A 96,506-nucleotide genomic window follows, 5' to 3' on the forward strand; every position below is an offset into this window, starting at 1 on the left:
CATCAAGCACCGGCCGCGTCACCAGCCCGGCATGCTCCCCGGCCCCCAGCGCCGGCACCATGCCCACCGCACAACCAGCACGCACCAGGTCCACCAGCATGTCGGCATGGTTCACCTCGAATGTCACCCGCCGCTTGATACCCATTGCCGCAAACGCCATATCAGTCTGCTGCCGCGGGCCGCTGCCGCCCGGCCAGTCCACCAGCGTGCAGCCAGCCAGCTGTTGCAAATCCAGCTGCGGCAAGGCGGCCAAGGGGTGATCCGGGTGCAGCAGGGCCAGCAGGGGTTCTTCCCACAGCAGACGGGCATCCAGGCCCAGTACCGGCTCGCCCGGCCACACGCCGAGAAAGGCCACGTCAATCTGCTGCAAGCGCAGTTCTTCCATCATCACATCGCTCATGCGCATGGCCAGTTGCACATCCACCTGCGGATGGCGGCGGTGGTATTGCGCCAGCAGGGCCGGCAAATCCAGCCGGCCAAGCGTGGAGATACTGCCAATGCGCAGGCTGCCGCGGATTTCCCCGGTGGCGGCCGCCATTTCGTCCTCCAGCCTTTGCGCGGCTTCGCGCACCTGACGGGCATGCCTGACGAAGGTGAGCCCGGCAGGGGTCAGCGTGACCTGGCGCGAGGTGCGCTCAAACAGCCTGGCACCAAACTCCTGTTCCAGCCGGGCAATCTGGTGGCTGAGCGCCGATTGCACGGTATGACAGCGCTCGGCAGCACGGGTGAAGTTTTCTTCTTCGGCCACCGCCAGCACGTAATCAATCTGGCGCAAATTCATTCAATCCATCTCGTTTCACGATGAAAAACATGAAAACAATACATTGGAGTCATTCTTTAGGCCAGTAGATACTGCCCCGGCATGCATTAAAAGCCGCTGACAAAACAGCGTAGCGTCCCTGGAGCAAAGCGCACCGACGCCGACACTACACAAAAGTACGGCAAGGAGGCGCAACGCAGCAGCAGGGTTTTTGTTAGCGGCTCTGACAACACCCTGCGCAGCCACACCGAAAGCACACACATGCACACCACCCACACCCTTCCCCACCCCGGCCAAGCACATGGCGGGCTCAGCCCGCTGCTGATGTGGCTGATGACGGTAGCCACCGGCCTGGCCGTGGCCGGTAATTATTACGCCCAGCCCTTGCTGCCGGAAATCAGCCACGCGCTGGGCATTCGCGCGGCCAGTGCCGGCAGCATCATCACCACGGCGCAACTGGGCTATGCCCTGGGTTTGCTGCTGATTGTGCCGCTGGGCGACATGCTGGAGCGGCGGCGACTGATCATCAGCATGATGCTGCTGGCCAGTTGCGGCCTGTTGATCAGCGCCACGGCGGGCAGCATCAGCCAGCTATTGCTGGGCACCGCCATGGCCGGTGTGTGTTCGGTGGTGGCGCAAATCCTGCTGCCGCTGGGTGCCAGCCTGGCCAGCGAAGCCGAACGCGGCCGGGTGGTGGGCACCATCATGAGCGGCCTGCTCACCGGCATTTTGCTGGCGCGCACCGTGGCCGGCAGCCTGGCCGACCTGGGCGGCTGGCACACCGTGTACTGGTGCGGCAGCAGCGGCATGCTGCTGATGACGCTGGTACTGGCCCGTCAGCTGCCGCACACGCCTGCCACAGCGGGCTTGCGCTATGGACAGCTGCTACAGTCGGTACTGCGCCTGTTTGTGGAAGAACCCAGCCTGCGCCTGCGCGGGCTGCTGGGTGCCATGTCCTTTGCCACCTTCAGCGTGATGTGGACTTCGGTCGCCTTCTTGCTGTCTGCGCCGCCGTTTGGCTTTTCCAACAGCACCATCGGCCTGTTTGGCCTGGCCGGGGCTGCCGGGGCCTTGTCGGCCAATATCGTGGGACGGCTGAGTGACCAGGGCCGTGGCGCGCTGGCCTCCCGGCTCAGCCTGGGGCTGATGTTGCTGGCCTGGTTGCCGCTGGCCTTGGCACCGCACTCGATTACCGCCCTGCTGCTGGGCATCCTGCTGCTGGACCTGGGGGTGGCCGGCTGCCATGTCAGCAATCAGGGGGCGATTTACCGCATCCGGCCAGAAGCCCGTAACCGGCTGACCTCGGCCTACATGACCAGCTATTTCATCGGCGGGGCAGCCGGTTCGCTGGCATCCGCCTGGGCCTATGGCCACTGGGGCTGGACGGGCGTGGTGCTGACCGGCGCAGCGTGCAGCCTCACTGGCGTGTGCGCCTGGGCCTTGTCCGGCCCGCGCTATCAGGGTCTGGCGACGGGCGGTGCCAACAGCTGACAGTCATGGTCCTGCACATCCCCTTCGGAGGAGGCAAAGTTACCGGCCAGCACATCCGCCTTGCTGGCCAGTAGCCAGAAGCCCGGCCCGTCGGCCAGGCGGGTGGCAATCACCGCCAGCGTGTAGCTACCCATCTGCCCACTGGCGCCGGCCACCTCATCGGCCAGCAAGCGAAACGGTTGCACGCCATCCAGCGTGTCACCCGGCACGGCACGCGCCAGATAGGCATGGCCGTTGATGCCGCCCGGCAAGGGTTGCCACTGCGGGCCAATGCCTGCCTGCTGCAAGCGGGCCGGCAGTTCTGGCCGGACGCAGGAAACATGGATATGCAGCTGGTTCTGGCTGCGGCCCCATTGCGAGTTCACCGTCAGCGCCAGCGCCTCGCGCGGCAAGGGGCTGCCGTGCAGCCGCTCCATCCATCGCCGTGCCTGCCAGGCGGCGGCCCAGTAGTCCGGGGCATCCGCCTGCAATAGCAAGGGGCTTTCAATGCCACTGACCCGCGCGGTGGGAATCAACAGATATTGCAGCACGCCGTGGATGTCCTTGAGCACGGCATGCCCCTGTGCCTCGCCCTGCGCCATGTCAAGTTGGGCACAGGGGGCCGGGTCCTCTGCCTGCTGCCAGTGCGGCACACATTGCTGATGCACGATTTGCCACAAGGCATCGGCATTGGCGGCATGCACCGCCCACGACACCAGTAAGCCCAGCAGCGCCAGCGCGGCACTGCCGCGGAAGATTTTCACCGTCATGGAATGGTGCTTTCGCCAGAGGAAAAACCGCATGATCAATCAAGCAGGTGACAAACCGTCGCTCAGCGCGGCGGCAGCAGGCTGGGCAGCGGCCAGCGCTTGACCGTCCACCAGGCATAGCCGCCCAGTGTGGCCGACAAGCCCAGCGACACCACGAAATAACCGGCCGGACCGATGGCGGCCATCACCGCCGAGCACAATAGCGGCCCCAGCGTGCCACCCAGCGCATACACCATCAGCAGCGAGGCGCTGACCTCCACCCGATGGCGCGCTGGCATGGCATCGTTGGCGATGCCGCTAAGCGTGCCGTAAAAGGTAAAGGCCACCGACACATACACCATCACCAGCGGCAGCATCCAGCCGGTGTTCAGCAACTGGGTCAGGATCAGCGACAGCACCGCCACCACCAGTGCGCAGCGCGCCAATAGTGTGGCGCGGTCGCTGCTGTCAGCCCATTTGCCCATCGGCCATTGCAATAGCGGTGCCGCCAGCAAGGCCAGGCCCATGAAGCTGGCAATGTCCGCGGGCGTGCGGCCGGACTGGCTGAGCATGGCCGGCAGCATGGTATAGAAGGCACTGTTGAAGCAACCGGCCAGCAAGGCTCCGGCCAGACTGAGCGGGGCACGCCGCCCCAGCAGGCGCAGGGTGCGCATGGCCCGCGCCAGCACATTGCCCGGCGGCTGTGCCGCCAGCACTTGCGGACGCTGCTGGGTCAGGGTGACCGGGATGATGGCCAGGGCAAACAGCATGGCCACGATGATGAAGGGCCAGCCAGCCTGGCTGAACGGCAGCTTGAGCAGCCACTGGCCGGCACTGGCGCCCAGATAGCTGATGATCAGGTAGAGCGAAAACAGCTGGCCGCGCTGGCTGTTGCTGACACAGCCGTTAAGCCAGCTTTCCACCACCATGTAGATGCCCACCATGGCCAGACCATTGCCCAGCCGCGCCAGCAGCCACAGCCAGGGCGTGGTGAACAGCGCCTGGCACAGGGTCAGCACGCAGATGATGGCGGTAAGCGCGGCAAAGGCACGGTGATGGCCATACTGGCGGATCATGCCGCTGCAAAAGAAACCGCCCATGAAAAAACCGGCATAGTAGGCCGACTGCACCATGCCGGCCACCGCTACCGGCACGCCATTGGCCAGCAGGCTGAGCGAGGTTTCGGTGCTGCCCAGCGCATTGCCCACCACCAGCAAGGCATAGGCCAGCAACAGGCTGGCCACCGCCCGCAGCATGCTGCGCCAGCTACGCTCCACCACCGTCAGCCCATCCATGCGCATGCCACCCCTTGTCACGCCGGTTCAAAACAATGTCATTATGCTGCCACATCAGCAGCCCTGCTGTTCACCATCCGACCTGTGCGACCTGGCTTGCGCATGGCACGCGGCATGACGGGACAAACAGAAACCGCCCACAGGGAAGTGGGCGGCCTCTTGTCATACCGCTGCCGTGGCGCTTCAGCCGGCCAAAGGCTGTAACGCCCGCTTTTCGACAAAGCGCTGCACATAGTGATCGGCAGGTCGGGTGAGGATATCAGTTGGCGTGCCGACCTGCACCAGCTGACCGTCACGCAGGATGGCTATGCGGCTGCCAATGCGTAGCGCTTCGTCCAGATCATGGCTGATGAACACGATGGTCTTGTGCAGGCTGGACTGCAACTGCAGCAATTGTTCCTGCATCTCGCTGCGGATCAACGGGTCCAGCGCGCTAAACGCCTCGTCCATCAGGATGATCTCGGTATCCGCGGCCAGCGCACGCGCCAGGCCAACCCGCTGCCGCATGCCACCGGACAGTTCATCCGGATACTTGGCCTCATAGCCGGCCAGCCCCACCTTGCCCAGCCAGTTGCCGGCCCGCGCCAGAGCCTCGCCGCGCGCCACCCCCTTGGTCAGCAGCGCATAGGCGGCGTTTTCCAGCACGGTCTGGTGCGGCAACAGGCCAAAGCCCTGGAACACCATGCTGATCTTGTTACGGCGCAAGTCCTGCAATTGTTTTTCGTCATAACGCAGGATGTCTTCGCCATCGATCAGGATTTCACCGCTGCTAGGATCGATCAGGCGGTTCAGATGCCTGACCAGCGTGGATTTGCCCGAGCCGGACAGCCCCATGATGACAAAGATTTCCCCAGCCTCGATGCTGAGGCTGACATCGATCAAGCCGACATTGGCACCGGTCTTTTCCAGCACCTCGGCCTTGTCGCAATGCTGGCGCAACAAGGCCATCACCCGCTCGCCCTGTGGCCCGAACACCTTGTATACATGGCGCACTTCTATCTTGCTCATGCTGTTGCTCCTGCCGTTTTTTTCAGCCGCAGCGCCTTTTTCAGCCGGCCGTCCTGCCCATAAGCCTGGCTGATGCGGTCGATGACGATGGCCAGGATGACAATGGCCAGGCCCGACTGCATGCCCTTGCCCATATCCATATTGTTGATGCCGGCCAGCACATCCTCACCCAGGCCGCGCGAACCGATCATCGAAGCGATCACTACCATGGCCAATGCCATCATGATGGACTGGTTGACGCCGGCCATGATGCTGGGCCGGGCCAGCGGCAGTTGCACGCCAAACAGCAATTGCCAGCGGGTGGTGCCAAAAGAACGGGCAGCCTCCAGCAAGTCGCCATCCACCTGGCGTATGCCCAGATCGGTCAGCCGCACCAGTGGCGGCAAGGCATAGATGACCGTGGCGAAGATGGCCGGCACCTTGCCCAGGCCAAACAGCATCAGCACCGGAATCAGGTAGACAAAGGTGGGCAGGGTCTGCATGACATCCAGCACCGGCACCAGCAGCCAGCGCAGGCGCTGACTGCGCGACATCATGATGCCCAGCGGCACGCCGACCAGCATGGTCAGCACGGTGGCCACCACCATCAGTGCCAGGGTCTGCATCAGCTTGTCCCACAAGCCCAGGCAGCCTATCAGGTACAGACCGGCCACCATCAGCGCGGTCACCCCCTTGCGGCGGGTGCCGTGATAACACAGCACGGCCACCGTCAATAACACCAGTAGCGGCGGCAGGGCGAGCAAGGCCTGTTCCAGCGGCACCAGCAAGGTGGTGAGCAAAACGGCCGTCAACTGATGGAACAGGTCGCCGTATTCGCGTACCAGCCAGCTGACAAACTGGTTGATGCTGTCGGCAAACGAAAACTGCAGAAATATATCCGGCATGGAATCATCCTTTTCATGCGAATCCGAGACACCGGTCGCCGTACTGTGGACCGGTGTCGCCGCCTCACTTCACCGCCTGCTGCACCTTGACGGCGACATCGGCCGGCATCCAGGCCTTCCAGAGGGCGGGCTGCTGCTTGAGGAATTCACGCGCCGTCGTCTCAGGGCTCTGCTTTTGTTCGCTCATTCGGGCGATGGTGCGGTTAAGCAGTTCCGGGCTGAGTTTCACCTTGTTGATGAAGGCAACGATGGCCGGCTCGGCTGCCATGAAGTTGCTGGCGATGCCCACCTGCAAGGTGGTCGCCGGCGTGGCGGAAGGGCAAGGTGCCTCGCCCTTGTTGGCCTGCAGGGTGGGCCAGCACCTGGCGTTGTAGGCTGGCTCCCGGAGCTGGATGAACCGGTAGCGCCCCATCAGCGTGGCCGGTGCCCAGTAGTAGAACAGCACCGGCTTGCCGCGCTCATAGGCCGAGGCAATCGCCGCATCCATGGCCGACCCCGTACCGGCGCGGAAATTGGTATAGCTGCTCTCCAGCTGGTAGGCCTTCAGCTTCTGGGTATTGATGCGCTCGCAATCCCAGCCGCTGGGACAGTTCAGAAAGCGTCCCTTGCCGGGTTCTTCTTCATCCTTGAACAAATCCTTGTAGCGCGGCAGATCCGCCACCGACTGCAAAGCCGGTGCCATGGGCTTGATGCCGCGTCGCGCATCACCCTTGATCACATAATCCGGTACGAAAAAGCCCTCATAAGCACCGCCTTGCAGCAGATCGCCAATCAGTTTGATCTTGCCGGATGCCAGACCCTTCTTGATGATGTCGGTGCGGTTCCATTGCTCGGTCCACAGCTGCAAATCGCCATTGACCAAGGCCGTTTCGGTGGCTGCGGTGCTGCCCGGTACGGTTTCAACCTGGCAGCCATAGCCGGTGCGAATGATTTCGCTGATGAGGGCGGCGTAGAATTGCCCCGACTCCCAGGTGATGCCGGCCAGCCTGACTGGCTTGCCGGCGGCACACCAGCTGCCTGCCATGCTGGGGCTGCTGCTGGCCAGCAGCAGCATGGACAGGGTGCATCCGAGTAAATGTTTGCCTTGCATATTGTCTCTCCTGTTGTTCTCTTTGGCTTGAAGGTAGTACCGGGGCGTCAGGTGCGGTTCATGAGCTTCCCCTTTCCCGAGAGTGGAGTTGCGGCTAGTGGCAATGGCATCACAGCCCGCCAAAGCACAGGTATTTGCTTTCCAGATACTCGTCCATGCCGTAGCGTGAGCCTTCGCGCCCCAGGCCGGACTGCTTGATGCCGCCAAAGGGGCCTACTTCATTGGAAATCAGGCCGGTGTTGATGCCCACCATGCCGCATTCCAGCTGCTCGGCCACCTGCCAGGCGCGCGCCAGGTCGCGGCTGTAGAAATAGCCGGCCAGGCCGAATTCGCTGTCATTGGCAGCGCGGATCACCTCGTCGATGTCATCGAAGCAGAACAGCGGGGCCAGCGGACCAAAGGTTTCTTCACGGGCAAACAGCATTGCCGGGCTGGCATCGGCAATGACCGTGGGTTCAAAGAAGCTGCCGCCAAGGGCATGGCGCTGCCCACCGCACAGCAGCCTCCCTCCTTTGGCCAGGGCATCGGCAATGTGCTCTTCCACCTTGGCCACGGCCCTGGCGTCGATCAACGGCCCCTGCGTGCTGCCCGGCGCCATGCCATCGCCCACCTGCAAGGCCTGTACCGCAGCCACCAGCTTGGCGGCAAAGCGCTCATACACCGCGCGCTGCACATAGATGCGGTTGGCGCAGACGCAGGTCTGACCGGCATTGCGGAACTTGGACACCATGGCGCCTTCCACGGCGGCATCCAGGTCGGCATCCTCAAACACGATGAACGGGGCGTTGCCGCCCAGTTCCAGCGACAGTTTCTTGATGGTGGGGGCGGATTGCGCCATCAGCTGCCGCCCGACTTCGGTCGAGCCGGTAAAGCTGAGCTTGCGCACCAGAGGGCTGGCGGTCAGCACCTCGCCGATCAGCGTGGCCGAACCGGTCAGGACATTGAACAAGCCGGCGGGGAAGCCAGCCTGTTCGGCCAGCCAGCCCAGTGCCAGTGCGGTCAGCGGGGTCTGACTGGCCGGTTTCAATACCATGGCACAACCGGCAGCAAAGGCCGGGGCGGCCTTGCGGGTGATCATGGCTGCCGGGAAATTCCATGGCGTGATGGCCGCAGCCACACCGACAGGCTGCTTGAGCACCACGATGCGTTTGTCCGCCTGCGGGCTGGGCGCCACATCGCCATAGCCCCGTTTGGCCTCGTCGGCAAACCAGTCCACAAAGCTGGCGGCATAGGCGATTTCGCCGCGCGCTTCGCTGAGCGGCTTACCCTGCTCGCTGGTGAGAATGACCGCCAGGTCCTGCTGATTGGCCATGATCAACTCATACCAGCGCCGCAGCAGCACAGACCTGGCCTTGCCGGTCTGCAACTTCCACTGCGCCTGGGCTGCGGCAGCCGCGGTGATGGCGCGCCGGGTTTCCGCCTGGCCCATGGCGGGTACCCGGGCAATCAGCTCGCCATTGGCCGGCTTATGCACCGCCAGATGCTGGCCATCGTCGGCATCCAGCCACTGGCCGTTAATCAGCGCCTGCTGGCGCAGCAGTGCGGGATTGTGCAAGGGGAGCATGGTGTATTCCTCAGCGGGGCGTGCGCGGAATGCGCTGCGCATTGTGGTGGTCGTTGATCACATCGCACGGGGTGTAATGGCGGTCGATTTCAAAACACTCGGCATCGCTCAGCCGCAGGTCCAGCGCCGCAACCGCCAGCTCCAGCTGGGAGACGGCATCCGCGCCCACCAGCATGGAAGTCACCCCCGGCCGCTGCAGCACCCAGGCCTGGGCGACTTGCGCGGCGGCCACGCCACGCGCGGCGGCTACCCGCTCCACCGCCTTGCCAATCTGCCAGGACACTTCGTCGCCGTAGAATTCCTGGGTGAAATTGTCGGTCTGCTTGCGCAGCGAATCGGCGGCACCGGACAACAGGCCGCGTGCCAGCGGGCTGAACGGCGTCACCGCAATGCCCTGATCCTGGCAGTAGGGAATCATTTCCCGCTCTTCCTCGCGGTAGGCAGCATTCAGCTGGCACTGCATGGAGATGAAGCGGGTCCAGCCATTGCGTTCCGCCACATGCTGCATCTTGGCAAACTGCCAGGCGTACATGGTGGAGGCGCCGATATAGCGGGCCTTGCCGCTTTTGACGATGTCGTGCAGGGCGGCCATGGTTTCTTCGATGGGCGTGTCCGGATCGAAGCCATGCACGATGTACAGGTCCAGATACTCCGTACCGATGCGCCGCAGCGAAGCATCAATGGCATCCAGCAGATGCTTGCGCGACAGGCCGCCATCATTGGGGCCCTTGCCCATGGCGTAAAAAGCCTTGCTGGCCAGCACCAGCTGTTCGCGCCGGGCATGTTGCAGCAGGGTGCGGCCGACCACCTCCTCGCCGACACCCAGCGAGTAGAAATCGGCCATATCGAAGAAATTGATGCCCAGCTCCAGCGCCCGCAGCAGGATGGGACGGCTCTCCGCCTCATCCAGCACCCAGGGCCGCCATTGCGAACTGCCAAAGGACATGGTGCCCATGCACAGGCGGGACACTTTCAGACCGCTACGACCCAGATTGAGGTATTGCATGGCGGTCTCCTCAGGCTGCGCTGTCGAAAAAGGGATTGGCCGGCCGCGCGCTGGCTGCCGCCGCCTGTTGCAGCGTGGGCAGATTGGCCATGGCACGCTGGATGGCTTCGCGGGTGGCTTGCAGATTATTGGCGAACACCTGGCTGGCATTGTCTGCGCTCCAGTTCACCCATACCGCGGCCACCACCGCCCAGTCGTTTTCGGCCTCGGGCGGCAAGCTGCCATCCAGCAGGCAGTCCTGCACCCCCTTGGCCACGCCAGCCTGCGCCGGGCCCCAGGTCATGGTTTCGTGGGTTTCGCCGCGCAGATCGGCCTTGGCCACGAACAGGGTGGCCGGCTTGACCGGCACATTGGGTTGCAGGCAGGCCATGAAGGGGATGTAACCCAGCCGTGGTGCAGCCAGGCTATTGGCCAGAGACTGGCCTACCGGGCCGCTGCGCGGGCCGATCAAGACATTGATATGTGCTGCATTGGGTCCGCTGCCGACAAAGGATTCGCCGATATGCATGATGCTGACTCTCCAAGGGGAGTGAGAAAACAGGGTGAGTGAGAAAACAGGGTGAGTGACTGAGCAAACGGCTCACCACGCCAGGCCGTAGCGCGCCCTTGCTCCAGGGGGCTGCCGGGTGCTGCTGCCGCCCTGCCCGTTTGCTGTTTGGCCGGTGTTGTGGTGAAGGATTGCTTCGGTTTGCAGCAGAGTAATCGCTCTAATTGACGCGCCACAATGCAGTCAATTTGAGTAAATGACTGCATACAATTCCGCGACAAGCACTGCTACCATGCCGACAGCGTCATCACGGCCCTGCCGGCCCCGCGAGGAAATCATGGATCTGGTATTGCGCATCAAAAGCTGGCTTCCCGACCTGGAAAGCTGCGCCCAGCCTCGCTATCAGGCTATCTGCGATGCCATCTGCGCAGTCATCGATGGCGGCCAGGTTGTCATTGGGGAAAAGCTGCCGCCCCACCGTACCCTCTCCAGCGCCCTGCACGTTACGCCAGGCACCATCAGCCGGGCCTACGCCAGGCTGGAAGAACAGGGGCGGGTCATGTCGCGCATTGGCGACGGTACCTATGTACTGGCACGACAGGTCGCCAGTGACGGACCGAACGACTTGACGCAGCAGGGGGATGAGGGGCTGATCGACCTGGGACAGAACGTGATTGTGGCGGTAGGACAAGACCTGGCACTGGCGCAAACCCTGCTGGATATCAGCCAGGATGCCGAGGCGCAGCGCCGGGTACTGGACTACCAGCCGGAATGCGGCCATCCCCGCCATCGGGCGGCGATTGCCGGCTGGCTGCGCCGCTTCGGCCTGGCAGGCGAGGCTGACCGGGTGGCCATCACCAATGGTGCGCAGCATGCGCTGGCCTGCCTGTTTCGCATTCTCACCATGCCGGGAGATACCGTGCTGTGCGAAGCGCTGAGCTATCCCGGCATCGTGGCATTGGCCCAGCAGATGCGCTTGCAACTGATAGGCGTGGAGGTGGATGAGGAAGGGCTGATTCCGGAGTCACTGGAGCAGATGTGCCGCGCCGTCAACTCGCGCGTGCTGTTTTGCGTGCCTACCTTGCACAATCCCACCACCGCCACCATGAGCGAAACGCGGCGGCGGCAGATTGTCGATATCGCCCGGCGCCAGCATTTGCAGATTATCGAGGATGCCACGCCTGCGGCCATTCTGCGCGACCCGCCCCCTGCCCTGGCCGCCTTGCTGCCGGAACAGGTGTTTTTTGTCTGCAGCCTGTCCAAATCGGTGTCGCCGGGGCTGCGGGTGGGCATGGTACAGGCGCCGCATGCCTGGTCAGGCAAGCTGGCCGCCATCATTCGCGCCAATTGCTGGATGGCGACGCCGTTATCGGTGGAAATTGCCTGTCGCTGGATGGAAAACGGTGTGCTGCACCAGTTACTGCAGGCACAGCGCCTGGATATTGCCTACCGGCGCAGCCTGGCCGAACCGTTGCTGCAGGGCCTGCCCATGCTCAGCCACCACGGCAGTCCGCACCTATGGCTGACGCTGCCGGCACCATGGCGCAGTACCGAGTTCGGCACCATGCTGCGGCGACGCAAAGTGATCATCAAGCTGGGCGATGCCTTTACCGTGGGCCGCACCGCGCCGCCGCATGCGGTCAGGCTGTGCCTGAGCGGCAGCGCCGATCCCTTGCAGATGGAACAGGGGCTGCGCATTATCGCCGCCACCCTGCGCGATGGGCCGGAAGGTTATTTCGCCTCGGCCTGAGCCGCCGGCTCAGCCTATGCGCGCGGCCAGCTGCCTGGCCGCCTGGATCAGGGCGCTGGAATAACTGCGGCTGGCCGGCTCACTCAGTTCATCACTGGCAACACAGATGCTGATGGCCGCTATCGGCTCATGGCTCAGATTGACCACCGGCGCGGCCAGGCAGCTGACGCCGCTCTCGATTTCCCCGTGGGTCACGGCATAACCCAGGCGCTGGGCCCGTTCCAGCTGGCTGCGCAGCTCCTGCGGCGCGGTCAGGTACTCGCCATCCAGATAGGCTTGCAGATAGTCCGTGCTGCGCAGGCTGAGAATGGCCTTGCCGGCAGCCGCACGGTGCAAGGGCAGGGTCTGGCCGATATAGGAGTGGAAGCGGTGGCTGAGTGCGGACTCCAGCTTGGCCACCACCACCACGGTATTGCCCACCGGCATGCTCAGCAGCACGGTTTTGTGTACTTCGTTCTTGAGGATTTCGGCAATCGGGTGGAAATAGGGAATGATGCTTTGCCGGCCATAGATGGTGGAGGCCATCTGGAAAATCTTCGCGCCGATGCAGTAGGACTTCTTGCGCCCCGGATCCATCACCACCAGCTGGGCCTGTAACAGGCTGCCCAGAATACGGTAGCAGCTGGCAACGGGAATACCGGTCTGCGCACTGATCTCGGCCTGGGTCAGCGGGTAGGAGGCATTGACCAGCAACTGCAAAATGGCAATGGAGCTGTCGACAGCAGGTGCGGTTGGTCGCGCTGGCAAGATACTTGTCCTGTGACAAAGCCCTGTGCTGTCGGCTCAGGCAGCCAGCGCAGGGCCTGGTTGATAACAATGGTGGCGGCTAGGCGGCTCAGCGCCAGTCTTGCAAAATCATGGCCGCCGCCTTTTCCGCCACCATCATCACCGGCGCATTGGTATTGCCGGAGGTGATGTTGGGAAAGATGGAAGCATCCACCACCCGCAGCCCGGCCACCCCATGCACTTGCAGCCGGTGCGAGACCACCGCGCTGGCCGGATCGGGGCCCATGGCACAGCTGCCGCACAGATGATAGATGGAACCGGACTCCTCGCGGAAGAAGCGCAACATGCTGTCATCGTCCGCCACCCGGCTGGCTGGCGACACTTCTTCCACCGTGATGCGGCGCAAGGCCTCGGCCTGCATCAGGCGGCGGATGAAACGGCTGCCCTGCACCGCCTCGCGGCGGTCCTTGTCGGTGGACAGATAATTGGGACGGATGCTGGCCGCGACCCCGGGATCGCGGCTGCTGATGGCAACCGCGCCCCGGCTGCTGGGGCGGCAGGGGTTGAAGCACACCAGAAAGCCGGAATAGGGTTCGGGCTTGAGCGCCGCCTTGGCGTCCTTGGGAATGCTGTAGGACAGCGGATTGAAATACAGTTGCAGATTCGGCCGCTCCTCCTGTTCACTGCCGCGGAAAAAGCCCCCGGCCTGATTCACGCTCAAGGCCAGCGGCCCTTTGCGGGTAAAGGCATAGCGCAAGGCCGCCAGCCCCTGCCCCCACAGACTGCCCAGCTCATCATTCAGCGTCTTGCAATTGGCACGGTAGTAAAAGGACACGCACAGATGGTCTTGCAGATTCTGCCCCACCGCCGGCAGGTGCTGGCGCAGGGGAATGCCCAGCCCTTGCAGCAAGGCGGCATCACCGATGCCGGACAATTGCAGCAGCTTGGGTGAATCCACCGCACCGGCAGCCACAATGACCTCTTTACTGGCAAAAAACTGGCGTGCCACGCCGTTTTGCCGGACCGCAACGCCATTGGCACGGCCCGTCTCGTCAAACAGGATGGCTTCGGCCTGACAGTGGGTCTCGACCGTGAGATTAGGCCGGCTCATGGCCGGATGCAGATAGGCCGCGCCACTGGATGCGCGTTCGCCATGCTGGATATTGGCCTCGTAAATGCCCGCGCCTTCAAACCGGGCGGCATTGAAGTCGTCGTTAAGCGGCAAACCCAGCTGTTGGCAGGCTTCCAGATAATTCTGGCAGATGGGATGCGCCTGCTCGCGCATCGGGGTGATGCCGATCAGCCCCTTGCTGCCATGCCAGGGCGTATCGCCAGCCGGATGGTTTTCCAGCTGCTTGAAGTAAGGCAGCACATCGCGGTAGCCCCAGCCCGGATTGCCTGCGGCCTCCCAGTCATCGAAATCGGCCGGCTGCCCGCGCACATAGATCATGGCATTGATGGCACCGGAACCACCCAGCACCTTGCCACGCGGTGCGTACAGTTTGCGCCCGGCCAGCTCGGCCTCCGGCTCGGTGTAATACATCCAGTTGGTTTGCGGGTTGTAATAGTTTTTGACATAGCCCACCGGCAGGCGGAACCAGAAGGAATCATCCTTGCCGCCGGCCTCCAGCAACAACACGCGATGCTGGCCGGACTCGCTCAGGCGGCTGGCCAGGATGCATCCGGCAGAACCCGCGCCCACGATGATGAAATCGTATTGCTGGCTCATAGGCTTTTATCCGTATTCCAGCGGTTCTTCCAGGCAGCGGATGACTGCGTCCGCACATCAAACGGCTTGGGGTCCATCAGCAGGTGCAGGCGTTCACCCTGATAAGGCGAATGCGCCTTGACCACCTCCATGTTCAGCTCCACGCCAAGGCCAGGTTCGGTCGGCGGGATGATGAAGCCTTCCTCCCAGCGGATAGGCTGCTTGAGCACCTGGGAATGGAAACCATCCCAGGTCATGATGCTTTCCTGGATCAGGAAATTGGGCGTGGCGGTCGCCAGTTGAATGCTGGCAGCGGCACCGACCGGCCCGTTATACAGATGCGGCGCAATCTGGGCGTAATAGCCTTCGGCCATGCCGGCAATTTTCTTGGCTTCCAGAATGCCGCCCACCCGTCCCAGATTCATCTGCAAGATGGAGGCCGCGCCCTTTTGCAGCAGTTCCAGGAATTCATACTTGGTGGTCAGCCGCTCGCCGGTGGCAATCGGGATGCTGGTCTTGCTGGCCACTTGCGCCATGGCATCGGCCTGGCCGGGGGGGACTGGTTCCTCAAACCACAGCGGGTCGTATTGCTCCAGCCGTTTCGCCAGGCGGATGGCCGAGGCCGGCGTCATCTGGCCATGGGTACCAAACAACAGATCGCACTTGCTGCCGACCGCCTCGCGGATCCTGCGGCAGAACAGCTCACACTGGTCCATCACCTCCAGCGACAGATGATGGCCGGAATACACGCTATAAGGCCCGGCCGGGTCGAACTTCAGCGCGGTAAAACCTTGCTGCATGTATTGCGCGGCGCATTCCGCGGCCAGATCAGGGTCGTCATAGTCGTACTGACCATGGGCATTCCTGGGATAAAGATAAGTGTAGGAGCGCAGCCGCTCATTCACCTTGCCGCCAATCAGCTGGTAGACCGGCTGATTGGCCGCCTTGCCGATGATGTCCCAGCAGGCCATTTCCAGCCCGCTGGCAATGCCCATCATGCTCAGGTCCGGGCGCTGGGTGAAACCGCTGGAATAACACTCGCGGAAGAAGCGCTCCACCTGATGCGGATCATGGTTCAGCAGATAGCGCTCGAACACATCGCTGATGGCCGGCACCATCACCTTGGGATGGAAGGTGGCGGCATACACTTCGCCCACGCCCTCGATACCGCAATCGGTTTTCAGCGTGACAAAAATCCAGTACATACCGCCAACATGTGGCGGAGGAACCGCGACGACATGTGTTTCCATGGAGATGATCTTCATCACACAGACTCCCGTTGTTTATTCAGATGTTTGAAGTAAAACACTGCAACCGTGCCCAGCAAGCCGCAGCAGGCGATATAAGCAAAATAGAAACGGGTGCTATCGATGCCGGGATAATGTGCGGCAAACGCCGCATTGATCATGGGCAGGAAAATATCCGGCAAATAACCGATCACCGAAATCAGGCCGATGGCCAGGCCGGTCACCGACAGCGGCACCCGGCAGGCATCCAGCAAGGACCAGTACAAACCGCGGATGGCATAGGTCAGCACGCCGAGCAGCAGCACCAGTGCCAGCAGGAAATAAAGACCGGCACTGCCCGGAAAAAAGATCAGGCCAAACAGGCTGAGCGAGGAAAACAGCATGCTCAGCCCCAGCACACCTTCCTTGGAAAAACGGTCGCCGAGAAAACCGCCACCGATCCCGCCGATGGGACGCATCCACAATTTGGTGACGGTAATGAAGCCGGCAGCCACTGCGCTCATGCCATAGCCCTGCTGCAAATAGGCCGAAAAGGAATAGGTGGCCCAGAACAGCTGGTAACCGCAGAAGATGATCAAGGCCAGCAGCCAGACTTGCGGTATGGACAGCAACAGCCGCAAGTCGGCCAGCACCGTGTTCTGGCGTTCAGCCTTGCTGTCGCGCTCGGCCACGCCCTTGTCCAGGAATAGCAGAATCAGTACGGCAATGCCCAGGCAGGTAAAGGAATACAGATAAATCACCTGCCGCAGTGCCAGCCTGGCGTCTTCTCCCTGCTCGACATGAAAGGCAAAGATGGCCAGCGCAATGGAGGCCAGCACCGCTTCGACCAGGCCACGACCACCATCCAGAATGCCAAAGAAACGCCCCTGCTCATTGGCCGCGGCCAGCATCTTCACCCCCTTGAGCAGGGCCGCCCAGAAGGTAAGCCCCGCCGCCAGCCCCCAGCCGACAAAGATGAACTCCAAAGACTGATACGGTGGGAAAGTGGCAAACCACAAGCCCAGACCGCCAACCACAGACAAGGAGAAGGCAATCAGCAAGCGCGGAGGAAAACGGTCGGCCAGCCAGCCACTGGGCAAATAACTGAGGGCATACACCACGCCCAGCATGGAATAGAACACCCCCAGATCGCTGCTGCTGATGCGGAAGCTTTGCAGGATGGTGGTTTCGAAGTTTTGCCGCAGGTATAGCAAGGGATAGATGGCACCTGCGGCCAGCAGCAGCAAGCCAAACTGGAAATAGCGCAGACGATTGCGGGCATGCAGCGGCGCTGCTGTCGCCAAAGAGTCAGCATGATTCATCTTGATGGTGTCTCCTGCTGCACCGCAGGACTTTTATCCGGCCTTATCGCTTGGCCATCCTGTCGTGTGCAGACTTGTTGTGATGCCGGCTGAATGACCGGGAGTAAGCTCAGTACTTCAGGACGACCAGCCGCGTCTGGGTGAACTCCAGCATGCCGTGCTTGCCGTCGTCGCCCCCCAGCCCGGAGCGTTTCCAGCCGGCGTGGTAGCCCTGGTAAGGATCCGCGGGGGTGCGGTTGACATAGAGCTCGCCGGCTTCGATGTGGTTGGCAAAACGCATGGCGGTCCGGTAGTTTTCGGTGTACAGCACCGAGGCCAGGCCAAACTGGTGGTCATTGGCCAATTGCAAGGCTTCGTCGGCACTGCGGTATTTCAGGACACACAGCACAGGGCCGAAAATTTCTTCCTGCACGATTTCCATGTCCTGACGACAGCCGGTGAGCAAGGTGGGCGGGTAAAAATAACCAGGGCCTTCCGGAATGAACCCACCGGTTTCCAGCGTGGCCCCGTCATCCACCGCACGCGCCACCATCTGGTGGATGTTCAGCCGTGCCGTGGCATTGACCAGCGGGCCCATATAGTTGGGATTATCGGCACGGTTGCCATACTGGCGGACAGCAAAACGCTGTTTGAGCAGGCGGACAAAATCTTCATACACCTCCTCCTGCACATACACGCGCTCGACCGAGGTACACAGCTGCCCGCAATGGCTGAGAGCCGAGCCGACGATGTCATTGGCCGCCTGCAGCAGATTGGCATCGGCCTCGATGATGGCCGGCGTCTTGCCACCCAGTTCCAGCGATGACTTGGCGATATTCACCTGGGAATACTCCAGCACCTTGCGCCCGGCCCCCACGCTGCCGGTCAGGGTGATCATGCCCACCTTGGGATGCGTGCACACCGTTTCCGCCACCACATGGCTCATGGTCAGGATATTCACCACCCCGGCAGGCAGGCCGGCATCCAGCACCGCCTGGGCAATTTCAAAGGCCGAGCACGGTGTGTTGTTGCTGGGACGCACCACCACGGTATTGCCGGTGATCAGTGCTGGCGCAATCTTGCGCAGCAAGGTGTAGACGGGAAAGTTGAAGGGAATGAGGCATGCCACCACCCCAATGGCTTCGCGCAGCAGCAGCAGGTTTTCCTGCGGGGTGTCACTGGGAATGACCTCCCCTTCGATACGCCTGGCCCACTCGGCGTGAAAGCGGGTGATTTCAGCCGCATAGCCAGCTTCGGCCGTGGCATCGCTCAGGCTCTTGCCAGACTCGGCAGCCAGCGCAGCGCCGATCTGCGGCGAACGCGCCTGCAATGCCTCAGCCAGTTTGTGCAGGTACTGGCCACGCTCACAGGCCGGCAAGGCGGCCCAGGCTTTTTGCGCTGCCGCCGCGGCATCCACCGCATGTCGTGCTTCGGCAGGGGTGGCTGCCGACACCTTGGCTTGCGCCTGGCCGGTGGCAGGATCCAGCACAATGAAACCGGCATCACTGTCCGGCGTGATAAAGCAGTTGTTGATGAAATTCTGGTAAGTGCGCATCAGGCCAAACCCCTCGATTAGAGTATTAGCCCTATCAAACCAGCCACCGACCGCGCGGTCAAAATAATTTCAGATATGAATAATTTATTTTACCAGTGAAATTTCCTGCCTATTTGAACAGGCAGATTGACTGGCGAGAGGCCGTAAACAGGCCCTCAACTCACTGGTCGCGCTGCCGCCAGGCGGCCAGCTCGCTCAGCTTCAGCCCGCGTGGAAAGGGGCGGTGTTTGCCGTGGGCAATGCGTTGCGAACGGTAAATACCGCTATGGCCGGAAAAATAATAGCTGGCCACGCAAGCCAGTGCGGCGTAAATACCCACCTCGCTACCAAACAGCTCCATGGCCATGAAGGTGGAGGCCAGCGGCGTATTGGCCGCGCCGGCAAACACGGCGACAAAGCCCAGTCCGGCCAGCAGGGAAAACGGCAGCTGCAACAGCGGTGACAAGGCATTGCCCAGCGTGGCACCGATGAAAAACAGCGGGGTCACTTCGCCGCCCTTGAAACCACTGGCCAGCGACAGCACGGTCAGGCCCAGCTTGGCGGCAAAATCATAGGGCGGCAGCGGCTGCTGGAAGGCCTCGACGATCACCGGGATACCCAGGCCGACAAAACGATCCGCCCCTGTCGGCCAGACAATGGCCAGCAGCAACACACCGCCCAGCAAGGGGCGCAGCGGCGGGTACTTCAGCAGTTGCTTGATAACTGCGGCCAAGGCATGGGTGCTGTCGGCAAACAGCTTGCCGACCAGGCCAAACAGCGCCCCGGCCGCCAGCGTGGCCAGCAGCGTCCAGCCACTGATGGCCGGAATGAATTGAATGGCATAGTGGGTATGCTGCACGCCCCAGGCCAGGCCCACCTGGTCGGCCACGATGGCCGCCAGCAGGCAGGGAAACAGCGCGTCGTAGCGCATGCGGCCTATGGCCAGCACTTCCAGCGCAAACACCGCACCGGCCAGCGGCGTGCCGAATACCGAAGCGAAACCGGCAGCGATGCCACACATCAGCAGGATGCGCCGGTCGGCATTGCCCAGTCGCAGCACATGGGTGATCTGGTCGGCCAGCGCCCCGCCCATCTGCACGGCGGTGCCTTCGCGCCCGACCGAGGCGCCAAACAGATGCGACATCACCGTGCCCCACAGCACCAGCGGCACCATGCGCAGGGGAACGATACGGGTGGGGTCGTGGATTTCGTCGATCAGCAGGTTGTTGCCCGCTTCCACCCGGCTGCCATAGCGCAGATAGACCCAGCCAACCACAAAGCCGGCCAGCGGCAACAAGCACAGCAAATAGCGGTGGCTGTCACGCATGGCGGTAGCCCACACCAGGCTGTGCAGGAAAAAGGCCGAGGCCGTGCCCGCCAGCAAGGCGACAACACAGGACAGCAGCAGTAATTTGGCCATGCGCGGCAGCATGGCAAGGGTTTCACAGCGGGAAATGGCAGACATGGCGTTCTTCTGAATAGCAAAACAGGGTCACCACCCGGTACTGACGCGCGCAAGCCTGCAGCATCCCCAATACCGGGAATCATGCAGGCATCATCAGCCCGGACGGGCGGTTTGCTGCCACCGCCGCGTCAGGTCGTGCGGCAGGACAAGCGGGAGGCATGCCATCTCCCACAAAGAACAGCCATGCTAGCGGCAAAGCCCGAGCGAGACAAGCAAAAAGCCGGATGGCTCCCCAGGAGCCATCCGGCTTGGCACAAGGCACTGCATCCGCGCCTGGTCAGCCCAGGGTGTCGCCTTTCTCGTCACGGGTCTTATACAGCGAATACAGCACGCCGCTGACCAGCAGGCCCAGTGTCACCACCAGTGACACGCCGGTGGGAATGTGGAACTGCACCAGCTGGATGTCGTTGAGATACACCAGCCCCACTTTCACCCCGATGAACACCAGCACGATGGCCAGCGAATACTTGAGGTATTCGAAGCGGTGCACCATGGCCGACAGGGCAAAGTACAGCGCACGCAGGCCGAGGATGGCAAAGATGTTCGAGGTGTAGACCAGGAAAGGATCCTGGGTGATGGCGAAAATTGCCGGAATGCTGTCCACCGCAAACACCAGGTCGGCGCTTTCCACCAGGATCAGCGTCAGCAGCAGCGGCGTGGCCCACCAGCCACGGGACAGACCGTGCTGTTCACCACGCACCAGGAAATGATGGCCATGCAGGGTGGGCGTGAAGCGCAGGTGGCGGCGCAGCCACTGATAGAGCTTGTTGTCATCCAGCGAGGGATGGCCCTCCTCCTTGCCCAGCAGCATCTTGATGCCGGTCAGCAGCAGGAACAGCCCGAACAGCACCAGCACCCACTTGAACTCGGCCACCAGCACCGCGCCCAGGCCGATCATGATGGCACGCAGCACGATCACCCCCAGAATGCCCCAGAACAGCACCCGGTGCTGGTACAGCCGTGGCACCGCCATGCCGCTGAAGATCAGCGACATCACGAAGATGTTGTCCATCGACAGCGATTTTTCCACCAGATAGCCGGTAAGGTACTGCATGCCGGCATCGCCGCCGCGATACCACCATACCCAGCCGCCAAAAGCCAGGCCCATGGCGATGTAAAACGCCGACAGCTTGAGGCTTTCCTTGACGCCAATCTCGTGGTCGTCCTTGTTGAGCACGCCCAGGTCAAACAGCAGCAAGGCCGCCACGATGGCCATGAACATCAGCCACATCCAGAGCGGTGTGCCGGCAAACAACATATTCAACCATTCCATCATCTTGTTCTTTCACGATAACGCAGCCTGCACCGAAGCCGGCCGCGGGGTAAAACGGCGATGAGCAGGACCAGCCTGCTCATCGTCATGTACTCAGGCGATACGGCGGCTTAGCGCACAGCTTGCAGCGCGGCGATGCGCGACTCCAGCGAAGGGTGGCTGGACAGCAGCCCCATCAGGCCGGCGCCACCGGCGATGCCGGAGGCCGCCATGTTCTGCGGCAGCTCGCCGGCATGCACGCCACCCAGGCGGTGCAGCGCGGCAATCATCGGCTGCGGGCTGCCCAGCAGCCTGGCCGCACCGGCATCGGCACGGTATTCACGCTGACGCGAGAAATACATCACGATAAAGGATGCCAGAATGCCAAACACGATTTCACACACGATCACGGTGATGAAGTAGCCAATGCCGGTGCCGCTGGACGACTCCTCGTCGTTGCGGCGCAACAGGTTATCCACCAGATAGCCCACCACGCGCGCCAGGAAGAACACGAAGGTGTTGACCACACCCTGGATCAGCGTCAGCGTCACCATGTCACCGTTCTGGATATGGGCGATTTCATGCGCCAGTACCGCTTCGACTTCCTGCTCGGTCATCGAGGACAGCAGGCCGGTGGACACCGCCACCAGCGAACTGGACTTGCTGGCACCGGTGGCAAAGGCATTGGGCTCGCCTTCATACACGGCGACTTCCGGCATGGGCAGGCCGGCGCGGTCGGCCAGCTTGCGCACGGTAAACAGCAGCCAGCGTTCGGTTTCGTTACTCGGCTGCTCGATGACGCGGGCACCGGTACTCCACTTGGCCATGATCTTGGACATCCATAGCGAAATGAAGGCACCGCCGAAACCCATCAGTCCGGCAAAGGCCAGCAGGCTGCCCATGTTCAGGCCGCCAGCGGTGATAAAACGGTTGATGCCCAGCAACTGGGCGGCGATGCTCAGCACCAGCATCACCGCGATATTGGTGGCGATCAGCAAGATCACGCGTTTCATGATCAGTCCTCTCAGTAGTGGTGAATGACAGGCCGGCGCTGAGTGCCGGCCCGCATGAAGCAGATGCTGCATGATAGAGCTTTCCAGCCGACGAAAAAATCAAATAAACTAGTAATATTCATCAGATTTTTTCGAATAATCATGCTCAGCGATCTCAATTACAAGCATCTGCACTATTTCTGGGCGGTGGCCCGTGCCGGCAGTGTCACGGCGGCGGCACGGCAGCTGGGCATGACGGCACAGACCGTCAGCGGCCAGATCTCGCGGCTGGAACAACATATCGGCCGCGCCTTGTTTACCCAGCAGGGCCGTGGCCTGGTGCTGACCGAAGCCGGCCGCATGGCCCTGGGCTATGCCGACCGGATTTTCCAGCTGGGGGAAGAATTGCAGGAAATGCTGGCCGACGAGCAACTGGACCACACCCTGCGGCTGAGCAGCGGCATCAGCGATGTGCTGCCCAAGAGCATTGCCTACCGCCTGCTGCAACCCGCGCTGGCCTTGCCACAGCGCGTCAGGCTGCATTGCACCGAGGGGGCGTTCGACCAGTTGCTGCACGAGCTGAGCAGCCACAGCCTGGACCTGGTGCTGGCCGACCGCCCGGCACCGGCAGCGGCACAGCAGACGCTGCAATCCTATTTGCTCGCCCGCTGCCCGGTGATGATTTTCGCCACGCCGGCACTGGCCGAGCGCTACCAGCCGGGATTTCCGCACAGCCTGCAGCGGGCACCGCTATTGCTGCCCAGCCGCGACAATGTGCTGCGCGGCCAGCTGGAACACTGGCTGGACGAACGTGGCATTCGCCCGGACATCGTCGGGGAATTCAAGGATGGCGCACTGCTGCATACCTTTGGCGAACAGGGTGCCGGCCTGTTCCCGGCGCCGGCCTTTGCCGCCAGCGATATCACCGGCAGCGGCAAGCTAAGCCTGCTCGGCCCGGTGACCGGCGTGGAAGAGCAGTATTACGCCATTGCCAACCGCCGCAAATTGCAGCATACGGCGGTACAGGCGATCATTCAGCCTGCCGTGTCGGAATAATCGCCAGGCGGAAAAGTACGGTTCTGCTGTGCGATTTTTCCCTGGGAAACTGAACCAGCAGTATATCAGCATGGTCTGATTTGACTGCTTACGCCGCTCGCTGCCAAAAACGGCGATGACTACTGTTGTTCTGCCGGCGAATTATCCATACTGCATGACAAGCCGGCTGCCCGCAGCCGGCATACACTGGCCTGACACTATCTGACTGAATGACCAATTTGCCCAATCCGACTCTCGATGCCATCTTTCAAAGCCTGAGCGCAGGCGAGTGCAGCGGTGCTGCCGCACTGGCCGACCTGGTGCGCAGCCTGCGCCCGTCCAGTGCCACCGATCATGAACAGGCGGTGATGAATCTGCGTGCGCTGGCCTGGCTGCTGGAGCACCACCCGGCATATCGCCAGGCACTGCGCACTGCCCTGCTGGAACTGCTGACCCAGACCCGGCAGATACCGCTGTATACCGAATCGGGCATTCTGGCCAATACCGGCTTTTTCTCCACGCTGTCCAAGCGGGTGGGTGAACGGCTGCTGCCCATGCCCATTCGCGAAGATTCGCTGCAGGACCGCTTCGGCCGCCTCTTCCGCTGGAAGCAGGACCACATCTGGCTGGCTGGCATCCCGGATGAAACCTGGCAGCAGCTATGGCAGGCCATGGCCTGGCAGGAAGAAGCCGACCGCGCCGGCTGGGTACAGACCCGCCTGCAAATGGTGGAGGCGGTACAGATCCTGTCGGCCCGCGTCACTGCCATCGGTCTGGAACCGGAGCTGGTGCGGGTGTATCCGGAAATCGAGCGCTTCGAATCGCCCTTCCTGCACCTGAACGCCGCCGTGCTCAGCTATGCCGACAGCTATCGCCGGGCGCTGGCCGATGACACGCCGCAGGCAGAAGACGACAAGCATGTGCTGGTGCTGCTGGATCAGTGCGAGGAAATACTGGGGAAAATCCGCAAGAATGCCTCGCGCAACGGCATCTCGGTCAACCTCACCTATCAGGCCCTGCGCCTGCTGCAAAGCCTGCACCGCCTGCGCGCCCTGCTGGCGCTGCTGGAGCCGGGCCACGATCCGGGACACAACCCGGCACTGTTTCATCTGATTCAGGATTTCGCCCGCGCCGAAAACCGCAAATACAGCGTCAGCGATGTATTCAAGTCCAATACCGAGCTGCTGGCACTGCAGGTAACCGAGCATGCCGGCCGCCACGGCGAACACTATATTGCCGAATCGCGCCGGGAATGGGCGGGCATGGCCAGGGCGGCCATGGGTGCCGGGCTGATCGTGGGGGTGATGGCGCTGATCAAGCTGCTGCTGGCCCAGGCCCACCTGCCACTGCTGTGGGAAGGGCTGTCCTATGGCCTCAACTACGCCATCGGCTTCATCATCGTGCAATTGCTGCATTTCACCATTGCCACCAAACAGCCGGCGATGACCGCCGCCCGCATTGCCGCCGCCCTGCACCAGCAGGAAAAAAGCGGCAGCAAGGTGCCGCTGGATGAGCTGGCCGAGCTGGTGGTCAAGGTGATGCGCACGCAGTTTGTCGCCATCCTGGGCAATGTGCTGCTGGCCATTCCCACCGCCGCCCTCATCGCCCTGGGCTGGCAGGCAGTGTTCGGCCAGCCGGTGGTTGGCACCGCCAAGGCGCAACACCTGCTGCACGATCTGGACCCGCTGGGCAGCCTGGCCCTGCTGCATGCCGCCATTGCCGGGGTCTATCTATTCCTGTCCGGGCTGATTGCCGGCTATTACGACAACAAGGCCATCTACCGGCGCATCCCGGAACGCCTGGCCGCCCATCCGCTGTTGAACAAGCTGCTGGGCAAGCATCGCGCCTGGAAGCTGGGACATTATGTCGAACACAATCTGGGGGCACTGGCCGGCAACTTCTATTTCGGCCTGTTCCTCGGGCTGACCGGCACCATCGGCATCATTCTCGGCCTGCCACTGGACATCCGTCACATCACCTTCTCCGCCGCCAATCTGGCATTCGGTCTGGTGGCGCTGGACTTCCAGCTGCCCTTGGGGATGATTGCCCTGTACTGCGGCGGCGTGGCGCTGATCGGCTTCACCAATCTGGCGGTCAGCTTCAGCATGGCCTTGTGGGTGGCGCTGCGTTCGCGCAAGCTGAGCGGCCGCCAGGTGCTGCCGCTGCTGCCGCTGTTGCTCAAACGCTTTATCCGCCAGCCGCTGCAGTTCTTCATCCCGCCCGCTGCGCCGCGCCCGGCGACGGACGAGGCCGCCGGGGACAAGCCGGCCGGTTCCTGAGCAGCCCACAAGCCAGCGCCAGGCCCGCTTTCAGCCGGGCTTGCGCCAGCGCTGATTGCGTCGGCCCAGCAGCCGCTCCAGCAGGCTGAGCAGCAAGGACAGCCCGGCCGAGCTCAAGACCACCAGCGTGGCCATGGCCGCTGCCGCAGCGGTATCGCCGGCATCGTCCATGGTGATGATGGACACCGCCGCCAGGCTGTGTTCCGGCGTCATGATGAAGATCAGCGCGGACAGCGTGGTCATGGCCGACACAAACAGAAAGCGCGCCACATCCACCAGCGCCGGCAGGCAGACCGGCAGGCTCACCCGCCACCAGGTCACCCAGAACGGCACTTTCAGCGAAGCGGCCACCGCTTCGAACTCGCCATCCAGCTGCTTGAGTGCCGTGGCGGCGGTCAGGTGCGCCGTGGTATAGAAGTGGGCAATGCAGCACAACACCATCAGGCCCAGGCTGCCATACCAGCCATGCAGCGGATTGGCCGGATGATTGAAAAAGAACACATAGCCCAGGCCCAGCACCAGCCCCGGCACCGCCATCGGCAACATGGCCAGAAAGCGCAGCAGGCTGCGCCCCAGCGCCATGCCCGGCAGTTTTTCGCAGACACAGGCCCCGACAAACACCAGCAGGCTGCCCAGCACTGCCGTGGCCGTGGCCAGCTGCAGGCTGTTGACATAGGCCGACCAGCCGCCGCCATCCACCGTGTCGAACTGATAATGGGCCAGGGTAAAGTCCAGATTGTACGGCCAGTACTTGATGAAGGACGCCGCCACCCCCACCCCCAGCAGCGCCAGCAGCAAGAGGCTGATGGCCAGCAACAGCAGCAGGGCGCAGGCATCGCGCAGCCATGATGGTGCCGGGGCAAACGGCTGCGCCCGCGCGGTCAGCGCCGCCTGCTGCCGCCTGGCCATGCGCCGCTCCACCAGACAGGACAGGATGGCCGGCAGCAACAGCAGCAAGCCCACTACCGCCCCGCGCGGAAAGTTCTGCTGGCCGATCACCTGCTTGAAGGCTTCCACCGCCAGTACATTGAAATCGCCCCCCACCACCTTGGGCACGCCGAAATCGGTCAGCACCAGGGTAAACACCACCAGCCCCGCCGAAACCAGCCCGTAACGCACCCCGGGCAGGGTGATGGTGAGGAACTGGCGCAGGGGTCCGGCCCCCAGCACCCGGCCAGCTTCGTATAGCCGGGCATCGGCAGCGGACAGCGCCGTCATGATGATCAGCAAGGCATGGGGAAAGGTGTAGAACAACTCGCCCAGCACCACGCCCCAGAAGCCGTAGATATTGCCGCCGTGCAGCCAGTCCTTGAGCAGGCCCTGGTTGCCGAACAGGTAAACCAGCGAAATGGCCGGCATCAGCGACGGCGCCAGCAGCGGCGACAGGCCGATCTGCCGCCACAACCCCCTGCCCCACAGCCGGCTGCGCAGCAGGGCCCAGGCAAAGGCAAAGGCCAGTGGCAGCACCAGTGCGGTGACGGTCAGCCCCAGTTGCAGGCTGTTGCTGCTGGCGCGCATCAGGCCCGGTGATTGCAGCACCTGGGCAAAATTGACGAGGCCGACAAAGCCGCCGTCGCCATCCTGTACCGCCTTGGCAAAGATAAACAGCAAGGGCAGGCCCAGCCCCAGCAGCAACACCGCCACCAGCGCCCACAGCAGCAGGCTGGCAATGCGCGCCTCGCCTGCGATGCCGGTCTGCCCGCCACGCGGCCGCCAGCGTAATACCGCGCTCAGCATGGCAGGTCTCCGGCAAAGGCCAGCAGGCGGGCCGCCGGCAGTTCCACCGGCACGATCTCCCCCGGCACCAGCGGCTGGCGGTCCAGCATGCCGGGACAGACTTCGGCATACAGCACCTGGCCGGGCATGCCTTCCGGCAACAGGCGGATGCGGGTCAGCGCACCGCCAAAACTGATATTGTCGACGCGGGCCAGCACGGTATTGGGCGCGTTTTCCCAGCGCGGCTTGATGATGACGTCCTCCGGCCGCAAAAACAGCTGCAAGGCCGGGGCTGGCGGCAGTGGCTGTTGCAGCCGCAGCGCATGGTTGCCCACGCGTACCTCATGCGCGCCGCAGGCCGTGGCCGGCAGCCAGTTGGCCTCGCCGACGAATTCCGCCACAAAGCGGCTGCAGGGCTGGCGGTAGATTTCCGCCGGCGTGCCGATCTGCTCGATCCGGCCAGCATTCATCACCACCACCCGGTCGGCAATGGCCAGCGCCTCTTCCTGATCATGCGTCACCATCAGCGTGGTCACCCCCAGGCGCTGCTGCAAGCCTTTCAGCTCCTCGCGCAGCTTGTCGCGCACCCGGGCATCCAGCGCCGACAGCGGTTCATCCAGCAACAGCAGGCCGGGCGAGGTCGCCAGCGCGCGCGCCAGTGCCACGCGCTGCTGCTGGCCACCGGATAATTGCGCCGGGTATTTGTCCTCGGCACCGGGCAGGCCCACCATGTCCAGCAGCTCGCGTACCCGCAGGCGGTGGCGTTGCCGCTCATGCCGTGGCTTGAGCCCGTAGGCGATATTGTCCGCCACGCTCAGGTTGGGAAACAGCGCATAGCTCTGGAAGACGATGCCGTAATCACGCTGCGCCGGTGCGGCACGGGTGATATCGCGCGCTTGCAGCGCAATGCTGCCGGCATCCGGCAGATCAAGCCCGGCAATCAGGCGCAGCAAGGTGGTCTTGCCGCAGCCGGAAGGCCCCAGCAGACAGACGAACTCGCCCTTGCGTATGGATAGCGATACCGCATCCAGCGCGGTAAAACTGCCAAAGCGGCGGGACAGCCCGCGCATGGTCAGGTGATCGCTCAAGCCGTGTTCGGCCGGTTTCATGAAACACTCCTTCTGCCACCGCCGGCAAGCGCTACCGGCATGCGTGGTATAAATCGACAGACAACAGGCTGACCAGCTGATTGGGCCAGGGCCGGCACGGCGCAATGGCCGGCCCGGCAAGTGGCGGCAGCGCCAAACAAACGACACCAACAGTCGGCGGACTGCTGGTGTCGCGGGTAATGGACAACTAGCCGTTCAGCACACCGCCTCAGTTCTTCGGCGCGGCCTTGCTTTCATAACGACGCGACCATTCCTGCAGGATGGCTTCGCGGTTCTTGGCGGCCCAGGCAAAGTTGTTCTTGCTCAGGCGCTTGGCGTAGTCGGTGGGGATATAGGGGTTCTGCTTGGCCACGCCCGGCATGGCCACCACGGCGTAGTTCTTTTCATACAGCTGCATGGCCGGCAGGCTGACCGAGAAATCCGCCAGCTTTTTGGCGGCGGCCAGGTTCTTGCTGCCCTTGAGGATGGCCGTGGCTTCCAGATCCCAGCCCAGACCTTCCTTGGGATAGACCAGATCGATCGGCGCGCCCTTTTCCTTCAGCTCGGCACCGCGGTATTCAAAGGAAATGCCGATGGGGTATTCGCCGGCGGCGGCCATCTTGCACGGCTTGCTGCCGGAGTGCACATACTGCGCCATGTTGACGTGCAGTTTGTCCATGTAGTCCCAGCCCTTCTTCTCGCCCATCATCTGCAGCCAGGCGGACACATCCAGATAGCCGGTGCCGGACGAGGCCGGATGCGGCATCACGATCTGACCCTTGTAAACCGGCTTGGTCAGGTCGGCCCAGCTTTCCGGCTTGGGCAGGCCTTTCTTGGCGGCTTCCACGGTATTGAAGCAGATGGTGGCGGCCCACACGTCCATGCCCGTCCACTTCGGCGGGTGCGCCTTGTCGACGAATTCGCGATTGAGCTTTTCCACACCCTTGGGCACATAGCCTTGCAGCATGCCCTGCTGATCCAGGATCATCAGGCTGGTGGCAGCCAGCCCCCACACCACGTCGGCCTGCGGATTGTTCTTTTCCGACAGCAGCTTGGCGGTGATCACCCCGGTGGATTCGCGCACAAAGCGCAGCTCGATATCCGGATTGGCCTTTTCAAAGGCTTCCTTGTAATCCTTCACCTGGTCGGCTTCCAGTGCGGAATACACCGTCAGGGTGGTGGTGGCCTGTGCCAGCGGAGCCATCAGGCCGGTACACACCAGGCCAATACATGCAGCCATCTGCTTTTTCATCGACATTACTCCATTGATTTAGACGTATAGACAAATTTACCGGCACTTGAAGGCTGGTCGGCCAGTCAATGGCTGCATCTTGACCGGCATGAATGACAAGGCAGTTAAACCGACATGAAACTTGTCTTGCGCTGCTAGACCTTTCCCGCAAACAGTCCGCCCAGCGTGGCGCTGCCGATTTTCTTGGCCGCAGCCAATGCCCGCGGTATACACTGCAAGCATAAAATAAACGGACCCCGAAGCTGCCCAATGACCCTGCGTCGCATCTTTGACAGCATCATCACCCGCTTGCTGATCCTGGTGGTCTGCCTGGTGTGCATCGGCTCGCTGGCACGCTATTACGCGCTGGGACATTTCCTGCGCCAGGATCTCAGCACGGTGGTGCAGGAACAGCAGCTGGCGCTGGCCAGCTATGTGGCGCGTGATATCGATGACAAGATCAGCCAGCGCCAGACCCTGCTGACCCATCTCGCCAGCGATCTGCCACAAGCCTTGCTGCAGCGGCCGGAGCAGCTGCGCCAGTGGCTGCGCCAGCAATACCAGTACCAGAACCTGTTTTCCGGCGGCCTGTTCGTGGCTGATCTGCACGGCAGGGCCGTGGCCGACTACCCGGTAGCGCCTGGCCGCACCGAGCGCAGCTATATCGACCGCGACTACATCAGGGCTGCCTTGCAGGGCAGCAGCTATATCGGCCGCCCGGTACTGGGCCATGCTCTGGGCGTACCGGTATTGCCGATGGCCGTGCCGGTGTTCAATCGCGACATGCAGGTGGTGGCCGTGCTGGCCGGCATCACGCCCCTGGCGGCACCCGGCTTTCTCGACCTGCTGCAGAAAGCCCAGATCGGCCATGACAATGGTGGTTTTGTGCTGGTGTCGCCGCGCGACAACCTGTTCGTGGCCTCCTCGCAAAAGGGCATGAACCTGCAAAAGCTGCCCGCCAGCGGCATCAACCCCTTGCATGACCGCGCCATGGCCGGCTATCGCGGCAGCGGCATCACCACCAATGCCGAGGGTCAGGAAGAAGTTGCCGCCATCGTGTCGGTGCCCAGCAGCGGCTGGTTTGTGGTGGCGCGCCTGCCCAGCAGCGAGGCCTTTGCCACCGTCGGCCATGTGCAGACCTTCGCCATTCGCGGTGCCATCGTGGCCACCGTGCTGTTTGCCTTGCTGGCATCGGCCTGCATGTATTACGTGTTGCGGCCGCTGTTTCATGCCGCCGCCGACGCCGAACGCATGACGCGCGGCGAACTGCCGCTGGTGCCGCTGGCCATCCGCCGCAATGATGAAGTGGGCCACTTCATCGCCGCCTTCAACCGGCTGCTGCGCAAGCTGCACGAACAGCAGGCGCAGCTGGAACGCATCGCCCACCACGACACCCTGACCGGGCTGCCCAATCGCCTGTTGCTGGCAGACCGGCTGAAACTGGCGCTGGCGCAGTCACGCCGCCACGGCAAGCACGTGGCTCTGCTGTTCATGGATCTGGACGGATTCAAGCACATCAACGACAGCCTGGGGCATGATGCCGGCGACGAGGCCTTGCGCATGGTCACCACCCGGCTGCAAGCGGTACTGCGCGAAACCGACACCCTGGCGCGTATCGGCGGTGACGAATTCGTGCTGCTGCTGTGTGACCTGGACGAGCAGGCCAGGGACATTGCCCGCATCGTGGCGGAAAAATGCCTAGCCGCCATGCAGCCGCCGCTGCGCATTGGCACGGAGGAATTCCAGCTGGGCATTTCCATCGGCCTGACCCTGGCCCGGGCCGACAGCACGCCCGATTCGCTGCTGCAGGAGGCGGATCAGGCGATGTATCTGGCCAAACATGCCGGTGGCAACTGCCTGATGCGCAGCTAGCAGCGGGCTGGGCGGCACGCTGCTGTTTGACCATGATCAAACCAATCCGGCCAGTTAAATTTTTCAGCACATTCTCACCAAAAATAAGAAATATCCGAAAAATAACCCTGCCCTGGCGAAAAACTACAGTGAATACCCCTGTCCACGCCTCCATATACTACAAAACATCCCGCCACGGGATCGGACCCCGGCCAGCCCTGGCCGCGCCAGTCGGCATGCAGCATGCCAGTGCGCCGCCGTCCGGATGACAAGCCCTGTCATCGCTGCCTGACCGAGCAGGCCGCCTGTCACCAACAGGTCGCCCGGCTACCTGCCCAAGACGTTTGCTGTTGCTTCCATCCAATAACAGAAGGAGACGGTAATGTTGATCGGTGTTCCCAAGGAAATCAAAAACCACGAGTATCGTGTGGGTCTCACCCCTTCCGGCGTGCGCGAACTGGTCGCCCACGGCCACAAGGTGCTGGTGCAGACCCAGGCCGGGCTGGCCATCGGTTTTACCGATGAACAGTACATCCAGTCCGGGGCCTCGATAGCTTCTTCGGCAGAAGAGGTATTTTCCAAGGCCGAGATGGTGGTGAAGGTAAAAGAACCGCAGCCGGTGGAGTGCCGCATGCTGCGTACCGGCCAGATCCTGTTTACCTATCTGCACCTGGCGCCGGACCCGGAGCAAACCAAGCTGCTGACCGAATCCGGCGCGGTGGCCATTGCCTACGAAACCGTGACCGACGAGCGCGGCGGCCTGCCCTTGCTGGCACCGATGTCGGAAGTGGCCGGGCGCATGGCCATCCAGGCCGGCGCCCATGCGCTGGAAAAAGCCCAGGGCGGACGTGGCGTGCTGCTGGGTGGCGTGCCGGGCGTGGCACCGGCGCGCGTGGTGGTGATCGGTGGTGGTGTGGTGGGCCTGAATGCGGCGCGCATGGCGGCCGGGCTGGGCGCCGATGTCACCATTCTGGACAAGTCGCTGCCGCGCCTGAAGGAAATCGATATGGTGTTCGGTGGCCGCATCAAGACCCTGGTGTCCAATACCGCCAATATCGACGAATCCATCCGCGAAGCCGACATGGTGGTCGGTGCGGTGCTGATTCCGGGAGCGGCGGCACCCAAGCTGGTGACCCGCGCCATGCTGGGCAATATGAAACCGGGTGCGGTGCTGGTGGATGTGGCCATCGACCAGGGCGGCTGTTTCGAAACCAGCCGCGCGACGACACATCAGGACCCCATCTATGTGGTGGATGGCATCGTGCATTACTGCGTGGCCAATATGCCGGGCGGCGTGGCCCGCACCTCCACCCAGGCGCTGAACAATGCCACCCTGCCCTTCACGCTGGAACTGGCCAACAAGGGCTGGCGTCAGGCACTGCTGGACAATGCCCACCTGCGCAATGGCCTGAATGTGTGCCATGGCAAGATCACCTACAAGGCGGTGGCCGATGATCTGGGCTACCCCTATGTCGATCCGGTGGAAGCCATCAAGACCGCCTGATTCCCCTCAGGCTGTCCGCTGCTGACAAGGCCGGCCCACGCCAGGATCATGGCGCTGGCCGGCCTGATTGCATCAGCGTTCAGGCCAGCAGCAGGGTCAGCAGCCGCTGGCCGGCCTGCTCCAGCGCACCATCATTCTGCAGCACGATACAGCCCGGCGGCGGCTGATAGGCATCGGCCTCACGCAGGCGGGCGGCAATCTGCTGCGGCGTTTCGCGGCCACGCGCAGCCAGCCGCGCGGCCCGGACCTCGGCACTGGCGGTAATCCACAGCGGTTGTAGCGAGGGGAACACCAGCTGCGCCTGCGGCAGGGCGGCACGCGAACCATTCACCACCACATCCAGCCCGTGTGCCAGCCAGCTTTGCACCTCCACCCCCAGCGCATAATCCAGGCCATTGCGTTGCCAGCACAAGGCAAAGCAGCCGCTGGCCTGCCGTTGACGGAATTCCTCACTACTCAGCGCGATATGGTTTTCGCCGCCGGCATCGGCCGCGCGCGTGATATAGCGGTGGGCAAACACCACACCGGCCGCGGCCGGCAGCTGCTGCCGCACATAGGCCAGCACGCTGTCCTTGCCCGCCGCCGACGGCCCCATCACATACCACAGCCTTCCCGGTTCAACCCACATGCTGCAGCACTCCATCAAAGCCGCAGCTGGCCAGATAGCGCAGGGGGCTGGCCGGCTGCGGCTCGACAAACAAGGCCAGCCGGTCCACCAGCAGGGGCGGCAGGTCGGCAAAATGGCGCTCGGCCGCCTGCAACAGCTGCTGTGCTTCGCTGGCATCCGCCAGCGTATCGCTCAGGGTGAAGTGGCAGCGGTATTGCTCGAACACATAGGGATAGCCCCAGCGCTGCTGCAATTGCTGCTGGCGTTCGCTCAGGCCGGGCCGTGGCCGTATGGCTTGCTGCCGCTCGACCAGTCCATCCAGCGCCACCACGCAGCTGCTGGCCAGCTCATCCAGCATGGCGCTGGGGGCAGACGGGCGCAGGGCGAGAAAATCACCCAGTCTGGCCGGCTGCAGCGGCAGGCTGAATGGCTGGAAACGCCGGGCCAACGCCAGCAGCTGCTGCAACAGCATGGCCTCGCTGACCTGGGCGGCCGGCACAAACGGCGCTTTCAGCGTGGCATGCCAGCCATAGCGCGCTGGCGTGCGGGTAAGCAGCTCGAGACGTTCGCCACTGATGCCAGCCAGCGCGGGCTGCAGCACCGCCACATCGCGCGCGGCATCCCGGCCCAGCCAGTGGCAACCGGCCTGCCACCAGCGGCTGTCGGGGGCAGGTGCCAGGTAAACGGCATAGCGCATCACTGATCCTCCATCACCAGCTGCACCAGGTCACCATTGAAACAGGTGATGCCGTACTGCACCGGACGACCGTCGGGATCGACATTCAGCGATTTGACATGCAATACCGGGCGGTTCTTGGGAATGCCCAGATAGTCCACCACCTCGCTGTCCGGCAGCCGTGCCGTCACCCGGGTAAAGCGGCGGGTGTAGTCCTGGATGCCGAAGTGCTGCAGGGTAAGGGTGACCGAGCGCTGCTGCTGGTAGATGGCCGGCAGATCGGGAAAGCGTGCAGCCGGGAAGAACATGGTGGAGTAATCGACCACCCGGTTTTCCACCCGGCTCAGCGTCTTGATGCGGAACAGCAGCTCGCCCACATTCACCCCCAGCAGCTCGGCCAGTTCGGCATTGGCCGCCAGGCTGTCACTGGCCAGGACATCGATATCCGAGCTGCGATTCTGTCTGGCCATATTCTGAGAAAAACGCGTGCGCTTGCTGATGGCGTAGTCGATGGCATTGTCCTGCACGAAAGTGCCGCGCCCCTGCTCCACCCGCAACAGGCCGCGCTCCACCAGCGTGGCCACCGCGCGCCGTATGGTATGGCGGTTGACGCGAAAGCGTTCCGCCAGTTGCAGCTCGGTGGGCAGTTGCTCACCGGCCTGCAGCTGGCCGCAGGCAATTTCCTCGGCCAGACTGTTTTCGATCTGACGCCATACCGCCACCCCTGAACCGCGTTCAATCATCTTTTTTCTCCGTCACCGCCACTGGTCTAGCGGCGCAATCCAAGCTTCACAAAAACTTCACGCTGACGTGCTGTTCACTTATCGACTGCTGCCATTATCATGCAGTCGTCTATACGTTTATATGAATTTTTCTTGAAACCAGCACAGGTTCACCACCCACATGGAAACCACGACAAGACAATACTGGCTCAGTCTGCTGGCACACAGCCCGGCACCACGGCTGGCCGAGCTGCTGCAACAGCACCTGCCTCCGGCTGCGGATATCAGCTGGCTGCGGCGCGCCCAGACCGGCCTGGTGATGTTGCAGGGCCGCAGCGGCGGCAGCGGCAGCCGCTTCAATCTGGGCGAGATCAGCGTCACCCGCGCCAGCTGCCAGATCGCCGGCTGGCTGGGGCATGGCTGGGTACGCGGCAGCGATGGCCAGCATGCCGAGCTGATTGCCCAGGCCGATGCGCTGCTGCAAAACCCGCAATACTACCCGCCGCTGCAGGCAGCCCTGCTGCAGCCGCTGCAACAGGAACTCAGCGCACGGCGCGAACAGAGCGCCCGTGCGGCGGCGGCCAGCAAGGTCGAGTTCTTCACCATGGTCAGGGGGGACTGATGCTACTACAAGCTTTCGACAATATGGTGCAGGACTGCCAGCAGGTATTCCGCTGCACCCTGGCGGCGATGGCCGAGCCACTGCTGCCGCGCACCCTGCCCTGCCTGCCGCCGGCGCTGCCCGGCCTCAAGCCGGCCACCAGTGCCTTGCTCTATACCCTGATCGATCAGGATGTGACGCTATGGGCGCCAGCGCTGCCGCCCGCCACGCTGGCCAGCCTGCGCTTTCATTGCGCGCTGCGTCTGGCAGATACACCAGAGCAGGCCGATTTCATTTTGCTGCCGGCCGGCAGTGCCTTGCCCCCCTTGTCCAGCCTGCGCGCCGGCAGCCCGGAATACCCGGACCGCTCCGCCACCGTGCTGCTGGAAGTGGAAGATTTTACCCCGCAGCAAGTGGAAGCCAGCGGCCCTGGCTTCGCCAGCCCACGCCGCTTTGGTGCAACAGGACTGCCGCCGGCGTTCTGGACGCAATGGCAGGCCAACCATGCCCGTTTCCCGCTGGGTGTGGATGTGCTGCTGATTTCCGCCACCCAGCTGGCCGGCTTGCCGCGCAGCACCGTGGTACAGGAGGGATGACATGTATGTAGCCGTAAAAGGTGGCGAAACCGCCATTGCCCGTTCCTGGGATTTGCTGGCCGCCGCGCGCCGTGGCGACAGCGCACTGGCCGAGCTGAGCCTGGGGCAGATCCGCCAGCAACTGCGCCTGGCCGTGGCCAGGGTGATGCAGGAAGGTTCGCTCTACGACGAGGAACTGGCCGCGCTGGCGCTGAAGCAGGCCGCCGGCGACACGGTGGAGGCGGTCTTTCTGCTGCGCGCCTTCCGTACCACCCTGCCGCGCTTTGCCAGCAGCAAGCCGCTGGATACTGCCGCCATGCGGGTACGCCGCCGCGTGTCCGGCACCTTCAAGGATGTGCCGGGCGGCCAGATACTGGGCCCCACCGCCGATTACACCCAGCGCCTGCTGGACTTCTCGCTGGGCCACAGCAGCGAAGTGCCGCCCTGCACCCTGGCCGACAGCGGCGTACCGCAGCCCTTGCCCAGCGTGCTGGAAGTACTGGCCGCCGAAGGGCTGATCGAAGCCGAGCAGCCCTTGCCCGGCGACCCGGAGCCGGCCGACCTCACCCGCCAGCCGCTGATGTTCCCGGCCGACCGCGCCACCCGCCTGCAAAACCTGGCGCGTGCCGATGAAGGCTGGCTGCTGGGCCTGGCTTATTCCACCCAGCGCGGCTACGCCGAAAGCCACCCCTTTGCCGGCGAAATCCGCATGGGTGAAGTCAGCGTCAGCGTTTGCCCGGAAGAATTGGGCTTTGACATCGACATCGGCGAAATCACCCTGACCGAATGCCAGATGATCAACCAGTTTGCCGGCAGCAAGACCGCCCCGCCGCAATTCACCCGCGGCTATGGCCTGAGCTTTGGCGAGGCCGAACGCAAGGCCATGGCCATGGCGCTGGTCGACCGCAGCCTGCGTGCCGAAGAACTGGGCGAAGCGGCCCACGCCCCGGCCCAGCAGCAGGAATTCGTGCTGTATCACAGCGACAATGTGGAAGCCTCCGGCTTTGTCCAGCATCTCAAGCTGCCGCATTACGTCGACTTCCAGGCCGAGCTGTCGCTGATCCGCACCCTGCGCGCCCAGGCCAACTCCTCCGCACCACAAGAGGCCGCCCATGACTGAAGCCTGTCATAGCCAATGGCAATACAATTTTGCCTTTCTCGACGAAAACACCAAGCGCATGCTGCGGCGGGCCTTGCTCAAGGCGGTGGCCATTCCCGGCTACCAGGTGCCGTTCGGCAGCCGGGAAATGCCGCTGCCCTATGGCTGGGGCACCGGCGGCATCCAGCTCACCGCCAGCATCATCGGCCAGGATGACGTGCTCAAGGTCATCGACCAGGGCGCGGATGACACCACCAATGCCGTCAACATCCGCCGCTTCTTCGCCCGTGTCACCGGCGTGGCCACCACCAGCAGCACCGCGGCAGCCAGCCTGATCCAGAGCCGTCACCGCATCCCGGAAACCCCGCTGCGCTCCGGGCAGATCATGGTGTTCCAGGTACCGGAGCCGGAAGCGCTGCGCACGCTGGAAGCCAGCGAGGTGGAAACCCGCAAGCTGCATGCCCATCAGGAATACGGGCTGATGCACGTCAAGCTGTACGAAGACATCGCCCGCTTCGGCCATATCGCCACCAGCTACGACTACCCGGTGATGGTGAACCAGCGCTATCTGAGCTCGCCCTCGCCCATCCCCAAATTCGACAACCCCAAGCTGCACATGAGCCCGGCGCTGCTGCTGTTCGGCGCCGGCCGCGAAAAGCGGCTGTATGCCATTCCGCCGCATACCCGGGTGGAAAGCCTGGCCTTTGACGACCATCCCTTCAGCGTGCAGCGCTGGGAGCAGGCCTGCGCCCTGTGCGGCAGCCATGACAGCTATCTGGATGAAATCATCACCGACGACGCCGGAGCCAGGATGTTTGTCTGCTCCGATACCGATTACTGCCAGCAACAGCAGGAGGGCAAGGCATGAGCCAGCCAGTACTGAGCGTGAGCGGCCTGGCCAAGGACTATGGCAACGGGCAAGGCTGCTTTGACATTGATTTCGAACTGTACGAGGGCGAGGTGCTGTGCATTGTCGGTGAATCCGGCTCGGGCAAATCCACCCTGCTCGCCACCCTGGCCGGCCGCCTGAGCGCCGATGCCGGCAGCGTGCGCTTTCGCGACCGCGCCGGCAGCAGCCACGAACTGACCACCCTGGCCGAAGCCGAGCGCCGCCGGCTGGCACGCAGCGAGTGGGGCTTTGTCACCCAGCATGCCCGCGACGGCCTGCGCATGAATGTATCGGCCGGTGCCAATGTCAGCGAACGGCTGATGGCGCTGGGCCAGCGCCATTACGGCCAGCTGCGCGAAACCGCCGCCCAGTGGCTGGAAAAAGTGGAAATCAGCCGCGAGCGGCTGGACGACCGCCCCACCGCCTTTTCCGGCGGCATGCAGCAGCGCTTGCAGATCGCCCGCAATCTGGTCACCCAGCCGCGACTGGTGTTCATGGACGAACCCACCGGCGGGCTGGATGTCTCGGTCCAGGCGCGCTTTCTCGACCTGCTGCGCCGGCTGGTCCACGATACCGGCATCGCCGTCATCATGGTGACGCACGATCTGGGCGTGGCACGGCTGCTGGCGCAGCGCACACTGGTGATGCAACAGGGCCGGGTGGTGGAAGCCGGGCTGACCGACCAGATCCTGGATGATCCGCAACACCCTTACAGCCAGCTGCTGGTGTCCTCCATTTTGCAGGCCTGAAATCATGAAGCTACTGATCGATGCTCAACAGCTGAGCAAAACCTTTGTCCTGCACCAGCAGCATGGACTGGCGCTGCCGGTGCTCGCCGATGTTTCACTGCAAGTGGCCGCAGGCGAATGCGTGGCGCTGACCGGCCCCTCCGGTGCCGGCAAAAGCACCCTGCTCAAGGCACTCTATGCGAACTACCTGGTAGGGGGTGGCAGCATCCGCATCCGGCACCAGGGCAGCTGGGTCGACATGACCACCGCCCGGCCCCATGAAATTGCCGCCGTGCGCCGCCATACCCTGGGCTATGTCAGCCAGTTCCTGCGGGTTATTCCACGGGTGTCGGCCCTGGATATCGTGGCCGAACCGCTACTGGAATGGGGCTACTCTATGCAGGAAGCCCAGCAGCAGGCCGGCGCATGGCTGGCGCGGCTGAATATCGGCGAGCGGCTGTGGCAGCTGCCGCCGGCCACGTTTTCCGGCGGCGAGCAGCAGCGGGTGAATATCGCCCGCGGCATGATCGCCCCCCGCCCCATCCTGCTGCTGGATGAACCGACCGCCTCGCTCGACGCGGCCAATCGCGCCGTGGTGGTCGAGCTGATGCTTGAAGCACGCCAGCGCGGTGCGGCGCTGGTCGGCATTTTCCATGATGAAGACACCCGCGCCGCCGTGGCCAGCCGCATTTTCGATGTGCCGCTGGCCCCTGCCCTGTGCGCCTGAGCCCTGACTGCGAAAGAAGCCCGATGAAACACCTGCTCAACAATGCCCGCCTGATCCTGGCCGACCGCATCATCGAGCGCGGCTCGCTGGAAATCGACAACGGCCTGATCAGCGCCGTGCATGAACAGCCGCTGCCGCCCGACACCCCCGCCTGCGAGGACCTGCATGGCGACGACCTGCTGCCCGGCCTGGTGGAAATCCACACCGATAATCTGGAAAAGCACCTGATGCCGCGCAACGGCGTGCTCTGGCCGATGCTGCCGGCGGTGGTCACCCACGATGCCCAGTGTGCGGCAGCCGGCATCACCACGGTCTTCGATGCGCTGGCCGTGGGCGATCTGGAAGGCGAAAGCGTGCGGCTCGACACCCTGCACACCGCCTTTGCCGCCATCAACCTGGGCATGGAGCAAGGCGTGTTCCGCGCCAATCACCTGTTCCACCTGCGCTGTGAGCTGGCCTATCCCGGCCTGCTGCAAGAATTGCAGCCGCTGATCAGCCACCCAGCCGTGCGCCTGGTGTCGGTGATGGACCATACTCCGGGCCAGCGCCAGTATCGCGATATCGAGCAATACAAAAAGTACTACGGCAAGAAAAAGGTCGGCTGGAACGAACAGACCTTCCTGCAGGCAGTCAGTGAACGCCAGCACCTGCAGCAACAGTATGCCGGCCGGCACAAGCAGGCCGTGGTGGAACTGGCGCGCCAGCATGGCATTCCGCTGGCCAGCCACGACGATACCGACCTGTCCCATATCAGCGAGGCGGTGCTGGATGGCGTGACGATTTCCGAATTCCCCACCACGCGCGCCGCTGCCCAGGCCGCCCGCGAGCACGGCTTGCACACGGTGATGGGCGCACCCAATGTGGTGCGTGGCGGCTCGCATTCCGGCAATGTCGCCGCGCTGGAACTGGCGCAACACGGCCTGCTGGACATCCTGTCTTCCGACTATGTGCCGGCCAGCCTGCTGCACGCCGCGTATTTGCTGGTGGCACAGGCCGGCTGGAGCTTGCCGCAGGCGATTGCCACCGTCAGCCACAATCCGGCACAGGCAGTGGGGCTGAGCGACCGCGGCCGGATCGCCGTCGGCCTGCGTGCCGACCTGCTGCAAGTGCGCCCGCACCCGGCAGTGCCGCTGGTGCAGCAGGTGTGGAACGCCGGGCGGAGGGTATTCTGATGCCGGATACCATCACCACCCTGCGCCGCCTGCTGCTGGAACACGGCCAGCAGCACTATGGCGAAGCCATTACCCAGGCCGACCATGCCATCCAGGCCGCCACGCTGGCGCGCGACTGGGGCTGTGACGAAGAAATACAGCTGGCCGCCCTGCTGCACGATGTCGGCCATCTGCTGGAACACGACGGTGTCGCCGCCATGGGCGAGTACGGCGTGCAGGCGCACGACCGGCTCGGGGCCGATTACCTGCTGGAACTGGGCTTCTCGGCGCGGGTGGCCCGGCTGGTGGGCATGCATGTGGCGGCCAAACGCTATCTGTGCGCCATCGACCCGGCCTATCTGCAACAGCTGTCCAGCGCCAGCACCGCCACCCTGGCTTATCAGGGCGGCCCGATGAGCGCCGTCGAGGTGGAGACCTTCGCCCGGCTGCCCGACCTGCAGGACATCCTGCTGCTGCGCCGGCTGGATGAAGCAGCCAAGGATGGCGGCTGGCAGCTGCAGCAAGTGGAATGGCTGTGGCCGGTGATGGCCGCACACCTGGCTGCGCAGCAGACCGGCAAGCGGCATTGACCGCAGCACATTAAAAAAACCGCTGCCCCGTAAGGGTTCAGCGGTTTTTTCTTTATGCGCAGCCAGGCTGGCGTGCGGGCAGCAGCGGCGCTTATTCAGCCAGCAGCTTTTGCACCACGTCGACATAGCCTTGCTTGGCGTCATCGCTGGACATGCCCTTGAGCTTGTCCCAGGCATCGTATTTGGCGCGGTTGATGAAGTCCATCATGCCCGGGCGCTCGCCGCTGACATCGCCTTCACTGGCCTGCTTGTACAGCGCATACAGCTGCAACAGGGTCTGGTTGTCCGGACGCTCGGACAGCGAGGTGACATCGGCCTGGGCCTGGGTAAACAGTGCATTCAGATCAGACATGCTTCTTCCTTCGTGATTGCTTCGTCATTGGGTAACAGGAGCGGTATGTTCCGCTGTACTGGCACGGGCGGCTGCCTGACGCTGCCGACCCGGCTCCCGGCTGTGCCGGGATGGCTGAATTTAGCACGAAACAGGCGCTGCTGCCTGCCCCGCGCGGGCGGCCTAGTTGCCCGGCAGCGCGCCATCACCGGGTGGACCGATGCGGATCAGCTTGAAACTCTTGACCGGATGACCTTGGCGGATGGCCGGATAAAAACGCGCCTGGCGGAACACTTCCAGCAGCGGCCCCTCGACCCCGGCCGGCCGCGCCGACACCAGCTGTACCGCATCCACCCCGCCTTGCTCGTTGATATATACCCGCAGGGTGACCTCGACCTCATCCATGCCCAGCCCATACGGCTCGACCAGCTGGATAGGCAGCTGCTCCAGCGCCAGCACATCCAGCTGCCGTGCGGCATAGTAAAAATCCAGCCCCAGCTGCTGTGAGGTGGCCTCATCCTGCGCGGGCGCACTGGCCGGGCTGGCGGCCAGCGGCTGGCTGGCATCGGGCAAGACTGGCGCGACTGCGGATGCCACCGGCTCTGGCAATACCGCCGGCGGCGGGCTGGTCACGGCGGCCGCGCTGGCCGCCTGCGCCAGCCGCGTCTTGCTGGCGGGAGACAGCAGGAGTTTGGCCTGATGGCGTGGAAGAGACCTGGGCTGGACGGCCAGCCTGGCTGGCGTGGCCGGCGGGCTGGCTTTTGCCGCGGGCGCAGCCTGCCGGGCGGGCGGCCCCAGCCGCACCGACATGGCTGATGGCTGGCCGTGCAGGCTGCCGTCCTGTGTCAGCCGCAGAAACAGCGGCAGGTGCAGCAGCAGCGACAGGCTGAGCATCAGCAGCAGGCGGTCGCCTTCTGACAGAGCGGCCCAGCGCCACTGGGCCGGCATCCAGCGCAGGCCGGCAGGCAGCTTCATGAAACTGGCCACACTCCGCCAGCTGGTTTACTTGGCATCCAGCAGTTTTTCGATGTCGTCCTTGGCAATGGCACCCGGCACCAGGCGGCCATTGCCAAAGATCAGGCCAGGCGTACCGGTAATGCCCAGTTCGTCACCCATGGCTTCGATCTTGTCCAGTGCGCTGGTATCGCACTTGTCGGTGCCGGTGAGTTCCTTGCCATCGCGCATGAAGGCAGTCCAGGTAGCCAGACGGTCCTTGGAACACCAGATCTGACGGGCCTTGTGCGGCGCATCCGGATGCAGCTGGGCCAACGGATAGAGGAAGGTGTAAATGGTGACATTGGTGATGTCGGGCAGGCTTTCACGCTCCAGCTGCTTGCAGTACGGGCAGTCCGGATCGGTGAACACCGCCAGCTTGCGCGCGCCGTTGCCACGTACTTCCTTGATGGCGTACTGGAAGGGCAGCTTGTTGAAGTTGACGCGATTCAGCTCGGCCATTTTCTTTTCGGTCAGGCTGGACTTGGCTTCGGTATCGATCAGATCACCGACAAACAGGTATTTGGCCTCGGCGTCGGTGTAGACAATCTGCTTGCCCTTCACCACCACCTCGTATACCCCCTTGACCGGGGTTTCGCTCACGCTCAGCACTTCACGGGTGGGGAAGCGGCTGGAAAAGGCCTTTTTCACCTGCTCGTTGCTGGAGGGAGTGGCATTGGCATTGCAGGCGCTCAGGCTCAGCAGCATGGAGGCGGCCAGCGCCAGGGCTTTTACGGTGGTTTTCATTCAGATTCCTCGGGTTCAGAAGCCAATGGCATGACGGGCAAACTGCCGCTTGAGCGGTGTCAGCCGGTTGGTGAGTGTCAGGCCGGTATTGCGCAACCAGGACAATCCCGGCAGGTGTTCGGTGTGAAACAGCCGATACAGGCTGTCGCAGGTAAACTGCATGGTTTTCACCGCCTCGCGGCGCGAGCGCTCGTAGCGGCGCAGCAGCATCCAGTCGCCGGCATCGCTGGCGCTGGCCAGTAGCGCGGCCAGCTGGGCGGCATCCTGAAAGCCCAGGTTGACCCCCTGCCCCGCCAGCGGGTGCACGGTGTGGGCGGCATCCCCCACCAAAGCCAGGCGCTGGCTGACCACCGCTGCCGGCTGGATCAGCCGCAGCGGAAATGCCGCGGCCGGTCCGAGCAGGCTCAGATGGCCCAGCTGGTGATCACCGGCAGCCGCCACACGGGCGCAGAGTTGCTCGGCAGACAATGCCAGCAGCGCATCCGCATCGGCAGTGGACCACACCATGGAAATGCGATTGCCCGCCATGGGCAGCCAGGCCAGAATGCTGTCGCCGGTAAACCACTGGCGTGCAATATCGCCATGCGGCTTTTCACAGGCAAAATTGGCCACTACCCCGCTCTGGCCATAGGGCTTGATGCTGGCGGCCAGGCCGGTTTGCTGGCGCACCCAGGAGTTGGCACCGTCCGCGCCCACCACCAGCCGGCTGCGCAGCTCCCGGCCATCGTCCAGCCTCAGGCAGGCTGCCGTGGCCGTGGTCTCGAGTGCCAGCGGCCGCACGCCGGTAAAGCAGTCGACACTGCTGTGCCGCAGGCGCTGCCACAGGCTGGCCAGCAGCCAGCGGTTTTCCACGATCCAGGCCAGCGCACTGGCATCGGCATCGCTGGCGGCAAACTGGATGCGGCCACCGGCATCGCCACGCACATCCATGCTGGCAATGGTGCCGATGCGCGCCATGTCCGGCCAGGCTTGCAGTTGTTCCAGAAAACGGCGGTTGAGCGGGCTGACGGCATAGATGCGCGCATCCCAGCCCTGCTCCAGATCGTCAAAGCGGGCGGCGGAACCTTCCAGCAGGGCAATTTTCTTGCCGCTGTCGGCCAGCGCCAGCGCCAGGCTGGCCCCCACCAGGCCACCACCCACGATGATCACGTCGTACTGTGTCATGTCTTGCTTTCCTAAAGCCCGAACACCAGATGGCGGGCAAAGGCGCGTCGCAGTGGCGGCACGCTGTCCAGCGCGCTCATGCCGGCGCCGCGCAGGGCGCTGACCAGCGCCGAATCACCATCGAACAACTTGATCAGCCCATGGGTAAAGCCGACCACGGCATGGCTGTCCAGCTTGCGGCTGGCGGCATACACCGCCAGTGCCGCGGCATCGCCCGGATCGCTGACTTCGTTCAGGGCATCTGTCAGGCCAATGGCATCGCGCAGGCCCAGGTTGAGGCCCTGCGCCGCCACCGGGTGCATGGTCTGGGCCGCATTGCCAATCAGCACCACCCGGCCGCTGCTGACGCGGTTGACCTGGCGCAGTGCCAGCGGAAAACTGCTACGCGGGCCGATGGCCAGCACCTTGCCCTGGCGCTCGCCAAACGCCTGCTGCAGTTCGGCCATCACCTGTTCGTCAGCGGCCTCCTGCAAGGCTTTGGCATCGGCCGGGGTGCGTGTCCACACCAGCATGTAGTGGTCGCCATGCGGCAGCAAGGCAAACGGCCCTTGCCTGGAGAAGCGTTCGTAGGCAATGCCGGCCGGCGGCTGTTCGGTGGTCACCTCGGCCAGTACCGCGCATTGCTGATAATCATGCACCAGCCGCTTGATGCCGGGCAGGCTGTCGGCCAGCGCGCCGCCCTCGGCCAGCACCACCAGCCGCGCCGTCAGGCTGATGTCGCCATGCACGCCGCTGGTTTTCACCGAGGCATAGCAGCCCAGGCTGTTTACCGCTTCGACACGGGTTTGCCACCAGACCTGCACCCCCGCCTGCTCCAGCTGGGCATTGATGGCCAGCGTCAGCGCCGGGTAATCCACCACCACGCCCAGGTGCGGCAGTTTCAGGTCGGCACAGTCCAGCCGGGTGCGGCCAAATGCCCCCTGCTGCGAGACATGGACGGTGTCGATGACGCTGGCCGGCAAATCATCCGGCCAGGCCGCAGCGGCAGCCAGTGCCGTGCGGCTGTGCCAGGACAGCGCCAGCGCACGGGCGTCGGTCAGCGGTGCATTCTTGGCTCTGGCCTCGACCAGCAGTACGCGGCGCCCCGCGGCGGCAAAGCGCAGTGCCGCCAGCGCGCCGACCGGCCCGCCACCCACGATGATGATGTCGGCATGTTCGCCGCCATCGTGACCGCCACCACAGCCAGCTGTGCGGCCGGTTTGCTTGTCTGTCGTTTTCATGTTCAGACGCCCTGCATCAGGATTTCAATTTCGTCGATTTCTTTGGGTACATCAGCGGTATATACCTCGTGGCCGTCTTCGGTCACCAGCACATCGTCCTCGATGCGGATGCCGATATTGTGCAAGGCCAGCGGGACATTCGCGGCCGGACGGATATACAGTCCGGGCTCGATGGTGGTGCACATGCCGGGCTGGTAGCTGCGCCACTGGCCGCCAAGCTTGCGCTGGCCGACATCATGCACATCCAGACCGATCATGTGGCCGATGCCATGCATGTAGAACTGGCGGAAGGCGCCCGATTCGATCACGCCATCCACGCTGCCGCTCAGCAGCTTGAGGTCCAGCATGCCTTGCACCAGTATCCGCAGCGCCGCATCGCCCGGGGCATTCCACGGCGCATCAGGCTTGACCGCAGCGATGCCGGCCAGTTCCGCCGCCAGCACGATTTCATACACATCGCGCTGGGCAGCGCTGAACTTGCCATTCACCGGAATGGTACGGGTAATGTCGCCGGCGTAGCCGTTCAGCTCGCAACCGGCGTCGATCAGCAGCAAATCGCCATCGTTCAGACGGGCATTGTTGGCGGCGTAATGCAGGGTGCAGGCATTGGCACCGCCAGCCACGATGCTTTCATAGGCCGGATAGCGTGCCCCGTGGCGGATGAAGGTGTGCAGGATTTCCGCTTCCACCTGGTATTCCATCATGCCCGGTCGCGTGGTGCGCATGGCCTGCAGATGGCCCTCTGCGGATATCTGGCCGGCACGGCGCAGCATGGCGCGTTCACCGGCATCCTTGAGCATGCGCATCTCATCCAGCGGCCAGCGCAGGTCGTGATAGACCGCCGGCGGCTGCTCGCCGCTGCGGTAGCGCTGGCGCACGCTCTCCAGCCAGCCATTCACGCGCACGTCAAATGCCGCATCCCGGCCGACATTCCACCACAAGGCTTTCTGACCGCTGAGCAAGTCGGGCAGGCGCAGGTCCAGCTCGGCCAGCGGATAGGCTTCGTCAAAGCCAAAGGCTTCGCGTGCGCCATCCGGCCCGAAACGGAAACCTTCCCACACTTCCCGCTCCATGTTTTTTTCACGGCAGAACAAGATGGACTTGCCCAGGGCGGCATCCAGCACCAGCACTGCTTCCGGCTCGGCAAAGCCGGTGAGATAGAGAAAGTGGCTGTCGGCGCGATAGGGATAATGGTTGTCGGCATTGCGCACCACTTCGGGCGCGGTCGGCAGAATGGCAATGCCCTCCCCCATCTGCAGCATCAGGCGGCGGCGACGCTCGGCATGGCTCTGGTACATGACTGATTCTTTCGCAGGATGGTGAGCCGGTGCACAAGGCCGGCATGGCTGAAGTTTACACTGTGGCGGCCCGGCTGCCGATGCCGATGCGCGGCAAACGGCAGGCATGAAAAAGGCTTGCCGGCAGGCAAGCCTTGCAGTGCGGCCGACAGCCTGTCAGTCCAGCAGCGTGGCCGAGGTGTACACGTCCTGTACGTCGTCCAGGTCTTCCAGCGCATCCAGCAGCTTTTGCATGCGCATGGCGTCTTCGCCGGCCAGTTCGGTTTCGTTCTGCGGCTTCATGGTGACTTCGCCCATTTCCGCCTTGAAGCCCTTGTCTTCCAGCGCCTGCTTCACATCGCTGAATTCGTAGGGGCCGGTAATGACTTCAATCGAGCCGTCTTCATTGGTCAGCACGTCTTCGGCACCGCACTCCAGCGCGGCTTCCATCAGCGCGTCTTCATCCACGCCCGGAGCAAACACCAGGAAACCGCAATGGCTGAACTGGAAGGCCACGCAGCCGTCGGTACCCATATTGCCGCCGTACTTGGAGAAGGCATGGCGCACATCGGCCACGGTACGGGTCTTGTTGTCGGTCAGGCAGTCCACCATCACTGCGGCGCCACCGATGCCGTAGCCTTCGTAACGGCATTCGACATAGTCCACGCCTTCCAGCTGGCCGGTACCACGCTTGATGGCGTTATCGATATTGTCCTTGGGCATGGATTCGGCCTTGGCCTTGTCCACTGCCAGCCGCAGACGCGGGTTCATGTTGACATCGCCGCCACCCATCTTGGCCGCAACGGTGATTTCCTTGATCAGACGGGTGAAGATCTTGCCGCGCTTGGCATCCTGACGACCCTTGCGGTGCTGGATGTTCGCCCATTTGCTATGACCTGCCATAATTGCCTCAATCTCGTATGGCCCCACCGGGCCGGTTTAATGCCAGAAAAGTTGGCGGCTATTCTAGCAGAAAGCTATTTCGCCTTCAGCATGGCCAGCATGAAGGTGAAGGCCTGGCCATAAATCTGTTCGATGGCAGGCACCATCAAGGGCAGCGTGAGATAGATGGTGATGAATCCGATCATCAGCGTCAGCGGGAAGCCGAAGGTGAAAATATTGAATTGCGGGGCCGCCCGCGTCATCACGCCGATGGCCAGGTTGGTCACCAGCAAGGCAGCAATCACCGGCATCGACAGCCACACGCCCCAGGAAATGATATGGCCGCCCCACAGCACCAGTGCCTTCATGCCCTGCGCCGGCATGCTCATGCCGATGGGCAGCACCTGGAAGCTCTCCACCAGGGTGGACAACACCACCTGGTGGCCATCGAAGGTGAGGAACAGCAGAAACACGAACATCGACAGCAGCTGCGACACCACCGGCACCTGGGCGGCATGCATGGGGTCGAAGAACATGGCAAAACCCAGGCCGGTCTGCGCCCCCATGATGAAGCCGGCCATTTCCACGGCAGTCATGGTCAGGCGCATGACAAAACCCATGGCCAGGCCAATGAGCAATTGCTGGAACAGGATGGCAATGCCGGCAGCGGAAATCACCGGCACCGCAGGGGTGGGCGGCAGCAGCGGCAGCACCAGCATGGTCAGCATCAGGGCAAAGCCGGCCTTGAAACGACGCGGCACGCCACGGTAGGCATACAAGGGCTCGACCAGGAACAGGCCGATGATGCGGGCGAAGGGCCAGGCGAACATGGCGACCAGCGCATTGATCTGCGCATCAGAAATGCTGAACATGGCGCGCCGGTTCAGCCGATGACGGTGGGAATGCTCTGAAACAGCCGGGTGGTGTATTCCACCAGGGTGTTGAGCATCCACGGCCCGGCCAGCACCAGCACCAGGAACATGGCCAGCAGCTTGGGAATGAAGGTCAGCGTCATTTCATTGATCTGGGTGGCCGCCTGCAGCACGCTGACCAAGAGGCCCACCACCAGCGACACCAGCAGCACCGGGGCCGAGACGATGATCAGGATGTACAAGGCATTCTGTACGATATTGATGACGAGTTCCGGACTCATGTATCACTCCTTGCCGCGGCAGGCTCTTGCCAGCCGCCCTTGGCCATCAGCCAGTTTTCCAGCGGGATGCCGTCGCGCACGACACGATTGGGCCTGAGCATCACATAGCCGGCTGCTTCCAGCACCGGCCTTGCCGCATGACTGGCCCAGGCATGCAGGGCTGTCACACCAGCCGCCGCCGCGGCATCCTCAAGCTGCTGAATCATTTGCCGGGCCAGCCCGCGCCCTTGCGCCCAGGGGGCGACATAGAGCATGTCCAGCTCACCGGCCTGCGTCAGCCAGGCAAAAGCCAGCAACTGGTCACCATCGCGCAGGCCCACGCTCCAGGCACCGGCCAACCGGGCTTCCCAGTTAACCCGGCAGTCTTCATCCCAGATGCCGGCCCAGGCCAGCCGCGCCGCCAGGGAATAAGCGTCATCCGGCAGGTTGGCCACGCAGTCTGCCAGCAGGGCATGGCAGTCGGGCAGATGTTCGGGCTGCAGTGCGAAGTTTTCCATATCGGCTAGCCGGTATAAAAGCTTTGCACCAGCGAACCCATCAGCAGGGTCCAGCCGTCCACCAGCACAAACAGCATCAGCTTGAATGGCAGGGAAATGGTGACTGGCGACACCATCATCATCCCCATCGCCATCAGGATGCTGGCCACCACCAGGTCGATGATCATGAAGGGAATGAACACCATGAAGCCGATCTGGAAGGCGGTTTTCAACTCGCTGATGACATAGGCCGGGATCAGGGTTTTCATGGAGACATCCGCCTTGCTGGCCGGTTTTTCCGAACGGGAAATCTCGATGAAGAAGGCCAGATCCTTTTCGCGGGTCTGGCTGAGCATGAAAGCCTTCATCGGCTTGCTCGCTTCTTCCACCGCCTGGTTAAAGGTGATCTTGTCATCGGAAAACGGCGCCCAGGCCTTGCTGTATACCTGATCAAAGGTCGGCCCCATCACAAACAGGGTCAGAAACAACGACAGCCCCAGAATGACCTGATTGGGCGGCGACTGGGTCACCCCCATGGCCTGGCGCAGCAGCGACAGCACGATGACAATGCGGGTAAAGGCGGTGGTCATGAGCAGCATGGCCGGGATGAAGCCCAGCGCCGTCATGAACAGCAGCATCTGCAGCGACAGCGAATAATTCTGGCCGCCGCCTGCACCCGGGGTACTGGTCATCAAGGGCAGGCCACTGGCCTGGCTGCACAATGGCAGGACCAGCCACATCAGTGGCAATAGTCGGAAGAAAGGTTTCATTATTTGTTTACGACTTCGGATTGCTGACGCCCCTTGTCCATGGCGGCCTTCAGCCAGCGGGCAAAGGGTTCGCCCGGTGGCACCACATCGGCGGCGGCATCAGGCGGGCGATCCAGCTTGGTCAGCAGATTGACGCTGTGACTGGTGACACCCAGTACCAGCCATTCCCCTTCCAGCTCGACGATGACCACTTTCTCGCGCTGGCCGACCAGCACGCCGCTAACCACGCGCAGGCGATTGGATCCCCCCAGCATGCCGCCGGACATGCGGCGGAACAGCCAGGCCAGGCCGACAATCGCCCCCAGCACCACGGCCAGCCCCAGAATCACCTGCAGCAGGCTGGAAAAGGGTGTCGGGGTGGCCGCCAGCACGACCGGGGCCGATGCGGCAGCGGCAGCCGGGCCAGCGGCCGGCAGCAGGCTGAGCGCCGCCAGCCAGCCTGACAGGCGGCAGGAGCGGCGCATTATTTCTGCAGGCGGCGGATGCGTTCCGCCGGGGTGATGATGTCGGTCAGACGGATACCGAACTTGTCGTTCACCACCACCACCTCGCCCTGGGCGATCAGGCAGCCGTTGACCAGCACATCCATCGGCTCGCCGGCCAGGCCGTCCAGTTCCACCACCGAGCCCTGTGCCAGTTGCAGCAGGTTGCGGATGGCGATCTTGGTGCGGCCCAGTTCCACCGTCAGTTGCACCGGGATATCGAGAATCATGTCCAGATTGCTGGGCACATTCAGCGAGGACTCGCTGCCCGTACCCAGTTCCTGGAACAGATTGGTGGCCGGCTGCACATTGTCAGCCTGTGCGGCATCGGTGGTTTCCTGCTCCGCCATGGCGGCGGCCCAGTCATCCATGGATACTTCTTCGTCGGCCGCGCCCGCGCCCTGGCCTTCTTCTAGCTGCTCAGTCATTGCTTGTTGTCTCCTGCGGGCTCGGCGAACTCACCGGCCCCGGCCAATACCTTGTCTACCTTGAGGGCGTAGCGCCCCTGCACGGTGCCGTAATGGCACTCCAGTACCGGGATGCCGGACACGTCGACCACCACAGCCTCCGGCACATCCAGCATCACCACGTCACCGTTTTTCAAATTGAGAATCTGCCCCAGCGTGACCTTGGTTTCCGCCAGGGTGGCCACCAGTTCCACCTCCGCCGCCTGCACCTGGTGCGTCATCAGGCTGACCCAGCGGTTATCCACTTCGGTACGGTCGGCCTGCATGGTGCTGGACAGCACATCGCGAATCGGCTCGACCATGGAGTATGGCAGACAGATGTGAAAATCGCCGCCTCCGGCCCCCAGCTCGATGTGAAAGGTCATGGCCACCACCACTTCGGTCGGGGTGGCGATGTTGGCGAACTGGGTATTCATTTCCGAGCGCAGGTAAACGAATTCGATGGGGTGTACCGGCTCCCAGGCTTTCTGGCATTCGGTAAACACCACTTCGAGCAGGCGGCGGATGATGCGCTGCTCGGTCGGGGTGAAATCACGCCCTTCCACGCGCACATGGTAGCGCCCGTCGCTGCCGAACAGATTATCGACGATCAGGAAAACCAGATCCGGGTCGAAAATCAGCAGGCCGGTACCGCGCAGCGGTTTGACATGTACCAGGTTGAGGTTGGTGGGAACCACCAGATTGCGAATGAATTCGCTGTACTTCTGCACCCGTACCGGGCCTACGGAAATTTCCGCATTGCGCCGGATGAAGTTGAACAGACCTATACGCAGGTTGCGGGCAAAACGTTCGTTGATGATTTCCAGCGTCGGCATGCGGCCGCGCACAATGCGCTCCTGCCGCCCGATATCATAGCCGCGGACACCTTGCGAGTCCTGCGCGCTGTCATCATCTTCGTCCTCGCCGGTGACGCCCCTGAGCAGGGCGTCCACCTCTTCCTGGGACAGGATATCGTCGCCCATCGCTTACTGCTTCTGAATGATGAAGGAAGTAAAGAGTACGCTTTGCACCAGCTCTTCTTCGCCGGAATCCATGGACTCGTTGATGATCTGCTTCACCTGCGCCTTCAGCTTGACCTTGCCATCCGGCGTGGCCAGCTCGGCAGCCGACTTGGACGACAGCAGCAGGATCAGCGCACTGCGGATCTTGGGCATGTAATCGGTGAATTTCTTCTTGGCTTCTTCATCACCCAGCTCGGCCTGCATGTCCACTTGCAGCAGGCTGCCATCACCACCCGCCAGGTTGACGACAAAAGTATCCAGCTTTTCAAAGATGGGTGGGCCTTCTTTTTTCTTCTTGGGTTTTTCCTTGGTCTGCTCGGTTTGGGCTGCACCCTGCGGCTTGTTCATATTGCTGAACATCACATAGGCCAAACCACCCATGCCTGCCAGCACCAATACCAGCAGGATAACCACCACCAGCATCAGCTTGTTGCCCCCGCCCGCTTTTTTCTCGCCCTTCTCCGCTTTTTCCGCTTTTTTGTCTTCTGCCATGGGTCATCAGTCCGTACGTTAGGTTTATAGGGAAAGCTTAAGCCATTTCCCTATTATATTTTCCAGATTTCCGCACGAACTGAATAGAGCCCCCTTTTGAGCAAAATCAGGCGAAGATACTGAGTATCCCGCGTGCGGACTGGATGGCTGCCAGCGTGTCGTCTTCATCGTTGCCAGCGGCATTCTGGCGGCGGCCATTCTGGTTCTGGTTGAATTGCTGTTGCCGATTTCCGGATTGTCCGCTGGAAACCTGTGCATCGGCAAGAGCTATACCACTGGAAGCCATCATGGAAACCAGTTTCGGCATGTTGTTTTCGATTATTTCACGGGTTGCCGGCACCGCCGAGGTAAAAATCACCTGCGCCTGGTCATTGCCATTCATTTTCAGTGTGACTTCCACCGGTCCCAATTGCGGTGGATTGACCTGAATGGTGGCCTTGTCCATTTTCATGCTGACCATGGACAGGACCTGGTCGCCCAGCGCCTTTGACCAATTCGGGTCGGTCATCGGCTGCGAGATGGTCAGTGTCTTGTTCTGGCTGGCCTGGGCCGCCTGTGCGGCCTGATTGGCACTCTGGCTGGCCGATGCCAGCTGATCGGCATTGGGCGGCAAAAATTGCTGCGCGCTGCCGTCATTGGCCGGCAATTCTTGCGCCGACCGCTTCAGCGCGGCGGCGCCCTGCAGCAGTGGATCGATACCCGCGTTCTTGATGCCGGCAGTCAGGGCGTCACCGGTATTGGCCGCGACGACAGGCTTGTCCTGCACCGGCTGCACCGGCAGGGCGGCCTGCAGCATGGGCAAGGCCGCCAGCAGCATATTGGGGGAGGCATCGGCCGCCGCGGCATCGTCAGACGCTGCAGAATCCTTGCTCTGCTTGCCTTTGCCGTCGTCGCCACTGTCGGTCACCTGCCCGGACAAGGCATTATTCAGGTTGCCGATCTGCGCCCCCAGCAAGCTGGCAAACAGGCCGCCACCATCTTGCGGACTGGCATCCGCCTGCCCCTGCGGCATGGCTGTTTTGGCGCTGGTCGCCGGAATTACGGTAATCGTCATGGCCGAAACCCCTTGGAAAGATGCAGGCATTGCAGCAATTTACATGCCAGCTTCCAAGCGACAGCCCAAGCTCCCGCATCAGCGGCAATTAATTTTATTAATGCGAATCATTATCTTTTGCATTACAATAAACCCATTCCCGTACCGCTGCCGGCGAAGCATCCCACACGCCCGCCGGCCCGGCCATTACTGTCAGTTTTCAGCAAGGAGCACCGTCCAGATGTCCAGCCCTTCCACCCGCTTTGCCAAAATCAGCCTGCTGCTCGCCACCCTGTTTGCCGGCAGCGCCCATGCCGCCCCCAGCGCCGAAGGCATCGTGGTGTACAACGCCCAGCATGAAAGCCTGACCAAATCCTGGGTGGAAGGCTTTACCAAGGAAACCGGCATCAAGGTGACGGTACGCAATGGCAGCGACAGCGAGATGGGCAACCAGATCGTGCAGGAAGGTGCCTCCTCGCCGGCCGATGTCTTTCTGACCGAAAACTCCCCGGCCATGGTGCTGGTGGACAATGCCAAGCTGCTGGCCCCGCTGTCCCCTGCCACGCTGGCCCAGGTTGACCCGGCCTACCGTCCGGCCCAGGGCAAATGGGTGGGCATTGCCGCCCGCTCCACCGTTTTTGTTTACAACAAGAACCGCCTGACGCCACAGGAGCTGCCCAAGTCACTGCTGGACCTGGCCAAGCCGGAATGGAAAGGCCGCTGGGGCGCCGCACCGGCCGGGGCGGACTTCCAGGCGATTGTGAGCGCCTTGCTGGAACAAAAGGGTGAAGCCGCCACGCTGGCCTGGCTGAAAGCCATGAAAACCAATGCCCTGCCCTACAAGGGCAACAGCGTGGTGATGAAGGCGGTGAATGCCAGCCAGATCGATGGCGGCGTGATCTATCACTATTACTATTTCGGCGACCAGAGCAAGACCGGTGAAAACAGCAAGAATACCGCGCTGCACTACTTCAAGCACCAGGATCCGGGTGCCTTTGTCAGCCTGTCCGGTGGCGGCGTACTGGCTTCGAGCAAGCACAAGGAAGAAGCCCAGGCCTTTCTGAAATGGGTGACCGGCAAGGGTGGCCAGGACATTTTGCGTACCGAGAATTCTTTCGAGTACGCCGTGGGCCTGGGCGCGCAGTCCAACCCCAAGCTGGTGCCGCTGAAGAATCTGGATGCGCCGAAGATCGACGCATCCCGTCTGAACAGCCGCAAGACGGTTGAGCTGATGACCCAGGCCGGCCTGCTGTAACACCATGCCCAGCACGTCATCCAGCACATCGGCTGCCGCCGCGGCGGCCGATACTCTCCACCCCACTACCTCCCCGGAGCTGCGGCTGCCGGGGCGGCGGCTGCCACTGTGGCTCAGCGGCAGCTCGCTGCTGGTATCGCTACTGGCCCTGCTACCGCTGGCCTTCATCATTGCCATTTCCATCCAGACCGGCTGGGAGACGGTGGTGCGGCTGGTCTTTCGACCGCGCGTGGGCGAATTGCTGTTCAATACCAGCCTGCTGGTCGTGCTGACGCTGCCACTGTGCGTGGCGCTGGGCATTGCCATGGCCTGGCTGACCGAACGCAGCAATCTGCCGGCGCGGCGCATCTGGTCGGCCCTGGCCATTGCGCCACTGGCCGTACCCGCTTTTGTACACAGTTATGCCTGGATCAGCCTGCTGCCGGCCTTCAACGGCCTGGCGGCAGCGGTGCTGCTGTCGGTCATCGCCTATTTCCCCTTCATTTATCTGCCGGCCGCCGCTGCGCTGCGGCGCATGGACCCGGCGCTGGAGGACAGTGCCGCGGCGCTGGGGCTGGCACCGTGGGCAGTATTCCGCCGCGTCACCCTGCCGCAACTGCGGCTGGCGATCTGGGGCGGCGGCCTGCTGGTCAGCCTGCACCTGCTGGCAGAATATGGCTTGTATGCCATGATCCGCTTCGACACCTTCACTACCGCGATTTTTGACCAGTTCCAGTCCAGCTTTAACGGCCCGGCAGCCAATATGCTGGCCGGCGTGCTGGCCCTGTGCTGTCTGCTGCTGCTCAGCGCCGAAGCTGCCAGCCGCGGTACCGCCCGCTACGCCCGTGTAGGCGCGGGTTCGGCACGCCAGGCTGTACCGGCGCGGCTGGGCTGGCGCTGGGGACTGCCGTCCCTGCTGCTGTGCCTGGCTACGGCGGCACTGACCCTGGGCGTGCCACTGCTGACCCTGGGCCACTGGCTGTGGGAGGGTGGAGGCGAAGCATGGCACAACGCTGCGCTGTGGCCGGCATTGCGGCAGACCTTGCTGTTTGGCGCCGCCGGGGCGGTGCTGACGGTACTGGCAGCCGTGCCGCTGGCCTGGCTGTCGGTACGCGCGCCCAGCCGCCTGCAACGGCTGCAGGAAGGCTGCAATTACATTACCAGCGCCCTGCCCGGCATCGTCACCGCCCTGGCGCTGGTCACCATCACCATCAACTTTGCCCGGCCGCTATACCAGACAGTGCTCACCATTCTGCTGGCCTATTTGCTGATGTTCCTGCCACGTGCGCTGATCAGCCTGCGCGCCGGCATCGCCCAGGCACCGGCCGAGCTGGAAAATGCCGCCCGCAGCCTGGGCTGCACGCCCGGCAGGGCCTTGTGGCGGGTGACCCTGCGGCTGGCCGCGCCGGGTGCCGCCGCCGGGATGGCCATGGTCTTTCTGGCCATCAGCAACGAGCTGACCGCCACCCTGCTGCTGGCCCCCAATGGCACCCGCACCCTGGCCACCGGCTTCTGGGCCATGACCAGCGAAATCGACTACATCGCCGCGGCGCCTTATGCGCTGCTGATGGTGGTGCTGTCGCTGCCGCTGACCTGGCTGCTCCATTACCATTCCAAACGGACTGCTGGACGATGAGCTCCCTGCATCTGCACCAACTGTGCAAACACTACGGCAGCGTCAAGGCTGTCGATCATGTTTCCCTGCATGCCACCGCCGGCAGCCGGCTGGCCATTGTCGGTCCTTCCGGCTCCGGCAAGACCACCTTGCTGCGCATGATCGCCGGCTTCGAGTTTCCCGATAGCGGCAGCATCAGCCTGAATGGCCAGACCCTGGCCGCAGACGGCCGGGCCCTGCCCGCCCATCTGCGGCGCATTGGTTATGTGGCGCAGGATGGCGCGCTGTTTCCACACCTGACAGTGGCCGACAATATCGGCTTCGGCCTGACTGACAAGGGCCACGCCCGCCAGCAGCGCATTGCCGAGCTGGTAGAGATGGTGGCGCTGGATCAGCACATGCTGCAGCGCTGGCCACATGAACTGTCCGGCGGCCAGCAGCAGCGCGTGGCGCTGGCGCGGGCGCTGGCCCAGCAGCCGCAGCTGATGTTGCTGGATGAACCCTTCTCGGCACTGGATACCGGCTTGCGCGCCGCCATGCGCCAGATGGTGGCGCAGCTGCTGGGCGAGGCCGGCATCAGCGCCATCCTGGTTACCCACGACCAGGCCGAGGCGCTGTCCTTTGCCGACCAGCTGGCGGTGATGCGTCAGGGAAGGCTGATCCAGTCCGGCACGCCACAGCAGCTATACAGCCAGCCGGCCGACGAGACCACCGCGCTGTTTCTGGGCGAGGCGCTTATCCTGCCGGCGCAGGTCAAGGCCGGCCAGGCACAGTGTGCCTTGGGGGAGATTGCCGTCAATGACGGACAGTTCTGCGGCGCAGGCCGCATCATGCTGCGCCCGGAACAACTGACGCTACAGGCCGAGGCTGGCGCTGCGTCAGCGGTGATGGCGCAAGTGGTGGAGTGTGATTTTGGCGGCCATTCCAGCCTGCTCAGCCTGCGCCTGCCCGAGCTGGCCAGCCCGCTGCAATTGCGCAGTGCCAGCTGGCCGCTGCCAGCGCGTGGCAGCATGGTGGCACTGACGGTGCAAGGCCGCGCCCATTTGCTGCCGGCCTGACCCTGCAGACCGGCGCGGCTCAGTCCTCGCCGTGAGTCTGGTCCCAGAAGCGACGGGTGGCAAACTCATCCGTCGCTTTTTGTTCGCGCCGCGCCTGCAGCAGTTGCTCGCGCTCGCGTTCACGCTCCAGCAGCTTTTCATAGGCCTTGAGCTTTTTATGCTCGTTGCGCCAGGCCTGGCGCTCCATGATGAAACGCTGCTTGGCGAATTCGGTATCGCCCTGCTGGATGCGCACGGCTTCGTCGAGCCGGCCAAGGAATTTCTGAAAGTCCTGCCACTGGGCGATGCTCATGCCCTTCATGCCGCCGGTGGTCAGCCGCTCGCGGTATTCATTGCGGAAATTTTCCAGCTGCTCCTGCCGGCTCATCGCATCCAGCACCTTGGCCTGTGCCTGACGCATGCGTTCGGCGGCAGCGGCCTGCTTGTCCTCGGCCAGCTTGATCAGGAAGGTGTATTTGCTTTGCGCCATGGCTTAGCCGCTCACGCCAGCACACTGTCCAGCTGCAACTGACTGCTGGTGTAGTCCTGTGACTCATGCATGGGCTGGGTCAGAAAACTGGTCATTTGCAGCTGGCGGCGCATGGCTTCGTCCAGCACCGGGTCGGACCCCGGCACATAGGCGCCGACGCTGATCAGGTCGCGGTTGCGCTGATAACGCGAATACAGCTGCTTGAAATAGCGCGCCTGGTCCATCTGCTTGGGTGGCACCACGTCCACCATCACCCGGCTGATGGACTGTTCGATGTCGATGGCCGGATAGTGGCCGGCTTCGGCCAGTTCGCGCGACAACACGAAGTGACCGTCCAGAATCGCCCGCGCCGAGTCGGCAATCGGGTCTTGCTGGTCATCGCCTTCGGACAGCACAGTGTAGAAGCCGGTAATGGAGCCGCCACCGTTGGCGGCATTGCCGGCGCGCTCGATCAACTGCGGCAGACGGGCAAACACCGAAGGCGGGTAGCCCTTGGTCACCGGCGGTTCGCCAATGGCCAGGGCGATTTCGCGCTGGGCCATGGCGTAACGGGTGACCGAATCCATCAGCAGCAGCACATCCTTGCCCTGGGCACGGAAATATTCGGCCAGCGCGGTGGCATAAGCTGCGCCGTGCAGGCGCATCAGCGGCGGCATGTCGGCAGGAGCCGCCACCACCACGGCGCGGGCGATGCCCTCCTCGCCCAGGATGTTTTCGATGAAGTCCTTGACCTCACGGCCCCGCTCGCCGATCAGCCCCACCACCACCACATCGGCGCGGGTAAAGCGTGCCATCATGCCCAGCAGTACCGATTTGCCGACACCGGAGCCGGCAAACAGGCCCAGCCGCTGGCCGCGCCCCACGGTCAGCAGACCGTTGATGGCGCGCACGCCCACATCCAGCACCTGCTTGACCGGCGAGCGGTCCAGCGGGTTCATCGGCTGGCTGTGCAGGGGGAAATAGGCTTCGGGATGGATGGGCCCCTTGCCGTCCAGCGGCCGGCCCAGCGAATCGAGAATGCGTCCCAGCAGGCTTTCCCCCACCGGCACCTGACGGCCGGCCGGGCCGTTGACGCGAGCCGACACCACATTCTGCCCATAGCAGGGCGGGTGCGATGGCACCAGCGGACGCACCGGGGTGCCGGGCAACAGGCCATGTACATTGGCCAGCGGCATCAGGTAGACGCGGTCGCCGGAGAAACCCACCACTTCGGCTTCCACCACATGCCGGTCGGCCAGTTCCACCTGACAGGCACTGCCCACTGGCAGCTTGATACCGGTGGCCTCCATCACCATGCCGGTGACGCGCAACAGCCGGCCGCAGGGTTGCCATAGCGCGGCATCCTGCGCGGCGCGGCCGCAATCGCTCAGAAAGGCGCGTTGTCGATCAATCAGCGAGGTCATCTTGTGCGGCATCCAGCCCCAGTGCACTGCTTAGCGCGGCCAGCCGTGATGCCAGCCGCAGATCCAGCTGCAGCGAGGAGGTATCGATGATGCAGCCACCGCGCTGGATGTGGGCATCTTCTATCCATTGCCATTGGGTTTCCGGTGTTTCCTGTTGCAGGAATTCACGGGCGGCGGCCAGATCGGCCGGATTGACCCGCAGCCGTGCCTGACTCAGGTTGGCAGGCAATTCGCCCAGCACCTGGCGCAGCTGGGCGACGATGGCAGTGTCGCTGTGGGCAATGTGTTCACCGGCCAGCCGCTCGGCCAATTGCAGGGCCAGTTGCAGCAGTGCGCCGGAAAGCTCTTCCTCCACCCTGGCCAGTTCGCGGGCGAAATTGCCGGACAGCTCCTGCAGCGGCGCCCACAGCTGGGCAAACTGTTCGCTTGCCTGATCGTGGCCTTGCTGCATGCCGCGCGCCAGTCCTTCGGCATGGCCGGCCTGCACGCCTTCGTCGTAGCCGGTTTGCCAGGCTTCCTGATGAATGGCTTCCAGTTCGGAGGCGGTGGGATAGCCGACGGCCTCTTCCTGCGCAGCAGCTTCTGCGGCGGCAGCAGCGGCCGCCTCGGCCTGCTCTTCGGCCATTTCAGCGGCTGCCGCCGTGGGAGCCTGCTCCAGATGACGGCGCAAGGCATCCAGCCCGGCCAGCTGGCTGGGGCTGAATTCGCCATCGTCCTGGCTCAGCTCGGCCGGCATCCAGCTGCTCCAGCCTTGCAGCTGCTCGCCCGGAATAATCGGATTATTCGACAAGGCCTTCGTCACCACCCTTGCTGCCTAGCACGATCTGGCCATCGTCGGCCAGCTTGCGTACGACTTTGAGGATTTCCTTCTGTTCGGCCTCGACTTCGGACAGCTTGACCGGTCCCTTGGATTCCAGGTCGTCACGCAGCATTTCGGCAGCACGTTGCGACATATTGCGGAAGATCTTGTCCTTGAGCTCGGCACTGGTGCCCTTGAGCGCCACCACCAGCGAATCGGACTGCACTTCGCGCAGAATGGTCTGGATGGAACGGTCGTCGATGTCGAGGATGTTTTCGAACACAAACATCTTGTCCTGGATGCGCTGTGCCAGTTCCGGGTCGTATTCGCGGATGTAGTTGAGCGCCGAGCCTTCCACATTGGAACCCATGAAGTTGAGGATTTCCGCGGTAAGGCTGATGCCGCCGGAAGCACTCTTCTTGATGCGGTCCGAACCGGACAAGAGCTGGGTGAGCACGTCGTTGAGCTCGCGCAGCGCCTGCGGCTGTACCCCTTCCAGGGTGGCGGTACGGATCAGCACCTCGTTGCGCAAGCGCTCGGGGAAGAAGGCCAGGATGGAGCTGGACAGGTCCGGCTCCAGGTGTACCAGGATGGTGGCGATGATCTGCGGGTGTTCGTGGCGGATCAGGTCGGCCGCCGAGGACGGGTCCATCCACTTCAGGCTTTCGATGCCGCTGTGGTCGTTGCCCTGCATGATCTTGTCCAGCAGGTTGGCCGCCTTGTCCGGCCCCAGCGCCTCGATCAGCACATTGCGCAGGTATTCGTCCGAGGCACCAATGCTGGCGCGGGCCGCACATTCTTCGCGGAATTTGCCGACGATGTCGTCGATCTGGTCGTAGCTCAGATTATTGATGGCCGCCATGGCCAGCGAAATCTTCTGCACTTCCTTGGGACCAAGATACTTGAATACCTCTACCGCCTCGGCCTGACCCAGGCTGAACAGCAGTACGGCACTGCGATGCACACCGTTATCACTCATCGGAGCTGATCCATTCCTTGATGATCTGGGCGGCCATGCGCGGATCAGACTTCACCAGCTCGCGCGCGGCTTCCAGATTAAGGTTGTACTGACGCATCTGGGCATCCTTGGGATTTTCCGGCGTGCCATCGGCATTGGTGCCGGCCGCGGCCTTGCCACCCGCAGCGGCCGCCGCACCGCCTTCATCATCCCCCGCCACCGCCAGCAATCGACCACCGGCATCGGTAAGCGGCCGGCCATCGGCGCCCTTCTTGCCGGGCTCCACCGGTTTGACCAGATCCTTGACAATGGGCCGCACCACGCCGAACAGCAAATACAGCACGGCAATGGTGAGCAAGGCGTATTTGATCAGGCTGGAAGCGTTGTTGCTCAGGTAATCGGTCACCTTTTCCTGCATGGTGACCGGCACGGCAGCATCGGCAAAGGCGGCATTCACCACATTCAGCGTATCGCCGCGCTGGCTGTTATAGCCCATGGTCTCCTTGACCAGATTGTTGATCTGCTGGATTTCCTGGGCAGTCAGCGGCGTCGGTTTCACTTCGCCGTTCTTGTCCGGCATCTTGCGATAGTTGACCACCACGGCAGCGGACAGGCGCTTCACCACGCCTTGCGGCATCTTGGTGTGCTGGATGGTCTTGTCCACTTCGTAATTGGTGGTGATGTCGCGTTCCAGCGCGCCGGATTGGCCCATGGCCTGACCGGACAGGGTGGCGGTACCCGGCGCAGCACCCGGCGGCAGGGTGATCGGTGCCGAAGCACCAGATGGTGGTTGATTGGACAGTGCACCGGGAACCCCGCCGGCATTGGCAGCGCCACTACCCAGCCGCTCGACGATCTGCTGGCTGCGGGTGGCGGAGGGATTCGGCGTCGAATTGGGACGGTAGCTTTCCGAAGTCTGTTCTACCTCGGAGAAATCCACATTGGCCGTGACCTGGGCGTGGATATTGCCCTGGCCGAATATGGGCTCAAGAATGCTTTCGATGCGCTTGACATAGCCATCTTCCACCTGGCGCACATAGCCCAGCTGGGTCTGGTCCATGCCGGCAGTGTCCTTGTCGGACAGCTTGGACAGCATATTGCCGTCCTGATCCACCACCGTGACATTCTTCACCGGCAGATTGGGCACGGCACTGGACACCAGATGCACGATGCCGGCTACCTGCCCCTGGTCCATGGTGCGACCGCGGAACAGATTGAGCATGACCGATGCGGTGGGCTGCTGCTGGTCGCGCACAAAAACGCTTTGTTTGGGAATGGCAATATGGATGCGGGCAGACTCCACCGAGCCGATGGCTTCGATGGTACGGGCCAGCTCACCCTCGATGGCACGCTGGTAATTGACCTGTTCGGCAAACTGGCTGATGCCGAATTTCTGGTTGTCCATCAGCTCGAAGCCGACACCACCGGCCTTGGGCAGCCCCTGGGCGGCCAGCCGCAGCCGGGCATCGTAGACCTTGTCGGCCGGCACGGACACCGTACCGCCATCCCCCAATTGATAGGGAATGTTCATCTGCTGCAAGGCAGCGGTGACCTGACCGCCATCGCGGTCGGCAATATTGGAAAACAGGATCTTGTAGCTGGGCTGACGATTGAGCACCGCCGCGCCGACAATGACAGAGAAAAGGGCGGCCAAGGCCACCAGGAAGAGGATTTTTTTATTGTTGGGAAGCGACTTGAAACGATCAGACGCATCGTTAAGCCGGGTTCGCCAAACAGGAGTCGCGTTTTGTTCTGCCAGATCAGCCATACAGTGGTTTTAGTTTCAAGTGCAGCCACTGCCGGCAACATGGATATGTATGCGGCCAGGCTACACCTGGGTATTCATGATTTCCTGATAGGCGGACACCAGCTTGTTGCGCGCCTGGACCATGGTCTGGAACGACAGGCTGGCTTTCTGCAAGGAGACCATCACGTCCTGCAGGTTAACCCCCTCATCTCCCAACTCGAACTGCTTCTGCATTTCCTGCGAAGTTTGTTGAGCAGAATTCACCTGCTCAATCGTGGATTTGAGAACATCGGCAAAGTCAACTTGCGACGTGTCCTGCGACTGCGCGGCCGGCTTGCCGCCGGCCAGGGCCGACGCGGCCCGCAGCTCGCTCAACATCTGGTCTACATTATTAATCGACATGGCTACTCCGTACTGCGTACGTCCAGGTCATCCGGATCATCTTCCTGGCCATCTTCCTCGCGGTAGCGCTGCAATTTGTAGCGCAAGGTGCGTTCGCTGATGCCCAGTTTTTCGGCGGCGAGTTTCTTGACCCCTCCAACTGCTGCCAGTGTATCCAGAATATGACGTTTTTCCAGCGTTTTCATGTCGGACTCTGCAGACATGATAGGCGGAACGGTGGTTTCTGTCCGGGTAAGCGGTGTCGAACCGGAAACATCATCCAGCAACAGGTCGGCGGCAATTATTGCCGGTCCGGCGGCAAGAATCACCGCTCGCTGCATGACGTTTTCCAATTCGCGGATGTTACCTTCCCAACTATAGGCCGTCAAATGACGTTCGGCCTCCTCGGAGAGGCTTAATCCGGCACGCCCGGCGGCTTCAGCATATTTCTTAAGCACAAGCCGTGCCAGCGGCAGGATGTCCTCGCGCCGCTCGGCCAGCGCCGGGATGCGCAGCGGGAAAACATTCAGGCGGAAATACAGGTCTTCGCGAAAGCGCCCGGCCTCCACCTCGCCGGCCACATCGCGGTTGGAGGTGGCCAGCACGCGGATATCCAGCTTGATGGTGCGGGTGCTGCCCACCCGCTCCACTTCGCGTTCCTGCAGTACCCGCAGCAGCTTGGCCTGCAGCGGCAGCGGCATTTCGGTGACTTCATCCAGCAGGATGGTGCCGCCCTGTGCCTGCTCGAATTTGCCGGGCAAGGCCTGGGCGGCGCCGGTAAACGCGCCCTTTTCGTGACCAAACAGGGTGGATTCCAGCAGATTGTCCGGAATGGCCGCGCAATTTACCGCCACAAAAGGGCCGTCGTGCCGTCTGGAATGCCGGTGGATGTAACGCGCCAGCACTTCCTTGCCGGCGCCGCTGGGGCCGGTGATCATCACGCTGGCATCGCTGCCGGCCACGCGGCTGGCCAGCGCCAGCAGCTGGCGCATTTGCGGTGATTCCGCCACGGCTTCGTCGCGTTCGCTATCCGGCAGCTTGAGAATGTGCTTTTCCACTTCGGCAATCAGGCTGGCCGGCTCGAAGGGCTTGAGCAGGTAGTGGGTGGCACCGGCCCGCAGCAATTCGATGGCGCGCTCGATGATACCGTAGGCGGTCATCAGGATGAAGGGCACGCCGGGATAACGTGTTTTTACTTCTTCAAACAGGCTATAACCATCCATAGGCGCCATTTGCGCATCGGAAATGATCAGCCCCACCGGGGTTTTCTTCAGCTGCTGCAGGGCGGCGCTGCCATCTCCGGCTTCCAGCGTGGGATAACCGGCCAGGCTGAGGGTGTCGACAATGGCTTCACGCAGGTCGGCGTCGTCTTCGACTACAAGAATGGGCAACTTCATCGCGGATTTCTATACGGTAGGCTGGCGTTGGGCAACCAGCGTGACAAGACGGCTGGCAATGGCGGTGAGCGGCAGGATCTCGTGCTGGCTCTTGAGCGCGATGGCTTCCTTGGGCATGCCGAACACCACGCAACTGGCTTCGTCCTGGGCAATATTGTAGGCACCGGCTTCTTTCAGCTCCAGCATGCCTTGTGCACCATCCCGCCCCATGCCGGTGAGAATGACGCCGATACAGTTTTTGCCAGCCAGATTGGCCGCCGAGCGGAACAGGACATCGACCGAGGGCCGGTGACGATTGACCGGCGGGCCTTGATGCAGCGCGGTGGCATAGCCGATGGTGGCGGCAGACTTGAGCAGCAGGTGGGAGTGGCCGGGGGCGATATACACCGTGCCGGCTTGCAGGCGCTCGCCATCCTCGGCTTCCTTTACCTGCAGCTGGCACAGCGAATCCAGCCTGGCGGCAAAGGATTTGGTAAACAGCTCGGGCATGTGCTGGGTGACCAGGATGGGCGGCATGGTGGCTGGCAGCGCGCTGAGCAGCACGCGCAAGGCTTCGGTGCCGCCGGTGGACGAACCGATCACGATGACGGTCTGGCGTGCCAGCGGGGTGCGTCCGGTCTGGCGTGCCAGGATGACATCTGCGTTATGGCTGGGTACCACTTCCATTGGTACAAATGGTTCCCGGGAGAACTGTCCCATTTATTTCCTTGCAAACATGCCGGTCATGCCGGCTTTATCCAGGTGCCTAGCTTAAAGCCCCACCCGTCTTATGCCAAGATAATCAGTCGGCCGCCGCGCGCAGCGTTTGCCGCAGCTGATCCACCCACAGCGCACTCGCCTGTTCGATCAGGTCCAGCACCCGGTCAAAACCGCCGGGGCCGCCATAGTAGGGATCGGGGACTTCCAGGGTCGGCTGCTGCGCCAGTGGCGCCAGCATGAAATCCAGCCGGGCCTTGCTGCCGGGCGGACACAGTGCGCGCAAGGCGGCCATATTGGCGCGGTCGGCCGCCAGGATCAGATCAAAGCGTTGAAAATCGGCCGCTGTCACCTGCCGGGCACGCTGCGCCGACAGATCGTAACCGCGTTGCAAGGCCGCCTTGCAGCTGCGCGGGTCTGGTGCTTCACCGATATGGTAGGCATGGGTGCCGGCCGAATCCACCGTCACCAGCTCGTCCAGCCCGGCCTGCTGCACATGGGCGCGCAGCACGCCTTCGGCGGTGGGTGAGCGGCAGATATTGCCCATGCAAACCATCAGGACTGCGTAGTGTTGTTTCATGTCGGGCTCTACTCCATGCGGGCTGCGTTGCCGCCACCTGCTTTCACCATAAACCAATCAGCGCTTGCCGGCTGCCGAAGCCTGGTCCGGCACGGGCCAGTAACGGGCCGCCCAGGCCTGCTGCCCGGCGGCATCCCAGAAGCTCCAGGCCAGCAGCCGACTGCGTTTCTGCCCCTGTGCCATGTCCAGCACCCGGCTTTGCTTGACGCCGGCCTCACGCAGGACGTGGCGCAAGGCCGGCAGGCTGTCGGCGCTGGACAGCAGGCTGGTGAACCAGCAGCAACGCCGGGCAAAGCGCACACTTTCGCCTATCATGCTAGCCACAAAAGCCTGTTCGCCACCGGGATAACATAATTCGTTTTCCTGCCCGCCAAAGTTCAGCAGCGGCTGGCGGCCCTCCGCTTGCCCGCCCTTGCCCAGATTGCGCCATTTTCGCTGGCTGCCGGCAGCGGCTGCCGCCCGCGAGGCATGAAAAGGCGGATTGCACATGGTGACATCGAAATGCTCGCCACTGGCGATGATGTGGCTGAACATGCTGTCAGCATGCGGCTGGTGACGCAATTCGATATGCGCGGCAAAGGCCGGATTGGCCGCCAGAATGGCCTGGCAATTGGCCAGCGCCACCTTGTCGATATCCGCGCCCACGCAGCTCCAGCCATATTCGGCATGGGCCAGCAGGGGGTAGATGGCATTGGCGCCGACACCGATGTCCAGCAGCCGGATGGCATGGCCTTGCGGCAGGCGGCCTTGCTGGCATTCGGCCAGCAGGTCGGCCAGGCAATGCACATAGTCGGCCCGCCCCGGAATGGGCGGGCACAGATAGGCGGCCGGAATGTCCCAGTCGTCAATGCCATACCAGTCGGCCAGCAGCGCGCGGTTGAGCAGCCTGACCGACTGCGGGTTGGCAAAGTCTATGCTGGGCAAGCCATGGGCATTGGGCCGCACATGGCTTTTGAGTGCGGGGCAGGCCTCAAGCAGCCGGGCAAAATCATATTGACCCCGGTGGCGGTTGCGCGGGTGCAGGCGGGGTGCTGGCGACCGCGCCTGGGCATGCGGTTTGGCTGGCATGCAGACTCCTTGATACGGCAATACGGCGAAAAGCCGGCATTGTGCCAGCAATCGGCAGCGGCGTCCGATCCGCGCCCGCCACGCTGTGGTTCAGGGCAGCTTGGGCGCCGGCTGCGTGTCGTAGCGGGCTTCGATCTCACGGTAGGCGCCGCTCTGGCGCAGCAGGGCCAGACCACGGTCGAAGTTGTCGCGCTGCCATGGGTAACGAAAAGCCATCTGGTAGGGAGTGGGACCAAACAGCGGATAGGCGGTGACCGGTGGCAGCCGCCCCTGTTCGGCGCTGATCTCCTGGGTGAAATGGCTGATGATGCGCCAGTCACCCACGATGACATCGACGCGGCCGGCATACAGCAGGCGGTTGCGGATGATCTGATCGCCCTCTTCGCGGTAGCGGGTATTGGCACTGGCCATGGCGGCGAATGCAGGGCCCAGCAGTTGGCGCGCACGCTGGAAGCTGCTGATGGAATAGCGCTGCAGATCATTGATGTCGCGAATCGTCAGCTGGCGCTGGGCCAGGGCCACCGCCACATTGTGGTATTCCAGGTAGGGCTGGGAAAAATAGGCATGCAGCCCGCTGTAGGGATTGGTGGTGGCGATGCCGTCCAGCCGCCCTTGCTGCAACATGCTTTGCAGGCGCTCCATGGGTGCAAAGAATGGTTTCACTTCCATGCCGGCGCGCCGGGCGGCCTCCACCACGATGTCCAGCTCCAGCCCACGACGCTCGGCCTCGAAGACATAGGGTGGCTTGTTGCTGCCAAAGCCGATCTGCAACACCACGCCATTGGCCGGCAAGGCCAGCACCGGCATGCCAAACACCATCCAGCAACATCCCAGCAATACTCTGCCCAGTCTTGTCATCAGCTGCACTGCCTTGCTCTGCGCCGGTCGCCGTCATCGTCAGATGACCGGTCCGTCGCCCAGTTGTCGCCACAGTCCCTGCAGTTGCCACTGCCGGCACCATCCTTCCAGTTCGGCTGCCGGCATGGGCCGGGCAATGCCATAGCCCTGCACCAGGCGGCAGCCCATCTGCAGCAGCACCGCGCCATGCGCCATGGTTTCCACGCCTTCGGCAATCACCTGCCGCTGGAACACATCCGCCAGCTGGATGACACTGGCGACGATGCCCAGATCGTCGACATCTTCCAGCATGCCGGATACAAAGCTCTGATCAATCTTCAGCGTATCCAGTGGCAGCTTGCGCAAGTATGTCAGCGAGGAATAGCCGGTGCCGAAGTCGTCCAGGGCGAAGTGCACGCCCAGTGCGCGGCATTGCTGCAGCACGGCCAGGGCCTGGTCCATGTCGGCCAGGGCCGCCGATTCCAGCACTTCCAGTTCCAGCCGTGCCGGTGGCAGCTGCGGGTAACGTTGCAATGCCTGCTGCAGATGCGGGTAAAAATCGGCATGCAACAAGTAATTGGCACTGACATTGATGCTGATTGCCATGCCCAGACCCTGCGCCTGCCAGCGGGCGGCTTGCGCCACGCCTTCATCCAGCACCCAGCGGCCAAAGGCGGTTTCCAGCTCGCTGCCCTGCAAGGTGGGCAGGAAGGCGGCCGGGGCCAGCAAGCCGCGCTCGGGATGCTGCCAGCGGATCAGCGCTTCCACCCCGATGATGCGGCCGCTGCCCAGGTCGACCTTGGGCTGGTAATACAGCAGGAATTGTTGCTGTTGCAGGGCCAGTTCCAGCGATTCCAGCGTGCGGCGGTGCAGCTGTGCCTTGCGGTCGCTTTCCGGGTCGAACAGCTGGTAGCGGTTCTTGCCGGAGGTCTTGGCCTGGTACATGGCCTGATCGGCGTGGCGCAGCAGGGTGTCGGCATCGGCATCATCCAGCGGGTAGAGGGTAACGCCGACGCTGGCACTGGTGCTGATGCTTGCCGCTGCCAGGCTGACTTCCTGGCGCACTGCGCTGAGTACGCGATCAAGCACCGGAATGCACTCATCATTACCTTCCAGCCCGCACAGCAGCAGGACAAATTCGTCACCACCCAGTCGCGCCAGCGTATCATCGGCGCGCAGCACCGATTTGAGCCGCTCGGTCACCGCAATCAGCAGCTGGTCGCCGGCCTCGTGGCCGTGCAGGTCGTTGACGGCCTTGAAGCCATCCAGATCCAGAAAACACACCGCGCAGGGCTTGCCGCTGCGCCGGCTGCGGATCAGCGCCTGCTCCAGCCGGTCGGACAGCAGGCGGCGATTGGGCACACCGGTCAGCGGGTCAAAATTGGCGATACGATTGAGCTCTGCTTCGTGCGCCTTCAACTGGGTGATATCGGAAAATATGCCGATATAGTGCTGGATCTGGCCAAACTGGTCGCGCACGACCGAGATCGACAGCAGCTCGGCGTACAGATCGCCACTCTTGCGCCGGTTCCAGATTTCACCACGCCAGAAATCATGCTGCCGCACCATGGACCACAATTCCTGATAGAAGGCCGGCCCGTGCTGGCCGGAGGAAAGGATGGCCGGCGAGCGGCCGATGGCTTCCTCTTCGCTGTAGCCGGTGATGCGGGTAAACGCCGCATTGACCTTGGTCATCAGTCCGCTCGGCGACACCACCATGATGCCTTCATAGCTGCTGTCGAACACGATGGCCGCTTCTTTCTGCGCCAGCGCGTAAATCTTGTGTTCGGTGATGTCGGTATGCGTGCCGGACATCATCAGCGGCCGGCCCTGGCCATCGTACTCGACCACCCTGCCCCGCGACAGTATCCAGCGCCAGCCACCGGCCTGACTGCGGCAGCGCATTTCCATTTCATAAGCCGGGGTCTGCCCTGCCAGATGACGCTGCAAGGCCGCTTCCACCTGCGGATAATCTTCCGGATGGATAAGGCCCAGCCAGACCTGGCGGGTGATGGTGATGTCGCCGCTGTCCGGCGGATAGCCCAGCATTTCCTTCCAGCGCTGGCTGACCTGGAAATCGTCGGTCTGGATATTCCAGTCCCAGTACCCCTGGTCGGAGCCTTCCAGCACCCGCGCCAGCTGCTGCTCACGCCGCAGCAGCGTCTGCTCGGCCTGCTTGTTGTGGCTGATGTCGCGCGAAATGCCGAACAGGCCCACCACCTGCCCATCGGCATCGAATACCGGCCCCTTGCTCACCTGGAACACCAGCTCGGAGCCGTCTTGCAGCCGCAGGAACTCTTCGTGTGTGTGCAGCTTGCCGTCTCGCATGATGGCATCATCCAGCGTCATCAGCTCGGCGGCGGAGGCGGCATCAAACAATGCGCGGTCATCCTCGCCGATAATGGCGCTCACCGTACGCCCCACCATGCGGGCGGCAGCGGCATTCACCATCAGGTAGCGCCCCTGCCGGTCCTTGACGAAAATCGCGTCCGGGGTGCCGGCCACTACCGCTTCCAGCAGATTGCGATGGGTTTCATTGCGCCTGGCCAGCTGGCGCAGCAAGCCGCTGAACAAGCTGATGGCCGCGCCGCACAAGGCGAGAAAACCCCATTGCAAGGTCGTGAACGGCTCGGCGGCGCTGCTGTGAAAATGCGGCCTGGCCAGCCAGTCCACCCCGGCCACCGTCAGCGCGGTCGCCAGCAGCCCCGGCCCCATGCCACCCAGCAAGGCACTGAGGATGATGGGGAACATGAACATGATGAGCATGGGCCGCTGGTACACGCTGATCGGCAGCTGCTGGCGCAGGCCCAGCACAGCCAGCGCCAGCAGCACGGCAAACAGATAGCCCAGCCAGGGGGCGATGCGGACATGGCCCACGCGCTCGGCCCAGTTTTCCAGCAAGCCCGCCGCCGGCGACGGTTCTGCCGCCGGCACGGCGCGCAGGGAAAAGTACAGCATGACGGTGGTGATCAGGACGAACACGCCACCTTTGTAGGTGGACAGCAGACGCATGGTGTCCGCATCGGCCAGCAGGCTGAGCAGGCTGTCCGACAGCAGGATCCACAGCATGGCCAGCACGCCATAGGCGATGACAACCAGGCGGATATAACGATTACGCACAGACGCGACCATGCCAGCCATGACCTTGAACGGTGAAGGGACTGCCTCGAAAAGGCCGGCCCGACCCTGACGGCCTTGCAGTCAACAGGCGGGCGGACCATGCGGAAAATGCATGCCAGAAACCGCTGATTATTTATGTATTTCCATCAAAAAATCCATCTTTTGATAGAAAATCATTAAACCCGCTGGTTTTCCTGCTGATTTGCCGCAGTCAGCACCACGTCAACGCAGCCGGAAGCGGGCCACGATGGCGTGAATATGCTCGACCTGGCTGTCCAGCGCGCTCAGCGCTTGGTTGGTGGCATCCACCTCGCTGCGGGTTTCCGAGGCATTGCCGGCGATGCCGCTGACATCATTGGCCACCTCGGCGCAGCTTTGCTGCTGGACTGCCACTTTCTGGCTGACGCTGCCAACCAGCTGCACCACCTGATCCGATTGCAGGCTGATGCTTTTCACCGCCTCACCAGCCTGGCTGATATTGTCCACACTGGTACTGACACTGGCTTCGACCGCTTGCATGTCACGCACCGCCACCTGCACCTGGCTGCCGATGGATTTGACGATGATGTCGATTTCGCCGGTAGAACGGCTGGTGGAGTCCGCCAGCTTGCGCACCTCGTCCGCCACCACGGCAAAACCACGGCCTGATTCGCCGGCCCGCGCAGCTTCGATGGCCGCATTCAGTGCCAGCAGGTTGGTCTGGTCGGCCAGCGACTCGATCACCCCGACGATCTTGGTAATGGCGGCACTGGAGTCCTGCAACTGATGCAGGCAGGCTGCCGTCTGCCCCACGGCGGCTGATACCGAACGGATATCACCCAAGGCGGTCTGGATGGCTTCGTTGTTCTGTCTTGCCTGCACGGCGGACTCCGAACACAGCGCTGCTGCCTGGCCGGTCTTTTGCAGGATGTCCAGCATGCCGCCATTGAGCTGCTGCAATTCCTGGTCGATATGCTGCGAAGCACGCTCCCCGGCCTCGGCCACCGCGCTCAGATGCTGCGAAGTACTGCCCATATTGCGATTGGCCGTCACCACCTGCTGCAAGCGCTGCTCCACTTCCAGCATGCTGTCCTGCAAGGCTTGCAGCAGATTGTTCAGCGCCTTGCCGGCCCGTTCGGCCTGCTTGCTGCACAAGCCTTCCACCCGGCAGGTCAGGTCGAAATTGTCAGCGACTGCAATCATGGTTTTCTCAATGCGCCGCAAATCGTAAATCTGCTTGAAAGTCAGATATTGCCGATAGACCACGAACAGACCGAATAACAGCAGCAAACCCAGAACCAGCGTCACGTTCAGCATGGTATTGCGCTGGCTGGCCTGCAACGGTGCCAGCTTTTGCGCCAGCTGCGCCGGCGTCAGATGGTAGTAAACCAGCCAGGGCTTGTCGCTGTGAATCTGCAAGGGCAGGCTGAGCAAGGCCCCGCCCTGGGCCTCGGCCTGGCTCTTGCCGGACAGCAGATCCGCCAGCACGGTGTTGCGCCGGTCGAAGATGCGGATGCCGCGCTCGGCATTCACCAGCGCAAAGCTGGCCGCCTCGGCCGGCATTTTCAGCCCGGCCTTGGCCGCTTCTACCCGGTCTTTGTCGGTCAGCACCAGATAAGGCATGTCCAGCAGCGCGGCCTCGAAAACATTGGCACGGACAATGGCAGAGATCACCCCGATAAACGCGTGCTCGTTGCTGTAAACCGGCACCGAATACAGGAAACCGGAAGCGTCATACACATTGCACTTGGATTTGGAGTAGTACTGGGTATTGTCACAGGTGCGCATCAGCGGCGAGGTGGCTGCAGGAATATCATTCAGCACCTTGAAGTTGAAGCGCGGATAGGCTGCTTTCAGCTCGGCCAGCTGGCGCGGGAAATAGCTGTACTCCTCGTCCTCCATCTCTTCGGGCTTGTCCGGGTCCTTGCTCTTGGCTTCGTCTTCTTCTTTCTTGCCGGCCTCCGGCTCCAGCCGCACGGTGTCAAACATGAAAAACGGCACTTGGCCTTTTTTGTAGTCCAGCCCGTCCATCACCGCATACACCTCGGATACCCGGGTACGGCTGACCATATTGTTGAAAATCTGCTGGACCGTATTGAAAGCATCGGCAGTAAAGCGATGGCCGGCCACCACATCTTCTTTTTCGTCGCCACGGTTGCCGCCATGAATCTGCCGCACACTGGGCAACAGGCTGATGGTGCGACTGTTTTCATAGATGGTATTGAACATGTCCTGCAGCTGGCGGCGCTTGCCTTCCAGTTGCGGCATGGCCTCCTGCTGGATCACCTGCTGCCGGGCTTCCGCCAGTCGCTCGGCATACAGATGGCGCAACCACCACTGACTGGCGACAAACAAGATGGCAAACAGCAGCAGCAGCCAGAACAGCCGGTTGTAAAGGAATGCTCTCCAGGGAGACAAACGTGTTTTTGCCATGTCGACGCGTTTTCCGATGAAATATGACAAACAGAAAAATGCCATTACCTCTGTTATAGAAAATTTTTAGTCGACATCAGCCTGTTTTCACCTTAATCGCTGCCGCTACCCATTCCACCCTCACTATTTAGTGACTAAAAACAGCAAATGACATCGCATCCTGTTTAAAAACTACGGCCATGTCAGCGCCAGCCACGCTGGCGTTGACATCCGCACAGGCCACAGCAAACCGTCTTGGCAAACCTGCCTTGCGCTGGCGCAACATTTAAATGACATTCAAATATAAAATCAGCAGTGGTGCCAACATGCTATAGAGTAAGGGCGGGGTCGCCGCGCGTGCGGCTTGCCGGCAGGGCAGCCGGGCAGAGCCGGACGGGGCAAACAGGTGGCATGCCGCGCTCGGCAGCAAACACATGACAGGTCTGAAAGGGGAATAAATGAGCATCGCCAGAAAAATGCTGTTACTCAGTGCGATAACGATTCTGGGCTTTATCGCCATCGGCGTGGCAGTGTTCATCAGCCTTGGCAATCTGCAAAGCAACCAGAATGACCTGACCCGCCGCACGGAACATATCCAGCGCCTCTTGGAGGTGAAAGCCAGCGCCCTTTCCACCATCCAGCTGGACCCCACCACCGTGGAAACCGCCAAGATATTTTCCGATGCCGAAAAAAACATCGAGCTGCAACTGGGCCAGCTGGAAAAGCTGGCCCGCCGACCGGCCATCCAGGAGCAGGCCAGGCAGATCAGGGCGCAATGGCAACGCTATGACCAGGACTCGCATGCGCTGATGAACCAGGCCAAGACCGATGCCAAGGCAGCCAATGATCAGTTGATCCCCTTGTACAACAAGGAATTCCTGCCGCTGCAACACACCGTGGAAGCGGCCATCAGCAGCATGAGCAAGGATTGTGACAGCTCCAAGGCCAAGGTGGCCGAGCTGCTGGCCCTGCAGTTCTGGCTGGTGCTGACACCGCTGCTGGTACTGGCCTGCTGCTTGCTGCTGTTTGTCAGCAGCATTTCCCGCAGCCTGAAAACCAGCCTGCAACAGATGCTGCAGGCCTTGCAACAACTGAGTACCGGACAACTGGCAACCCGGCTGCCGGCTGCCGGCAAGGACGAGCTGGCGGACATCGCCCGCGCGGTCAACCAGTTCATCGAACACACCCATGCCATGGTGCAGCAGTTCCAGCAGGGTTCGCAGCAGCTGTCTTCCTCTGCCGTGGTGCTGTATGGCACCGCCAAGGAAATTGTCAGCAGCGTGAACAGCCAGAACGAAGCGGCAGCCTCGATGGCGGCGGCAGTGGAGCAGATGTCGGTCAGCGTCAACCATGTGGCCAACAATGCCGGCACCGCGCTGCAGCTGTCACACAACGCGGGCGAGATTTCCCGTCAGGGCGGGCAGATCATTCACGACGCCGCCGCCGAGATGAGCCACATCGTCAATGCAGTGCACAACGCCAGCGATACGGTACAGGAGCTGAACCAGCACTCGCGCAATATTTCCGCCGTGGTGCAGGTGATCAAGGAAATCGCCGACCAGACCAATCTGCTGGCCTTGAACGCGTCCATCGAGGCGGCGCGCGCTGGCGAACAGGGGCGCGGCTTTGCCGTGGTGGCGGACGAAGTACGCTCGCTGGCGGAACGCACCAGCAGCTCGACCCAGGAAATCGGCAAGATGATCAGCCAGATCCAGGGCAGTACCGACACCGCCGCCCGGGAAATGGAGCAAGTGGTGCTGCGGGTAGGCAGTGGCGAACAGCTGGCCAAGCAGGCCGGCCAGCGCATGGGCGAAATCCAGAGCGGTACCGAACAAGTGATCAGTGCCATCAATGCCATCTCCACCGCCCTGCAGCAGCAAAGCGCCACCAGCCACGAGATTGCCGCCCAGGTGGAAAAAGTGGCCAGGATGACCGAGGACAATCATGGTGCGGCGCGGCACACCTCGGATTCGGCCGGCGAACTGGAGCAGCTGGCAAGCCAGATGCAGGGCGTGGTCAGCCGCTTTCGCACCTGAACGCCTCGGCAGCGGCCAGCGCCGGCAAGCCATGCCGCTGTCTGGCCTTGCGGCATTGCGCATCCCCCGCCCGTACTTCGCGACAGGGCGAGGGGCGCTGGGCATACAGGCTGCAGGACACGGACTGCCCCACTTCACCCTGCAAAGCATGGCAGCGCGGCGCCGGCTGGTTGGTGCCGCGCAAACAGGCATGCCAGGGGCTGGCTTGTTCCAGTACGGTATCGGGCAGACCAAGGCTGACCGCCTCGGCCCAGTAGAAGGAAACACGAAAACTGGCGCAACAGGCGCCACAATCCAGGCATGGATTGAAAGTGACAGTGGCAGGAGCGTTCATCATTCAGCGTGTCAGACAAAGTGATGGACCATCCGCTGGCCGCTAGCAGCCGCAGCAGAGTAGCTGCACCGCGGCCACCTGTGGGTGGTTTCGCACACGGATACAGCCGGGCAGCACTATACCTGCCGGTCATTACTCAGAAAAGTCTGACTTCTACTGCAGCGCAGCAACAGGCCACAGCCCCTGCCGGACCGCTGCCAGGCTAGCGCAAGGCGCATCTCCCTACACAGTCAAAAGCCTGCCTTGTCTGGTCACTTGTCCCCGGGGCAGGTCTGCGCCTGCTGGTTCAGGCCCTGCTGTTCCACCCGGAAACGGGCGATGGTGCGTCCATCCTGCTGTTGTAGCGTGACGACATACAGGCTGTCGAAATCACTGTAGTGCCAGGCCGGCACCTGGGCCGGGTCGGCGCCATAACGGCCCAGCAGTTGCGCCGCCAGCTTGGCCACCAGCCGGTGCTCCCAGGCCACGAACACGGTGGCATCCCGGTTGGCCGGGCTGGTGATGGCGGCCTCCAGCGCGTCCAGCTCATCCAGGCCAAAGTCAGTATTCACCGGCAAGCCCAGACGGATGGCGGTGGGCTCGATGGTGGCCAGCGGGCGGATGTAGTTGTACGGCACGCCGCCGTCTTTCTTGCGGATGCCGGGATTGGGGGCGAACAAGGCAGCCGGACGGTCAAACTTGCGCTGCAGCACTGCCGGCAATGCCAGCGCCCGGTTTAGCCCCTGGCAGCTCAGCTGCCCCAGACCGGCCTCCGGCTTTTCGGCATGGCGAAACAGCACGATGGTTTCATCCGCCAGGCAGATGCTGGACAGCAACAGGCCGGCGCAGAAGGTCAGGGAGGTCAGTGGTTTTTTCATCAGGATGATCCGGAAAAGTCTGCTGGCAGAAAATGCTGGCAGGCTAGCAGAAAAGCAGCCGTGCTGACCAATCACGTCGGCTTGGGCTCAGACTACCATCCCGCCCACATGCTGGCTGGCCAGCGTCTGCAATTGCGGCCCCAGCTGCAAGGCCAGCTGCCACAGGCGTTCGGCCACCGGTGACAAGGAGCGCTGGCGGCGGCGGATCAGCATGATGCTGCGGCGCTGTTCCGGCAGCAGCGGGCGCACGGTCAGGCTGGCACCTGCAGGCAGCGGCAGCGCCAGACCGGGCGACACGCTGATGCCAATGCCTGCCTGCACCATCTGGAAGACCGAGCTGGAATGCCCCAGTTGCTGCGCCACCGGGCAGTGCACACCCTGGCTGGCCAGAATGCGGTCTATCACCGGCCGGCTGCCGGAACTGTAATCCAGCAACACCAGCGGCAGCCCGTCCAGCGCCTGCCACGGCACGGCGGCCAGTGCTGCCAGCGGATGGTCGTCGCGGCAGATCAGCCAGAAACCGTCATCCAGCAAGGGCTGGCATTCCAGATCGTCTACCACGCCCGGCTCCACCACGATGCCGAAATCCACCTCGCCGCTGCGCACGCTGTCCACATTCAGCCGCTGCACCTGGTCGTGCAATACCGGGCGGATATGCGGAAACTGGCGCGCACATTGCGCCAGCAAGCTAGGCAGCAAGCTGGCGGACAAAGTGGGGCTGCTGGCGATATGCACCGTGCCATGCGCCTGTTCGCCCTCCTTGCGCGCCTCTTCCAGCAGCAGCTGCAATTCATCCAGCAAGCGGCTCAGCTGGCCGGCAAAGCGCAGGCCGGCGGCGGTCAGCTCTACCTCGCGCGTGGTGCGGTCCAGCAAGCGCATGCCCAGCTCGGCTTCCAGCTCGCGCACGCAGCGGCTGACAGCGGGCTGGGTCAGGCCGATTTCGTCCCCGGCCCGGCTGAAACTGCGCAGGCGGGCTACTGCCCGGAACACCTGTAACTGGCGCAAACTGACATTCATGATTTTTTCTTATCTATTGATCTGATAAATCAATTTGTAGTCTGAATGTTTTCACGGTTCAATAGCAAGCTGATTTCCCGCTGCAATAGGGCATGCTCATGCTGAAAATGATTGATTCCTTCACCCTGGCGCTGATTGCCACGGTTACCCTGGCCAGCCTGCTGCCCTGTCAGGGCGAAGTGGCACAGGCCATGAACCTGATCACCACCCTGGCCATCGGCCTGCTGTTTTTCCTGCACGGGGCCAAGCTGTCGCGCGAGGCGGTGATTGCCGGGGCCACCCACTGGAAGCTGCACCTGACGGTGATGGCCTGCACCTTTGTGCTGTTCCCGCTGCTGGGGCTGGCACTCAAGCCACTGCTGGGCCCGCTGGTCACGCCGGAGCTGTACCTGGGCGTGCTCTACCTGTGCATGCTGCCATCCACCGTGCAATCGTCGATTGCCTTTACCTCGATGGCGCAGGGCAATATCCCGGCGGCCATTTGCAGCGCCACCGCCTCCAATATTTTCGGCATTTTCATCACACCCTTGCTGGTGGGCATGCTGGTGATCAGCCATCACGGCAGCGACCAGGGCATGGGTTCCATCACCGACATCGTGTTGCAGCTGCTACTGCCTTTTATTGCCGGCCAGATTGCCCGCCGCTGGATTGGTGGCTGGGTGGACAAGCACAAGCCGCTGCTGCGCTATGTCGACCAGGGCTCCATCCTGCTGGTGGTGTACACCGCGTTCAGTGCGGCGGTGATTACCGGCCTGTGGCAGCAAACTCCGCCGCAATCGCTATTGGGCCTGCTGCTGGTATGCGGCCTGCTGCTGGCCATCCTGCTGGGGTTGACTGCTTACTCCAGCCGCAAGCTGGGTTTTGACCGCGCAGACCAGATCACCATCGTGTTCTGCGGCTCGAAAAAGAGCCTGGCCAGCGGGGTGCCCATGGCCAAGGTGCTGTTTGCCGGCCACCCCATCGGCTCCATCGTGCTGCCCTTGATGCTGTTTCACCAGATCCAGCTGATGACCTGCGCGGTGCTGGCCCAGCGCTATCGCAAGCAGCAACTGGCGGCCCAGACGGCCAGCCAGATAGCCTGACGCACACGGACTCCCAATAACAAAGCCCCACCAGCGTCCTGCTGGCGGGGCTTTCCGTTTGCACGCGTACTGCACTTACAAGTCGCTGATGAACATTTTTTCCTTCAGCGCCTTCAGCTCGTCGCGTACATGGGCGGCTTTTTCGAATTCCAGATTGCGCGCCGCTTCCATCATTTCCTTTTCCAGGCGCTTGATTTCCTTGGCCAGGGTCTTTTCGTCCATCATCGCCACCTTGGCCTCGTCCACCAGGCGCTTGCGCTGGTCTTCCACGCTGTACACGCCGTCGATGATGTCCTTGATCTTCTTGTTGATGCCCTGCGGCACAATGCCATGCTCGGCATTGAAAGCCAGCTGCTTGGCGCGACGCCGTTCGGTTTCGTCCATGGCGCGGCGCATGGAGTCGGTGATGCGGTCGGCGTACAGCAGTGCCTTGCCGTTGAGGTTACGTGCTGCGCGGCCTATGGTCTGGATCAATGAGCGGTCCGAGCGCAGGAAGCCTTCCTTGTCCGCATCCAGAATCGCCACCAGGCTGACCTCCGGAATATCCAGCCCCTCGCGCAGCAGGTTGATGCCGATCAGCACGTCGAACATGCCCAGCCGCAGGTCACGGATGATTTCCACCCGCTCCACGGTGTCGATGTCGCTGTGCAGATAGCGCACCTTGATGACGTGTTCGGTGTAGTAATCGGCCAGTTGTTCGGCCATGCGCTTGGTCAGCGTGGTCACCAGCACCCGTTCGCCCAGCTCCATGCGCAGGCGGATTTCCGACAGCAGATCGTCCACCTGGGTGGCGACCGGGCGGATTTCAATCACCGGGTCCACCAGGCCGGTAGGACGCACCACCTGCTCCACCACCTGGCCGGCGTGTTCTTTCTCATACGCTGCCGGGGTGGCCGAGACAAAGATGGTTTGCGGCATCAGCCGTTCGAATTCGTGGAACTTCAGCGGCCGGTTGTCCACGGCCGACGGCAGGCGGAAGGCGTACTCCACCAGATTGCTCTTGCGCGCGGCATCACCCTTGTACATCGCCCCCACCTGCGGCACGGTGACGTGGGACTCGTCAATGAACATCAGCGCGTTCTTGGGCAGGTAGTCGATCAGCGTCGGTGGTGCATCGCCGGGCGCACGGCCAGAGAAATGCCGCGAGTAGTTTTCGATGCCCTTGCAAAAGCCCATCTCATACAGCATTTCCAGGTCAAAGCGCGTGCGCTGTTCGATGCGCTGCGCCTCCACCAGCTTGCCTTCCTTCAGATACCACGCCACGCGCTCGGCCAGCTCCAGCTTGATCTTTTCGCAGGCTTTGAGCACGGTGTCGCGCGGCGTCACATAGTGGCTGGACGGAAACACGGTATAGCGGCCCACCCGCTGTTTGGTGACGCCTGTCAACGGATCGAACAGGGTCAGCGTTTCAACCTCATCGTCGAACAGGCTGACGCGCAAGGCGGTGTCGCTGCTTTCCGCCGGGAAGATGTCGATCACATCGCCACGCACGCGGAAGGTGCCACGGCCGAAGTCCACGTCATTGCGGTCGTACTGCATGGTGGTGAGACGGCTGATGATGCTGCGCTGCGGGGTGCTTTCGCCCTCTTTCAGATGCAGGATCATCTGGTGATAGTCGGACGGGTCACCGATACCGTAAATGGCCGACACCGTGGCCACGATGATGCAGTCCGGCCGCTCCAGAATGGATTTGGTGGCGGACAGGCGCATCTGTTCGATGTGTTCGTTGATGCTGGAGTCTTTTTCAATGAACAGGTCGCGGCTGGGGACATAGGCTTCCGGCTGGTAGTAGTCGTAGTAGGAAACGAAATACTCGACCGCGTTTTCCGGGAAAAACTCGCGCATCTCGCTGTACAGCTGCGCCGCCAGCGTCTTGTTGTGCGCCATGATGATGGCGGGCCGGCCGGTGCGGGCAATGACATTGGCCATGGTGAAGGTCTTGCCTGAGCCGGTCACCCCTAGCAGGGTCTGGTAAGACAGGCCATCATTCAGCCCTTCCACCAGCTGGGCGATAGCGGTGGGCTGGTCACCAGCCGGGGCAAAGGGCTGGTGCAGGCGAAACGGACTATCCGGAAATGTAAGCAGCATGGCTTTTCTGAGCGGGTTCAAGTCGGTCGATTTTACGCCGATAATGTTTTTAACTCACTCCTGCTGTGTAATTGATTTTTATCTGCAAAATTGCCTGCCAGAGAGGCAAAACATTGTTTAAAATGCAAGCAGCCCGATCACGAGGCGAGATGAAGAATCCTTGCGCATCAACATGATGCAAGCATGATTTCTGACAGGCTGTATCTCCAACGACAAGACACGGGAGTGTATCTCTTATGCTGAGAAAATTTGCCGCCCTGCTGGTTTCCGCCGCCCTGGCGATGCCGGCAGTGGCCGCGCCGCCACCGGGCGTCATGGTTGCCAGCCAGATGGCCGACCATGCCGTACCGCGCCTGAGTTCGCACTCGGTGCTGGTGCTCAATGGCGCCACTGGCGAGCCGCTGTATGAAAAGAACATCCATCAACGCATGCCGATTGCCTCCATCACCAAGCTGATGACGGCCATGGTGCTGCTGGACTCGGGGGTGTCGCTTGATCAGGAAGTCACGGTTTCCGATGCCGAAATCGACCGCCTGAAAAACACCACCTCGCGCCTGGCCGTGGGTACCACCCTGCCGCGCAAGGAAATGCTGCTGCTGGCGCTGATGTCCTCGGAAAACCGCGCCGCGGCCACGCTGGCCCGCACCGCCCTGCCCGGTGGTACCGCCGCCTTTGTCGAGCGCATGAACAAGAAGGCGCGCAGCCTGGGCATGAACGAAACCGTGTTCTACGACCCGACCGGCCTTGATCTGCGCAACACCTCCACCGCCGGCGACCTGGCGCGCATGGTGAAGGCCGCCCACGGTTATCCGCTGATCCGTGCCTTTACCACCACGCCGGAACACCAGATCGTCTCGGTACGCAACCGCGTGCTGCAGTATCGCAACAGCAATGCACTGGTGCGCGAGGGTAACTGGGACATCAGCATCCAGAAAACCGGCTACATCCAGGAAGCCGGCCGCTGTATGGTGATGCAGGCCACGGTAGGTTCGCAGCCGCTGATCATCGTGCTGCTGGCTGCCGGTGGCAGCTCGGCCCGCGTCAACGATGCCCGCAGCATCAAGACCTGGCTGGAGGCCCACCCGGGCAACTGGCTGGCCGGCTGATCGCCGCCCATCCCCAGCCACGCAGGGCCGGGCCAAGCGGCCCGCAGGCTGCGGACAAAGTAATCTGTGAGATTCCACTCACTGAGCGAGTCCGCAGCCTTCCCGTCTACTCCCCTGCCCCCTTACCCTGCAAGGGTGCCGCGCTTGCTGCCAAGCGCGTGTGGGTTTGTCAATAAACCATGGACAGAGCAAACCAGCCCGCTCATGGCACTTGCCATATTGAGCAGGCGGGCTAGCCCGCGCCAATCAGGAGTTACTTGTGAGCATAGAAATTCGTCCGGCCACCCGCGCGGATGCCGCGCTGATCCTGCATTACATCCGTGAGCTGGCCATCTATGAAAAAGCCGAACAGGAAGTGGTGGCCAGCGTGGCCGATATCGAACAGTCGCTGTTTGGTGACGCGGCCAGCGCCGAAAGCCTGATCTGCCTGCAGCACGGCCAGCCCATCGGCTACGCGGTGTATTTTTTCAGCTATTCCACCTGGCTGGGCAAATCCGGCCTGTATCTGGAAGATCTGTACATCACCCCGGCGGCACGCGGCAGCGGCGCCGGCAAGCGGCTGCTGCGCCATCTGGCGCAACTGGCGGTGGCCCGTGGCTGCGGGCGCTTCGAATGGAGCGTGCTGGACTGGAACCAGCCGGCCATCGATTTTTACGAATCCTTTGGCGCCGCTGCCCAGTCGGAATGGATACGCTACCGCCTGGCCGGCGATGCCCTGCTGCAATTTGCCGAACAGGCCTGAACCTGCACCAGCCAAAAGCCCCGCACTTGCGGGGCTTTTTTGTCAGGTCAACGCCGGGTCATGAAGCGCACGTAATCCCCCTCTTCCACCTTGAGCCGGGCACTTTGCACCTGGGCGATGGAGAAATTGGGCTGCACCTGGGTCAGGGTGATGGTGCCGGACAAATCCTCCGGCACACCCAGCTCGCGCACACCGCCACCGCTGCGCAGTATCTGATCCGAGCGCGGCTTGTACAGCAGCATCTGGTCGCCCACCTTCATGCCATCCAGTCCGCCCACATTGATGAACAGCTGCCGGCCATCCTCTACCTTCACCACCTTGGCCGACAAGGGAATGCAGCTGACCAGATCAACCAGCTGGCGGCTAGCCTGATCAAGCAGGCCATCCACCACCTTGCCATAGTCGCCCTGCCAGAAAGCAGCGCTGGCAAAGGCGGCCGGCAATTGCTCCACCACCTTGCCCTGGGCGACCCGGCTGAAGCGCTGGTCGGCCAGTACCGCGCCGGTCAGCGCGTCATACACCCACAGTTCCATGTCGAACTGCCGTGCCGATGGCGCGTACTTGAGCGCACCGCCAAACAGGCCGGCCAGCGGTCCGGTGTAATACGCCCCCTGCTGGCTGGTATTGTTGGATTCATACATGGTGTGGCGCAGGCTCTTGCCCACCACCCCGGTAGACAGTACCCGCCCGGCGATGACGAACTGCACATCCTCGCGCCGCCCCAGCTCGCGCACGGTATCCCAACCGGCCACCGGCTCGTCGGCCGCCATATTGCTCAGCACGGTCAGGTGGCTGGCATTGCGCACGTCAAACGGTCCCTGCTGGCGTAGGCGGCGTGCCATCTCTCCTGGCAGGGCGGTGGCCAGATCCTGCAGGTCATTGGCCTCGGCCGGGTTGACCACATAAAAATAGGTGGTCAGCAGCTTGCGCCGCAGCACCCGCCCCGCCGGCATGCCGCAATTGGCATTCTGCGCCGGCTTGGGCGCACTGCCCACCGGGCCGGCGGCACTGGCTTGCGGGTCTATGCTCAGCCGCACGTGATACACGCCGTCACTGCTGTACTCCTGCAGTATCCTGACCTTGCCCTGCAGCGATGGCGCAGACAGCACGCTGCTTTCGCTGACATTGCCCGACTCCATCAGCTGCAGCGATTGCAGCTCGGCACCATTGCTGATGGCCGCCTGCTGCAAGGCATCGCGAATCGCCATTTCACGCGCAGCCGGACTGCCGGCATCCATGGCGGCCATGCCTTCGGCGACAATCGGCGCGGCCCATACCGGGGCACACAAAGCAAAAGCCGCCACAAGGGCGGCAACTTGGCGGGTAAGCAAACGTATCGTCATCAGTGAGCTACGTAAAAATTGCTTTCGTAACGTGAGGCTCCGCAGTTGCCTTCGGCGCACTCGACCCCGGCAACACCGTTTTGCTGGGCTGCCTTCATCACACTACCAGTTTTTTCCAGCGCATTCTTGTATTGCTTGTAGAAATCCTGATCCAGGGTGATTTCGGCCACGGCCTCGCTGGTGCCATCCGGCAGCATGCTGGTGGACACCATGCGCACGCCGCGCAGATAGGCATCAACATAGGTGCGGAAACCATCGCTGGTGGCCACCATATTGGCCACCGAGCTGTTACCCACCAGTTTCATGCCCTGCACCTGTTCGGCAATGGAGCGGAAAGCATCCAGCCGCGCGGCGCGCATCGACAGCAGCTTGCGCTGCGACGGGGTCAGCGCCGAGGTGTAAGGTGCGGCACCATTGCCGGTGGCGCGGATGGTGACCGGGGCATAGGGATTCACTTCCTTCACCACCACTTTGGGGGCTTCCGGTTCGATACCGGCGCCGGCATAGCCCACACCGGTGTAACTGCCGCTGCTGGCAGGCGGCTCGGCCAGCGGGCGCATGGCTGACTCGGCAGTGGGCTGGCTGGCGGAGGCGCAGGCAGTCAGGCCCAGCAACAGGGATACGGCGGCCATACGGCGAGTGCAGGTGTTCATGGCGATTACCATTTCTACTTGTTCTGGATGCGGATTGCGGACGGTCCATGCCGCAGCGTCAGCATTATATCGGCTGACGGCGGGTAAACTTGAGTTAATTTTTGTCAGAGCGCCTGAGCCGACTGCACGGCGCGCTGCCACTGCCGGGCCGAGGAAAAACCCGCCGCCAGCGCAGCCTTTTCCTTGGACAGGCCGGCGGCACGCCACTGCCCGGCCAGCGCGGCGCGCAGTGCCAGATGATAATCGTGCACCGACACCCCGGCATGTTCGCGGAACAGCCGCGACAGATGGCGTGGACTGACATGCACCTGGCTGGCCAGGGCCGGCAGGCTCCAGTCATCCTGCGGCCTGGCGGCAATCAGGTCCTGCACCTTGTGCACCGCCGGATGCAGGTGATTGCGATGGGCCAACCAGGGCGAAAGCTGGGCATCCTGCCCGGCGCGGCGGAAGTACACCACCATTTCCCGCGCCACATCGCGGGCAATGGCCGGCGACGCCAGCTGGCTGATCAGATACAGCGCCAGATCGATGCCGGCGGTGATGCCGGCACTGGTCCACAGCCGGCCATCCTGCACGAACACCCGGTTTTCCTGCACCCGGGCGCTGGCATCGCTGGCTTGCAGGCGCGCAATCAGGCTGTGATGGGTGGTGCACTGCCGCCCCGCCAGCAGGCCGGCCGAGCCAGCCAGCAAGGCCGCAGAGCAGATGGTGGCCAGCAGATGACGCTGCGGATCGACACAGGCAGCCAGCCAGCGCACGATCTGCCGCGCCTCGGGCATGACATATGCCTCGGCCGAGCAATCGGCACCGGGGACGATGATCAGGCTGTCATCCGGCAGTTGCTGTGGCAGAGCGGCCATGCCGCCGAGTGGCAAACCCAGCGAGCAGCGCACCTGCGGCTCCACCGCGGCGTAATGCAGATGGAAATCCGCGCCAAACTCGCTGGCAATGCGCATGGCCTCGGCTGGGCCGGCAAAGTCCAGCAGCATGAAACGCGGCGGCAGGACAAACCAGACCTCACGCGCCATGGGCCACCGTCCCGCGCCGCCAGCGCGCCAGCACCATGCCGCCAAACACGTTCACCACCAGCCCGGCCAGCAACAGCACGCTGCCCGCCGCCTGCAACAGACTGAGCCGCTCGCCCAGCAACAGCGCGGAGGTGAGTACGCCCACCACCGGCACCAGCAGTGAGAACGGAGCCACCTTGTTGGCCGGATGGCGGCTGAGCAGGCGGCTCCACATGCCATAGCCCAGCAAGGTGGCCATGAAGGCGAGATAAGCCACCGCCAGGAAAGAACCGAGCGAAAAATGACGCAGCGCCAGCTCCATGCGCGCCGGCCCTTCCAGCCACCACGACATGGCCAGATAAGGCAGCGGCGGCACCAGGCTGGACCACACCACCAGGTTGAGCGGCTGCACCGTGTGCCCCGCCTTGCCCATCAGCCGCACGATGATGTTGGACGAGGCCCAGCAGACCGCCGCCGCCAGTGTCAGACCAAAGCCGATGGCGGTCATGCTGCCGCCCTTGGCCAGGCCAATCAGCGCGAGGCCAGCACAGGCACACAACAGGCCCAGGATTTGCGCCGCCTGCCAGCGCTCATGCAGCAGCAGCCCGGCCAGAATCAGGGTAAAAAATGCCTGCGACTGCAACACCACCGAGGCAAGGCCGGCCGGCATGCCCAGCTTGATGGCAGAAAACAGGAAGGCAAACTGGCCAAAGCCCACGCACAAGCCATAGGCCAGCACCCAGCCCCAGGGCAGGCTGGGCCGGCGCACCAGCAGCACGGCGGGAAAGGCCGCCAGCATGAAGCGCAAGGCCCCCAGCAGCAAGGGCGGCACATCGGCCACACCGTACTTGATCACCACGAAATTGACACCCCAGATCAGCACGATGGCCAGCGCCTGCAAAACATCCTTCAAGGGCATGAAACTTGCTCCGTAACGGCCGCCGGCCACCGTGGCCTGCCTGCCGGATAAATGGGTCGTTTACAGCCGTGCCAGCGCCTGCTCCACCGTGACGATGTCGGCAAAGCGGCCGGCCAGCACCAGCTCGGTCTTTTCGCGGATTTCATCGGCACTGAACAGCCGGCCGCTCAGCGGGTGACGCATGGCAAAGGTAAGCGTGGCCTCGCTGACAAAATCCACGGCAAAGCCCAGATCGGATGCCACCCGCGTGGTGGTTTCGCAGCACTGCTCGGTACGGATGCCGGACACCAGCAGCCTGCTGATGCCGCGTTCGGCCAGCCAGGGCTGCAGGCCGGAATCCAGCAGGGCATTGTGCACGTGTTTGATGAAGATGGCATCCGGATTGGCCGGCAGCCAGTCCATGGGCCGCACAAAACCACTTGCCGCGGCAAACGGGCCGTCGCCATCTTCATGCAAGACATACAGCACCGGAACACCCGCCGCCCGCGCGCCGGCAATCAAGGCCAACAGCCGGGCGCGAAATGGCAGCAAGGCTGCCTCGTCCCAGTAATCGCGCTGTAAAAACGAATCCTGTACATCGATGACCAGCAGGGCTGCCTGATGCATGATAGAAGTCCTCGGGAGAAATGTGGACACAGTCTATCGGCTGCCTGCTGCTGGCAGCAGGCCAGTCACGGACAAGACACGGTCAAATCCGGACAAGCTGGCAGGCGGTATCAGAGCGGCATGGCATGGCGCAGCTCGTCCAGCAGCAGATACAAGGCGGTAGCGGCCATCAGCAGCCCCATGCTCAGATTGAACAGCAACAGGCCGCGCGCCGCTGACAGCAGGTGGCGCAAGCGCTCGCCCAGCCAGGCCCACAGGCTGATACAGGGCAGGTTCACCACGGCAAAAATCACGGCCAGCAGCAAGGCCGCACCCAGCCGCTGGCTGCCATCGGCCGGCATGAACAGGATGGCGGCATTCAGCACCATCACCCAGGCCTTGGGATTCACCCACTGGAACAGCGCCGCCGCAATAAAACTCATCGGCCGGCCTTCGGCCACGCCTTGCGGCGAACCGGAGCGGGCAATCTTCCACGACAGCCACAATAGATAGATACAGCCGGCCACCGCCAGTGGCAGCCGCGCCGCCTGCAGCCATTGCAAGGCCCAGGCCAGCAGGCTGGCGGTGATGAACACCTGCGCCGCACAGCCCAGGCTGATGCCCAGCATGTGCGGCAGGGTACGGCGAAAACCGTAATTGACGCCGGAACTGGCCAGCATCAGATTATTGGGACCGGGCGTGATCGACATCACGCCCACATAGGACAGCAAGGCGACTTCCAGCATGTCAGGGCTCCGGTGTGCAGGCGCCGGCCATGGTGCGGCGCTTCCCCATCATGCTAAGGCGGGTCTGCCCCATGGTGACAGCCGCAATAATCCACTATTGTCATGGTGACAGTACCGGGTTTATCGTAACTGTCACCACAGACTATGGCGAGCACTGTCACTGTTGCTACGACAGCGGCTGCGGCATTGTCTGCCTGTTACCTGTCTTGCCCGGATGCTTGCCATGCCCAGTTCCCCCCAGCCCCGTACCAGCGGCACCAGCGCCACGCTTTACCAGCAACTGGCTGAAGACCTGTCACTGGCGATTGCCCGTGGCACGCTGCCGCCTGGCTCGCGCCTGCCCTCGGTGCGGCGCACCTCGCAAAGCCGGCAACTGAGCCTGAATACCGTGGTGGCCGCCTACCGGGTGCTGGAAGACCGCGGGCTGATCGAGGCCAGGCCGCAGTCCGGCTATTATGTGCGCGCCCGCCTGCCCTCGCCGGCACGCCCGGCCATGATGCAAAGCAGTGCCGCCAAGCCGACCGAGAGCAAGGTGCTGGACCTGATCGGCGCGGTACTGGATGCCCAGCAAACTCCCGGCTTCATCGACCTGGCGCTGGCCTGCCCGCGTGGCAGCGACTTCTACCCCGGCAACAAGCTGGCCCGGCTGATGGGGCAGATATTGCGTCGCCAGCCCGGCATGGTCAGCACCTATGCCCTGCCCCCCGGCTCGGAGCGGCTGCGGGTACAGATTGCCCGCCGCAGCATGGAACTGGGCATGGCCTTGCAGGCGGAAAACATCATTCTCACCAATGGCTGCATGGAAGCGCTGCAGCTGGCGCTGCGCGCCGTCACCAAGCCGGGCGATGCGGTGGGGCTGGAGTCGCCCACCTATTTCAATCTGCTGCCGCTGTTTGCCAGCCTGGGCCTGAAGGCGGTGGAGATCCCCACCGACCCGCAGCACGGGCTGTCGGTGGATGCGGTGGAGCTGTTGTTGTCGGAGGGCCGCATCAGCGCACTGGTGGCCATGCCCAACATTCATAATCCGCTGGGCTGCAGCATGCCGCTGGAGGCCAAGAAGCGGCTGGCGCGGCTGGTGAATCACTACCAGGTGCCGCTGATCGAGGATGGCCTGTATGCCGAGCTGCAGTTCAGCGACACCCAGGCACCGGCGGCCAAGGCCTTTGATGAAGACGGCTGGATCATCTTCTGCACCAGCTACACCAAGACGCTGGCCCCGGATTTCCGCATCGGCTGGATGGAGGGCGGCCGCTTTGGCGCGGCCTTGCGCAAGCTGAAATTTGCGTCTTCTGTCGCCCAGCCCATGGTGCTGTCCGAAACCCTGGGCGCGTTTCTGGAGTCGGGCGGTTACGACCACCACCTGCGCGCGCTCAAGCGCCATTACGCCCAGCATGTGGAAAAGGTGCGCGGCCTGATTGCCCGCCACTTCCCGGCCGGCACCCGCGCCACCGACCCGGCCGGCGGCTTTCTGATCTGGCTGGAACTGCCGGAAGCCTGCGACAGCGTGGCGCTGTTTCACGCCGCCATCGCCGAAAACATCAGCATCATGCCCGGCCCGCTGTATTCGCCAGGCGGCCGTTACCGCAATGCCATGCGCCTGTCCTGCTGCTATCCGCTGGACGAGCGCTATGTCGCCGCCCTCACCCGCGTCGGCATGCTGGCACAGCAGCAACTGGCCTGACAGGGCGAGCTGGCACCCGCTCAGCGCGGTGGTCGCTGCCGGGTCTGGCTGGGCGTTTCGCCAAACAGCCGGCGGTAGTCGTAGCTGAAATGGCTGGGCGTGGCAAAGCCCCAGTCCTCGGCCAGTTGCTGGATGCTGTCGGCCGCCCCCTGCGGTGAGCGCAGCAGGCGGCGCACCTGATTGAGCCTGAGCGCCCGCAAGAAAGGCAGCGGGCTCATGGCGGTGACTTCCTGAAAACCGTTTTGCAGCGTACGCCGGGTCACGTGCAGTTCGCGGCACAGATCTTCCACCGTCAGCGGCCGCGCCGCCGGCTGCAGCGCACGCTGCCTGGCCTGCTCCACCCATTGCCAGTGTCGCTGACTGCTGCTGTCGCGCCCGGCCACCGCCGCCGGCAAGGCTTGCGCCATGGCCAGCAGCAAGGCATCGGCCGAACAATCCAGCAACAGCTGCCGGCCTATGCGGTCTGGTGTCTGTCGTGCCAGCGCCAGCAGCTCGCCCAGTTGCCGGCACAGGGTCAGATGGCTGGCCTGCGGCAGCTGTACGGCGGCGGTTTGCAGCCAGCACGCCGGCATGTCCCGGCCAAACAATTGCAGATGACGCTGCTGCAGCACCGTCTGTTCCAGCACCACGCCATAGATGGTGAAGTCATCCGGGGTGCGCAAGGTGAAATCGCTGCCCCCCATGGCCACCAGCACGGCGGAGGGCGGCACGCTGCGCCCATGAAAGCGCAGGCGCTCGCCACTGCCCGGCGCCGGAATGCCGAACCAGATCGCCCCCGGCCATGGCTGGCACAGCTGAAAGGTTTCGCGGGCCGCGTATTCGCGAAACACCTGCAAGCGCCCCAGGCACAGCTCATCCAGCCGGCCGGCAAAACGCCCGCAGGAGATCTGCGCGTAATCCTGCTGCCAGCCACTGATAAAGGCGGCCTGATCGGCGGCATCTTCTGCCAGTCGGGTGACGAACTGCAGCGCTATTCCATGTCCCAGCGGCTCCATTGCCTGCTCCTGCATTACTGTTGCAGACAGGCAATGCAAGAAGCGCACCAGGCCATTCCCGGCCAGCAGCCGCTGATGGCTATCGTAAATCGGCAATTTCCCTGCCGCGGTGCAAACGCCAGCGCCGCATGCCTCATCCCGGTGCCAGAACCCAGCCGCAGCGCCCATTGCGTGCACCACGGCAAGACCAGCGGCAGGCACGGCTTTTGCACCAACGGTGCCGCTACCAGTCGCGCCCGCCATCCGCCACAAATTGTTTTCCGATTTTCGATAACGCCGGCGCCAGGGCAGTCCCTAGCATGCACAGCAGGAACCAGTTGCCACGGCACTGGACAGGGAGCAGTGACAAAACAAGGGGAAATCTGATGAGCAGCAGCAATCACGGCCTGGCGCGCAAGCTGGGCGGCTGGCAACTATGGGGGATCGCCGTCGGGCTGGTGATCTCGGGCGAATATTTCGGCTGGAGCTATGGCTGGGCCCAGGCCGGCACACTGGGCTTTCTGCTCAGTTCCATCTTCGTCGCCATCATGTACACGGCCTTCATTTTCAGCTTTACCGAGCTGACCACCGCCATCCCGCATGCCGGCGGACCGTTTGCCTATGCCCGCCGCGCCTTTGGCCCGGTCGGCGGCTTTGTCGCCGGTTTTGCCACCTTGTGCGAATTCGTGTTTGCGCCGCCGGCCATCGCCCTGGCCATTGGTGCTTATCTAAACGTACAGTTTCCGGAACTGAGCGCCAAATGGATTGCCTGTGGCGCCTACATCGTGTTCATGGCGCTGAATATCGTCGGCGTCAGCGTGGCGGCAGCCTTCGAGCTGGTGGTCACCCTGCTGGCCATCTTTGAACTGCTGCTGTTCATGGGCGTGGTGTCGCCGGGCTTTAGCTGGGACAACTTCACCCACCACGGCTGGGCCGGCAGCGACAGCTTCAGCCTGAGCGCCGTCGGTGGCATGTTTGCCGCCATTCCCTTTGCCATCTGGTTCTTCCTGGCCATCGAAGGGGCTGCCATGGCCGCCGAGGAAGCCAAGGACCCCAGCCGCACCATTCCGCGCGCCTATGTAGCCGGCATCCTCACCCTGGTGGCACTGGCCATGGGCGTGATGATCATGGCGGGTGGTGCCGGTGACTGGAGCAAGCTGGCCAATATCAACGACCCGCTGCCGCAGGCGATGAAGCTGATCGTCGGCAGCAACAGCGGCTGGCTGCACATGCTGGTATGGCTGGGCCTGCTGGGGCTGATTGCCAGCTTCCACGGCATCATCATGGGCTATTCGCGGCAGATTTTCGCGCTGGCCCGTGCCGGCTACCTGCCGCCGATGCTGGCGGTGATCCACCCGCGCTTCAAGACACCGCATCGTGCCATCATCGTCGGCGGGATAATCGGCATCGCCGCCATCTTCAGTGATGACCTGATCCAGATCGCCGGCCAGCCGCTGACCGCCAACATCGTCACCCTGTCGGTATTCGGTGCCATCGTGATGTACATCGTGTCCATGCTGGCGCTGTTCCAGCTGCGTCGAAGGGAGCCGGCGCTGGCCCGTCCGTTCAGCGCTCCGGCCTATCCGCTGCTGCCGGGCCTGGCCCTGGCCTGCGCCGTGATCTGCCTGATTGCCATGGTCTGGTACAACCAGCTGCTGGCGCTGATTTTTGCCGGCAGCCTGGCCGTGGCCTATGCCTACTACCTGCTCACCCACCGCCAGCGTGCTGCCGCCGCCAGCGATGTGCTGCTGGAAGGCAATGATGCCGCACGTCTGCAAGCGGCAGTCGCCCGCAGCAAATAATGAAAGGCGGGGTGTGTCCGGCACACCCCGGTAAACCATGAGCTACGCCATCACCATCGGTCCGCGCCGTTACCGCTTTGACGACCTGAAAACCCTGCTGGCCCGCGCCACGCCCTTGCGTTCCGGCGACCAGCTGGCCGGCATTGCTGCCAGCAGCGCCGAAGAACGGGTGGCGGCACAGATGTGCCTGGCCGATGTGCCGCTGCTGACCTTTCTCAACGAGCTGCTGATTCCCTACGAAGAGGACGAGGTCAGCCGCCTGATCATCGACAGCCACGACGCCCACGCCTTTGCTCCCATCCGTCACCTGACGGTGGGCGGCCTGCGCGACTGGCTGTTGTCCGATGCCGCCAGCAGCCACACGCTGGCAGCGGTGGCCCCCGGCCTGACCCCGGAAATGGTATCCGCCGTCAGCAAGCTGATGCGCAACCAGGATCTGGTGTGGGTGGCCAGCAAATGCCGGGTGATCACCCGTTTTCGCAATACCCAGGGCCTGCCCGGTCACATGGGCGTACGCCTGCAGCCCAACCATCCCACCGATGACGCACGCGGCATTGCCGCCGCCATGCTGGACGGCCTGCTGTATGGCGCGGGCGATGCGATGATCGGCATCAATCCGGCCAGCGACAGCCCGGAAACCATCCACACCATGCTGGCGCTGATGGACGAGGTGCGCCAGCGCTATGCCATTCCCACCCAAAGCTGTGTGCTGACCCATGTCACCAGCACACTGGAACTGATCCGGCGCGGTGCGCCGGTGGACCTGGTATTCCAGTCGATTGCCGGTACCGAAAAAGCCAATAGCGGCTTTGGCATCAATCTGGCGGTGCTGGCCGAAGCGCAGCAGGCCGCGCAGCAACTCGGGCGCGGCACGGTGGGCGACAATGTGATGTATTTCGAAACCGGCCAGGGCAGCGCGCTATCGGCCAATGCCCACTGGGGCGTGGACCAGCAAAGCTGCGAAGTGCGCGCCTATGCCGTGGCGCGGCATTTCTCGCCCTTGCTGGTGAATACCGTGGTGGGCTTTATCGGCCCGGAATACCTGTACAACGGCAAGCAGATCATCCGCGCCGGGCTGGAAGACCACTTTTGCGGCAAGCTGCTGGGCCTGCCCATGGGCTGCGACATCTGCTACACCAACCATGCCGAGGCCGACCAGGACGATATGGACAGCCTGCTCACCCTGCTGGGCACGGCCGGCATCCATTTCATCATCGGCGTACCGGGTGCCGACGACATCATGCTGGGCTACCAGAGCACCTCCTTTCATGATGCGCTCTACCTGCGCCAGCTGCTGGGGCTGAAACGGGCACCCGAGTTTGAAGACTGGCTGGAAAGCATGGCCATCACCCGCGCCGGCAAGCTACAGGCGCAAGACCGCCAGCAAGCCCTGCTGCAATTGATGGAGACCTTCCGATGAATGCCCCCCTCCCGCACAGCGGCATCAGCCCGATTACCGAAGACAGCTGGCAGGAATTGGCCAGCCATACCGTGGCGCGTATTGCGCTGGGACGGGTGGGCTCCAGCCTGCCCACCCGCGAAACCTTGCGCTTTGCCCTGGCCCATGCCCAGGCACGCGATGCCGTGCACACCCCGCTGGACTTGTCTGCGCTGAGCGCAGCCCTGCAAGACCTGCAATTGCCCAGCCTGCAAGTGCGTAGCGCCGCCGCCAGCCGCGCGGCCTATCTGCAAAGGCCGGACCAGGGTCGCCGCCTGCACCCGGACAGCCGCGCCAACCTGTTGGCTGCCGGGGTGGAGCCCTGTGATGTGCTGTTCGTGATTGGCGATGGACTGTCCGCCCGCGCCGTGGCCAGCCATGCCCTGCCGCTGCTTGCCGCCACCCTGCCGCTATTGCAGCAGCAAGGTTTGCGCGTGGGGCCGGTGGTACTGGCGGCGGAAGCCAGGGTAGCGCTAGCCGATGAGGTGGGCGAATGCCTGCAGGCGGCCATGGTGGTGATGCTGATTGGCGAGCGCCCCGGCCTGAGCTCGCCGGACAGCCTGGGGGTGTATCTCACCAGCGCACCACGGGTCGGCTGCATGGATTCACAGCGCAATTGCATTTCCAATGTGCGCCCGCAAGGCCTGCCCTACCCGCTGGCGGCCTACAAGCTGGCCTGGCTGATCCGCGCCGGTCGCGGCAGTGGCACCGGGGTGGCGCTCAAGGATGGCAGCGCGGCAGAACAAGGCTGGCTGGACCTGCAGAACCGGCTTGTGGCTGCAACCGCACAAGCGGGATGAGTCCATCCTGCCCCCACCAGCGCAGGCCATTTGGCTGGCCGAACATTCCGCTTGGGCGCTGATTTGCGGTAGTATGCACAATGCATCAGCCAGACTGCTGCTGCCAGACCGTAAACCAGCCTGCCCTTGCGCAGCATTGCCACACCCCGGAGCACCATGCGGGCCATCTTCCTCCTCAGCAGCGTTGTTTGCCTCAGCGCTTGCAGCGATCTGCTGCAAAGCGGCAAGGATTTGCTGCAATCCCTGAACAAGCCTGCCAGCGTCGCCCAGCACAATGATCAGGACTGCCTCATCCGCAAATACCTGATCGGCTGGGGTAAAGAATACAAAGAGGGTAATAGCAGCCCCTTTGTCAGCAGCTACGGCATCATGACCGACCAGGGCAAGTTGCATGTGGATGACGGTGCGGTCTTCCGCGACATCATGAGCCGGCAAGGACAGGAAGTGGCGCTGCTGATGTCCAGCGCAGCAGGAGACTGGATCGTCGATCTGCCAAACAACGACAAGCGCATGCGCCTGCGCGCCAGCGTCATGTGTCATCCGGGCTATCCGCAAGCCTTGTCGCCGGGGGAAAACAGGCCGTGAATGCAGCGCGGTGATGGCCAGGCCAGCGCGTGATTAATTGCAGGAAATGCGGTGCCAAGGCATGGATATGCCTCTCACTCTGGCCAGTAACAGCCATTTACCCGCTATTGCATCAGACAAAACCTTGCAGCGCTTGGCTGTTTTCAACAACAGTAGCTATAGTGTGGTTTATTAAGCGCGGCTCTGAGGCGCATAAAAGTTTAAAAACCATGCAATAAACTGCAAGCAGCCTGCCAGTGCTGTGGCCCTGTCCTTTGCGAGCCATCAGCCGCCACTGCGCCAGCAGAAGTGGCACATCCGCCAGAACCGGCGCTTGCGCTGCACCATTCCAAACATCACCTAGGATGCCTTAGTGTCAGACCTTCTTAAAAAAATCGATGCCAGAACAAAACTGGCGGGGACCAACAAGCTGGAAATCCTGCTGTTCTCCCTGGGTCACGACCAGCGTACGGGGAGAAAGGAAATTTTCGGTATCAACGTGTTCAAGGTGCGCGAAGTCATGCGTACCCCTGAAATCACCTCTGCCCCGGAAATGCCATCATCAGTAGAAGGCATGGTCAGCCTGCGCGGCTCGCTGGTGCCGGTGATCGATCTGGCCAAATACGCCGGCATCGTCACCAGCAACAAGCCGGAAATCATGATCGTCACCGAATACAACGGCAAGACGCAGGGCTTTCTGGTCGAGGCGGTGGATACCATCCTGCGCCTGGACTGGTCCGCCATGCGCGTGCCACCGGACATGATCACCAACCGCATGGCCGGCCTGGTGACTGCCGTCACCGAGCTGGAACAGGGCACGCTGGCCATGATGATGGACGTGGAAAAAGTGCTGGCCGAAACCTCGCTGGTGGACGACGCCCATCACTTCATCAATATCGAACCCATCGAAGAAGAACGCATGATCTTCTTCACCGACGACTCCGCCGTCGCCCGCAAGCAGGTACAGCAAACCCTGGATGCCATGCAGGTCAAGTACTCCTTCGCCATTAACGGCATGCGCGCCTGGGAAGAACTGCAAAAAATGGCCATGCAGGCCGAGCTGTCCGGCAAGCGCCTGTGCGAAAGCCTGCACCTGGTGCTGACCGACGTGGAAATGCCGGAAATGGACGGCTATATGCTGACCAAGCTGATCAA

At 62.9% G+C, this 96,506-nt stretch carries 90 protein-coding genes and 1 riboswitch (1 of these 91 running past the window's edge); of the genes, 27 read left to right on the top strand and 63 right to left on the bottom strand.

The window, feature by feature from the left end:
* On the bottom strand, positions 1-781 hold the 5' portion of the coding sequence (locus tag DFR38_RS03110) for a LysR family transcriptional regulator (protein WP_110312973.1). Its footprint begins 116 nt before the window's first position; 781 of the gene's 897 nt are visible here — the first part of the coding sequence; the start codon lies at positions 779-781; its stop codon lies beyond the left edge, outside the window.
* Positions 782-1,021: 240 nt separating this feature from the next.
* Between DFR38_RS03110 and DFR38_RS03115 the strand changes: the two genes are divergently transcribed.
* Complete coding sequence (locus DFR38_RS03115; protein WP_059287059.1) at positions 1,022-2,251, top strand: MFS transporter; 1,230 nt, start codon at positions 1,022-1,024, stop codon at positions 2,249-2,251.
* Here DFR38_RS03115 and DFR38_RS03120 read toward each other — a convergent pair.
* The 8 genes from DFR38_RS03120 to fae form a co-directional block, all read right to left on the bottom strand.
* The gene (locus DFR38_RS03120; RefSeq protein WP_110312974.1) at positions 2,218-3,000 is read right to left on the bottom strand and encodes a CDP-diacylglycerol diphosphatase; all 783 of its coding nucleotides are present in this window, start codon (positions 2,998-3,000) and stop codon (positions 2,218-2,220) included. The genes DFR38_RS03115 and DFR38_RS03120 overlap by 34 nt on opposite strands.
* 62 nt (positions 3,001-3,062) lie before the next feature.
* Complete coding sequence (locus tag DFR38_RS03125; protein WP_158527680.1) at positions 3,063-4,274, bottom strand: MFS transporter; 1,212 nt, start codon at positions 4,272-4,274, stop codon at positions 3,063-3,065.
* Between the two features lie 183 nt (positions 4,275-4,457).
* Complete coding sequence (locus DFR38_RS03130) at positions 4,458-5,282, bottom strand: quaternary amine ABC transporter ATP-binding protein (RefSeq protein ID WP_059287060.1); 825 nt, start codon at positions 5,280-5,282, stop codon at positions 4,458-4,460.
* Positions 5,279-6,166 (bottom strand): ABC transporter permease, encoded by an 888-nt coding sequence (locus DFR38_RS03135; protein ID WP_059287061.1) that lies wholly within the window; start codon positions 6,164-6,166, stop codon positions 5,279-5,281. Before DFR38_RS03135 ends, DFR38_RS03130 begins: the two co-directional genes overlap by 4 nt.
* A gap of 64 nt (positions 6,167-6,230) precedes the next feature.
* Complete coding sequence (locus tag DFR38_RS03140) at positions 6,231-7,256, bottom strand: ABC transporter substrate-binding protein (RefSeq protein WP_110312976.1); 1,026 nt, start codon at positions 7,254-7,256, stop codon at positions 6,231-6,233.
* A gap of 109 nt (positions 7,257-7,365) precedes the next feature.
* A complete protein-coding gene (locus tag DFR38_RS03145; RefSeq protein WP_059287062.1) occupies positions 7,366-8,820 on the bottom strand; it encodes an NAD-dependent succinate-semialdehyde dehydrogenase in 1,455 nt (484 codons plus the stop codon).
* A gap of 10 nt (positions 8,821-8,830) precedes the next feature.
* On the bottom strand, positions 8,831-9,826 hold the full coding sequence (locus tag DFR38_RS03150) for an aldo/keto reductase (RefSeq protein ID WP_110312977.1): 996 nt from the start codon (positions 9,824-9,826) through the stop codon (positions 8,831-8,833).
* 10 nt (positions 9,827-9,836) lie between these two features.
* Positions 9,837-10,334: a formaldehyde-activating enzyme gene (gene fae / locus DFR38_RS03155; RefSeq protein ID WP_110312978.1), complete on the bottom strand. Its 498-nt coding sequence runs from the start codon at positions 10,332-10,334 to the stop codon at positions 9,837-9,839.
* 316 nt (positions 10,335-10,650) lie between these two features.
* Here fae and DFR38_RS03160 point away from each other — a divergent pair, with 316 nt between their 5' ends.
* A complete protein-coding gene (locus tag DFR38_RS03160; protein ID WP_158527681.1) occupies positions 10,651-12,063 on the top strand; it encodes an aminotransferase-like domain-containing protein in 1,413 nt (470 codons plus the stop codon).
* 9 nt (positions 12,064-12,072) lie between these two features.
* Here DFR38_RS03160 and DFR38_RS03165 read toward each other — a convergent pair whose 3' ends face one another.
* From DFR38_RS03165 to htpX, 8 genes are all read right to left on the bottom strand, one after another.
* Complete coding sequence (locus DFR38_RS03165) at positions 12,073-12,810, bottom strand: IclR family transcriptional regulator (RefSeq protein ID WP_199052778.1); 738 nt, start codon at positions 12,808-12,810, stop codon at positions 12,073-12,075.
* Positions 12,811-12,898: 88 nt separating this feature from the next.
* The gene (locus DFR38_RS03170) at positions 12,899-14,518 is read right to left on the bottom strand and encodes a GMC family oxidoreductase (protein ID WP_059286376.1); all 1,620 of its coding nucleotides are present in this window, start codon (positions 14,516-14,518) and stop codon (positions 12,899-12,901) included.
* A complete protein-coding gene (locus DFR38_RS03175; protein WP_110312979.1) occupies positions 14,515-15,762 on the bottom strand; it encodes a mandelate racemase/muconate lactonizing enzyme family protein in 1,248 nt (415 codons plus the stop codon). Before DFR38_RS03175 ends, DFR38_RS03170 begins: the two co-directional genes overlap by 4 nt.
* Entirely contained in the window at positions 15,762-17,045 is a 1,284-nt protein-coding gene (locus DFR38_RS03180) for an MFS transporter (RefSeq protein WP_204377492.1), read from the bottom strand. The genes DFR38_RS03175 and DFR38_RS03180 overlap by 1 nt, the downstream gene beginning before the upstream one ends.
* A 109-nt stretch (positions 17,046-17,154) precedes the next feature.
* Positions 17,155-18,579, bottom strand: a complete 1,425-nt coding sequence (gene aldA, locus DFR38_RS03185) for an aldehyde dehydrogenase (protein WP_059286377.1) — start codon at positions 18,577-18,579, stop codon at positions 17,155-17,157.
* 160 nt (positions 18,580-18,739) lie between these two features.
* On the bottom strand, positions 18,740-20,023 hold the full coding sequence (locus DFR38_RS03190; protein ID WP_059286378.1) for a voltage-gated chloride channel family protein: 1,284 nt from the start codon (positions 20,021-20,023) through the stop codon (positions 18,740-18,742).
* 77 nt (positions 20,024-20,100) lie between these two features.
* Positions 20,101-20,201, bottom strand: a riboswitch (Fluoride riboswitch).
* 99 nt (positions 20,202-20,300) lie between these two features.
* Positions 20,301-21,296 carry a TerC family protein gene (locus DFR38_RS03195; protein WP_059286383.1) on the bottom strand — a complete coding sequence of 332 codons (996 nt, stop codon included), beginning with the start codon at positions 21,294-21,296 and terminating at the stop codon, positions 20,301-20,303.
* Positions 21,297-21,406: 110 nt separating this feature from the next.
* Complete coding sequence (gene htpX, locus DFR38_RS03200; protein WP_110312980.1) at positions 21,407-22,288, bottom strand: protease HtpX; 882 nt, start codon at positions 22,286-22,288, stop codon at positions 21,407-21,409.
* A 141-nt stretch (positions 22,289-22,429) separates the two neighbouring features.
* On the opposite strand from htpX, the gene nhaR reads away from it, so the two are divergent.
* Both nhaR and DFR38_RS03210 read left to right on the top strand, forming a co-directional pair.
* The gene (nhaR, locus tag DFR38_RS03205) at positions 22,430-23,323 is read left to right on the top strand and encodes a transcriptional activator NhaR (protein ID WP_059286379.1); all 894 of its coding nucleotides are present in this window, start codon (positions 22,430-22,432) and stop codon (positions 23,321-23,323) included.
* Between the two features lie 209 nt (positions 23,324-23,532).
* A complete protein-coding gene (locus DFR38_RS03210) occupies positions 23,533-25,581 on the top strand; it encodes a site-specific recombinase (RefSeq protein WP_110312981.1) in 2,049 nt (682 codons plus the stop codon).
* Between the two features lie 30 nt (positions 25,582-25,611).
* On the opposite strand, the gene DFR38_RS03215 is transcribed toward DFR38_RS03210, so the two are convergent.
* From DFR38_RS03215 to DFR38_RS03225, 3 genes are all read right to left on the bottom strand, one after another.
* Positions 25,612-27,318: a putative 2-aminoethylphosphonate ABC transporter permease subunit gene (locus DFR38_RS03215; protein ID WP_110312982.1), complete on the bottom strand. Its 1,707-nt coding sequence runs from the start codon at positions 27,316-27,318 to the stop codon at positions 25,612-25,614.
* The gene (locus DFR38_RS03220) at positions 27,312-28,406 is read right to left on the bottom strand and encodes a putative 2-aminoethylphosphonate ABC transporter ATP-binding protein (protein ID WP_059287394.1); all 1,095 of its coding nucleotides are present in this window, start codon (positions 28,404-28,406) and stop codon (positions 27,312-27,314) included. Before DFR38_RS03220 ends, DFR38_RS03215 begins: the two co-directional genes overlap by 7 nt.
* A gap of 208 nt (positions 28,407-28,614) precedes the next feature.
* Positions 28,615-29,637, bottom strand: a complete 1,023-nt coding sequence (locus DFR38_RS03225; protein ID WP_110312983.1) for a putative 2-aminoethylphosphonate ABC transporter substrate-binding protein — start codon at positions 29,635-29,637, stop codon at positions 28,615-28,617.
* A 249-nt stretch (positions 29,638-29,886) separates the two neighbouring features.
* Here DFR38_RS03225 and DFR38_RS03230 point away from each other — a divergent pair, with 249 nt between their 5' ends.
* Together DFR38_RS03230 and ald are read left to right on the top strand one after the other, a co-directional pair.
* Positions 29,887-31,488: a sensor domain-containing diguanylate cyclase gene (locus DFR38_RS03230; RefSeq protein ID WP_059287393.1), complete on the top strand. Its 1,602-nt coding sequence runs from the start codon at positions 29,887-29,889 to the stop codon at positions 31,486-31,488.
* A 361-nt stretch (positions 31,489-31,849) separates the two neighbouring features.
* Complete coding sequence (gene ald, locus DFR38_RS03235) at positions 31,850-32,971, top strand: alanine dehydrogenase (protein WP_110312984.1); 1,122 nt, start codon at positions 31,850-31,852, stop codon at positions 32,969-32,971.
* 79 nt (positions 32,972-33,050) lie between these two features.
* On the opposite strand, the gene phnN is transcribed toward ald, so the two are convergent.
* The 3 genes from phnN to phnF are packed head-to-tail and all read right to left on the bottom strand — an operon-like array spanning position 33,051 to position 34,997.
* On the bottom strand, positions 33,051-33,599 hold the full coding sequence (gene phnN, locus DFR38_RS03240; RefSeq protein WP_110312985.1) for a phosphonate metabolism protein/1,5-bisphosphokinase (PRPP-forming) PhnN: 549 nt from the start codon (positions 33,597-33,599) through the stop codon (positions 33,051-33,053).
* Entirely contained in the window at positions 33,589-34,275 is a 687-nt protein-coding gene (locus DFR38_RS03245) for a DUF1045 domain-containing protein (RefSeq protein WP_110312986.1), read from the bottom strand. The genes phnN and DFR38_RS03245 overlap by 11 nt, the downstream gene beginning before the upstream one ends.
* Positions 34,275-34,997, bottom strand: a complete 723-nt coding sequence (gene phnF / locus DFR38_RS03250) for a phosphonate metabolism transcriptional regulator PhnF (RefSeq protein ID WP_059287559.1) — start codon at positions 34,995-34,997, stop codon at positions 34,275-34,277. The genes DFR38_RS03245 and phnF overlap by 1 nt, the downstream gene beginning before the upstream one ends.
* Positions 34,998-35,157: 160 nt before the next feature.
* On the opposite strand from phnF, the gene phnG reads away from it, so the two are divergent.
* Genes phnG through DFR38_RS03290 form a run of 8 tightly spaced genes read left to right on the top strand, consistent with a single transcriptional unit; the run spans position 35,158 to position 41,336 of the window.
* Positions 35,158-35,598, top strand: coding sequence for a phosphonate C-P lyase system protein PhnG (phnG, locus tag DFR38_RS03255; protein WP_110312987.1), 441 nt, complete (start codon positions 35,158-35,160; stop codon positions 35,596-35,598).
* Positions 35,598-36,173, top strand: a complete 576-nt coding sequence (gene phnH / locus DFR38_RS03260) for a phosphonate C-P lyase system protein PhnH (RefSeq protein WP_059287561.1) — start codon at positions 35,598-35,600, stop codon at positions 36,171-36,173. The genes phnG and phnH overlap by 1 nt, the downstream gene beginning before the upstream one ends.
* Position 36,174: 1 nt before the next feature.
* Complete coding sequence (locus DFR38_RS03265) at positions 36,175-37,272, top strand: carbon-phosphorus lyase complex subunit (RefSeq protein WP_110312988.1); 1,098 nt, start codon at positions 36,175-36,177, stop codon at positions 37,270-37,272.
* On the top strand, positions 37,265-38,119 hold the full coding sequence (locus DFR38_RS03270) for an alpha-D-ribose 1-methylphosphonate 5-phosphate C-P-lyase PhnJ (protein ID WP_059287499.1): 855 nt from the start codon (positions 37,265-37,267) through the stop codon (positions 38,117-38,119). Before DFR38_RS03265 ends, DFR38_RS03270 begins: the two co-directional genes overlap by 8 nt.
* Entirely contained in the window at positions 38,116-38,889 is a 774-nt protein-coding gene (gene phnK / locus DFR38_RS03275) for a phosphonate C-P lyase system protein PhnK (RefSeq protein ID WP_059287500.1), read from the top strand. The genes DFR38_RS03270 and phnK overlap by 4 nt, the downstream gene beginning before the upstream one ends.
* Positions 38,890-38,893: 4 nt before the next feature.
* Entirely contained in the window at positions 38,894-39,595 is a 702-nt protein-coding gene (gene phnL / locus DFR38_RS03280; protein WP_059287501.1) for a phosphonate C-P lyase system protein PhnL, read from the top strand.
* Positions 39,596-39,618: 23 nt separating this feature from the next.
* The gene (locus DFR38_RS03285) at positions 39,619-40,767 is read left to right on the top strand and encodes an alpha-D-ribose 1-methylphosphonate 5-triphosphate diphosphatase (RefSeq protein WP_110312989.1); all 1,149 of its coding nucleotides are present in this window, start codon (positions 39,619-39,621) and stop codon (positions 40,765-40,767) included.
* The gene (locus tag DFR38_RS03290) at positions 40,767-41,336 is read left to right on the top strand and encodes a phosphonate degradation HD-domain oxygenase (RefSeq protein WP_110312990.1); all 570 of its coding nucleotides are present in this window, start codon (positions 40,767-40,769) and stop codon (positions 41,334-41,336) included. Before DFR38_RS03285 ends, DFR38_RS03290 begins: the two co-directional genes overlap by 1 nt.
* A gap of 91 nt (positions 41,337-41,427) precedes the next feature.
* Here DFR38_RS03290 and DFR38_RS03295 read toward each other — a convergent pair whose 3' ends face one another.
* The 16 genes from DFR38_RS03295 to DFR38_RS03370 form a co-directional block, all read right to left on the bottom strand.
* Positions 41,428-41,688, bottom strand: coding sequence for an acyl-CoA-binding protein (locus tag DFR38_RS03295; protein ID WP_059287656.1), 261 nt, complete (start codon positions 41,686-41,688; stop codon positions 41,428-41,430).
* A gap of 162 nt (positions 41,689-41,850) precedes the next feature.
* Entirely contained in the window at positions 41,851-42,642 is a 792-nt protein-coding gene (locus DFR38_RS03300; RefSeq protein WP_110312991.1) for an energy transducer TonB, read from the bottom strand.
* Positions 42,643-42,669: 27 nt separating this feature from the next.
* Positions 42,670-43,407: a DsbC family protein gene (locus tag DFR38_RS03305; protein WP_110312992.1), complete on the bottom strand. Its 738-nt coding sequence runs from the start codon at positions 43,405-43,407 to the stop codon at positions 42,670-42,672.
* A 15-nt stretch (positions 43,408-43,422) separates the two neighbouring features.
* The gene (locus DFR38_RS03310; RefSeq protein WP_110312993.1) at positions 43,423-44,571 is read right to left on the bottom strand and encodes a UbiH/UbiF family hydroxylase; all 1,149 of its coding nucleotides are present in this window, start codon (positions 44,569-44,571) and stop codon (positions 43,423-43,425) included.
* A gap of 11 nt (positions 44,572-44,582) precedes the next feature.
* Positions 44,583-45,791 carry an FAD-dependent monooxygenase gene (locus tag DFR38_RS03315; RefSeq protein WP_110312994.1) on the bottom strand — a complete coding sequence of 403 codons (1,209 nt, stop codon included), beginning with the start codon at positions 45,789-45,791 and terminating at the stop codon, positions 44,583-44,585.
* 2 nt (positions 45,792-45,793) lie between these two features.
* Entirely contained in the window at positions 45,794-47,089 is a 1,296-nt protein-coding gene (locus tag DFR38_RS03320; protein ID WP_059287399.1) for an aminopeptidase P N-terminal domain-containing protein, read from the bottom strand.
* Positions 47,090-47,245: 156 nt separating this feature from the next.
* Positions 47,246-47,971 (bottom strand): YebC/PmpR family DNA-binding transcriptional regulator, encoded by a 726-nt coding sequence (locus tag DFR38_RS03325; protein ID WP_059287400.1) that lies wholly within the window; start codon positions 47,969-47,971, stop codon positions 47,246-47,248.
* 74 nt (positions 47,972-48,045) lie between these two features.
* Positions 48,046-48,822, bottom strand: a complete 777-nt coding sequence (gene fliR / locus DFR38_RS03330) for a flagellar biosynthetic protein FliR (protein WP_059287401.1) — start codon at positions 48,820-48,822, stop codon at positions 48,046-48,048.
* A gap of 11 nt (positions 48,823-48,833) precedes the next feature.
* Entirely contained in the window at positions 48,834-49,103 is a 270-nt protein-coding gene (gene fliQ, locus DFR38_RS03335; RefSeq protein WP_059287402.1) for a flagellar biosynthesis protein FliQ, read from the bottom strand.
* Positions 49,100-49,600, bottom strand: a complete 501-nt coding sequence (locus DFR38_RS03340) for a GNAT family N-acetyltransferase (RefSeq protein WP_059287403.1) — start codon at positions 49,598-49,600, stop codon at positions 49,100-49,102. Before DFR38_RS03340 ends, fliQ begins: the two co-directional genes overlap by 4 nt.
* 5 nt (positions 49,601-49,605) lie before the next feature.
* Positions 49,606-50,349, bottom strand: a complete 744-nt coding sequence (fliP, locus tag DFR38_RS03345) for a flagellar type III secretion system pore protein FliP (protein ID WP_059287404.1) — start codon at positions 50,347-50,349, stop codon at positions 49,606-49,608.
* On the bottom strand, positions 50,349-50,813 hold the full coding sequence (gene fliO / locus DFR38_RS03350; protein ID WP_110312995.1) for a flagellar biosynthetic protein FliO: 465 nt from the start codon (positions 50,811-50,813) through the stop codon (positions 50,349-50,351). Before fliO ends, fliP begins: the two co-directional genes overlap by 1 nt.
* On the bottom strand, positions 50,813-51,259 hold the full coding sequence (fliN, locus tag DFR38_RS03355) for a flagellar motor switch protein FliN (RefSeq protein ID WP_110312996.1): 447 nt from the start codon (positions 51,257-51,259) through the stop codon (positions 50,813-50,815). Before fliN ends, fliO begins: the two co-directional genes overlap by 1 nt.
* Positions 51,256-52,260: a flagellar motor switch protein FliM gene (gene fliM, locus DFR38_RS03360; RefSeq protein WP_059287390.1), complete on the bottom strand. Its 1,005-nt coding sequence runs from the start codon at positions 52,258-52,260 to the stop codon at positions 51,256-51,258. Before fliM ends, fliN begins: the two co-directional genes overlap by 4 nt.
* 3 nt (positions 52,261-52,263) lie before the next feature.
* Positions 52,264-52,791: a flagellar basal body-associated FliL family protein gene (locus tag DFR38_RS03365; protein WP_059287391.1), complete on the bottom strand. Its 528-nt coding sequence runs from the start codon at positions 52,789-52,791 to the stop codon at positions 52,264-52,266.
* A gap of 106 nt (positions 52,792-52,897) precedes the next feature.
* Entirely contained in the window at positions 52,898-53,845 is a 948-nt protein-coding gene (locus DFR38_RS03370; RefSeq protein WP_059287392.1) for a flagellar hook-length control protein FliK, read from the bottom strand.
* 220 nt (positions 53,846-54,065) lie between these two features.
* On the opposite strand from DFR38_RS03370, the gene DFR38_RS03375 reads away from it, so the two are divergent.
* Genes DFR38_RS03375 through DFR38_RS03385 form a run of 3 tightly spaced genes read left to right on the top strand, consistent with a single transcriptional unit; the run spans position 54,066 to position 57,731 of the window.
* Positions 54,066-55,079 (top strand): iron ABC transporter substrate-binding protein, encoded by a 1,014-nt coding sequence (locus DFR38_RS03375; RefSeq protein WP_110312997.1) that lies wholly within the window; start codon positions 54,066-54,068, stop codon positions 55,077-55,079.
* A gap of 4 nt (positions 55,080-55,083) precedes the next feature.
* Complete coding sequence (locus tag DFR38_RS03380) at positions 55,084-56,694, top strand: ABC transporter permease (RefSeq protein WP_110312998.1); 1,611 nt, start codon at positions 55,084-55,086, stop codon at positions 56,692-56,694.
* A complete protein-coding gene (locus tag DFR38_RS03385; protein WP_110312999.1) occupies positions 56,691-57,731 on the top strand; it encodes an ABC transporter ATP-binding protein in 1,041 nt (346 codons plus the stop codon). The genes DFR38_RS03380 and DFR38_RS03385 overlap by 4 nt, the downstream gene beginning before the upstream one ends.
* A gap of 19 nt (positions 57,732-57,750) precedes the next feature.
* On the opposite strand, the gene fliJ is transcribed toward DFR38_RS03385, so the two are convergent.
* The 13 genes from fliJ to DFR38_RS03450 all read right to left on the bottom strand — a co-directional run bounded on the left by fliJ (position 57,751) and on the right by DFR38_RS03450 (position 73,598).
* Positions 57,751-58,200, bottom strand: a complete 450-nt coding sequence (fliJ, locus tag DFR38_RS03390) for a flagellar export protein FliJ (protein ID WP_110313000.1) — start codon at positions 58,198-58,200, stop codon at positions 57,751-57,753.
* 11 nt (positions 58,201-58,211) lie between these two features.
* On the bottom strand, positions 58,212-59,603 hold the full coding sequence (fliI, locus tag DFR38_RS03395) for a flagellar protein export ATPase FliI (RefSeq protein WP_059286237.1): 1,392 nt from the start codon (positions 59,601-59,603) through the stop codon (positions 58,212-58,214).
* Entirely contained in the window at positions 59,587-60,405 is an 819-nt protein-coding gene (locus DFR38_RS03400; protein ID WP_239688681.1) for a FliH/SctL family protein, read from the bottom strand. The genes fliI and DFR38_RS03400 overlap by 17 nt, the downstream gene beginning before the upstream one ends.
* Complete coding sequence (gene fliG / locus DFR38_RS03405; RefSeq protein WP_059286226.1) at positions 60,383-61,381, bottom strand: flagellar motor switch protein FliG; 999 nt, start codon at positions 61,379-61,381, stop codon at positions 60,383-60,385. Before fliG ends, DFR38_RS03400 begins: the two co-directional genes overlap by 23 nt.
* Positions 61,374-63,128, bottom strand: coding sequence for a flagellar basal-body MS-ring/collar protein FliF (gene fliF, locus DFR38_RS03410; protein WP_059286227.1), 1,755 nt, complete (start codon positions 63,126-63,128; stop codon positions 61,374-61,376). The genes fliG and fliF overlap by 8 nt, the downstream gene beginning before the upstream one ends.
* Positions 63,129-63,188: 60 nt before the next feature.
* A complete protein-coding gene (gene fliE, locus DFR38_RS03415) occupies positions 63,189-63,509 on the bottom strand; it encodes a flagellar hook-basal body complex protein FliE (RefSeq protein WP_059286228.1) in 321 nt (106 codons plus the stop codon).
* Between the two features lie 2 nt (positions 63,510-63,511).
* Positions 63,512-64,885: a sigma-54-dependent transcriptional regulator gene (locus DFR38_RS03420; RefSeq protein WP_059286229.1), complete on the bottom strand. Its 1,374-nt coding sequence runs from the start codon at positions 64,883-64,885 to the stop codon at positions 63,512-63,514.
* A gap of 9 nt (positions 64,886-64,894) precedes the next feature.
* Positions 64,895-65,551, bottom strand: coding sequence for a chemotaxis protein CheB (locus DFR38_RS03425; protein ID WP_193394285.1), 657 nt, complete (start codon positions 65,549-65,551; stop codon positions 64,895-64,897).
* A 115-nt stretch (positions 65,552-65,666) separates the two neighbouring features.
* Positions 65,667-66,161: a low molecular weight protein-tyrosine-phosphatase gene (locus DFR38_RS03430; RefSeq protein WP_170124151.1), complete on the bottom strand. Its 495-nt coding sequence runs from the start codon at positions 66,159-66,161 to the stop codon at positions 65,667-65,669.
* A 57-nt stretch (positions 66,162-66,218) separates the two neighbouring features.
* Positions 66,219-67,229 (bottom strand): 23S rRNA (adenine(1618)-N(6))-methyltransferase RlmF, encoded by a 1,011-nt coding sequence (rlmF, locus tag DFR38_RS03435; protein WP_059286231.1) that lies wholly within the window; start codon positions 67,227-67,229, stop codon positions 66,219-66,221.
* Positions 67,230-67,319: 90 nt separating this feature from the next.
* A complete protein-coding gene (locus DFR38_RS03440; RefSeq protein WP_204377481.1) occupies positions 67,320-68,087 on the bottom strand; it encodes a substrate-binding periplasmic protein in 768 nt (255 codons plus the stop codon).
* Between the two features lie 39 nt (positions 68,088-68,126).
* Positions 68,127-71,198: a sensor domain-containing protein gene (locus tag DFR38_RS03445; protein WP_110313020.1), complete on the bottom strand. Its 3,072-nt coding sequence runs from the start codon at positions 71,196-71,198 to the stop codon at positions 68,127-68,129.
* 210 nt (positions 71,199-71,408) lie between these two features.
* Positions 71,409-73,598, bottom strand: a complete 2,190-nt coding sequence (locus tag DFR38_RS03450) for a methyl-accepting chemotaxis protein (RefSeq protein WP_158527682.1) — start codon at positions 73,596-73,598, stop codon at positions 71,409-71,411.
* A gap of 437 nt (positions 73,599-74,035) precedes the next feature.
* Between DFR38_RS03450 and DFR38_RS03455 the strand changes: the two genes are divergently transcribed.
* On the top strand, positions 74,036-75,613 hold the full coding sequence (locus DFR38_RS03455) for a methyl-accepting chemotaxis protein (protein WP_110313001.1): 1,578 nt from the start codon (positions 74,036-74,038) through the stop codon (positions 75,611-75,613).
* Here DFR38_RS03455 and DFR38_RS03460 read toward each other — a convergent pair.
* The 3 genes from DFR38_RS03460 to DFR38_RS03470 all read right to left on the bottom strand — a co-directional run bounded on the left by DFR38_RS03460 (position 75,594) and on the right by DFR38_RS03470 (position 77,821).
* Positions 75,594-75,950: a YkgJ family cysteine cluster protein gene (locus DFR38_RS03460; RefSeq protein ID WP_239688682.1), complete on the bottom strand. Its 357-nt coding sequence runs from the start codon at positions 75,948-75,950 to the stop codon at positions 75,594-75,596. The genes DFR38_RS03455 and DFR38_RS03460 overlap by 20 nt on opposite strands.
* Before the next feature lie 248 nt (positions 75,951-76,198).
* Entirely contained in the window at positions 76,199-76,804 is a 606-nt protein-coding gene (locus DFR38_RS03465) for a hypothetical protein (RefSeq protein ID WP_110313002.1), read from the bottom strand.
* Positions 76,805-76,891: 87 nt separating this feature from the next.
* Positions 76,892-77,821 carry a LysR family transcriptional regulator gene (locus tag DFR38_RS03470; RefSeq protein ID WP_110313003.1) on the bottom strand — a complete coding sequence of 310 codons (930 nt, stop codon included), beginning with the start codon at positions 77,819-77,821 and terminating at the stop codon, positions 76,892-76,894.
* Between the two features lie 98 nt (positions 77,822-77,919).
* Here DFR38_RS03470 and DFR38_RS03475 point away from each other — a divergent pair, with 98 nt between their 5' ends.
* Complete coding sequence (locus DFR38_RS03475; protein ID WP_239688550.1) at positions 77,920-78,903, top strand: bile acid:sodium symporter family protein; 984 nt, start codon at positions 77,920-77,922, stop codon at positions 78,901-78,903.
* A gap of 75 nt (positions 78,904-78,978) precedes the next feature.
* Here the strand turns inward: DFR38_RS03475 and uvrB are convergent, their stop codons facing one another.
* On the bottom strand, positions 78,979-80,991 hold the full coding sequence (gene uvrB / locus DFR38_RS03480; RefSeq protein WP_059285169.1) for an excinuclease ABC subunit UvrB: 2,013 nt from the start codon (positions 80,989-80,991) through the stop codon (positions 78,979-78,981).
* A 236-nt stretch (positions 80,992-81,227) separates the two neighbouring features.
* Between uvrB and DFR38_RS03485 the strand changes: the two genes are divergently transcribed.
* Positions 81,228-82,097 (top strand): serine hydrolase, encoded by an 870-nt coding sequence (locus DFR38_RS03485; protein ID WP_110313004.1) that lies wholly within the window; start codon positions 81,228-81,230, stop codon positions 82,095-82,097.
* A gap of 259 nt (positions 82,098-82,356) precedes the next feature.
* Entirely contained in the window at positions 82,357-82,839 is a 483-nt protein-coding gene (locus DFR38_RS03490; RefSeq protein WP_059285168.1) for a GNAT family N-acetyltransferase, read from the top strand.
* A 47-nt stretch (positions 82,840-82,886) separates the two neighbouring features.
* On the opposite strand, the gene DFR38_RS03495 is transcribed toward DFR38_RS03490, so the two are convergent.
* From DFR38_RS03495 to DFR38_RS03520, 6 genes are all read right to left on the bottom strand, one after another.
* A complete protein-coding gene (locus tag DFR38_RS03495; protein ID WP_059285167.1) occupies positions 82,887-84,182 on the bottom strand; it encodes a flagellar assembly protein T N-terminal domain-containing protein in 1,296 nt (431 codons plus the stop codon).
* Positions 84,182-84,835: an LPP20 family lipoprotein gene (locus tag DFR38_RS03500; RefSeq protein WP_110313021.1), complete on the bottom strand. Its 654-nt coding sequence runs from the start codon at positions 84,833-84,835 to the stop codon at positions 84,182-84,184. The genes DFR38_RS03495 and DFR38_RS03500 overlap by 1 nt, the downstream gene beginning before the upstream one ends.
* Before the next feature lie 104 nt (positions 84,836-84,939).
* Positions 84,940-85,863: a GlxA family transcriptional regulator gene (locus tag DFR38_RS03505; RefSeq protein WP_110313005.1), complete on the bottom strand. Its 924-nt coding sequence runs from the start codon at positions 85,861-85,863 to the stop codon at positions 84,940-84,942.
* Entirely contained in the window at positions 85,853-86,761 is a 909-nt protein-coding gene (locus DFR38_RS03510; RefSeq protein WP_059286903.1) for an EamA family transporter, read from the bottom strand. The genes DFR38_RS03505 and DFR38_RS03510 overlap by 11 nt, the downstream gene beginning before the upstream one ends.
* A 60-nt stretch (positions 86,762-86,821) precedes the next feature.
* Positions 86,822-87,367, bottom strand: a complete 546-nt coding sequence (locus tag DFR38_RS03515) for an isochorismatase family protein (RefSeq protein ID WP_059286904.1) — start codon at positions 87,365-87,367, stop codon at positions 86,822-86,824.
* Positions 87,368-87,477: 110 nt separating this feature from the next.
* Positions 87,478-88,092 carry a LysE family translocator gene (locus tag DFR38_RS03520; protein WP_059286905.1) on the bottom strand — a complete coding sequence of 205 codons (615 nt, stop codon included), beginning with the start codon at positions 88,090-88,092 and terminating at the stop codon, positions 87,478-87,480.
* A 223-nt stretch (positions 88,093-88,315) separates the two neighbouring features.
* Between DFR38_RS03520 and DFR38_RS03525 the strand changes: the two genes are divergently transcribed.
* Positions 88,316-89,773 carry an aminotransferase-like domain-containing protein gene (locus tag DFR38_RS03525; protein ID WP_059286912.1) on the top strand — a complete coding sequence of 486 codons (1,458 nt, stop codon included), beginning with the start codon at positions 88,316-88,318 and terminating at the stop codon, positions 89,771-89,773.
* Positions 89,774-89,793: 20 nt separating this feature from the next.
* Here the strand turns inward: DFR38_RS03525 and DFR38_RS03530 are convergent, their stop codons facing one another.
* Positions 89,794-90,768 carry a helix-turn-helix domain-containing protein gene (locus DFR38_RS03530; RefSeq protein WP_158527683.1) on the bottom strand — a complete coding sequence of 325 codons (975 nt, stop codon included), beginning with the start codon at positions 90,766-90,768 and terminating at the stop codon, positions 89,794-89,796.
* Between the two features lie 365 nt (positions 90,769-91,133).
* Between DFR38_RS03530 and eat the strand changes: the two genes are divergently transcribed.
* The 5 genes from eat to DFR38_RS03555 form a co-directional block, all read left to right on the top strand.
* Positions 91,134-92,549 (top strand): ethanolamine permease, encoded by a 1,416-nt coding sequence (eat, locus tag DFR38_RS03535; RefSeq protein WP_059286907.1) that lies wholly within the window; start codon positions 91,134-91,136, stop codon positions 92,547-92,549.
* 37 nt (positions 92,550-92,586) lie between these two features.
* Positions 92,587-93,969: an ethanolamine ammonia-lyase subunit EutB gene (locus DFR38_RS03540; protein ID WP_059286908.1), complete on the top strand. Its 1,383-nt coding sequence runs from the start codon at positions 92,587-92,589 to the stop codon at positions 93,967-93,969.
* Positions 93,966-94,787 (top strand): ethanolamine ammonia-lyase subunit EutC, encoded by an 822-nt coding sequence (gene eutC, locus DFR38_RS03545; protein WP_059286909.1) that lies wholly within the window; start codon positions 93,966-93,968, stop codon positions 94,785-94,787. The genes DFR38_RS03540 and eutC overlap by 4 nt, the downstream gene beginning before the upstream one ends.
* A 156-nt stretch (positions 94,788-94,943) precedes the next feature.
* Entirely contained in the window at positions 94,944-95,372 is a 429-nt protein-coding gene (locus DFR38_RS03550; protein WP_059286910.1) for a hypothetical protein, read from the top strand.
* A 352-nt stretch (positions 95,373-95,724) separates the two neighbouring features.
* Positions 95,725-96,506: chemotaxis protein (locus tag DFR38_RS03555; RefSeq protein WP_110313007.1), on the top strand; the 782-nt coding region annotated here is incomplete at its 3' end.

The organism is Aquitalea magnusonii (assembly GCF_003202035.1).
GTDB classification, from domain to species: Bacteria; Pseudomonadota; Gammaproteobacteria; order Burkholderiales; family Chromobacteriaceae; genus Aquitalea; species Aquitalea magnusonii.

Bases quoted from the DNA above. Each gene is read 5' to 3' on its own strand.
- DFR38_RS03115 (WP_059287059.1), top strand. From the start codon at position 1,022: ATGCACACCACCCACACCCTTCCCCACCCCGGCCAAGCACATGGCGGG.
- DFR38_RS03120 (WP_110312974.1), bottom strand. From the start codon at position 3,000: ATGACGGTGAAAATCTTCCGCGGCAGTGCCGCGCTGGCGCTGCTGGGC.
- DFR38_RS03125 (WP_158527680.1), bottom strand. From the start codon at position 4,274: ATGGATGGGCTGACGGTGGTGGAGCGTAGCTGGCGCAGCATGCTGCGG.
- DFR38_RS03130 (WP_059287060.1), bottom strand. From the start codon at position 5,282: ATGAGCAAGATAGAAGTGCGCCATGTATACAAGGTGTTCGGGCCACAG.
- DFR38_RS03135 (WP_059287061.1), bottom strand. From the start codon at position 6,166: ATGCCGGATATATTTCTGCAGTTTTCGTTTGCCGACAGCATCAACCAG.
- DFR38_RS03140 (WP_110312976.1), bottom strand. From the start codon at position 7,256: ATGCAAGGCAAACATTTACTCGGATGCACCCTGTCCATGCTGCTGCTG.
- DFR38_RS03145 (WP_059287062.1), bottom strand. From the start codon at position 8,820: ATGCTCCCCTTGCACAATCCCGCACTGCTGCGCCAGCAGGCGCTGATT.
- DFR38_RS03150 (WP_110312977.1), bottom strand. From the start codon at position 9,826: ATGCAATACCTCAATCTGGGTCGTAGCGGTCTGAAAGTGTCCCGCCTG.
- fae (WP_110312978.1), bottom strand. From the start codon at position 10,334: ATGCATATCGGCGAATCCTTTGTCGGCAGCGGACCCAATGCAGCACAT.
- DFR38_RS03160 (WP_158527681.1), top strand. From the start codon at position 10,651: ATGGATCTGGTATTGCGCATCAAAAGCTGGCTTCCCGACCTGGAAAGC.
- DFR38_RS03170 (WP_059286376.1), bottom strand. From the start codon at position 14,518: ATGAGCCAGCAATACGATTTCATCATCGTGGGCGCGGGTTCTGCCGGA.
- DFR38_RS03175 (WP_110312979.1), bottom strand. From the start codon at position 15,762: ATGAAGATCATCTCCATGGAAACACATGTCGTCGCGGTTCCTCCGCCA.
- DFR38_RS03180 (WP_204377492.1), bottom strand. From the start codon at position 17,045: ATGAATCATGCTGACTCTTTGGCGACAGCAGCGCCGCTGCATGCCCGC.
- aldA (WP_059286377.1), bottom strand. From the start codon at position 18,579: ATGCGCACTTACCAGAATTTCATCAACAACTGCTTTATCACGCCGGAC.
- DFR38_RS03190 (WP_059286378.1), bottom strand. From the start codon at position 20,023: ATGTCTGCCATTTCCCGCTGTGAAACCCTTGCCATGCTGCCGCGCATG.
- DFR38_RS03195 (WP_059286383.1), bottom strand. From the start codon at position 21,296: ATGGAATGGTTGAATATGTTGTTTGCCGGCACACCGCTCTGGATGTGG.
- htpX (WP_110312980.1), bottom strand. From the start codon at position 22,288: ATGAAACGCGTGATCTTGCTGATCGCCACCAATATCGCGGTGATGCTG.
- nhaR (WP_059286379.1), top strand. From the start codon at position 22,430: ATGCTCAGCGATCTCAATTACAAGCATCTGCACTATTTCTGGGCGGTG.
- DFR38_RS03210 (WP_110312981.1), top strand. From the start codon at position 23,533: ATGACCAATTTGCCCAATCCGACTCTCGATGCCATCTTTCAAAGCCTG.
- DFR38_RS03215 (WP_110312982.1), bottom strand. From the start codon at position 27,318: ATGCTGAGCGCGGTATTACGCTGGCGGCCGCGTGGCGGGCAGACCGGC.
- DFR38_RS03220 (WP_059287394.1), bottom strand. From the start codon at position 28,406: ATGAAACCGGCCGAACACGGCTTGAGCGATCACCTGACCATGCGCGGG.
- DFR38_RS03225 (WP_110312983.1), bottom strand. From the start codon at position 29,637: ATGAAAAAGCAGATGGCTGCATGTATTGGCCTGGTGTGTACCGGCCTG.
- DFR38_RS03230 (WP_059287393.1), top strand. From the start codon at position 29,887: ATGACCCTGCGTCGCATCTTTGACAGCATCATCACCCGCTTGCTGATC.
- ald (WP_110312984.1), top strand. From the start codon at position 31,850: ATGTTGATCGGTGTTCCCAAGGAAATCAAAAACCACGAGTATCGTGTG.
- phnN (WP_110312985.1), bottom strand. From the start codon at position 33,599: ATGTGGGTTGAACCGGGAAGGCTGTGGTATGTGATGGGGCCGTCGGCG.
- DFR38_RS03245 (WP_110312986.1), bottom strand. From the start codon at position 34,275: ATGCGCTATGCCGTTTACCTGGCACCTGCCCCCGACAGCCGCTGGTGG.
- phnF (WP_059287559.1), bottom strand. From the start codon at position 34,997: ATGATTGAACGCGGTTCAGGGGTGGCGGTATGGCGTCAGATCGAAAAC.
- phnG (WP_110312987.1), top strand. From the start codon at position 35,158: ATGGAAACCACGACAAGACAATACTGGCTCAGTCTGCTGGCACACAGC.
- phnH (WP_059287561.1), top strand. From the start codon at position 35,598: ATGCTACTACAAGCTTTCGACAATATGGTGCAGGACTGCCAGCAGGTA.
- DFR38_RS03265 (WP_110312988.1), top strand. From the start codon at position 36,175: ATGTATGTAGCCGTAAAAGGTGGCGAAACCGCCATTGCCCGTTCCTGG.
- DFR38_RS03270 (WP_059287499.1), top strand. From the start codon at position 37,265: ATGACTGAAGCCTGTCATAGCCAATGGCAATACAATTTTGCCTTTCTC.
- phnK (WP_059287500.1), top strand. From the start codon at position 38,116: ATGAGCCAGCCAGTACTGAGCGTGAGCGGCCTGGCCAAGGACTATGGC.
- phnL (WP_059287501.1), top strand. From the start codon at position 38,894: ATGAAGCTACTGATCGATGCTCAACAGCTGAGCAAAACCTTTGTCCTG.
- DFR38_RS03285 (WP_110312989.1), top strand. From the start codon at position 39,619: ATGAAACACCTGCTCAACAATGCCCGCCTGATCCTGGCCGACCGCATC.
- DFR38_RS03290 (WP_110312990.1), top strand. From the start codon at position 40,767: ATGCCGGATACCATCACCACCCTGCGCCGCCTGCTGCTGGAACACGGC.
- DFR38_RS03295 (WP_059287656.1), bottom strand. From the start codon at position 41,688: ATGTCTGATCTGAATGCACTGTTTACCCAGGCCCAGGCCGATGTCACC.
- DFR38_RS03300 (WP_110312991.1), bottom strand. From the start codon at position 42,642: ATGAAGCTGCCTGCCGGCCTGCGCTGGATGCCGGCCCAGTGGCGCTGG.
- DFR38_RS03305 (WP_110312992.1), bottom strand. From the start codon at position 43,407: ATGAAAACCACCGTAAAAGCCCTGGCGCTGGCCGCCTCCATGCTGCTG.
- DFR38_RS03310 (WP_110312993.1), bottom strand. From the start codon at position 44,571: ATGACACAGTACGACGTGATCATCGTGGGTGGTGGCCTGGTGGGGGCC.
- DFR38_RS03315 (WP_110312994.1), bottom strand. From the start codon at position 45,791: ATGAAAACGACAGACAAGCAAACCGGCCGCACAGCTGGCTGTGGTGGC.
- DFR38_RS03320 (WP_059287399.1), bottom strand. From the start codon at position 47,089: ATGTACCAGAGCCATGCCGAGCGTCGCCGCCGCCTGATGCTGCAGATG.
- DFR38_RS03325 (WP_059287400.1), bottom strand. From the start codon at position 47,971: ATGGCAGGTCATAGCAAATGGGCGAACATCCAGCACCGCAAGGGTCGT.
- fliR (WP_059287401.1), bottom strand. From the start codon at position 48,822: ATGTTCAGCATTTCTGATGCGCAGATCAATGCGCTGGTCGCCATGTTC.
- fliQ (WP_059287402.1), bottom strand. From the start codon at position 49,103: ATGAGTCCGGAACTCGTCATCAATATCGTACAGAATGCCTTGTACATC.
- DFR38_RS03340 (WP_059287403.1), bottom strand. From the start codon at position 49,600: ATGGAAAACTTCGCACTGCAGCCCGAACATCTGCCCGACTGCCATGCC.
- fliP (WP_059287404.1), bottom strand. From the start codon at position 50,349: ATGAAACCTTTCTTCCGACTATTGCCACTGATGTGGCTGGTCCTGCCA.
- fliO (WP_110312995.1), bottom strand. From the start codon at position 50,813: ATGCGCCGCTCCTGCCGCCTGTCAGGCTGGCTGGCGGCGCTCAGCCTG.
- fliN (WP_110312996.1), bottom strand. From the start codon at position 51,259: ATGACTGAGCAGCTAGAAGAAGGCCAGGGCGCGGGCGCGGCCGACGAA.
- fliM (WP_059287390.1), bottom strand. From the start codon at position 52,260: ATGGGCGACGATATCCTGTCCCAGGAAGAGGTGGACGCCCTGCTCAGG.
- DFR38_RS03365 (WP_059287391.1), bottom strand. From the start codon at position 52,791: ATGGCAGAAGACAAAAAAGCGGAAAAAGCGGAGAAGGGCGAGAAAAAA.
- DFR38_RS03370 (WP_059287392.1), bottom strand. From the start codon at position 53,845: ATGACGATTACCGTAATTCCGGCGACCAGCGCCAAAACAGCCATGCCG.
- DFR38_RS03375 (WP_110312997.1), top strand. From the start codon at position 54,066: ATGTCCAGCCCTTCCACCCGCTTTGCCAAAATCAGCCTGCTGCTCGCC.
- DFR38_RS03380 (WP_110312998.1), top strand. From the start codon at position 55,084: ATGCCCAGCACGTCATCCAGCACATCGGCTGCCGCCGCGGCGGCCGAT.
- DFR38_RS03385 (WP_110312999.1), top strand. From the start codon at position 56,691: ATGAGCTCCCTGCATCTGCACCAACTGTGCAAACACTACGGCAGCGTC.
- fliJ (WP_110313000.1), bottom strand. From the start codon at position 58,200: ATGGCGCAAAGCAAATACACCTTCCTGATCAAGCTGGCCGAGGACAAG.
- fliI (WP_059286237.1), bottom strand. From the start codon at position 59,603: ATGACCTCGCTGATTGATCGACAACGCGCCTTTCTGAGCGATTGCGGC.
- fliG (WP_059286226.1), bottom strand. From the start codon at position 61,381: ATGAGTGATAACGGTGTGCATCGCAGTGCCGTACTGCTGTTCAGCCTG.
- fliF (WP_059286227.1), bottom strand. From the start codon at position 63,128: ATGGCTGATCTGGCAGAACAAAACGCGACTCCTGTTTGGCGAACCCGG.
- fliE (WP_059286228.1), bottom strand. From the start codon at position 63,509: ATGTCGATTAATAATGTAGACCAGATGTTGAGCGAGCTGCGGGCCGCG.
- DFR38_RS03420 (WP_059286229.1), bottom strand. From the start codon at position 64,885: ATGAAGTTGCCCATTCTTGTAGTCGAAGACGACGCCGACCTGCGTGAA.
- DFR38_RS03425 (WP_193394285.1), bottom strand. From the start codon at position 65,551: ATGGAAGTGGTACCCAGCCATAACGCAGATGTCATCCTGGCACGCCAG.
- DFR38_RS03430 (WP_170124151.1), bottom strand. From the start codon at position 66,161: ATGAAACAACACTACGCAGTCCTGATGGTTTGCATGGGCAATATCTGC.
- rlmF (WP_059286231.1), bottom strand. From the start codon at position 67,229: ATGCCAGCCAAACCGCATGCCCAGGCGCGGTCGCCAGCACCCCGCCTG.
- DFR38_RS03440 (WP_204377481.1), bottom strand. From the start codon at position 68,087: ATGACAAGACTGGGCAGAGTATTGCTGGGATGTTGCTGGATGGTGTTT.
- DFR38_RS03445 (WP_110313020.1), bottom strand. From the start codon at position 71,198: ATGGTCGCGTCTGTGCGTAATCGTTATATCCGCCTGGTTGTCATCGCC.
- DFR38_RS03450 (WP_158527682.1), bottom strand. From the start codon at position 73,598: ATGGCAAAAACACGTTTGTCTCCCTGGAGAGCATTCCTTTACAACCGG.
- DFR38_RS03455 (WP_110313001.1), top strand. From the start codon at position 74,036: ATGAGCATCGCCAGAAAAATGCTGTTACTCAGTGCGATAACGATTCTG.
- DFR38_RS03460 (WP_239688682.1), bottom strand. From the start codon at position 75,950: ATGATGAACGCTCCTGCCACTGTCACTTTCAATCCATGCCTGGATTGT.
- DFR38_RS03465 (WP_110313002.1), bottom strand. From the start codon at position 76,804: ATGAAAAAACCACTGACCTCCCTGACCTTCTGCGCCGGCCTGTTGCTG.
- DFR38_RS03470 (WP_110313003.1), bottom strand. From the start codon at position 77,821: ATGAATGTCAGTTTGCGCCAGTTACAGGTGTTCCGGGCAGTAGCCCGC.
- DFR38_RS03475 (WP_239688550.1), top strand. From the start codon at position 77,920: ATGCTGAAAATGATTGATTCCTTCACCCTGGCGCTGATTGCCACGGTT.
- uvrB (WP_059285169.1), bottom strand. From the start codon at position 80,991: ATGCTGCTTACATTTCCGGATAGTCCGTTTCGCCTGCACCAGCCCTTT.
- DFR38_RS03485 (WP_110313004.1), top strand. From the start codon at position 81,228: ATGCTGAGAAAATTTGCCGCCCTGCTGGTTTCCGCCGCCCTGGCGATG.
- DFR38_RS03495 (WP_059285167.1), bottom strand. From the start codon at position 84,182: ATGACGATACGTTTGCTTACCCGCCAAGTTGCCGCCCTTGTGGCGGCT.
- DFR38_RS03500 (WP_110313021.1), bottom strand. From the start codon at position 84,835: ATGAACACCTGCACTCGCCGTATGGCCGCCGTATCCCTGTTGCTGGGC.
- DFR38_RS03505 (WP_110313005.1), bottom strand. From the start codon at position 85,863: ATGGCGCGTGAGGTCTGGTTTGTCCTGCCGCCGCGTTTCATGCTGCTG.
- DFR38_RS03510 (WP_059286903.1), bottom strand. From the start codon at position 86,761: ATGCCCTTGAAGGATGTTTTGCAGGCGCTGGCCATCGTGCTGATCTGG.
- DFR38_RS03515 (WP_059286904.1), bottom strand. From the start codon at position 87,367: ATGCATCAGGCAGCCCTGCTGGTCATCGATGTACAGGATTCGTTTTTA.
- DFR38_RS03520 (WP_059286905.1), bottom strand. From the start codon at position 88,092: ATGCTGGAAGTCGCCTTGCTGTCCTATGTGGGCGTGATGTCGATCACG.
- DFR38_RS03525 (WP_059286912.1), top strand. From the start codon at position 88,316: ATGCCCAGTTCCCCCCAGCCCCGTACCAGCGGCACCAGCGCCACGCTT.
- DFR38_RS03530 (WP_158527683.1), bottom strand. From the start codon at position 90,768: ATGGAGCCGCTGGGACATGGAATAGCGCTGCAGTTCGTCACCCGACTG.
- eat (WP_059286907.1), top strand. From the start codon at position 91,134: ATGAGCAGCAGCAATCACGGCCTGGCGCGCAAGCTGGGCGGCTGGCAA.
- DFR38_RS03540 (WP_059286908.1), top strand. From the start codon at position 92,587: ATGAGCTACGCCATCACCATCGGTCCGCGCCGTTACCGCTTTGACGAC.
- eutC (WP_059286909.1), top strand. From the start codon at position 93,966: ATGAATGCCCCCCTCCCGCACAGCGGCATCAGCCCGATTACCGAAGAC.
- DFR38_RS03550 (WP_059286910.1), top strand. From the start codon at position 94,944: ATGCGGGCCATCTTCCTCCTCAGCAGCGTTGTTTGCCTCAGCGCTTGC.